90 protein-coding genes and 1 riboswitch (1 of these 91 running past the window's edge) are annotated in these 115,343 nt (G+C 61.8%); of the genes, 27 read left to right on the top strand and 63 right to left on the bottom strand.

The window, feature by feature from the left end; translation table 11 throughout:
* Window positions 1–261 precede the first annotated feature (261 nt).
* From J0L98_RS00005 to J0L98_RS00025, 5 genes are all read left to right on the top strand, one after another.
* Window positions 262–1,524 carry a hypothetical protein gene (locus J0L98_RS00005; protein WP_296409197.1) on the top strand — a complete coding sequence of 421 codons (1,263 nt, stop codon included), beginning with the start codon at window positions 262–264 and terminating at the stop codon, window positions 1,522–1,524.
* Between the two features lie 76 nt (window positions 1,525–1,600).
* Window positions 1,601–4,075 carry a leucine--tRNA ligase gene (gene leuS / locus J0L98_RS00010; RefSeq protein ID WP_296409198.1) on the top strand — a complete coding sequence of 825 codons (2,475 nt, stop codon included), beginning with the start codon at window positions 1,601–1,603 and terminating at the stop codon, window positions 4,073–4,075.
* A 1-nt stretch (window position 4,076) separates the two neighbouring features.
* A complete protein-coding gene (locus tag J0L98_RS00015; protein WP_296409199.1) occupies window positions 4,077–4,559 on the top strand; it encodes a M20/M25/M40 family metallo-hydrolase in 483 nt (160 codons plus the stop codon).
* Window positions 4,556–5,497, top strand: a complete 942-nt coding sequence (gene prmB, locus J0L98_RS00020; protein WP_296409200.1) for a 50S ribosomal protein L3 N(5)-glutamine methyltransferase — start codon at window positions 4,556–4,558, stop codon at window positions 5,495–5,497. The genes J0L98_RS00015 and prmB overlap by 4 nt, the downstream gene beginning before the upstream one ends.
* Window positions 5,498–5,635: 138 nt before the next feature.
* Window positions 5,636–6,085: a response regulator gene (locus J0L98_RS00025; RefSeq protein WP_296402320.1), complete on the top strand. Its 450-nt coding sequence runs from the start codon at window positions 5,636–5,638 to the stop codon at window positions 6,083–6,085.
* Here the strand turns inward: J0L98_RS00025 and J0L98_RS00030 are convergent, their stop codons facing one another.
* From J0L98_RS00030 to J0L98_RS00085, 12 genes are all read right to left on the bottom strand, one after another.
* A complete protein-coding gene (locus tag J0L98_RS00030; RefSeq protein WP_296409201.1) occupies window positions 6,086–6,580 on the bottom strand; it encodes a glutathione peroxidase in 495 nt (164 codons plus the stop codon).
* The gene (gene iscX, locus J0L98_RS00035) at window positions 6,580–6,774 is read right to left on the bottom strand and encodes a Fe-S cluster assembly protein IscX (RefSeq protein ID WP_296402315.1); all 195 of its coding nucleotides are present in this window, start codon (window positions 6,772–6,774) and stop codon (window positions 6,580–6,582) included. The genes J0L98_RS00030 and iscX overlap by 1 nt, the downstream gene beginning before the upstream one ends.
* The gene (fdx, locus tag J0L98_RS00040; RefSeq protein WP_296402312.1) at window positions 6,771–7,115 is read right to left on the bottom strand and encodes an ISC system 2Fe-2S type ferredoxin; all 345 of its coding nucleotides are present in this window, start codon (window positions 7,113–7,115) and stop codon (window positions 6,771–6,773) included. Before fdx ends, iscX begins: the two co-directional genes overlap by 4 nt.
* 15 nt (window positions 7,116–7,130) lie before the next feature.
* The gene (gene hscA, locus J0L98_RS00045) at window positions 7,131–8,999 is read right to left on the bottom strand and encodes a Fe-S protein assembly chaperone HscA (protein ID WP_296409202.1); all 1,869 of its coding nucleotides are present in this window, start codon (window positions 8,997–8,999) and stop codon (window positions 7,131–7,133) included.
* A complete protein-coding gene (gene hscB / locus J0L98_RS00050) occupies window positions 8,999–9,529 on the bottom strand; it encodes a Fe-S protein assembly co-chaperone HscB (RefSeq protein ID WP_296409203.1) in 531 nt (176 codons plus the stop codon). Before hscB ends, hscA begins: the two co-directional genes overlap by 1 nt.
* A gap of 54 nt (window positions 9,530–9,583) precedes the next feature.
* Complete coding sequence (iscA, locus tag J0L98_RS00055; protein ID WP_296409204.1) at window positions 9,584–9,907, bottom strand: iron-sulfur cluster assembly protein IscA; 324 nt, start codon at window positions 9,905–9,907, stop codon at window positions 9,584–9,586.
* 13 nt (window positions 9,908–9,920) lie between these two features.
* Complete coding sequence (iscU, locus tag J0L98_RS00060) at window positions 9,921–10,304, bottom strand: Fe-S cluster assembly scaffold IscU (RefSeq protein WP_296402303.1); 384 nt, start codon at window positions 10,302–10,304, stop codon at window positions 9,921–9,923.
* Window positions 10,305–10,317: 13 nt separating this feature from the next.
* Window positions 10,318–11,529, bottom strand: a complete 1,212-nt coding sequence (locus J0L98_RS00065) for an IscS subfamily cysteine desulfurase (RefSeq protein ID WP_296409205.1) — start codon at window positions 11,527–11,529, stop codon at window positions 10,318–10,320.
* 41 nt (window positions 11,530–11,570) lie between these two features.
* Window positions 11,571–12,719, bottom strand: coding sequence for a cysteine desulfurase family protein (locus J0L98_RS00070; protein WP_296409206.1), 1,149 nt, complete (start codon window positions 12,717–12,719; stop codon window positions 11,571–11,573).
* Between the two features lie 19 nt (window positions 12,720–12,738).
* Window positions 12,739–13,227 (bottom strand): Fe-S cluster assembly transcriptional regulator IscR, encoded by a 489-nt coding sequence (iscR, locus tag J0L98_RS00075; protein WP_296402296.1) that lies wholly within the window; start codon window positions 13,225–13,227, stop codon window positions 12,739–12,741.
* Window positions 13,228–13,328: 101 nt separating this feature from the next.
* Entirely contained in the window at window positions 13,329–14,093 is a 765-nt protein-coding gene (cysE, locus tag J0L98_RS00080; protein WP_296409207.1) for a serine O-acetyltransferase, read from the bottom strand.
* A gap of 89 nt (window positions 14,094–14,182) precedes the next feature.
* Window positions 14,183–14,905: an RNA methyltransferase gene (locus J0L98_RS00085; RefSeq protein WP_296409208.1), complete on the bottom strand. Its 723-nt coding sequence runs from the start codon at window positions 14,903–14,905 to the stop codon at window positions 14,183–14,185.
* Between the two features lie 77 nt (window positions 14,906–14,982).
* Here J0L98_RS00085 and J0L98_RS00090 point away from each other — a divergent pair, with 77 nt between their 5' ends.
* Window positions 14,983–15,789 carry an inositol monophosphatase family protein gene (locus tag J0L98_RS00090; RefSeq protein WP_296409209.1) on the top strand — a complete coding sequence of 269 codons (807 nt, stop codon included), beginning with the start codon at window positions 14,983–14,985 and terminating at the stop codon, window positions 15,787–15,789.
* Window positions 15,790–15,796: 7 nt separating this feature from the next.
* Window positions 15,797–16,417 (top strand): arylesterase, encoded by a 621-nt coding sequence (locus J0L98_RS00095; RefSeq protein ID WP_296409210.1) that lies wholly within the window; start codon window positions 15,797–15,799, stop codon window positions 16,415–16,417.
* Window positions 16,418–16,427: 10 nt separating this feature from the next.
* Here the strand turns inward: J0L98_RS00095 and J0L98_RS00100 are convergent, their stop codons facing one another.
* The 17 genes from J0L98_RS00100 to J0L98_RS00180 all read right to left on the bottom strand — a co-directional run bounded on the left by J0L98_RS00100 (window position 16,428) and on the right by J0L98_RS00180 (window position 34,466).
* Window positions 16,428–16,973 carry a class I SAM-dependent methyltransferase gene (locus J0L98_RS00100; protein ID WP_296409211.1) on the bottom strand — a complete coding sequence of 182 codons (546 nt, stop codon included), beginning with the start codon at window positions 16,971–16,973 and terminating at the stop codon, window positions 16,428–16,430.
* Window positions 16,973–18,436 carry an NAD-dependent succinate-semialdehyde dehydrogenase gene (locus tag J0L98_RS00105; RefSeq protein WP_365953960.1) on the bottom strand — a complete coding sequence of 488 codons (1,464 nt, stop codon included), beginning with the start codon at window positions 18,434–18,436 and terminating at the stop codon, window positions 16,973–16,975. Before J0L98_RS00105 ends, J0L98_RS00100 begins: the two co-directional genes overlap by 1 nt.
* 151 nt (window positions 18,437–18,587) lie before the next feature.
* Window positions 18,588–20,684, bottom strand: a complete 2,097-nt coding sequence (gene pnp / locus J0L98_RS00110) for a polyribonucleotide nucleotidyltransferase (RefSeq protein WP_296409214.1) — start codon at window positions 20,682–20,684, stop codon at window positions 18,588–18,590.
* Between the two features lie 194 nt (window positions 20,685–20,878).
* On the bottom strand, window positions 20,879–21,148 hold the full coding sequence (gene rpsO / locus J0L98_RS00115) for a 30S ribosomal protein S15 (protein WP_296402283.1): 270 nt from the start codon (window positions 21,146–21,148) through the stop codon (window positions 20,879–20,881).
* 75 nt (window positions 21,149–21,223) lie between these two features.
* Window positions 21,224–22,141, bottom strand: coding sequence for a tRNA pseudouridine(55) synthase TruB (gene truB / locus J0L98_RS00120; protein WP_296409215.1), 918 nt, complete (start codon window positions 22,139–22,141; stop codon window positions 21,224–21,226).
* 47 nt (window positions 22,142–22,188) lie between these two features.
* Complete coding sequence (gene rbfA / locus J0L98_RS00125; RefSeq protein ID WP_296409216.1) at window positions 22,189–22,623, bottom strand: 30S ribosome-binding factor RbfA; 435 nt, start codon at window positions 22,621–22,623, stop codon at window positions 22,189–22,191.
* A 3-nt stretch (window positions 22,624–22,626) separates the two neighbouring features.
* The gene (gene infB / locus J0L98_RS00130) at window positions 22,627–25,470 is read right to left on the bottom strand and encodes a translation initiation factor IF-2 (protein ID WP_296409217.1); all 2,844 of its coding nucleotides are present in this window, start codon (window positions 25,468–25,470) and stop codon (window positions 22,627–22,629) included.
* A gap of 17 nt (window positions 25,471–25,487) precedes the next feature.
* A complete protein-coding gene (gene nusA / locus J0L98_RS00135; protein ID WP_296402273.1) occupies window positions 25,488–26,960 on the bottom strand; it encodes a transcription termination factor NusA in 1,473 nt (490 codons plus the stop codon).
* A 21-nt stretch (window positions 26,961–26,981) separates the two neighbouring features.
* Window positions 26,982–27,410 (bottom strand): ribosome maturation factor RimP, encoded by a 429-nt coding sequence (gene rimP, locus J0L98_RS00140; protein WP_296402271.1) that lies wholly within the window; start codon window positions 27,408–27,410, stop codon window positions 26,982–26,984.
* A 153-nt stretch (window positions 27,411–27,563) separates the two neighbouring features.
* Window positions 27,564–28,640, bottom strand: a complete 1,077-nt coding sequence (rluB, locus tag J0L98_RS00145) for a 23S rRNA pseudouridine(2605) synthase RluB (RefSeq protein WP_296409413.1) — start codon at window positions 28,638–28,640, stop codon at window positions 27,564–27,566.
* 49 nt (window positions 28,641–28,689) lie between these two features.
* Window positions 28,690–29,262, bottom strand: a complete 573-nt coding sequence (gene scpB / locus J0L98_RS00150) for an SMC-Scp complex subunit ScpB (RefSeq protein ID WP_296409414.1) — start codon at window positions 29,260–29,262, stop codon at window positions 28,690–28,692.
* Window positions 29,243–30,073, bottom strand: a complete 831-nt coding sequence (locus J0L98_RS00155; RefSeq protein WP_296409218.1) for a ScpA family protein — start codon at window positions 30,071–30,073, stop codon at window positions 29,243–29,245. The genes scpB and J0L98_RS00155 overlap by 20 nt, the downstream gene beginning before the upstream one ends.
* Window positions 30,074–30,164: 91 nt before the next feature.
* Window positions 30,165–31,367, bottom strand: coding sequence for a tryptophan--tRNA ligase (locus tag J0L98_RS00160; protein WP_296409219.1), 1,203 nt, complete (start codon window positions 31,365–31,367; stop codon window positions 30,165–30,167).
* Window positions 31,368–31,373: 6 nt separating this feature from the next.
* A complete protein-coding gene (locus J0L98_RS00165) occupies window positions 31,374–32,033 on the bottom strand; it encodes a site-2 protease family protein (protein ID WP_296409220.1) in 660 nt (219 codons plus the stop codon).
* Between the two features lie 67 nt (window positions 32,034–32,100).
* On the bottom strand, window positions 32,101–32,724 hold the full coding sequence (locus J0L98_RS00170; RefSeq protein ID WP_296409221.1) for an L-threonylcarbamoyladenylate synthase: 624 nt from the start codon (window positions 32,722–32,724) through the stop codon (window positions 32,101–32,103).
* Between the two features lie 30 nt (window positions 32,725–32,754).
* Window positions 32,755–33,594 (bottom strand): 3',5'-nucleoside bisphosphate phosphatase, encoded by an 840-nt coding sequence (locus J0L98_RS00175; RefSeq protein WP_296409222.1) that lies wholly within the window; start codon window positions 33,592–33,594, stop codon window positions 32,755–32,757.
* Complete coding sequence (locus J0L98_RS00180; RefSeq protein ID WP_296409223.1) at window positions 33,591–34,466, bottom strand: alpha/beta hydrolase; 876 nt, start codon at window positions 34,464–34,466, stop codon at window positions 33,591–33,593. Before J0L98_RS00180 ends, J0L98_RS00175 begins: the two co-directional genes overlap by 4 nt.
* A gap of 144 nt (window positions 34,467–34,610) precedes the next feature.
* Window positions 34,611–34,733, top strand: a riboswitch (glycine riboswitch).
* A 66-nt stretch (window positions 34,734–34,799) separates the two neighbouring features.
* On the opposite strand from J0L98_RS00180, the gene gcvT reads away from it, so the two are divergent.
* The 3 genes from gcvT (at window position 34,800) to gcvP (ending at window position 39,283) form a co-directional block, all read left to right on the top strand.
* A complete protein-coding gene (gene gcvT / locus J0L98_RS00185; protein ID WP_296409224.1) occupies window positions 34,800–35,882 on the top strand; it encodes a glycine cleavage system aminomethyltransferase GcvT in 1,083 nt (360 codons plus the stop codon).
* 53 nt (window positions 35,883–35,935) lie between these two features.
* Complete coding sequence (gene gcvH, locus J0L98_RS00190; protein ID WP_296409225.1) at window positions 35,936–36,313, top strand: glycine cleavage system protein GcvH; 378 nt, start codon at window positions 35,936–35,938, stop codon at window positions 36,311–36,313.
* Between the two features lie 78 nt (window positions 36,314–36,391).
* Entirely contained in the window at window positions 36,392–39,283 is a 2,892-nt protein-coding gene (gene gcvP / locus J0L98_RS00195; RefSeq protein ID WP_296409226.1) for an aminomethyl-transferring glycine dehydrogenase, read from the top strand.
* Between the two features lie 52 nt (window positions 39,284–39,335).
* Here gcvP and J0L98_RS00200 read toward each other — a convergent pair whose 3' ends face one another.
* From J0L98_RS00200 to J0L98_RS00235, 8 genes are all read right to left on the bottom strand, one after another.
* Window positions 39,336–40,037 (bottom strand): serine protease, encoded by a 702-nt coding sequence (locus J0L98_RS00200; protein WP_296409227.1) that lies wholly within the window; start codon window positions 40,035–40,037, stop codon window positions 39,336–39,338.
* Between the two features lie 77 nt (window positions 40,038–40,114).
* On the bottom strand, window positions 40,115–41,062 hold the full coding sequence (locus tag J0L98_RS00205; RefSeq protein ID WP_296409229.1) for a transglycosylase SLT domain-containing protein: 948 nt from the start codon (window positions 41,060–41,062) through the stop codon (window positions 40,115–40,117).
* A complete protein-coding gene (locus tag J0L98_RS00210; protein ID WP_296409230.1) occupies window positions 41,050–42,330 on the bottom strand; it encodes a nucleotide sugar dehydrogenase in 1,281 nt (426 codons plus the stop codon). The genes J0L98_RS00205 and J0L98_RS00210 overlap by 13 nt, the downstream gene beginning before the upstream one ends.
* Window positions 42,331–42,372: 42 nt before the next feature.
* Window positions 42,373–45,156, bottom strand: coding sequence for an XrtA/PEP-CTERM system TPR-repeat protein PrsT (prsT, locus tag J0L98_RS00215; protein WP_296409231.1), 2,784 nt, complete (start codon window positions 45,154–45,156; stop codon window positions 42,373–42,375).
* A gap of 17 nt (window positions 45,157–45,173) precedes the next feature.
* Window positions 45,174–46,544 carry a PEP-CTERM-box response regulator transcription factor gene (gene prsR / locus J0L98_RS00220; protein WP_296409234.1) on the bottom strand — a complete coding sequence of 457 codons (1,371 nt, stop codon included), beginning with the start codon at window positions 46,542–46,544 and terminating at the stop codon, window positions 45,174–45,176.
* 4 nt (window positions 46,545–46,548) lie between these two features.
* Window positions 46,549–48,648: an XrtA/PEP-CTERM system histidine kinase PrsK gene (gene prsK, locus J0L98_RS00225; protein WP_296409235.1), complete on the bottom strand. Its 2,100-nt coding sequence runs from the start codon at window positions 48,646–48,648 to the stop codon at window positions 46,549–46,551.
* 74 nt (window positions 48,649–48,722) lie between these two features.
* Entirely contained in the window at window positions 48,723–50,108 is a 1,386-nt protein-coding gene (locus J0L98_RS00230) for a TIGR03013 family XrtA/PEP-CTERM system glycosyltransferase (protein WP_296409236.1), read from the bottom strand.
* A gap of 273 nt (window positions 50,109–50,381) precedes the next feature.
* Window positions 50,382–52,277, bottom strand: a complete 1,896-nt coding sequence (locus J0L98_RS00235; RefSeq protein ID WP_296409238.1) for a potassium transporter Kup — start codon at window positions 52,275–52,277, stop codon at window positions 50,382–50,384.
* A gap of 398 nt (window positions 52,278–52,675) precedes the next feature.
* Here J0L98_RS00235 and J0L98_RS00240 point away from each other — a divergent pair, with 398 nt between their 5' ends.
* Window positions 52,676–56,005, top strand: a complete 3,330-nt coding sequence (locus J0L98_RS00240) for an EAL domain-containing protein (protein ID WP_296409240.1) — start codon at window positions 52,676–52,678, stop codon at window positions 56,003–56,005.
* A 38-nt stretch (window positions 56,006–56,043) separates the two neighbouring features.
* On the opposite strand, the gene J0L98_RS00245 is transcribed toward J0L98_RS00240, so the two are convergent.
* The 6 genes from J0L98_RS00245 to J0L98_RS00270 are packed head-to-tail and all read right to left on the bottom strand — an operon-like array spanning window position 56,044 to window position 64,774.
* The gene (locus tag J0L98_RS00245; RefSeq protein WP_296409242.1) at window positions 56,044–56,985 is read right to left on the bottom strand and encodes a response regulator transcription factor; all 942 of its coding nucleotides are present in this window, start codon (window positions 56,983–56,985) and stop codon (window positions 56,044–56,046) included.
* Window positions 56,978–60,373, bottom strand: coding sequence for an ATP-binding protein (locus J0L98_RS00250; protein ID WP_296409245.1), 3,396 nt, complete (start codon window positions 60,371–60,373; stop codon window positions 56,978–56,980). The genes J0L98_RS00245 and J0L98_RS00250 overlap by 8 nt, the downstream gene beginning before the upstream one ends.
* Window positions 60,373–61,743, bottom strand: coding sequence for a sigma-54 dependent transcriptional regulator (locus J0L98_RS00255; protein WP_296409247.1), 1,371 nt, complete (start codon window positions 61,741–61,743; stop codon window positions 60,373–60,375). Before J0L98_RS00255 ends, J0L98_RS00250 begins: the two co-directional genes overlap by 1 nt.
* On the bottom strand, window positions 61,740–63,314 hold the full coding sequence (locus J0L98_RS00260) for a HAMP domain-containing sensor histidine kinase (protein ID WP_296409248.1): 1,575 nt from the start codon (window positions 63,312–63,314) through the stop codon (window positions 61,740–61,742). Before J0L98_RS00260 ends, J0L98_RS00255 begins: the two co-directional genes overlap by 4 nt.
* On the bottom strand, window positions 63,311–63,583 hold the full coding sequence (locus tag J0L98_RS00265) for a PP0621 family protein (protein WP_296409249.1): 273 nt from the start codon (window positions 63,581–63,583) through the stop codon (window positions 63,311–63,313). Before J0L98_RS00265 ends, J0L98_RS00260 begins: the two co-directional genes overlap by 4 nt.
* 30 nt (window positions 63,584–63,613) lie before the next feature.
* On the bottom strand, window positions 63,614–64,774 hold the full coding sequence (locus tag J0L98_RS00270) for a pyridoxal phosphate-dependent aminotransferase (protein WP_296409250.1): 1,161 nt from the start codon (window positions 64,772–64,774) through the stop codon (window positions 63,614–63,616).
* A 152-nt stretch (window positions 64,775–64,926) separates the two neighbouring features.
* On the opposite strand from J0L98_RS00270, the gene mtnA reads away from it, so the two are divergent.
* The 5 genes from mtnA (at window position 64,927) to J0L98_RS00295 (ending at window position 75,387) form a co-directional block, all read left to right on the top strand.
* The gene (gene mtnA, locus J0L98_RS00275) at window positions 64,927–65,988 is read left to right on the top strand and encodes an S-methyl-5-thioribose-1-phosphate isomerase (protein WP_296409416.1); all 1,062 of its coding nucleotides are present in this window, start codon (window positions 64,927–64,929) and stop codon (window positions 65,986–65,988) included.
* 21 nt (window positions 65,989–66,009) lie between these two features.
* Window positions 66,010–66,687, top strand: coding sequence for a class II aldolase/adducin family protein (locus J0L98_RS00280; RefSeq protein WP_296409252.1), 678 nt, complete (start codon window positions 66,010–66,012; stop codon window positions 66,685–66,687).
* Between the two features lie 9 nt (window positions 66,688–66,696).
* Window positions 66,697–71,283: a response regulator gene (locus J0L98_RS00285; protein WP_296409253.1), complete on the top strand. Its 4,587-nt coding sequence runs from the start codon at window positions 66,697–66,699 to the stop codon at window positions 71,281–71,283.
* A gap of 19 nt (window positions 71,284–71,302) precedes the next feature.
* Window positions 71,303–72,463: a two-component system response regulator gene (locus tag J0L98_RS00290; RefSeq protein ID WP_296409255.1), complete on the top strand. Its 1,161-nt coding sequence runs from the start codon at window positions 71,303–71,305 to the stop codon at window positions 72,461–72,463.
* A 131-nt stretch (window positions 72,464–72,594) separates the two neighbouring features.
* Window positions 72,595–75,387 (top strand): EAL domain-containing protein, encoded by a 2,793-nt coding sequence (locus J0L98_RS00295; protein WP_296409257.1) that lies wholly within the window; start codon window positions 72,595–72,597, stop codon window positions 75,385–75,387.
* 25 nt (window positions 75,388–75,412) lie between these two features.
* Here J0L98_RS00295 and J0L98_RS00300 read toward each other — a convergent pair whose 3' ends face one another.
* The 4 genes from J0L98_RS00300 to J0L98_RS00315 all read right to left on the bottom strand — a co-directional run bounded on the left by J0L98_RS00300 (window position 75,413) and on the right by J0L98_RS00315 (window position 78,933).
* Window positions 75,413–75,937, bottom strand: a complete 525-nt coding sequence (locus J0L98_RS00300) for an LEA type 2 family protein (protein WP_296409259.1) — start codon at window positions 75,935–75,937, stop codon at window positions 75,413–75,415.
* Window position 75,938: 1 nt separating this feature from the next.
* Complete coding sequence (locus tag J0L98_RS00305; RefSeq protein WP_296409260.1) at window positions 75,939–76,817, bottom strand: NAD(P)-dependent oxidoreductase; 879 nt, start codon at window positions 76,815–76,817, stop codon at window positions 75,939–75,941.
* A gap of 1 nt (window position 76,818) precedes the next feature.
* Window positions 76,819–77,691, bottom strand: a complete 873-nt coding sequence (locus J0L98_RS00310; RefSeq protein WP_296409261.1) for an NAD(P)-dependent oxidoreductase — start codon at window positions 77,689–77,691, stop codon at window positions 76,819–76,821.
* Between the two features lie 75 nt (window positions 77,692–77,766).
* On the bottom strand, window positions 77,767–78,933 hold the full coding sequence (locus tag J0L98_RS00315; RefSeq protein ID WP_296409263.1) for a PQQ-dependent sugar dehydrogenase: 1,167 nt from the start codon (window positions 78,931–78,933) through the stop codon (window positions 77,767–77,769).
* Window positions 78,934–79,082: 149 nt separating this feature from the next.
* On the opposite strand from J0L98_RS00315, the gene ybiB reads away from it, so the two are divergent.
* The 4 genes from ybiB (at window position 79,083) to J0L98_RS00335 (ending at window position 89,978) form a co-directional block, all read left to right on the top strand.
* Entirely contained in the window at window positions 79,083–80,009 is a 927-nt protein-coding gene (gene ybiB / locus J0L98_RS00320; protein WP_296409265.1) for a DNA-binding protein YbiB, read from the top strand.
* A gap of 152 nt (window positions 80,010–80,161) precedes the next feature.
* The gene (locus tag J0L98_RS00325; RefSeq protein ID WP_296409266.1) at window positions 80,162–80,962 is read left to right on the top strand and encodes a caspase family protein; all 801 of its coding nucleotides are present in this window, start codon (window positions 80,162–80,164) and stop codon (window positions 80,960–80,962) included.
* A gap of 86 nt (window positions 80,963–81,048) precedes the next feature.
* Entirely contained in the window at window positions 81,049–87,120 is a 6,072-nt protein-coding gene (locus tag J0L98_RS00330; RefSeq protein WP_296409267.1) for a CHAT domain-containing protein, read from the top strand.
* Between the two features lie 125 nt (window positions 87,121–87,245).
* Complete coding sequence (locus tag J0L98_RS00335; protein ID WP_296409269.1) at window positions 87,246–89,978, top strand: nitrate reductase; 2,733 nt, start codon at window positions 87,246–87,248, stop codon at window positions 89,976–89,978.
* Window positions 89,979–90,021: 43 nt separating this feature from the next.
* On the opposite strand, the gene J0L98_RS00340 is transcribed toward J0L98_RS00335, so the two are convergent.
* The 3 genes from J0L98_RS00340 to J0L98_RS00350 are packed head-to-tail and all read right to left on the bottom strand — an operon-like array spanning window position 90,022 to window position 92,015.
* A complete protein-coding gene (locus J0L98_RS00340; RefSeq protein ID WP_296409270.1) occupies window positions 90,022–90,909 on the bottom strand; it encodes a hydrolase 1, exosortase A system-associated in 888 nt (295 codons plus the stop codon).
* Window positions 90,906–91,739 (bottom strand): hydrolase 2, exosortase A system-associated, encoded by an 834-nt coding sequence (locus J0L98_RS00345; protein ID WP_296409272.1) that lies wholly within the window; start codon window positions 91,737–91,739, stop codon window positions 90,906–90,908. Before J0L98_RS00345 ends, J0L98_RS00340 begins: the two co-directional genes overlap by 4 nt.
* Window positions 91,740–92,015, bottom strand: coding sequence for a phosphopantetheine-binding protein (locus J0L98_RS00350; protein WP_296402171.1), 276 nt, complete (start codon window positions 92,013–92,015; stop codon window positions 91,740–91,742).
* Between the two features lie 462 nt (window positions 92,016–92,477).
* Here J0L98_RS00350 and J0L98_RS00355 point away from each other — a divergent pair, with 462 nt between their 5' ends.
* The 3 genes from J0L98_RS00355 to J0L98_RS00365 all read left to right on the top strand — a co-directional run bounded on the left by J0L98_RS00355 (window position 92,478) and on the right by J0L98_RS00365 (window position 97,303).
* Window positions 92,478–94,082 (top strand): acyl-CoA ligase (AMP-forming), exosortase A system-associated, encoded by a 1,605-nt coding sequence (locus J0L98_RS00355; protein ID WP_296409274.1) that lies wholly within the window; start codon window positions 92,478–92,480, stop codon window positions 94,080–94,082.
* A complete protein-coding gene (locus J0L98_RS00360) occupies window positions 94,079–95,323 on the top strand; it encodes a pyridoxal-dependent decarboxylase, exosortase A system-associated (protein WP_296409275.1) in 1,245 nt (414 codons plus the stop codon). Before J0L98_RS00355 ends, J0L98_RS00360 begins: the two co-directional genes overlap by 4 nt.
* Before the next feature lie 192 nt (window positions 95,324–95,515).
* Window positions 95,516–97,303, top strand: coding sequence for an asparagine synthase C-terminal domain-containing protein (locus tag J0L98_RS00365; protein ID WP_296409276.1), 1,788 nt, complete (start codon window positions 95,516–95,518; stop codon window positions 97,301–97,303).
* Window positions 97,304–97,386: 83 nt separating this feature from the next.
* On the opposite strand, the gene purM is transcribed toward J0L98_RS00365, so the two are convergent.
* Complete coding sequence (gene purM, locus J0L98_RS00370) at window positions 97,387–98,421, bottom strand: phosphoribosylformylglycinamidine cyclo-ligase (protein WP_296409278.1); 1,035 nt, start codon at window positions 98,419–98,421, stop codon at window positions 97,387–97,389.
* 204 nt (window positions 98,422–98,625) lie between these two features.
* Here purM and hda point away from each other — a divergent pair, with 204 nt between their 5' ends.
* Both hda and J0L98_RS00380 read left to right on the top strand, forming a co-directional pair.
* Window positions 98,626–99,306: a DnaA regulatory inactivator Hda gene (hda, locus tag J0L98_RS00375; RefSeq protein WP_296409279.1), complete on the top strand. Its 681-nt coding sequence runs from the start codon at window positions 98,626–98,628 to the stop codon at window positions 99,304–99,306.
* 10 nt (window positions 99,307–99,316) lie between these two features.
* The gene (locus tag J0L98_RS00380; protein ID WP_296409280.1) at window positions 99,317–99,982 is read left to right on the top strand and encodes an HAD family hydrolase; all 666 of its coding nucleotides are present in this window, start codon (window positions 99,317–99,319) and stop codon (window positions 99,980–99,982) included.
* 15 nt (window positions 99,983–99,997) lie between these two features.
* Here the strand turns inward: J0L98_RS00380 and J0L98_RS00385 are convergent, their stop codons facing one another.
* Window positions 99,998–100,870 (bottom strand): dienelactone hydrolase family protein, encoded by an 873-nt coding sequence (locus tag J0L98_RS00385; RefSeq protein WP_296409281.1) that lies wholly within the window; start codon window positions 100,868–100,870, stop codon window positions 99,998–100,000.
* 73 nt (window positions 100,871–100,943) lie between these two features.
* Window positions 100,944–101,816 (bottom strand): Crp/Fnr family transcriptional regulator, encoded by an 873-nt coding sequence (locus J0L98_RS00390; RefSeq protein WP_296409282.1) that lies wholly within the window; start codon window positions 101,814–101,816, stop codon window positions 100,944–100,946.
* 299 nt (window positions 101,817–102,115) lie between these two features.
* Here J0L98_RS00390 and J0L98_RS00395 point away from each other — a divergent pair, with 299 nt between their 5' ends.
* A complete protein-coding gene (locus J0L98_RS00395; RefSeq protein ID WP_296409283.1) occupies window positions 102,116–104,002 on the top strand; it encodes a histidine kinase in 1,887 nt (628 codons plus the stop codon).
* 16 nt (window positions 104,003–104,018) lie between these two features.
* On the top strand, window positions 104,019–104,699 hold the full coding sequence (gene narL / locus J0L98_RS00400) for a two-component system response regulator NarL (RefSeq protein ID WP_296409285.1): 681 nt from the start codon (window positions 104,019–104,021) through the stop codon (window positions 104,697–104,699).
* Window positions 104,700–104,794: 95 nt separating this feature from the next.
* Here narL and J0L98_RS00405 read toward each other — a convergent pair whose 3' ends face one another.
* From J0L98_RS00405 to nuoG, 10 genes are all read right to left on the bottom strand, one after another.
* A complete protein-coding gene (locus J0L98_RS00405; RefSeq protein WP_296409286.1) occupies window positions 104,795–105,088 on the bottom strand; it encodes a DUF3579 domain-containing protein in 294 nt (97 codons plus the stop codon).
* A 226-nt stretch (window positions 105,089–105,314) separates the two neighbouring features.
* A complete protein-coding gene (locus J0L98_RS00410) occupies window positions 105,315–105,611 on the bottom strand; it encodes a DUF2818 family protein (protein WP_296409287.1) in 297 nt (98 codons plus the stop codon).
* A 33-nt stretch (window positions 105,612–105,644) separates the two neighbouring features.
* The gene (gene nuoN / locus J0L98_RS00415; RefSeq protein ID WP_296409288.1) at window positions 105,645–107,111 is read right to left on the bottom strand and encodes an NADH-quinone oxidoreductase subunit NuoN; all 1,467 of its coding nucleotides are present in this window, start codon (window positions 107,109–107,111) and stop codon (window positions 105,645–105,647) included.
* A gap of 44 nt (window positions 107,112–107,155) precedes the next feature.
* A complete protein-coding gene (locus tag J0L98_RS00420) occupies window positions 107,156–108,637 on the bottom strand; it encodes an NADH-quinone oxidoreductase subunit M (RefSeq protein ID WP_296409290.1) in 1,482 nt (493 codons plus the stop codon).
* Between the two features lie 79 nt (window positions 108,638–108,716).
* Complete coding sequence (gene nuoL / locus J0L98_RS00425) at window positions 108,717–110,768, bottom strand: NADH-quinone oxidoreductase subunit L (RefSeq protein ID WP_296409291.1); 2,052 nt, start codon at window positions 110,766–110,768, stop codon at window positions 108,717–108,719.
* A gap of 12 nt (window positions 110,769–110,780) precedes the next feature.
* On the bottom strand, window positions 110,781–111,086 hold the full coding sequence (gene nuoK / locus J0L98_RS00430) for an NADH-quinone oxidoreductase subunit NuoK (RefSeq protein ID WP_296402133.1): 306 nt from the start codon (window positions 111,084–111,086) through the stop codon (window positions 110,781–110,783).
* Between the two features lie 32 nt (window positions 111,087–111,118).
* On the bottom strand, window positions 111,119–111,721 hold the full coding sequence (locus J0L98_RS00435; RefSeq protein WP_296402131.1) for an NADH-quinone oxidoreductase subunit J: 603 nt from the start codon (window positions 111,719–111,721) through the stop codon (window positions 111,119–111,121).
* Window positions 111,722–111,762: 41 nt separating this feature from the next.
* On the bottom strand, window positions 111,763–112,251 hold the full coding sequence (gene nuoI, locus J0L98_RS00440) for an NADH-quinone oxidoreductase subunit NuoI (protein ID WP_296409293.1): 489 nt from the start codon (window positions 112,249–112,251) through the stop codon (window positions 111,763–111,765).
* 10 nt (window positions 112,252–112,261) lie between these two features.
* On the bottom strand, window positions 112,262–113,311 hold the full coding sequence (gene nuoH, locus J0L98_RS00445) for an NADH-quinone oxidoreductase subunit NuoH (protein WP_296409294.1): 1,050 nt from the start codon (window positions 113,309–113,311) through the stop codon (window positions 112,262–112,264).
* Window positions 113,311–115,343, bottom strand: partial view of an NADH-quinone oxidoreductase subunit NuoG gene (gene nuoG, locus J0L98_RS00450; protein WP_296409295.1) — the 3' portion only. 325 nt of this gene lie beyond the right edge of the window; 2,033 of the gene's 2,358 nt are visible here — the last part of the coding sequence; the start codon falls outside the window, past its right edge; the stop codon is at window positions 113,311–113,313. The genes nuoH and nuoG overlap by 1 nt, the downstream gene beginning before the upstream one ends.

A 115,343-nucleotide genomic window follows, 5' to 3' on the forward strand; every position in this document is an offset into this window, starting at 1 on the left:
GCGCTTTTTGGACCACGGGCGTTGGTTCGGATCACGCAATCTACGCAACCCTTCTCTCTGGTGCGTCAGGGGCTGCAGCTAGTGGCTTGATTAAGATCTCTGATGCGGGAGTTTGGGACACGAGTTTTGGTGGCTCTGGCGTGGCGTGGGTGAGCACTCCAGGGACCGCAATCGCAGGTGGGACATTTCAGGGAGTTCTATTCAAACGGGAAACTTCGCTCGGAGATTGAGTCTGCGATCAATTCAAAAACCGGTAAATACATGGATAATCCTCTTTTTGAATCGGCATATTATGATGAACCATACATGCTTACGACCAAGATCAGGGGGGAATATCAGAAAATGTTGAGAAGGGGAACGAACAAGGAAAGACTTGACATTAATGGTGCAACAGGTGGTGCCTGGAACTGGAATCTTGCTTTCGACAGGGAAATGTCCAAAGGTGAACAGTTTTATAAAAATTATCTCCTTTATGATTTCTATCCCCTGATCAGGGAGATTCCAAAAGGATATGATGATCAGGCAAGACTTCAGAGGGCTTTTGATGAGATGATCTGCTACAAAGGTGAACCTGTACTTAAATATCCGGGTCACGACCGCGACAGGATGCAACACATGGGCTATCTTTCCGCAATCGAAGCATCCCAAAATTACACATCAGGAATCCCGGGTGATGACATCCCCCTTTTTCACACCATTCAAGTGGCTGCATCTCAGACCATAAGATACGAAGGTAACGGAAAATACTCCTACAGACCCAAATTCGGTGAACTCCGGGCACCGACACCCGAGGAAGTCAAGGCGATGTGTAATCTCGCAATAGCTTATGGAGCAAAAGGTTTCATGTATTATATGGTACCGACAATGGTCCCGATGTTCAGACAACCTCTCGTGGAAGGGAGTGAAGTGCTTGCAACTTACGGACTCTTTGACGATGCCGGGAGAAAATACGATGATGACAGCAAGGAAGTCTGTTTCTCAAGAGGCTATGCGGAACAAACAGGAAATGACAGATACTTGGCAGTGAAAGAAACCATAACCACAATCAAATCGATAGAAAAATACATTTTGCGTGGCAATTGGCTTAACGGGTTTACATCAGATCAGAATGGCGGGAAATATCGTCTCGATAGAGGAAGAAAATGGATCAGTTCGATCAGCAGCAGACTTCTTGACAAAGATATTCCTGACTCAATACCTTATATTGAAGCAGGACTGTTTGGTTATACCAACGGACTGAGCGGCAAGGAAAGGACTTTTTCACCTGACACTTTACTTCTCTATGTTGTGAACAAATTTTGTGATGATACTGACCGTGATCCAACTACTCATGCGGTCAGGGAAGTAAAGGTATTTATCGATGTGGAGAGTGTTCCATTCAAAAGATTTAAAATTCTGAACTTGTCTGATTCACAAAACACGACACCCGGCCGCTTTTTACAGGACAGACCGGGCAGTTCAGATTATGTAAAATTGCAACTTTCAGGAGGGGATGCCGCACTCCTCATGATTGTGAAGGAATGACAGTCTGAAACAGTAATTCCCCAAATATTCCTATTTTTAAAGTTTGAAATATTTAAAATATTAAGACTTTATAAGTATGAAATATCAAGCAAGCGAAATCGAGCCGAAATGGCAAAAATACTGGGACGAGCACGGGGTTTACAAGACTGATCTTAATGATCCTGCCAAAAAGCTTTACTCCCTGGTAATGTTTATTTACCCTTCAGGGGCAAAACTTCACTGTGGTCACTGGTACAATTATGGTCCCGCTGACACATGGGCACGATTCAGAAAATTGATGGGATATAATGTTTACGAACCGTTTGGTTACGATGCGTTTGGTCTTCCCGCCGAAAACTACGCAATAAAAACGGGTGTTCATCCATTGGACAGCACCCTGAAAAACATCGAAGATATCAGAGCCCAGCTCAAAAGAATCGGCTGCATGTATGATTCAAACAGTGAATTGATGACATGTGATCCCGAATATTACAAATGGAATCAGTGGCTTTTTCTTCAGCTCTACAAAAAAGGACTCGCATACCGCAAAAAATCACCCGTAAACTGGTGTACTTCGTGCCAGACAGTTTTGGCTAATGAACAGGTACTCGGGGATGGAAGCTGTGAGAGATGCGGAAGTCCCGTTATTCAAAAAAACCTTGTACAGTGGTTCTTTAAGACCACAGCCTATGCCGACAGACTGCTTGAAGATCTTGATCTGATTGACTGGCCCGAGGAGACAAAGACCAAACAGCGCAACTGGATTGGCAGAAGTGTAGGTGCCGAAGTCGAATTTAAGGTGGAAGGAAGTGAAGAGGTAATAAAAGTTTTTACTACCCGACCTGACACACTTTTTGGTGTTACCTATGTAACCCTGGCTCCCGAGCATCCGCTTGTAGCAAAACTCACGAAGCCCGAATACAAATCGTCTGTTGAAAAATATGTTGAACAAACCGCATATCTGACCGATATTGACAGACAATCGACAACAAAAGAGAAATCGGGTGTGTTCACGGGTTCGTATGCGGTTAATCCGATCAACGGTGAATCGGTGCCTGTTTGGATCGGTGATTATGTCCTCGTAACCTATGGAACAGGCTGTGTTATGGCTGTTCCCGGACATGATGAGAGAGATTTTGAATTTGCGAAGAAGTTTAACCTTTCAATCAGAAAAGTGATTCTTCAGGAAGGTACCAATCTCGAGGATGAACTTGCCGAAGCATTTACCGAGGCAGGAACGATGGTTAATTCGGGTAAATTCACGGGATTAAACTCAATTGCCGGTAAGGAAGCGGTTATAAAAGAACTTGAAAAAACAGGGAACGGATGTGCCAAGGTTAATTACAGACTGAGGGACTGGCTGATTTCCCGTCAGAGATATTGGGGAACGCCGATTCCCGTGGTTTACTGTAATACATGCGGTGAGGTCCCTGTTCCCGAAGAGCAGCTTCCCGTTACACTTCCCTACGATGTCGAGTTTAAACTTCAGGGTGATTCACCCTTGAGGAGACATGCTGGATTTATGAACACAACCTGTCCGAAGTGTGGCGGTCCTGCTGAAAGAGATCCCGACACGATGGATACATTTGTGGACTCCTCCTGGTACTACCTCCGTTATCTGAATCCGAAATTTAAAGACGGGATGATCGACACTTCGCTTACTGATAAATGGTCACCCGTTGACATGTATATCGGTGGCAGGGAACACTCGGTGATGCATCTGCTGTATGCCCGTTTTGTCCACAAATTTTTGATGGATATCGGTCTTGTAAAAACTCCCGAACCGTTCATGAGGCTTGTGCATCAGGGGACAATCACCAATCAGGGTGCCAAGATGTCGAAATCGAAAGGGAATGTCGTAAATCCCGAGCCATACATCGATAAATACGGTTCTGATGTTTTCCGTCTATACCTGATGTTTATGGGACCCTACGAACTTGGTGGTGACTGGAGTGATTCAGGAATTACCGGTACTGAACGGTTTGCACAGAGACTTTATGACATGGCTCAGACCTATGCAGGCTGGTTTACAAAGCATAAGTCTGAAGAAAAATATGATCTTGCAGATCTGAGCGGTGAAGAAAAATCGGTTTACAGATATGTGAACAAAACACTCGCGAAATATCAGCATGAGATGGAGCATCTGAAATTCAATACGGCTATTGCCTCGATGATGGAACTGAGCAATGAACTCGGAAAGAATCTCGCAGCCTGCAGACCCGGAATTCAGACATACACTCTCTTGAGGGTTGCTTCGATGCTGGCTCCACTGGCACCACATCTTGCCGAGGAAATTGCAAGCATTTTGGGACGGGAAAAGTCGCTTTTTGAGGAACCCGATCAGTTCACCCCCGACCCCGAAGCTTTGACGGTTGACTCTGTCACGATAGCTGTTCAGGTCTCGGGCAAGATGAGAGGAACCGTTGACATGCCCGTCGATTCAGATCAGGAATCTGTTTTTGATGCGGCAAAAAATGACCCCAAAACAGGCAAGTTCATTGAAGGAAAAGAGATCATTAAAGTGATCTTTGTTAAAAACAAAATTTTGAATGTAATAGTAAAACAGGCATAAAATGTTAGACTTAAAATTTATAAGAGAGAATCCCGATGTTGTAAGACAGGGAATCGAAAACAAAAACGAAAAAAACAGAATTGATGAAGTACTCGAACTCGACAAAAAGAGGAGAGAAATCCTCGTCATCGCCGATGATCTGAAGTCGAAGGTGCACGCCATCCTCGACAAGCACGGCCTGGACTATGACCTGGCCTGGACCCTCGGCGGCAAGCCGTTCCTGACCCCCCGCGGCTCCCTCGTCGCCGCCATGGAGGCCGCCGTATTCGACACCCTGGCGCTGAAGCCGGCACTGTCCACCACCGGCGGCACCTCCGACGGGCGCTTCATCGCAGAAATCTGCCCTCAGGTCGTGGAGTTCGGTCCCGTTAATGCAACCATTCATAAACTCAACGAGTGCATCGCCATCGACGCGGTCGCTCCCCTGTCGGCCATCTATCGCCGAACCCTTGAAAACCTGCTGAGCGCATCGGAACCGGCATGACCCACGACGACCACCTCGAACACGACGACGAGCATGAGCATGAACACGAGCACGGCCCCATGGCCGAGCTCGTCACCGTCCGCGACTGGATCCGCTACGCCGTCACCCGCTTCAATCGCGCTGGCTGCTTTTATGGTCACGGCTTGCAGGACGCCTACGACGAAGCCGTGTATCTCGTCCTCCATACCCTGGCGCTGCCCCTGGATCGTCTCGAGCCCTTCCTCGACGCCTGCATTCCCGGCGACGAGCGGGAGGAGATCTACGAAGTCATCGAGAAACGCGCCGTTGATCGCCTGCCGGCGGCCTACATCACCGGCGAAGCCTGGCTGGGGGATTTCCGCTTCAAGGTCGACCCGCGCGTGATCATCCCGCGCTCGTTCTTTGCCGAGCTGCTCCAGGACGGCTTCAGCCCCTGGATCCAGGACCCCGAGGCCGTCACCTCGGCCATGGACATGTGTACCGGATCCGGCTGCCTGGCCATCCTGATGGCCCATGCCTTCCCCAACGCACAGATCGTCGCCGTGGACATCTCCCCGGATGCCCTTGACGTGGCCCGAGAGAACGTTGCTGCCTATGGACTGGAGGACCGGATCACCGTGATCCAGTCCGACGGCTTTACGGCCGTGCCCGAGCAGCGCTTTGACTTCATCCTGAGCAACCCGCCCTACGTGACCCAAGCAGCCATGGATGCGCTGCCGAGCGAATACCTGCACGAGCCCGGCTTGGCTCTCGGCTCCGGCGACGACGGCCTGGACCTGATACGCCAGCTACTCGCCGATGCCCCCCGCTACCTCAAGCCCGAGGGGCTGCTTGCCGTTGAAGTCGGACACAACCGGCACATCGTCGAAGAAACCTTTCCTGACTTGACACCGACCTGGTTGTCCGGGCCTAGCGGCGAAAACAAGATCTTCATGCTGGAAGCGGGTCAATTGTTGTAAAAGCGCTCAAAAATGCGAATTTGGTCCACCTTATTTGGGTGCTCCCGTACTTATGATCTTGCTATGGAGAGATTTGGCACTTCTCCCCAAAAAACACCGTAATCAACAAAAACACAAAAGCAAGATCAAGGAGCTCTTATGGCGACCGATCGCCCCATCCTCCTCGTCGAGGACAACCCCGACGATGAAGCCCTGACGCTGCGGGCATTCAGCAAGAACAAGATCGCGAACCAGGTGGTGGTTGCTCGGGACGGTGTCGAGGCGCTGGATTACCTCTTCTGTACCGGGCAGTTCTCGAGTCGGGACAGCATGATCATGCCTGCCTTCGTATTGCTCGATCTGAAACTGCCACGCATTGACGGGTTGGAAGTGTTACGACGGATCCGTGCGGACGAACGTACCGCACTTCTCCCGGTGGTCGTTCTGACGACCTCCAAGGAGCACCAGGACATCTTCGAAGCCTATCGGCTTGGCGCAAACAGCTACATCCGCAAACCGGTGGATTTTGAGCGTTTTCTGCAGGCCGTTGGGCAGCTTGGCCTTTACTGGCTGTCGCTCAACGAGCCCTCCGACCCGACGGCTCGCTGATCAGCGGAGAAGCGCTTCGATGTCATCGCCCAGATCACCGGGCGGCGTCATCGGCGCGTAGCGCTTCACCGGCACACCCGCCTTGTTGATCAGGAATTTGGTGAAGTTCCACTTGATCGCCTGGCTGCCCAGAACACCGGGCAATGCCGAAGTAAGATACGTGAAAAGGGGGTGGGCGCCCTCGCCGTTGACCAGCACCTTCTCGGCCATCAAAAAGCCGACGCCGTAGTTACGCTGGCAAAATTCAGCGATCCGGCCGGCATCGCCAGGCTCCTGGCCACCAAACTGGTTGCACGGAAAGCCAACCACCACCAGACCACGCTCCGCATAGGCCTCGTGAAGGGCCTGAAGCCCCGCATACTGCGGGGTGAAGCCGCATTCACTGGCCGTGTTGACGATGAGCACGACCCGCCCCGCCATGTCAGCGAAGCGTATCGTTTCGCCGGTCAGGCTCTTGGCCTCAAAGCCCAGGATGCTGCCCGGCGTCGCGGACATCAGGCCACTTCCTCTATCCAGGCCTGCTGAATACCTTCGAGGATTCGCTCACCACAGTGCTTGGGGTCATCATCGAATTCCGGCAAAGCCATGGTCCATTTCATCAGGTCGACGAAATTGATCTTCAGGGGATCCACCTCGGGGTAGGCCTCCGACAACTGGATTGCGATTTCCTGCACGTCTGTCCATTTCATCCCCGCTTGCCCTCCTTGACCATGTTGATCGAATACTTGGGAATCTCGACGGTGAGCGGCGTATCACCCACCAAGGCCTGACAGGACAGCCGGGACGTGGGCTCCAACCCCCAGGCCTTGTCCAGGAGATCTTCCTCGAGATCCTCCGCCGGCTCGAGACTGTTGAAACCATCCCGTACAACCACATGACAAGTGGTGCACGCGCAGGACTTCTCACAGGCGTGGTCGATCGGAATGTCATTCTGCAGAAGCGCATCGCAGATCGACTGGCCCGGCTCGGCGTCAATGACTGCGCCGTCCGGACAAAGCTCCACATGGGGAAGCACGATAAGTGTGGTCATGGTGTCGTCTTGGGTTCAGATGCGTAGATCATCGATCCGCTGCCCCGCCAAAGCCTGGCGAATGCTCTTGTCCATGCGGCGCGATGCAAACTCGTTGGAGGCCCGATTGAAAGCCTCCAGCTGAATCTTGATGGCACGGGAATCCTGCCCTTCGGCAGTCGCCCGCAGAGAAGCAATCGCCGCATCCAGTGCTGCGCGCTCATTCGTATTCAGCAGATCACCGTCGGCATCGAGCGCCTTCATCGTCGCCTCGACCACCCGCTCCGCCTCGACCTGCTGTTCGCGCAGGCCGCGTAGCTCCATGTCCTCCCGAGCGTTCTCGAAGCCGGCCCTGAGCATGTCTGCAATTTCATGATCAGCCAGCCCGTAGGAAGGCTTGACCTCCACCCGTGCCTCGACACCGGTGGTCAGCTCCCGGGCCGATACGGACAACAGGCCATCCGCATCCACCTGGAAGGTGACACGGATACGTGCCGCGCCCGCCACCAGGGGCGGAATGCCCCGCAACTCAAACCGTGCCAGCGAACGACAGGCAGAAACCAACTCCCGCTCACCCTGCACGACATGGAACGCCATCGCCGTCTGGCCATCCTTGAAGGTCGTGAAATCCTGGGCCCGCGCCGTAGGGATGGTTGCGTTACGGGGAATGATCTTTTCGACCAGCCCGCCCATTGTCTCGATTCCGAGGGAAAGAGGAATGACGTCGAGGAGCAGCCATTCGTCTTCCACGGCCCGATTGCCCGCCAGTACGTTGGCCTGTATCGCCGCGCCGATGGCCACGACGGTATCCGGATCAAGGTTGGTCAAGGGTGTCTGGCCAAAGAACTCACCAACGGCCTGCTGCACGTGGGGCATGCGCGTCGCACCGCCCACCATCACCACACCCTTCACATCCCCGGGTTCGAGCCCGGCGTCACGCAGCGCCTTCTTGACCGGTTTCAGGGTCTTGGCGACAAGAGGACGGGTTATCTCAACGAAGACCGACCGGTCAATGGCCAGGTCCACCTCATCGCCGCGCTCCAGCGTCATCCGGATCGCCACCGACTCATCGAGGCTTAAACGCTCCTTGACCTCACGGGCCTTCATCAACAGACGTCGGGCATCCCGATCGGAAGGCAGGGAGATCCCGGCGTTGTCGAGTATCCAGCAGAACAGGCGATGATCGAAATCATCCCCTCCAAGGGACGCGTCCCCATTGGTCGCCACCACCTCGAACACGCCCCGCGACAGGCGCAGGATGGAGATGTCAAATGTCCCTCCACCCAGATCGTAGACAGCGTAAGTCCCCTCCGATGCGTTCTCCAGGCCATAGGCAATGGCAGCGGCCGTGGGCTCATTGAGCAGCCGCAATACGTTGAGGCCCGCAAGACGCGCCGCATCCTTGGTGGCCTGACGCTGGGCGTCATCGAAATAGGCCGGCACGGTGATGACCGCCCCGGTCAACTCGCCCCCCAGGCTGCGTTCGGCTCTCACCCGAAGATCCTTCAGGATCTCGGCAGATACCTGGACAGGGCTCCTGACACCTTGCACGGTGCGCAAGCGGACCATGCCTTCGGCGTCGACAAAGTCATAGGGCATGGTCTCGACGTGGGAAACGTCCCTCAGCCCGCGCCCCATGAAACGCTTCACCGAGACAATGGTGTTACGCGGGTCCACCGCCTGCGCAGACTGGGCCTTGCGTCCCACGACGATCTGGCCGTCTGCAAGGTAATGCACGACCGAAGGCAGCAGCACCTTCCCGTCGTCATCCTGAAGACACAAGGCCACGCCATTGCGCACCGTTGCAACTAGGGAATTCGTGGTACCCAGATCAATCCCAACCGCAAGCCGGTGCTGATGCGGCGCGGTGGACATCCCTGGTTCTGAGATCTGCAGCAAGGCCATCAGGATTCCAGCGCCGTCAAGGCGTCATTGATTTCGTGTTGCAGCTTTTCGAGAAATTTCAGCCGGCGTACCGTATCGGCGGCCGCACGCAGGTCGCGCTTCTGATCGAGCTCCTCCCCCAACTGTTCGATCAGCGTGCGATTGGCATGACGGATGCGGCGGGAAAGATCCTCCAACACCTCTTCGTCTGCCGCCTCGCGCGCTTCGCCGAGGGCTTCGCGCCACTCCATCTGCTCCATCAGGAAGTCGGAGGACATCGCCGTATTGGTTTCGAAAGCCGGATCAACGCCCTGCAGCTCAAGCAGATACTGCCCACGGGTGAGCGGGCTCTTGAGGGTGCGGAAGGCTTCGTTGGCGTGGGTGGCCCATTGCATCGACAGACGCTTGTCGGCATCGGACAGGTGGGCAAAGCGATCCGGGTGGACCCGCCCCTGGATGTCAAGATAGGCCTGTTCGAGCCGGTCCATGTCGATGGTAAAACCGGTCGGCAGACCGAAGAGTGCAAAGTAATCCTGCTTCAGATCAAGCATGTCGAACCCTCTGTCCGAACGGACGGGCGAACCGCGAATACGCTGGCATCGCGATCAGACGGTGAAACTCTCGCCGCAGCCGCATTCGCCCTTCACATTCGGGTTGTTGAACTTGAAACCTTCATTGAGCCCCTCACGGACGAAATCCAGCTCTGTTCCGTCCATATAGGGCAGGCTTTTGGGATCAATCAGGACTTTCAGTCCATGACTTTCGAAAACCACGTCTTCCGCCAGTACCTCATCGGCAAACTCGAGCTTGTAGGCCATGCCCGAGCAACCCGAAGTGCGCACGCCGAGGCGGATACCCACCCCCTTGCCGCGCTTGGCGATGAAATTGCCGATATGGGCTGCTGCCTTGTCAGACAGGGTGACTGCCATAGTCGCTTCTCCTTCAGCCGTTGTGCTTCTTCTTGTAGTCCTCGACCGCTGCCTTGATGGCGTCCTCGGCCAGGATGGAGCAGTGAATCTTGACAGGCGGCAGCGCCAATTCCTCTGCGATGGCAGTGTTTTTGATCTCCAGCGCCTGATCCAGGGTCTTGCCCTTTACCCACTCGGTGACAAGGGAGCTAGAAGCAATGGCGGAGCCACAGCCATAGGTCTTGAACTTGGCATCCTCAATGACGCCATCCTTGCCTACCTTGATCTGCAGTTTCATCACGTCGCCGCAGGCGGGCGCTCCCACCATACCGGTTCCCACGTCCCCGTCTTCCTTGCCGAAGGCGCCGACGTTACGGGGGTTTTCGTAGTGATCCAGAACCTTCTCGCTGTATGCCATTTTCTTTCTCCTGTCAGTGCGCAGCCCACTGCACGGTGTCGAGATCGATGCCTTCCTTGAACATGTCCCACAGGGGCGACAGTTCGCGGAGCTTGCCGATCTTGCGGCGCAGCAGGTCGATGGTGTAATCGACTTCCTCGACCGTCGTGAAGCGGCCGATGGTGAAACGGATGGAGCTATGGGCCAGTTCGTCATTACGCCCCAGGGCCCGCAGTACGTAGGATGGCTCGAGGCTGGCCGAGGTACAGGCAGAGCCGCTCGATACGGCGATATCCTTGATCGCCATGATCAGGGATTCGCCTTCCACATAGGCGAAGCTGATGTTGAGATTGTGGGGAACGCGGTCGGCCAGATCGCCATTGACGAAGGTCTCCTCAATGGTGGTCAGGCCGGCCAGCAGGCGGTCACGCAAAGCCAGCACGCGTGCGTTTTCCTCGGCCATTTCGAGGCGGGCCAGGCGGAAGGCCTCACCCATGCCGACGATCTGGTGGGTGGCCAAAGTGCCGGAACGCAGCCCGCGTTCATGGCCGCCCCCGTGCATCTGCGCTTCCAGCCGAACCCGCGGCTTGCGGCGCACGTAGAGGGCGCCGATCCCCTTGGGGCCGTAGGTCTTGTGGGCACTGAAGGACATCAGATCCACCTTGAGGGTGGCCAGATCGATCGCGACCTTGCCGGTGGCCTGGGCTGCATCCACGTGAAAGATGATGCCCTTCTCGCGACACAGCTCACCGATTTCGGCGATCGGCTGGATCACGCCCACTTCGTTGTTCACGAACATCACCGACACCACAACGGTATCCGGACGAATCGCGGCCTTGAGAACCTCAAGGTCGAGCAGGCCGTTCTCCTGCACATCCAGATAGGTGGCCTCGAAGCCCTGACGCTCAAGCTCTCGAACCGTATCCAGCACCGCCTTGTGTTCGGTCTTGAGGGTAATGATGTGCTTGCCCTTGCCCGAGTAGAAGTGTGCAGCACCCTTGATCGCCAGATTGTTGGATTCGGTGGCGCCGGAAGTCCAGATGATCTCCTTGGCATCTGCGTTCACCAGGGCAGCGACCTCCTCGCGCGCGTCCTCCACAGCCTTCTCTGCAGTCCAGCCGTAGGAATGGCTTCGTGAAGCCGGGTTGCCGAACAACTCGGTCAGGTAGGGAATCATCTTCTCGGCCACACGGGGGTCCACCGGCGTGGTTGCCGAATAATCAAGGTAGATCGGAAACTTGAGCATTTTCATCTTCTCCGCGCAGCAAATTGAGTCGTTCCAAGAACTTAGACCGCCACTGCGGTCATCGTTCGAAGGCTCGCCAGACTTTCGCCCAGCGCAGCCAAAAATCCATCCACATCCTGCCGCGTATTGCCGGCCCCGAGACTGACTCGAACCGCCGACCGCGCAAGCTCCGGGTCAACCCCCATGGAAAGCAAAGTATGGGACGGCTCCGGATCGGCACTTGAGCACGCAGAACCGCTCGCCACCGCAAAGCCCGCCCGGTCCAGCCTGCCCACCAAAGTATCGCCATCCACCCCCGGAATCGCAAAGAAGCTGGTATTGGGCAGCCGGGGGGCTTCCGCCGAAAACAGCCGCGCCCCCAGGGCAGTCAGCCCCCGTTCCAATGCATCCCTCAAGGCAGCAAGGTGGGCGCTACGCTCGTCGCGCATCGTCACCGCCACATCGCAGGCCGCCGCGAATCCGACGATGGCCATCACGTTCTCCGTTCCCGAACGCAGACTGCGCTCCTGCCCCCCGCCCGCCACCAGCGGCGCCAGCTCGACACGCTTGTCGACAATCAGGGCGCCGACGCCAAGCGGACCATGGATCTTGTGAGCCGACAGGGTCAGTCCATGCACACCGAGTGCCCGGAAATCCACAGGAATCTTGCCCAATGCCTGCACCGCATCGCAGTGCATCCAGCCGCCACGCTTGCGGATGGCACCCGCGAGCACTTCCACATCCTGGATCACGCCCGTCTCGTTGTTGGCCAGCATGACCGAAACGATCCGGGGCTTGTCCGCCAGCACGCGATCAAAGGCCTGGGGGTCGATGCGCCCTGATCCATCAACCGCAATCTCCTCGCAGCACCAGCCGCTCCGCATCAACTGCCGGGCGGGCTCACGCACGCAGGGATGCTCAATGGCACTCAGCGCCACCAACCCGGGTTTCATCATGGCCGCAGCCCCCTTGATGAAAAGGTTGTTGGCTTCCGACCCACCACTGGTGAAGATCACCTCGGTCGGGTGTGCATTCACGGCCGCTGCCACCCTGCTCCGCGCTTCGTCGATCGCCTTGCGGGCTGCCCGTCCGTACTCATGGCGGCTCGATGCATTGCCGAAACGAGCACCCAGCCAGGGGAGCATGGCCTCCCTCACCAGAGGGTCCAGCGGCGTCGTGGCGTTGTGATCGAGATAAACCGGTGCAAACACCGTGGCGCTCCCGAACCCTTCAGGCCGTCAGGGTCAGCTTGCTGCCAGACCGGCAAGCCGTCGAACTGCGCTCATCATGAAGCACTGACACCGAAGCGGCCTTCTGACGCTGCTGCTCGACCAGACTGGCCAGGGTCACCGAATGGAGGTACTCATACATTCGGCGGTTGAGATTGGTCCATAGATCATGGGTCATGCAACGATGCTCATCGTGGCAGTTTTCCTTCCCGCCGCAGGACGTGGCATCCAGGGGCTCATCCACGGCAGCAATAATGTCTGCAACGGTGATCGAATCCATCTCCCGCGCCAAGGCATAGCCGCCACCCGGGCCACGGACACTGCTGACCAGCTCGAAACGCCTCAGCTTTCCAAACAGCTGCTCCAGGTAAGACAGGGAGATCTTCTGACGGTCGGCGATTCCGGCCAGCGTCACCGGCCCGTCCGCACAACGAAGCGCCAGATCTATCATCGCCGTGACCGCAAAACGACCTTTGGTGGTGAGTCTCATGTCGGCTCCTGAAGCAGATGGATTAATAGTTGAACAATTCACTCAACAATACCAAACCCGACAAAATCAATCAACTATTTTGGTGCCGTGATCCCAAGCCCTCAATCAACCATCCTGCCCAGGCCTTTCGGATCAAACCCGTCTTCAGCCTTGGCCGCCGCATCGACGCAGATCCCGGACTCCGCAAGCTGCTCCACCAGCACGCGAATTCGCCGATCCGTCTCGACAGCATGGTCCAGCAGCCCATGGAGCGCCTTGGAGACGGGATCATCCATATCACGGGTCACACCGTAAGCCGTGAAACCCATCTGCTCGGCCTTGGCCTCCCGCTCCCGACTCACGCCGTCGGTAGCGGCTTCAATGATGCGAGCCGGATTGCCCACGGCGGTCGCCCCTGCGGGAACAGGCTTGACCACAACTGCGTTGGAGCCGACCTTGGCCCCATCGCCCACCTCGAACCCCCCCAGGACTTTGGCGCCCGCGCCAATGACCACCCCCCGCCGGAGGGTCGGATGGCGCTTGGCCCCCCGGTAAAGCGAGGTGCCGCCCAAGGTCACGCCCTGGTAGATAGTGCAATCGTCTCCCACTTCCGCGGTCTCACCGATCACCACACCCATGCCGTGATCAATGAACACTCGACGACCGATCGTTGCGCCGGGGTGAATCTCGATGCCCGTGAGCATCCGGCCAATATGGCTCGTGAACCGGCCGAGCCAGCAATACCCACGCCGCCATGCCCAGTGGGCAAAGCGATGCAGCCACAGGGCATGCATGCCCGGATAGCAGGTGAGTACTTCCCACCTGGAGCGCGCCGCCGGGTCCCGTTCGAGAACGTTGGCCACGTCTTCACGCATACGACTGAACATGGGGAGAGACTCCAAAAAATGAACGCGCTATCGGTATCGGGCTGAACACCCTTCCGGTATCCGGCCGATCTATTTCCGACTATTTTAGTCTACTTCTTCTCGAAGGCATTCAACATGCCGCGCAGGATGTTGATTTCGTCCCTCTCCAGTCGGATGCGTCCGAAGAGACGCCGCAGCCGCGGCCATAGACGCTTGGAGTTCTCCGGATTGAAGAAACCGCTGGCGGTGATTGCCCGATCAAGGTGCGCATAGAAACCCTCGATCTGCTCGTGGGTTGCCGGCTCGAATTCGATCGATGGCGCCAGCCCCGGGTCCAGGGCCGCCATGCGCAGTTCGTAGCACAGCACCTGCACTGCCGCCCCGAGGTTAAGGGACGAGTAGGTCTCACTGACCGGCACCTTGACCGGCATGTGACAGAGGGCCACATCATCATTGGAGAGCCCCTTCGTCTCATTACCAAAGACCAGGGCCACATCGCCATGGCCGGTCAGGCTCACCAGTTCGCCGGCCGCCTCCCGCGCCCACTTCATCGGCACGGCCATCTCCCGGCGGCGGGCCGTCATCGCTGCGGCAAAGACGGTTCCCTCCAGGGCCTCGGCCAGGGTGTCCACCACGCGAGCGCCGGCGAGGATGTCGTCGGCCCCGGCCGCGCGGGCCGTCGCCACCGGATCGGGAAAACTGTGCGGCGAAACGAGCACGAGCTGCGTCAGACCCATGGTCTTCATGGCTCTGGCTGCTGCACCGATATTGCCTGGATGACTGGTTCGGGAGAGAACGACACGCACGCGCCCAAGCGCGTTATCGAGGTTCATATTAAAATGTGCGGTTTTCCAAATTAGAGTCGACCGGTGGGCCTCCTGCCCGGGCCGGCAGACCTTGCCAGACACCCATGCATCCCACTCTGAACATCGCCATCAAGGCCGCACGCCGTGCTGCCACCGTCATCAACAGGGCTTCCCTCGACCTGGATCTGATCCGTGTCGAAACCAAGAGCCCCAATGATTTTGTTTCGGAGGTTGATCGGGCTGCCGAAGAAGCCATCATCCAGGTACTCCGCGAGGCCTATCCGAGCCACAGCATTTTAGCAGAAGAGTCCGGCGAGACCGGACCTGAGGCGGAGAGCGAGTACCAGTGGATCATCGACCCCCTCGACGGTACCACCAATTTCCTGCATGGCTTTCCCCAGTACGCGATCTCCATCGCCCTGGCCCGCAAGGGTGTGGTTGAGCAAGCAGTGGTGTTTGATCCCAACCGCAACGAGATGTTCACGGCTTCGAAAGGTGCCGGCGCCTTCCTCAACGACCGGCGCATCCGCGTCTCCAAGCGCGTCAAGCTGCAGGATGCCCTGGTGGGCACGGGTTTCCCGTACCGGCAGTTCCGCAACGTGGACACCTACCTGGCGATCTTCAAGGAGCTCACCCAGAAAACCGCCGGCCTGCGCCGCCCGGGTGCAGCAGCGCTTGACCTGGCCTATGTGGCGGCCGGGCGCCTCGACGCCTTCTGGGAATTTGGCCTGTCGCCTTGGGACATGGCGGCCGGCAGCCTGTTGATCAGCGAAGCCGGCGGCCTGGTCAGCGATCTGGCCGGTGAGTCCACCTACCTGACGTCGGGCAACGTGGTTGCGGGTACGCCCAAGGTCTTTCCCCAGCTGCTGCAACTGATCCAGGGCCACTGCGGCGACGCACTGCCGGCCTGACGTATTGATGTCAACGCTCAAGACATTGCTGGGTATCGCCCTGGCCGGCCTCATGCTCGTCGGGGCCCCGGCCTGGGCTGACACCGTGCTGATCTGGGGCGACAGCCTCTCGGCCGGTTATGGCCTGCAGATCCAGCAGGCCTGGCCGAGCCTGCTGGAAAAGCGCATCGCCGACGCCAAACTGCCCCACAAGGTGGTCAATGCCAGCATCAGCGGCGAAACCACCTCCGGCGGGCGCAGCCGGCTGCCGACTGCCCTGCAGGCCCACAAGCCGGCCGTGGTGGTCATCGAGCTTGGGGCCAACGACGGCCTGCGCGGCCTGCCGCCAAAGCTCATGGCGGCCAATCTGCAGGCCATGATCGACTCCAGCCGGCAAGCCGGGGCCAAGATACTGCTGGTGGGCATGCGCATGCCCCCGAATTACGGGCCCGATTACACCGCAAGCTTCGAGAACGCCTTCAAGGATCTGGCCCGCAGCAACAAGGTCCGACTGGTGCCCTTCATGATGGAAGGCTTTGCCGACAAGCGGCACTTCTTCCAGCAGGACGGGATCCACCCGGTTGCCGACGCCCAGCCCATCATCCTCGACACCATCTGGCGGGAACTCGCCCCGCTGCTGCGCCGCTAGAAGCCGCCGGTCAAGGCAGGCGCAGTGAAGGATGGTGCCCCTTTACCGCGCATATCCGCTGGACGACCGCCGGCTTCGGCTCCGTCACCTCACCCTGCTCGTAAGCCAGCACCGTGCACGCATCCCCCACACGCTCGAAAAGCTCATGGGATCGGAGCAGGAAGTCCGGATTACTCGGCTTGCCAAAGCGTTCGTTGCCGATCATGAAGGTTTCGTAGATCAGCACCCCTCCGTGATTGAGGGCTTGCAGGAGGAGGCCCAGACGCGGCCGGAACAGATAATTGGTCACCACGATGGCGTCGAAGTGGTGACCGGCAAAAGGCCACGGCCCCTCTTCCAGGTCAGCCTCCCGGGTCTTGACGTGGGGCACACCGGCCAGCAGCTCCAAAGCCACCGCATCCCTGTCCACCGCCTCGACCCGAAACCCCTTGCTGGCCAGCCAGCGTGTATGGCGCCCGCTACCGCAGGCGAAATCAAGCACCTCTCCCCCCTCCGGGATCAAGGGCGCAAAACGTGTCACCCAGGCGGAGGGCTGCAGGGCACTGGCATGCCGCATCACTGATCCACCCCCCCGAGGCACAGATATTTCGTTTCCAGATACTCCTCGATACCGTGACGGGAACCCTCCCGCCCAAGACCGGACTGCTTGACCCCGCCAAAGGGGGCCACCTCGGTGGAGATCAGCCCGGTGTTGATGCCCACCATGCCGTAGTCAAGCGCCTCACCCACGCGGAAGACACGCCCCACATCCCGGGCATAGAAATACGCTGCCAGCCCGTACTCCGTATCATTGGCCATGCGGATCGCCTCGTCCTCGGTCCGGAAACGGAACAGGGGCGCGACCGGTCCGAAAGTCTCCTCCCGGGCGATACGCATGGCCGGGGTCACGTCAGCCAGTACGGTCGGCACGTAGAAACGTGCGCCAGCCCCGTGACGCCGGCCACCGGTCAGCACCCTCGCCCCACTGGCAAGCGCATCCGCCACATGGGCTTCGACCTTCAGCACCGCCTCATCGTCGATCAAAGGCCCCACCGTAACACCAGGCTCCAACCCACCGCCCACCGTCAGTGCCTCGACGGCAACCGCCAGCTTGGCGGCAAAGGCGTCATACACCGAATCCTGAACCAGCAACCGATTGGCACACACGCAGGTCTGGCCGGCATTGCGATACTTGGACACCATCGCCCCGGCCACCGCCGCATCAAGATCCGCGTCGTCAAACACGATGAAGGGCGCATTGCCACCCAGCTCCAGGGAGAGCTTCTTGATGGTCGGCGCACACTGGGCCATGAGCAGGCGACCGACCTCGGTCGAGCCGGTAAAAGACAGCTTGCGCACCACCGGACTCGAGGTCAGCACCCCACCGATTGCCACGGGATCACCGGTAACAACGTTGAACACCCCCGGCGGGAAGCCTGCCTGCTCAGCCAGTCGGGCCAGCGCCAGCGCAGTAAAGGGCGTCTGCTCGGCCGGCTTGACCACAACCGTGCAGCCCGCCGCCAGAGCCGGTGCCACCTTGCGGGTGATCATGGCCGCCGGAAAGTTCCACGGGGTGATCGCGGCACACACCCCCACCGGCTGGCGAATCACCATGAAACGGCGGTCGATGCCCGTTGTCGGGATGGTCTCGCCGTACAAGCGTTTGCCCTCCTCGGCAAACCATTCAACAAAGGACGCCGCATACGCCACCTCACCCCGCGCCTCCGCAAGGGGCTTGCCCTGCTCCAGGGTCATCATCCGGGCAAGATCGTCGGTGTGAGCCAGGATGAGCTGGAACCAGCGCTGCAGAATCGTCGAACGATCCCGGGCGAGCAGACTGCGCCAGGCGGGCAGCGCCGAATCGGCAGCAGCCACCGCCCGAGTGGTCTCGGCTGCGCCCATAGCCGGCACATCCCCGAGAAGTGCGCCCGTCGCCGGGTTGAAGACGGACAGACGTGCATGATTCTCGGCATCGAGCCAGCGGCCATCCACAAATGCCTGGGTTCGATACAGGCCGGGTTCCTTGAGGGTCTGCATGATTCTCTCTTCCTGATCCGAATCGGCCACCGCGCGGCCTCGTCCCTCTGATGACACAATATGCGGCAGGTTCCCCCCCACCTCACACGCGCTACCTGCCATGAAAAACGGGCGCCGCAGCGCCCGCCTTCACCGTCACGACAACACGTCGGCCTTACTGGGCCTGCTCGTTCAAGAGTGCCTTCATGGACAGGCGCACACGGCCTTTCTCATCGGTCTCGAGCACCTTGACGCGTACAACCTGACCTTCCTTGAGGTAGTCGGACACGGCATTGACGCGCTCGTTGGCGATCTGGGAGACGTGCAGCAGCCCATCACGGCCCGGCATGATGTTGATGATCGCACCGAAGTCGAGGATGCGGATGACCGGGCCTTCATAGACCTTGCCCACTTCCACTTCCGCGGTGATGTCTTCGATGCGCTTCTTGGCCACTTGCGCGCCTTCGGAGCTCACGGAAGAGATCGTCACGTTGCCGTCGTCGGTGATCTCGATGATGGTACCGGTCTCTTCCTGCAGACCGCGGATCACCGCGCCGCCCTTGCCGATCACGTCGCGGATCTTCTCGGGGTTGATCTTCAGGGTGATCATGCGCGGCGCGAAATCGGACACTTCACCGCGGGCTTCGCCCAGGGCCGACTTCATCAGGCCGAGGATGTGCATGCGGCCTTCCTTGGCCTGGGCCAGGGCAACCTGCATGATCTCCTTGGTGATGCCGAGGATCTTGATGTCCATCTGCAGGGCGGTCACGCCGTTCTCGGTACCCGCCACCTTGAAGTCCATGTCGCCCAGGTGATCTTCGTCGCCCAGGATGTCGGTCAGCACGGCAAAACGGCCACCGTCCTTGATCAGGCCCATGGCGATGCCAGCCACGGGCGAAGTCAGGGGGACGCCGGCATCCATCATGGCCAGGGAGCCACCACAGACGGAAGCCATGGAACTGGAGCCATTAGACTCGGTGATCTCCGAGACCACACGAACGGTGTAGGAGAAATCTTCCTTGCCCGGCAGCACGCCAGCCAGCGCACGCTTGGCCAGACGGCCGTGGCCGATCTCGCGACGCTTGGGCGAGCCGAAGCGGCCGCATTCGCCGGTGGAGAACGGGGGGAAGTTGTAATGCAGCATGAAGCGCTCGCGGTATTCACCGGCGACCGCATCGATAATCTGCTCGTCACGGCCGGTGCCCAGGGTGGTCACCACCAGGGCCTGGGTCTCACCGCGGGTGAACAGCGCGGAACCGTGGGTACGGGGCAGCACGCCGACACGGATGTCGATCGGGCGCACGGTGCGGGTGTCACGGCCATCAATTCGCGGCTCGCCACTGAGGATGCGGCCACGAACAACCTTGGCTTCGAGATCGAAGATGATGTTGTTGACGGTGTTGGCGTCAAACTCAACACCTTCGGCCACGAGTGTCTCGTGCACTTCCTTGCCGATTGCCGACAGCTGCTGCGAACGGGCCTGCTTGGCGGTGATACGGAAGGCTTCGTCGATCTTCGCGCTGGCGATCTCGGTGACGCGGGCGATCAGGGCCTCGTTCTTGGCCGGAGCCTGCCAGTCCCATTCGGGCTTGCCAGCGACTTCGACCAGTTCGTTGATGGCATTGATCGCGGCCTGCATCTGGGTATGGCCGAAAACCACACCGCCCAGCATCACGTCCTCGGGCAGCTCGAGGGCTTCGGACTCAACCATCAGCACGGCGGTCTCCGTACCGGCGACCACCAGATTCATCTTGCTGGTCTGCAACTGGGTAGCCGTCGGATTCAGGATGTACTCGCCATTCTCGTAACCAACGCGACAGGCGCCGATCGGGCCCGCAAACGGGATGCCCGCAATGGCCAGCGCTGCAGAGGCAGCGATCATCGCGGGGATGTCAGCGTCCACTTCCGGGTTCAGGGACACCACTTGGGCAATCACCTGGACTTCGTTATAGAAGCCATCCGGGAAGAGCGGGCGGATGGGACGGTCGATCAGACGGGAAGTGAGCGTTTCCTTCTCGGTCGGACGACCTTCACGCTTGAAGAAGCCACCGGGAATACGGCCGGCCGCGTAGAACTTTTCAACATAATCGACAGTAAGGGGGAAGAAGTCCTGGCCCGGCTTGGCGCTCTTGGCAGCCACCACGGTGGCCAGCACCACGGTGTCGTCCATATTGACGATCACGGCACCGTGGGCTTGACGGGCAACTTCACCTGTCTCCAGGGTGACGGTGTGGGAGCCGTAGGTAAAACTCTTCTTGATAGCGGTAGGCAAAGGATGTCCTTTCAATCAATCGACTGGCGGCAAACAACAACCGCACGCTTAGCCGAGGTAACGCGCCGTTTTCTCTGGCGCACAGATGTGACAAAGCCGGCGAAGCCTCACAGACTTACGCCGGCTGTGCCCATGATCAAACCTGCACCAAGGGCAGGATTGTCACGTTCGGTACTGAAGCAGCTTTTATCAGCTTACTTGCGCAGGCCGAGGCGAGCGATCAGCTCACGGTAGCCATCGACGTTCTTGCGCTTCAGGTAATCGAGGAGCTTGCGACGCTGGCTCACCATCATCAGGAGGCCGCGACGGGAGTGGTGATCCTTGACGTTAACCTTGAAGTGGCCGGTCAGATCGTTGATGCGGGCGGTGAGCAGAGCGACTTGCACTTCCGGAGAACCGGTGTCGCCCTTGGCGCGCGCGAAGTCGCCAACGATTTGCGCTTTTTGTTCAGTGGAGATTGCCATTGTTTAACTCGGTTAGGATTTAGCCTTGCGAAGCGCGCGATTATATCGAATCGGCACGGGATTACTCAAGACATTTCATTGATTTCCGGTGGCAACGAGACGCGTCGGCGCCATCATCCCACCCTCCCCCAGGGTTCCGACGCCGAGGAAACGCTCCCCCGCGTAGACCCGGAACATCCTGCCCACTGCATCGCTGCACACCTGCACAGCCTGCCCATGGGTAAAACTCGTCGCCTGCATTGCATCAAGCGCCATGACCTCCAGATGGACCAGCAAGGCATCCACCGGCGCCAGTTCAGCGTCCCGGTCCGTCTCGGGCAGGGCCTCGAAATCCATCAGGGAGATCGAGGATTCCAGCTCGAAAGGCCCGATACGCGTTCGCCGAAGTGCCGTAAGGTGGGCACCACACCCCAACAGCGCCCCCAGATCGGAGGCCAGGGTGCGTACATAGGTGCCCTTGCTGCACGCCACCCGCAGCTTCAGGCTGTCGCCTTCACGGGCAAGAAACTCAAGACTGTGGATCGTCACCCTCCGGGCCTCCCGCGGGATGTCGATCCCCGCCCGGGCATACTCGTAGAGCGCCTTGCCATGATGCTTCAATGCGGAGTACATCGGCGGCACCTGATCGATGTCGCCCCTCAAGCGCTCGAGGGCAGCCTCGATGTCAGCATCCGTGGCATCCACCGCGGCGTTTGCCAGCACCTCCCCCTCCGCATCCGCTGTGGTCGTCGTAACCCCCAGCAGCACGGTAGCCTCGTAGACCTTGTCCGCATCCAGAAGGGTTTGGGAAAACTTGGTGGCTTCGCCGAAGGTCAGTGGCAGCAAGCCGGTCGCCATGGGATCAAGCGTACCGGTATGACCACCCTTGGCCGCTTTCAGCAGCCAGCGCGCCTTTTGCAAGGCATTGTTGGAGCTGAGGCCGAGGGGCTTGTCGAGAAACAGCACGCCGTCGACAACGCGACGCGGCGTACGGCGCTGGGGGGTGTGAGCCAAACGGAGAACTTCCTGGAAAGACGGTGCTCAGGCACCGCCTGGGGGAATCAGGGGGTCGTCGGGGGAGACTCGGGCGACGCGGCGTCACTGCCATCCTCAGCCCCTTCATCAGGCGCATCGGCAAGCTGCCGATCCGCCTCAATGGCCTTGTCGATCAGGGCAGAGATGCGGTTCCCCGTTTCCACAGAGGGATCGTAATGGAAGTGCAGCTCGGGCAGCGTATGGATGCGGATCCGGCGGCCCAACTCGCGCCGCAGGAAACTGCTGGCCCTGCGCAGCCCTTTCTGGATCTCCTCGAGCCCCTCCTGCCCGGTCATGGAGGTGAAATACACCTTCGCATGGGCGTAGTCGGGGGTGATCTCCACGTCGGTCAGGGTGATGAAACCGACGCGGGGGTCTTTCAACTCGAGGCGGATCAGCTCGGCCAGCTCGCGACGAATCTGCTCCGCCACGCGCTGACCTCGGGAAAACTCCTTGGGCATGGCTTACAGGGTCCGGGCAACTTCCTGGATTTCGAACACTTCGAGCTGGTCGCCTTCCTGGAGATCGTTGAAATTGCGCACCTGCAGACCGCACTCGTAGCCGAATTTGACTTCCTTGACGTCGTCCTTGAAGCGCTTGAGCGACTCGAGCTCACCACTGTGAATGACCACGTGATTGCGCAGCACGCGCACCTGAGCGTTGCGTTTGACGATCCCCTCCAGCACGTAGCAACCGGCGATCGTGCCGACCTTCGAGATGGTGAAGACCTGACGGACTTCCACCAGACCCAGGATCTGCTCACGCTTCTCAGGCGCCAGCATGCCGGACAGGGCACTCTTAACCTCATCGACAGCGTCGTAGATGATGTTGTAGTAGCGAAGATCCACACCAAAGGTCTCAGCGAGCTTGCGGGCATTCGCGTCGGCGCGGATGTTGAAGCCGATGATGACCGCACCGGAGGCCTGTGCCAGGTTCACATCGGATTCGCTGATTGCACCAACACCGCCGTGGATGACCTGCACCCGGACTTCGTCGTTGGACAGCTTGACCAGCGAATGGGCCAGCGCTTCCTGGGAACCCTGCACATCCGCCTTGATGATGAGCGGCAGGGTTTTGACTTCGCCTTCACCCATTTGCTCGAACATGCTTTCGAGCTTGGCGGCTTGCTGCTTGGCCAGTTTCACATCACGGAATTTGCCTTGACGGAACAGGGCAATTTCTCGGGCCTTGCGCTCATCAGCCAGGGCCACCACCTCATCGCCAGCACCCGGAACCTCGGACAAGCCCAGAATCTCGACCGGAATGGAGGGGCCCGCTTCCTCGATGGGCTTGCCGTTCTCATCCAGCATCGCACGAACACGACCGAATGTTGCACCGGCCAAAAGCACATCGCCGCGCCGGAGCGTACCGGACTGGACCAGCAGGGTAGCAACCGGACCACGACCCTTGTCCAGACGGGCCTCGATGATGAGGCCCTTGGCCATGCTCTCCTGCGGCGCCGTCAGCTCAAGCACTTCCGCCTGCAACAGGATGGCTTCGAGGAGGTCATCCACACCCGTACCCATTTTGGCCGAAACTTCGACAAACATGGTATCGCCGCCATAGGCCTCGGGAACCACGCCCTCGGCGATCAACTCCTGACGCACACGCTCGGGGTTGGCACCGGGCTTGTCGATCTTGTTGACCGCCACGATCAGGGGCACTTCAGCCGCCTTGGCATGGTGGATGGCCTCCTTGGTCTGAGGCATCACGCCGTCATCCGCTGCAACCACCAACACCACAAGGTCGGTAGCCTTGGCACCGCGGGCTCGCATTGCCGTAAAGGCCTCGTGACCCGGTGTATCCAGGAAGGTCACCATGCCGCGGTCGGTTTCCACATGGTAGGCACCAATGTGCTGGGTGATGCCACCTGCCTCACCGGCTGCAACCTTGGCGCGCCGGATGTAGTCAAGCAAGGAGGTCTTGCCATGGTCCACGTGACCCATCACGGTCACCACCGGCGCGCGCGGCTCCAGGGCGTAATCCTTGTGCTCGCCGCTGTCTTCGAGGAAGGCATCGGGATCATCGAGCTTGGCCGCGACAGCCTTGTGCCCCATTTCCTCGACGAGAATCATCGCCGTATCCTGATCGAGCACCTGGTTGATGGTGACCATCGAGCCCATTTTCATGAGCGCCTTGATCACCTCAATGGCCTTCACGGACATCTTGTGCGCCAAGTCGGCAACCGAGATCGTCTCCGGCACATGAACCTCGCGAACGATCGGCTCAGTGGGCGCGACAAAGGCTGTGGTCTCCTGATGACGACCGCCATTGCGACCACCACTGCGACCACCACCGCGCCAGCCTCCGGCACCCCCCGTGGTGTCGCCACGGGTCTTGAGTCCGCCACGACGCTTCGCATCCGCGGGGACTTCCTTGCTCACGACCTTCTTGACATCCTTGCGGGCACCCTTTTCCTCGGTCTTGGCAGGTTTGTGAAGGGTTCCCGTCTTGGGGGCGGCATCGCCTTCCACCTTGGCCTTCTCGGCGGCGGCGGCACGCAACTTCTCTTCCTCCGCACGCTGCAGCATGGCCGCACGCGCACGGGCTTCACGCTCCTGCTTTTCCCGAAGATCAGCCGCCTGACGGGCTTGAAGTTCAGCATGACGCTGCGCCTCACGCTCCCGACTGGCCTTTTCCTCGGCACTCAGGATGGAGCCGGCCACTACACGCCGCACTGGCGTCGCAGGCCGAGCCTCGGCCTTGGTCGCAACGGGCTCGGCTGGCACGGCTGCGACTTGCGGGGCGGGCTCAGGCTCAGGCTCGGGTTCGGGCTCCGGCGCCACCTCGAGCACGGGTTCGGGGATCGGCTCGGGCACGGGTTCGGGTGCAACTTCGACCACGGGCTCAGGCTCGGGCTCCGGAACAAGCTCCGGCACGGGCGCAACGACAGGCTCCGCGACCTGCTCAAGCACCTCCACCAGAGGTTCGACCTCAGCGGACAGACCAACAGCCACGTTTTCATCCGTCACCACCGAAGCGGAGGCGGCAGACTCAGGCACCAACGCTTCGTCACGCTTGACGAACACTCGCTTCTTGCGTACCTCCACCTGCACGGTCCGGGCGCGCCCTGTGGAGTCCGTCGCCTTGATCTCGCTGGTCTGCTTGCGCGTCAGCGTGATCTTGGACTTCGCTGCCGTATCGCCGTGGGAACGGCGAAGAAAATCCAGCAGACGGGTCTTGTCCTGCTCGGAGAGCAGATCGGTTTCCCGTGCCTTGTCAACGCCAGCCTTTTGCAACTGCTCGAGCAACACGGAGGCCGGCATTTTGAGTTCGCCGGCAAATTGTGTAACGGTTGTCTGTCCCATCTTGAACCTCCGGGGTATTACTCGAACCAGTGCGCGCGCGCCTTGGTAATCAGATTCTTGGCCCGCTCTTCGTCCAGCCCCGACATTTCCATCAACTCATCGACAGCCAGATCAGCAAGTTCGTCGCGGGTATGAACGCCACCCTGAGCCAGCTTGGCAGCCAGAGGCTTGTCCATGCCTTCAAGGCCGAGCAAGTCTTCGGCAACGGTTTCCAGCTGTTCCTCAGTGACGATGGCTTCGGTGAGGAGCACGTTACGGGCGCGGTTGCGCAGCTCATTCACCGTTTCTTCGTCGAAGGATTCGATCTCCAGCATTTCTGCCAGCGGCACGTAGGCAATCTCCTCAAGGGAGGAGAAACCCTCGTCGATCAGGATGTCGGCAACTTCCTCATCCACATCAAGCTTGGCGATGAATAGCTGACGGACCGTGCTGTGCTCGGCCTCAGACTTGCGCTCCGACTCCGCCTCGGTCATCAGATTGATGCTCCAGCCCGTCAGTTCGGAAGCAAGCTTGACGTTCTGCCCATTGCGACCAATGGCAATGGCCAGATTGTTTTCATCAACAACCACATCCATGGCGTGAGCCTCCTCATCAACAACGATAGAAGAGACTTCCGCAGGCTGGAGGGCACCGATGACGAACTGGGCCGGCTCGGGAGACCACAGCACGATGTCGATGTTTTCCCCACCGATCTCGTTACGTACCGCGGTGACCCGCGAACCACGCAAACCAACGCAGGTGCCGATCGGATCGATACGCGGATCATTGGACTTGACGCCGATCTTGGCGCGCAGACCGGGATCCCGGGCACAGGCCTTGATCTCGAGCAGACCATCATCGATCTCGGGCACTTCCAGTTCGAACAGCCGCATCACAAACTCGGGGGCGGTACGCGACAGGATCAGCTGCGGACCACGGGCCCCACGATCGATACGCAGCAGGTAGGCCTTGACCCGATCGCCCACGCGCAGATTTTCCTTTGGAATCATCTGATCGCGAGGCAGCACTGCCTCGAGGCGCCCCACTTCGATGATGGCATTGCCCCGCTCCATGCGCTTGATGCTGCCGGAGATGATGTACTCCTTGCGCTCCAGGAAGTCATTGAGGATCTGCTCGCGCTCGGCGTCACGCACCTTCTGCAGGATCACCTGCTTCGCCGCCTGGGCACCGATGCGACCGAAATCGATGGGCTCAAGCCCTTCTTCCACGTAGTCGCCAACCTGGATGTCCGGATACTCCTCACGAGCATCGATCAAGCCCATCTGGGCCTCGTCATTCTCCACCTCCGGATCAGGCAGCACCTGCCAACGCCGGAAGGACTCGTAGTCGCCGGTTTCCCGATTGATGGAGACGCGCACATCGGCTTCGTCATTGATGCGTTTCTTGGTCGCCTGAGCGAGAGCGGACTCCAGCGCGGAGAAAACGATTTCCTTGGAAACATTCTTCTCGCGCGCCAGCGCATCGACCAACAGCAAAATTTCGCGGCTCATACCTGCAAACCTCCAAATCCCTTAAAACCTGGGAACCAGGCGGGCCTTCTCGATATCTTCAAACGGGATCTCCATCGATCCCTTTTCCGTCTCCAAGGTCACCACACCGTCCTTGAGACCTTGCAGCACCCCGGCAAAATTGCGCTGATTCGCGACCGGCATGGAGAGACGAACCTGCACGTCCTGACCGGCAAAGCGCTCGAAATCAGCGGGTTTCTTGAGCGCACGATCAAGCCCCGGAGAAGACACCTCAAGGCGATCGTAATCAACATTCTCAACTTCGAAGACCCGCACCAACTGATTGCTCACCATGGCGCAATCATCAACGGTGATACCGTTGGGCGAATCGATGAAGATCCGCATGAGCCTGCCGCGGGGCGAGGTTTCGAAATCTACGAGTTCGTAGCCGAGACCTTCCGCAGTCTGTTCGATCAGTTTCTGCAGCTCCATTTCCTGGCCCACAAATGAAAAATGGGCGAAACGCCCATCCCTGTTTAAATTCGACCGGATGTCGGCCCTCTTCAGGGCCGATCGGCTCTTTCGAACCGATAAAACACAAAGATTATAGCAGCCCGCCAGGGCGGGCGCAATTTTGACCCTATATCAACGGGCTTGCGGCTGCGTGCGGCGAGGCTGGGGCGCAGTCCGCTTGCCCTTGCCGCCCGCCGTATCGGGCTTGGGAAGCCCAGCCAGCGCGCACACCTGCTCAACCGGCATGTCCTCCCACATTCCCCGCTTGAGCCGCGAGGGCAGAACCACAGGGCCGTAGCGAACCCGCATCAGACGGCTGACCGTCAACCCCAAGGCCTCGAACATCCGGCGTACCTCACGGTTCCGCCCCTCGGAAAGCGTCACCCGATACCAATGGTTGGCCCCCTCCCCACCGCCGTCCAGAAGGGTATTGAATCGGGCAATCCCATCCTCAAGCTCAATCCCCTTCAACAGCACATCTCTTTGCGCCTCATCAAGCTCCCCAAGGATCCGCACCGCATATTCGCGGTCCAGTTCGTAGCGAGGGTGCATCAGCTTGTTGGCCAAATCACCGTCATTGACGAACAACAGCAGGCCGGAGGTATTGAAGTCCAGGCGACCAACGGCAATCCAGCGCCCCTTGCGAAGGTTCGGCAGCCGGTCAAAAACCGTGGGCCGGCCCTCCGGGTCATCGCGGGAAACAATCTCGCCTTCGGGTTTGTGATAAAGCACAACACGAGGAATCCGCACGGCGAAGCGGATGGGCATCAGCTTGCCATTGACCCTGACGCGATCACCCGGACCCACCTTCTGTCCGACATCTGCCGGTTCGCCGTTGACGGAAATGCGCCCCGCAACGATCCATTCTTCAATCTCCCGCCGGGAGCCGATACCCGCCGCGGCAAGCACCTTGTGCAGACGCTGGGGCTCCGTGTAGGTCGAGTCTTCGGGCTTGCGTCGACGCTCGCCTTCAACCGCCGGCAAGAGCTCGCTGCTGGCGAGAGGATAAGGACTCGCACCACCGGCAATGGCCGCCGCCTGACGCTTGGCCCGCCAGTTGCCCCGCCCGGGGGCAAGATCGCTGAGCCCGATAGCCGACGCATTGCTCTTTGGCTGCCGCCCTTCATCCTCGCCACGAGGCGGACGCCCGCCACGGTTACCCTCCGCATCAGGACGGCCACGCCCGCGGCGCCCGCCCCCCTGGTCCACCGGCGGACCCTGGCGACCAGACTCCTGTCCGGGCTTGGCTGACTTGGCCTTAAACGGCCGGTTCTTCGGTTTTTGGGAGGTCGACAAGATCCATGATCCTTTCGATTTCAGTCAGCGGAGGCAACTCGGTCAGGCTGCGCAGACCAAGATCCTCCAGGAATTTTCGGGTTGTGGCATACAGGCCGGGTCTCCCGGGCGTATCCCGATGACCCACCACATCCACCCACCCTCTCGATTCGAGGGTCTTCAATACGTTGCTGGAAACCACCACACCGCGAATGTCTTCGATGTCGCCGCGGGTCACCGGCTGGCGATAAGCAATGATCGCGAGGGTCTCCAGAACAGCCCGGGAGTATCTGGGCGGACGCTCCTGCTTGAGTCGGTCCAGATAGACCTGATACTCCAGGCGGGTCTGAAAGCGCCATCCGCCGGCCGTCTGCACCAGCTCAACACCGCGCCCCTGCCAGTCCTCGGCAAGCTCGACGAGCAGGCGCCGCACCAGATCACCACCGGGATCCTCCTCGAACAAGCGGCGCAGATCACCCACCGGAACCGGCGCAGCAGCAGCCAGCAGGGCCGTTTCCAGCACCCGCTTTAATTCTTCAGGCGTCTCCGGTTGCACTGTCGGCACGCTTCACATAGATCGGCGCAAAGGCCTCATTCTGGGTTACCACAACCAGCCTTTCCTTGACCAGTTCGAGGGTCGCAAGAAAACTCACCACAAGGCTGGCAACACCGAGCTTCGGGTCAAAGAGCGACTCGAAAACGACAAAGCTGTCATCACGAAGCCGCCGGAGAATCAGGGTCATGTGCTCACGCACGGACATCTCTTCCCGTTGAATCGTATGATGCCGCTTCAGACGCGCCTGACGGGCAATCTTCAACCAGGCCACCTGCAGATCATGCAGGCTGACCTCGGGGAGGCGCTCCACCACCTTCTCTGCTACAAACACCCCAACCCATTCAAAATCCCGCTCCACACGCGGCAAGGCATCCAGGCGCATCGACGCCAGCTTCACCTGCTCATACTCAAGCAAGCGACGCACAAGTTCCGCCCGCGGATCTGGCTCTTCGTCTTCCTCCGGCCGGGGCGGTCGCGGCAGCAACAGGCGCGACTTGATTTCCAGCAAGGTCGCCGCCATCAGAAGATAATCCGCGGCCAGTTCCAGGTTGTGCTTGCGCATGGCCTCGACGTACTCCAAATACTGGGCCGTCAACGGCGCCATCGGAATATCGAGTACGTTGATATTTGCCTTGCGTATCAGATACAACAGCAGATCAAGCGGGCCCTCGAAGGCCTCGAGAATGACCTCCATCGCATCGGGCGGAATGTAAAGATCCTTGGGCAGATCAAAAATCGGCTGCCCATACATTCTGCCGATGATGGCATCCAGCGGATCGGCCAGGGGGGCCAGATCAAGGTCAGCAGTCATCACGGCCACCGCCCTTCCTATTCAGCGCAGGCTAACACGCGAGGGGCATGCTTCCAAGGCAAAAATCCACGAAACACCACCCCGCCCGTCATCAGCTATAGCTCAGACCCATGGCGTCCCGTACCTCGCGCATGGTCTCCTGGGCCAGCTTTCGAGCCCGGTCGCAACCATCGGCAACGATACTGCGCACCAGAGAGGGGTCGTCGAGATAGGGCTGGGCCCGCTCCCGCATGCCATCCTGCTCTTTCAACACGGCATCAATGACCGGCTGCTTGCACTCGATACAGCCGATGCCGGCGCTCTTGCAGCCCTCGGTGACCCACTGCCGCGTGCTGTCGTCGGAGTAGATCACGTGGAACTGCCACACCGGGCACTTCTCCGGATCTCCCGCGTCCGTGCGCCGCACCCGTGCGGGATCGGTCTGCATGGTGCGGATCTTCTTGGTCAGCGGCTCCGCCTCTTCACGCAGGAAGATCGTGTTGCCGTAGGACTTGGACATCTTCTGACCGTCCAGACCGGGCATGCGCGACGCCTCCGTCAGCAAGGCACCAGGCTCGACGAGAATCACCTTGCCACTGCCTTCGAGGTAGCCATAGAGACGCTCCCGGTCGCCAAGGGAGAGGCTCTGGGCCTCCTCGAGCAGGGCCTTGCCGAGGGCCAGCCCCTCCTCGTCACCGTTCTGCTGGAATCGGGTGCGGAATTCCTCGTAAAGCCTGGCGCGCTTGGAGCCAAGCTTCTTGATCGCCTCCCGGGCCTTCTCCTCGAAACCGGGCTCACGGCCATACATGTGGTTGAAACGGCGGGCCAGTTCGCGGGTGAACTCCACGTGGGGCAGTTGATCCTCCCCCACCGGCACCTTGTCGGCGCGGTAGATCAGGATGTCGGCACTCATCAGCAGCGGGTAGCCCAGGAAACCATAAGTGGTCAGATCCTTGTGGGTCAGCTTTTCCTGCTGATCCTTGTAGGTCGGCACCCGCTCCAGCCAGCCCTGGGGCGTCATCATGGACATGAGCAAGTGCAGCTCGGCATGCTCCGGCACGCGGGACTGGATGAAGATGGTCGCCTGGGAAGGATCGACGCCCGCGGCAAGCCAGTCGACGATCATCTCCCAGACGCTGGCCTCGATCCCTCGGGGGTTGTCGTAGTCGGTCGTCAGGGCGTGCCAGTCAGCCGCAAAGAACAGACAGGGATACTCCGCCTGCAGCTTGACCCAGTTCTTGAGTACACCGTGATAGTGGCCGAGGTGGAGGCGCCCCGTGGGACGCATGCCGGAGAGGACGCGTTCAGCGAACATGAATGATCAAAGTCCAATAACGGTTGCAAGTGCAAAACGGAAAATGGCCACCAGCGGCCCAAGAATGTCGCCAAGGATACCGGTGAACAGCAAGACCAGCAGAATCGGAAAGCCGTAGGGCTCAAGTCGCGAAAAGGTGTAGGCCGGCCCGGCCGGAAGAAGACTGACCGCGATCCGCCCGCCATCGAGGGGCGGAATGGGCAAGAGGTTCAGGAGCATCAACACTGCATTGATCTGCATCCCGGCATCCGCCATTTTCGCCATCGGCAAGGCGTAAACGTTCTCGGGCGACATGATTGCAAAGCGAAACAGCATCGCCCAGCAGAGGGCCATGACAAGATTGGCGAACGGCCCGGCAGCAGCCACCCAAAGCATGTCAGCCTTGGGGTGCCGCAGGCGGCCGAAATCCACCGGCACCGGCTTGGCCCAGCCGAACAGCATCGGCGAACCACCGGAGAGCGTGCTTACTGCAACAATCAGCGCCGGCACGACAACGGTCCCCATGGGATCGATATGACGAAGCGGATTCAGACTGATTCGCCCCGCCCGCTCAGCGGTCGAATCGCCGAAATGGCGTGCCGCATAGCCATGCGCCGCCTCGTGGAGCGTGATGGCGAACAGCACGGGCAGTGCCCAGATGGTCAGGGTCGAGATGAGTTCTTGCATGGATGACAAAGCCGAAGGGCCGCGATTCTAACAGACTGGGGCCCACACCCCCCTGGCGAAAAGCAGATCACAGACCAAACGGAGCAAGGCTACCCCGCCCTTCCCGCACCAGAACGGGAATTCCGCTGGTCAGATCGATGACCGTGGTCGCCTCACCGCGGCACGGGCCCGCCTCGATGACAAGATCCACTTCCTTTTCAAGCCGGTCACGAATTTCGTCAGGATCCGTAAGGGGAAACTCGTCACCGGGCAGCAGCAAGGTCGAACTGAGCAGGGGCTCGCCGAGTTCTTCGAGCAGGGCGGACACCACCGGATGATCGGGGATCCGCAAACCAATGGACTTGCGCTTCGGGTGCAGCACGCGCCGCGGCAGCTCCTTGGTGCCCTCCAGAATGAAGGTGTAGGGCCCCGGCGTGGTGGCCTTCAGCAGGCGGTACTGGCTGTTGTCTACCCGGGCGTAAGTAGCGATTTCGGACAGGTCACGACACAGTAGCGTGAAATGATGGCGCTCATCCACGGCACGGATGCGGCGGATGCGGGTCAGGAGGGGACTGTCACCCGTATGCCCTCCAAGGGCGTAGGCGGAGTCGGTGGGAAAGGCCACCAGACCTCCCTCGCGCATGATCTGCGCCGCCTGCTTGATGAGGCGGGCCTGGGGCTGCTCCGCATGGAGCGTAAAGAACTGGGCCATGATTCAGGAATCAACAACAGGAAGGATGTGTCACATCAAGCGTGTCCACACCGGAGTGAGATCCGGAGGCAGCGGGGGGGCGCGCCCCAGATCGATGGGACTATCCTCCGGGCCATGGAAATCGGAGGCACGCGAGGCCATCAGGCCGAATTTGCGAACCATCCTCGCGAAAGCCAGCACCTGGCCGCCATCATGCGCCCCGCACGAGACCTCGATGGCGTCGCCACCGAGATCCTTGAAACGTTCAAACAGGATCTCCATCTCGGCGTGACTGAGGCGGTAGCGACCGGGATGGGCGACCACAGCCAGCCCCCCTGCCCCCTTGATCCACCCCATTGCTTCCTCGAGGGTCGCCCAAACATGTTCCACATAGCCCGGTTTGCCACGGGCAAGATAGTGCAGGAATACGTCGTGGACGTTTTTTGCGATCCCGATCTCAACCAGATAGCGGGCGAAATGGGCCCGGCTGACCAGTGCAGGATTGCCCGCGTAACGTAGCGCACCGTCAAGGGCACCATGAATGCCGATACGCTCAAGCTCAGCGGCAATACGCCCCGCCCGCCCGTCCCGCCCGCTTCTGACCTGGGCAAGCCCCGCGATGAGTGCCTCATTGGTGGGGTCGATGCCGAGCCCCACCACATGCAGGGTCTGATCAAGCCAGGAGACGGAAATCTCCACCCCGGGCACGAAGCGCAGCCCCAAGCCCTCGGCGACCGTCATTGCTTCGGGCAGTCCCAGCAACTCGTCGTGATCGGTCAAGGCGAGCAGATCGACCCCATTGGCGTGGGCCCGGCGAACCACGTCACCGGGCGGCAGCGTTCCGTCGGAAGCCGTGGAGTGGCAATGCAGATCGGCGTTGAGAGCGTTCATGATTCCTTGGACCGCAGGAAAGTCTCGATGATCCGGGCCACCTCTCCCGGCTGGTCATGGTGCAGGTTGTGCCCGCTGTCCGGCACTCGGATCTCGCGAAAATCCCGGAAGGCGGCCCGGGCTTCCGCATGCGCATCATCGTCCACGCCGAGCCGGTGCCGCAACGCCGGCATGTCGGGTTCGACCCAGAGCGTTGGAGCACTCACCCTGCGCCAGCAGGCCAGTGCCTCGGCTCGCCGATAGAGTATCGGATTGACCCGCTTGTGTGCGGGATCACCCGCCATGCGGATCTCCCCCCCGGCATCAGCCTCACCGAGATGTGTGGCAAGAAAACGTGCCTTCTCAACAGACAGCCGCGGGTTATCAAGCTGCAGGCGGCCCGCCAGTGCTTCCAGATCCGGGTAGCGGCGAAAGGCGGCCGGCACGGCCAGATCACTCAACCATTTCTCCAGGCGACCCGGCGCCTGCTCAGGCACCGTATCAGCCAACCCGAAGGCATCCAGGGCAACCAGCCGCCGAACCCGGACCGGGCGAACCCCTGCATACACGCAGGCCACATTCCCACCCAGGCTGTGTCCGACCAGATTGACGGGCTGCCCGGGCGAACAAGCCGTCAGGATCGCGTCCAGATCCCCGAGATAATCCGGAAACCAGTAAGCATCCCCACGCCACTCCGTTCTTCCGAAGCCGCGCCAATCCGGCGCAATCACGTGCCAGCCGCTCCCAAGCTCATCCACGATGAACTGAAAGGACGCCGAGACATCCATCCAGCCATGCAACATGAAAACCATTGGCGCCCCGGGCTCACCCCACTCACGCAGGTGATAGCGCAAACCGCGGACTGACAGGAAACGGCTTCGGGAAGGCGTCATCCCGTCAAGTGTAACAGACCCTTGTCCCGCTCCGCCTGCGATGGTAAGGTGCGCCCCGTCGTGTGGGAGAGAGTTCGCGTGGGTCATCCGCGAGCCGCCGAAGGCGCAACCCCCGGAACCGCTCAGGCAAAAGGACCGCCGACGAAACAACAATCTGGAGAGCGATGCTGCCCGCCCACCGCGCGTTGGCCGCATCCACCGAAGGGGCACGCAGGCCGGTCCATGCACCGCTGCAATCTCTCAGGTACAAAGGACAGATGGGGCCGAAGCGACTTTCACGTCGCTTCGGCCCCATTGCTTTTCTACACTGTAACGATTGCACCGGAGAGCCCCATGACCCAACACACCCCCCTTCACGCCACCCACGTCGCTGCCGGCGCCCGCATGGTCGACTTCGCCGGCTGGGACATGCCGGTCAATTACGGCTCCCAGATCGAGGAACACCACGCCGTACGCCGCGACGCGGGCATGTTCGACGTCTCCCACATGCTGGCCCTGGACCTGGAGGGCGCCGACGCGAAGGCCTTCCTGCGCGGCCTGATCGCCAATGACGTGGCCAAGCTCGTCGAACCCGGCAAGGCCCTTTATGCCTGCATGCTCAATGAGCAGGGCGGCGTGATTGACGACCTGATCGTCTATTTCCTCTCCGACACCTCATACCGCATCGTCGTCAACGCCGGCACCGCCGACAAGGATGTCGCCTGGATGCAGCAGCGCCTGGCTGCCACCGGCGCGGCCGCCACGCTCAGCGTGCGCCGTGATCTGGCCATGATCGCCGTCCAGGGGCCCAACGCCCGCGCCAAGACCTGGGCCGCCATCCCCGGCGCCGAAGCCGCATCCACCGCACTCAAGGTCTTCCAGGCCGCCACTTTCGGCGACATCTTCATTGCCCGCACGGGCTACACCGGCGAAGACGGCTTCGAGCTCACGCTGCCAGCGGACAAGGCCGCCGGCACCTGGGCCGCGCTGACTGCTGCCGGCGTGAAGCCCTGCGGACTCGGTGCCCGCGACACCCTGCGCCTGGAAGCCGGCATGGCGCTTTACGGCAATGATATGGACGAAACCGTCTCCCCGCTCGATGCCGGGCTGGCCTGGACGGTGGACTTCAAGGACGAAAACCGCGATTTTGTCGGCAAGGCCGCCCTCGTCGCCAACGGCGCACGCCAACAGGCCCTCGGCCTGATCCTGGAAGATAGGGGCATCCTGCGCTCGCACCAGAAGGTATTCACCGCCCTGGGTGAAGGCGAGACCAGCAGCGGCAGCTTTTCCCCGACCCTTGAGAAGTCCATCGCCCTGGCCCGCCTGCCCCTCGGCGTCGCGGCCGGCGATGCGGTCGAAGTGGACATCCGCGGCAAGCGCCTGAAGGCCCGCGTCGTCAAGGCCCCCTTCGTCCGCAACGGCAAGGCTCTGGTCTGACTGGTCAGAAATCCAATCCAACCCCTTTCATCCGACTTGAACAAGGACACGACATGAGCACCCCCACCGAACTGCGTTACACCGCCTCCCACGAATGGGTTCGCGTCGAAGCTGACGGCACCCTCACCATCGGCATCACCGACCACGCCCAGGAAGCCCTCGGCGACGTGGTCTTCCTCGAGCTGCCGGAGGCCGGCCGCAGCGTGGCCAAGGAAGAAGCCATCGCCGTGATCGAATCCGTGAAGGCTGCCTCCGACATCTACGCACCGGTGGCCGGCGAGATCCTGGAAGCCAATCAGGCCGCCATCGACGCCCCCGAGTCGGTCAATACCGACGCTTACGCCGCCTGGCTGTTCAAGATCAAGCCGGCCAACCCCGCCGAGGTGGAAGGCCTGCTGGATGCAGCCGGCTACGAAGCCACCATCGGCTGAACCCCGATTGCCTGACCGCGGGCGCGCCAGGCCGGCGCGCCCTGCCCTGCTGTCACTGTCACCCAACCGAGTTCTCCCATGTCGAAGACCCTTCTCTCCGCCCCGCTCGCCACGCTAGAACAGGGCGATGACTTCATCCGCCGCCACATCGGCCCCTGTTCCAGCGAGCTGCCCGGCATGCTCGCCGCCGTTGGCGTCGACGCCCTGGACACGCTGATCCAGCAGACGGTACCGACCGGCATCCGTCTGCCCACCGAGCTGGCCCTGGGCGAGCCGACAGCCGAGCACGTGGCCCTGGCCCGGCTCAAGGCCATCGCCGGCAAGAACGTGCTCAAGAAGTCCCTCATCGGCATGGGCTACTACGACACCATCACACCCAAGGTCATCCTGCGCAACGTGATGGAGAACCCTGGCTGGTACACCGCCTACACGCCCTACCAGGCCGAGATCGCCCAAGGCCGTCTGGAGGCGCTGCTCAACTTCCAGCAGATGGTCATCGATCTGACCGGGCTGGAACTGGCCAACGCCTCCCTGCTCGACGAGGCCACCGCCGCAGCCGAGGCCATGGCCATGGCCAGGCGCATCTCCAAGGTCAAGGGCCAGGGCTTCTTCGTGGACGAAGGCGTCTTCCCCCAGACCCTCGACGTGGTGCGCACCCGTGCCGGCTACTTCGGCTTCGAGCTGATCGTCGGTCCGGCCGCCGAAGCGGCCCATCATGACGTTTTCGGCGCCCTGCTCCAGTACCCCAACGAGCGCGGCGAGGTGGCCGACATCTCCGACGCCATCAGCGGCCTCAAGGCCAAGGGCGCGGTGGTGGCCGTCGCTTCCGACCTGCTGGCGCTGGTCCTGCTCAAGTCGCCGGGCGCCCTCGGCGCCGACATCGCCCTGGGCTCAGCCCAGCGCTTCGGCGTTCCGCTGGGTTTCGGCGGCCCCCACGCCGCCTTCTTCGCCACCCGCGAAGCCCACGTGCGCTCCATGCCGGGCCGCATCATCGGCGTGTCGAAGGATGCCCGCGGCAAGACCGCCCTGCGCATGAGCCTGCAGACCCGCGAGCAGCACATCCGCCGCGAGAAGGCCAACTCCAACATCTGTACCTCCCAGGTGCTGCTGGCCAACATGGCCGGCATGTACGCCGTGTATCACGGCCCGGAAGGCCTGCGTACCATCGCCGCACGCATCCACCGCCTGGCCGCCACCCTGGCCGAAGGGCTCAAGCAGGCCGGCTTCGAGATGGCCTCCGAGGTGTTCTTCGACACCCTGCAGGTCAGCACCGGAGCGCGCACGTCTGATATCTACGCCGCCGCCCAGGCCGCCGGCTACAACCTGCGCCACGTGGATGGCAAGGGCCTCGGCATCTCCGTCGACGAGAAGACCACCGCCACCGACATCGCCGCCCTGCTGTCCTTTTTTGGGGCCACAGCGGATGTCGCAGCACTGGACGCCAGCGTTGCTGCCCGCGGCGGCAACCTGCCGGAAGCCCTGCTGCGTGACGACGCGATCCTGTCGCACCCGGTGTTCAACACCCACCACACCGAACACGAGATGCTGCGCTACCTCAAGCGCCTGCAGAACCGCGATCTGGCGCTGGATCACTCGATGATCTCCCTGGGCTCGTGCACCATGAAGCTCAACGCCACCAGCGAGATGATTCCGGTCACCTGGCCCGAGTTTGCCGACATCCACCCCTTTGCACCGGCCGACCAGACCACCGGCTACCTGGAGATGATCGAAGGCCTCGCCGCCCAGCTCCGCGAGATCACCGGTTTTGACGCCATCTGCATGCAACCCAACTCGGGCGCCCAGGGCGAGTACGCCGGCCTGGTGGCAATCCTGCGCTACCACGCCGCCCGCGGCGACCATCACCGCCAGGTCTGCCTGATTCCCAGGTCCGCCCACGGCACCAACCCGGCCACCGCCCAGATGTGCGGCATGGAGGTGGTGGTGGTCGATTGCGACGACAACGGCAACGTGGATCTGACCGACCTCAAGGCCAAGGCCGAACAGCACGCCGACAGGCTCGCCGCCCTGATGATCACCTACCCGTCCACCCACGGCGTGTTCGAGGAAGCCATCCGCGAGATCTGCGCCACGGTGCATCAGTATGGCGGCCAGGTGTACATGGATGGGGCCAACATGAACGCCCAGGTCGGTCTCACCTCCCCCGCCACCATCGGCGCCGACGTGAGCCACATGAACCTGCACAAGACCTTCTGCATTCCCCACGGCGGCGGTGGCCCGGGCATGGGCCCCATCGGTCTGAAGGCCCATCTAGCACCCTTCATGGCCGATCACGCGGTCGCTGCGACCGGTAGCGAGGATCGCCCCAACGCCGGCCAGGGCGCCGTCTCTGCAGCGCAGTTCGGGTCCGCCAGCATCCTACCGATCTCCTGGATGTACATCACCATGATGGGCGGCCGCGGCCTGAAGCGCGCCACCGAAGTCGCCATCCTCAATGCCAACTACGTGGCCAGCCAGCTCAAGGCGCACTACCCGGTGCTCTACACCGGCAGCCAGGGCCGTGTCGCCCACGAGTGCATCCTCGACATCCGCCCCATCAAGGCGGCCACCGGCATCTCCGAGGTAGATGTCGCCAAGCGCCTGATGGACTACGGCTTCCACGCCCCTACCATGTCCTTCCCGGTAGCCGGCACCATCATGGTCGAGCCGACCGAATCGGAAGACAAGGGCGAGCTGGATCGCTTCATCGCCGCCATGGTGAGCATCCGCAACGAAATCCGCGCCATCGAAGAAGGCCGCATTCCCGGCGACAACAACCCGCTGAAGAACGCGCCCCACACCCAGGCCGACCTCTTGGGCGACTGGGACCGCCCCTACTCCCGCCAGGAAGCCGCCTTCCCCCTGACATGGGTCGGCGACAACAAGTTCTGGCCCAGCGTAAACCGTATCGACGACGTCTACGGCGACCGCAACCTGTTCTGCTCCTGCGTGCCGATGGACGAACTGGGCTGACGCCGACACCGCCAGGCGGCCTTTCCCCTTGGGGAAGGGTCGCATCGGCGCCTCAACGGGCCAGCAGTGCTTTCAGGTGGGAAACGGGGATGGCGTAGGAAATGCCGGAGGGGCTGGAAATGGCGTTCTCCCTCATTCCCTTGATGAAGACCATGTTGAGGACACCGAGCACCTCGCCGCTGTTCACGTCATACAGTGGACTGCCGCTGTTGCCCGGATAGGACACGATGTCCAGCTGAAACACCGGGTAGCGCCCCACCGATAGGCGCCGCACTACACTGGAATCAAGCTGGCTGGCCGACGGCAGGGGTTGCCCCACCGGTGTGATGGCGGCAATGATGCCCCGATGAGTCACCGGCACGATGCCCATGCTCGCACCCAGCGGAAAGCCCGTCAGGGCCACATCCTGTCCGTCACGTGCCGCATTGGAATCCCCCAGCCGCAAGGGTGTCATCGGCGCGCCGCCAATCCACAGCACGGCCAGATCATGATCCGGGTCACGCTCATCGCGCTCCACCGGACGCACGCTCGCCCTGCCCGAACTTGACTGCTGGGCAACGACCAGACGCTCGTCCGAACTGCGGCTGTCCGGCGCAGCCGCGATCACATGGGCGTTGGTCGCCACCTGCTTGCCGTCACCCACGACAAATCCCGTGCCCAGAAAGCGGAACTGGGGGTTTCGGGAAGGCATGAAGGTGCCCACGGCAACGACGGACCGCTTGACCTGTGCGACCGTATCCGGGAGATCGGCCATTGCGGATACCGGAAGAAGCCATGCAAGACAGCCCCCAAGAACCCGAAGACGAACACCTTTGATCCCAACGGAGGTGGTCACTGCCCTGCTGCCTTGAGCGCCTGCAAGGCGGGCGAGGCAGCCACCACGCGGGCATCGAAGGGATGATCATTGCGCTGGAAGAAGGCAAGGATCCGCCGCACGTAGTTCTGCGTCTCCTTGTAAGGGGGAACCCCGCGATAGCGATCCACGGCACCTTCACCTGCGTTGTAACCCGCCACCGCAAGCGCAACGTTGCCCTGATAATAGGCAAGCAGCCAGCGCAGATAGGCCAGTCCACCCTTAATGTTCTGAACCGGATCGTAGCTGTCCTTGACATTGAAGCGACTGGCCGTCTCGGGAATCAGCTGCATGACACCCATGGCATTCTTGGGCGAGGTGGCGCCGGGATCAAAGTTGGATTCAGTGGTTGCAATCGCAAGTGCCAACCTGGGCTCAATCGAAAAACGGGGCGCCAGGGTAGTGATCATCTCCACGACCTTCTTCTTGTGCTCCGGAAGAGAGGCAAGATACTTCCGCGTGTCCCAGCTATCCCTTGCCGCAAAACCACGGTCTGCCGCACGGGGTAGCAGACAGTCCGGCACCACTCCGGTGTACTCGCCCACGGCACTGCGTGCCTTCTCTGCGCCGACATGCCCCTTGGCCAGGGCCATTTCGAAAAGCGTCGCTGCGTAAGCATCGTCACGCGCGACGCCGCGGCCGTTGGCATACATCCAGCCAAGGCTGTACATCGCCTCCGCACTGCCTGCACGTGCCGCCTCGCAATAGAGGTCAGCAGCCTGGGAAGGATCGCGGGGAACCCCCTCCCCGTGCTCGAAGGCGACGGCCTGCTGGACGAGCCCTTCTAGGTCGCCCGATAGGGAATTTGGCGCGACGGCGCCGGCCGATCCCGCTGTCAGGGCAAACCCTGCCAGAAGAACCGGCCCGACTCTCCGGGCAGGCAGGAACGCGAGCGCCCCCCGGAACCCGGAAATCAAAGTCGCCACACCTTTGCGCCGGCAGCTTCGAGTGCAGCCGGGTCATAGAAGCTCTTCACATCGGTGAACACGCCATTGGGCACCAGCTTCTCGCACAACTGCGCCACGCCCAGCTCGGCATATTCGTGGTGCGCCACCGCAGCCACAATGGCGGAAGCGCGGGGCAGATCGCTCCAGGCCGTAAGGCTCACACCGTACTCGTGCTCGGCTTCGGTAGACTCGGCGACCGGGTCGTGCACCAACACGTTGCAACCGAAACTCTGCAGTTCGCGGATCACGTCGATGACCTTGCTGTTGCGCAGGTCAGGGCAGTTCTCCTTGAAGGTGAGACCGAGGACGATCACATCCGCGCCCTTGATATTGTGACCGGCGCTGATCATCTCCTTCACGGTCTGCTCGGCCACGTACTTGCCCATGCTGTCGTTGATGCGACGGCCGGCCAGAATGACCTGCGGGTGGTAGCCCAGCATGTCGGCCTTGTGGGTGAGATAGTAGGGATCGACGCCGATGCAGTGACCGCCGACCAAACCCGGACGGAAGGGCAGGAAATTCCACTTGGTGCCGGCCGCCTTGAGCACTTCCAGGGTGTCGATACCGATCTTGTGGAAGATCACCGAGAGTTCGTTCATCAGGGCGATGTTGAGATCGCGCTGGGTGTTCTCGATCACCTTGGCGGCCTCGGCCACCTTGATGGAGCTGGCCGGGTAGACGCCCGCGGTGATCACTGCACCGTACACCTCCTCGACCGTCTTGAGGGTCTCGGGGGTGTCGCCGGAGACCACCTTCATGATCTTGGTGACGGTGCGCTCCTTGTCGCCCGGGTTGATCCGCTCGGGGGAGTAGCCCACGTTGAAGTCCTGCTTCCACTTCATGCCGGAGAACTTCTCGAGGATGGGGATGCACACCTCTTCGGTTGCACCGGGATAGACGGTGGATTCGTACACCACGATGGCGCCGCGCTTCATGTGCTTGCCGACGCTCTCGGAGGACTTCACCAGGGGGGTGAAGTCCGGCTGGTGGGCCTCGTCCACCGGGGTCGGCACGGCGACGATGATGAAATCGGCTTCGCCGATGATCGTCGGATCAGTGCTGCAGGTCAGGTGAGTGGCAGCCTTCAAGTCCTCCGTACTGACTTCGCCGGTGGGGTCGACGAAACGGCCGTAGGCCGCAACCTTTTCAGCCGACAGGTCGAAACCGACGGTCTTCATCTTCTTGCCGAACTCGACAGCGAGGGGCAGGCCAACGTAGCCAAGGCCGATAACTGCAACGGTACTCATGGGATCAATCCTGAAAAGAGTCCAAGTTGGAAATGCATAAAATCAAAGTGAGGCGCGGAGCTTGTCGATTTCGTTGCGGATCGGCGCCTTCTCCGGAGCATTCTTCAGAGCCTCGTCCAGTTCCTTGCGTGCCCCATCCTTGTCACCATTCGCCGCCAGGGCCTTCGCTAGGCTCAACCGTAGCTGCGGAAGTCTGGGGCCAAGGCTCACTGCCTTGCGAAGGTTCTCCAGGCCCTTGGCCTTCTCACCATTTTCAAGCTGTAGAACCCCGAGGGTATCGAGTATCACCGGGCTATTTGGCGCCAATGCCAATGCCTGCTGGGCAACACCTACAGCGCTCTTGTCATTGAGCTTGCCCAATGCCCAGGCAAGGTTGTTCAACACCATCGGGTTCTTCGGCGCGATCTCTTGCATCTGACGGTATTGATGAACGGCCTGATCGTACTTCTGCTCAGCAAGACTGCGCTCGGCAAGGTAGGTCCGGACCGTGAGATCCTTGGGATTCGCCTTGATCCAGTCAGCCGCCAGCTTCGCAGCCTCAGAAGACTGGTTGGCCATGAGATGGGCGTTATGCAGGCGAATGATCGAAGCAGCGCTCTTCTCACGCTTGTAGGCTTCCTCATAAAGCTTGACAGCCTCTGCGCGTTTGTCGATCGCAAGCAGACTCTCGGCTTCAAGAACGTAACCGATGGCCAAGTCCTTGCGCTGGCTTTGGACGTCTTTCGCAATCGCAATTGCCGCGTCACCCCGCTTGTCGTTCAGAAGGACGGCGACCAGACGCTGCTGCGCCTCCAGCGAGTCGGGCTTGATCGCCAGTGCCTTGCGAAGGTTCTGCTCCGCCCCTGCGGTGTCCTTCGAACTCATCATCAGGTCAGCAATGGCGATGAGCGGAATGGGCGATGAGGGGACACGCGCAACGAGCTTGTTATAGGTCGCAAGAGCTTGCTGCGTTTCACCTGCAGCGACCTGGGAGCGACCGAGAAGATCAAGCACCGCAGGCTCATCCGGAGCCGTTGCAGCAGCCTCCTGGGAAAGACTCAAAGCACGCTTCACATCGCCCGACTGGACAAGCAAGCGCACCAGAGCCAGACGTACGGGAAGCGAAGTGGGACTGGCCGCCAGGCCCTTCTCGAGGACCGTCTGCACGTCCTTGGCCTGCGCTCCCGTCATCGCCATGAACTCGGCGTACTGCAGGTAGGCCTGCGCATGGCTAGGATTCTTGGACAGGAAGCCTTCGTAGCGTTTGCGGGCCACATCGAGCTGCTTGTCCTGGATGTCAAGGCGGGCCAGATTGCTCAGCGCCGGCAGGAAGTCCGATTTCAGCTCCAGAGCCTTCTCGAAGGCCTTTCGCGCGCCGGCACTGTCCTTGAGTACCAGTAGAACGCCACCCTTCATGTTGTGGGTGACGGGGTCATTGGGCTTCTTCTTCTCGAGCGTCTGAACCGCAGCCATGGCCTTGGCAGTCTCATTGCGCCGCAGGTGCGCCATGATCAGGGTGACGTCGGCCTGGATGTTCTCAGCGTCCAGTGCGGAAGCAGCCTCAAGATCCTGGAAGGCGCGCTCTGTTTCGCCGCCGGCGAGTCGCGACACACCGAGCCGAGTCCGGAATTGGGCGTTGTTGGGGTCAGCCTTGGCCGCGCGCGCGAAGTACTCCTCCGAACGGGTGAAATCACCATTCATGGCGTACACCTGCCCCGCAAGATTCAGCACCGCGACGTCCTCGGAATTGTCCTTTGTCAGAGGCTGGAGCAACTCGAGAGCCTTGCCCGGCTCACGCATCCCCAGATAGGCGGACACCAGCAGACGCCGCGCATACAGATGGCCTGGCACCTTATCGAGCACCTTGGTCAGGTTTTCCTGCGCCTGGGAAAAATCATTTCGCTGCAACTGCAGCGACGCGGCCAGGAGCAACGCCGGAACATACTCGGGGGCAACTCGCAGCACCTGCTGAATACCCTCATAGGCCTCCTTGTTCTTGCCGTTCTTCAGGTCAAGAAAGGCCTGCATGTAGATCGCCAGCGGGTGATTTCCCACAGCCTTCCGCAAGGCGCCAACCTTGGCCTGGGCAGCTTCAAGCTTGTTGGCACGGATCAGTAGCGAGATCACGCTCTGGTAGGCAGCAATCTCGGTCGGCTTCCCCTCTATCACCGCTTCATAGGCAGTAATGGCTTCGTCGGTCCGGTTCTTGGCCAGCAGCAGATCTCCGCGCAGGCTATGGGCTTCCGGCAACTTGGGCGAGTCCTTCAACACCGCATCCACATCTACCATCGCGCCATCAAGATCCCGATCAAGGGCACGCATGCGGGCAAGCCCGACTCGTGCCAGCGGAAAGCCGGCCGACGCCTTGATGGCCCCGTTAAACTCCTCTTGGGCGGGAATGCGCTTGCCCTGTTGAAGCAAGGCAAAACCCTTGGACGTCATCAGCGAAGCCTTCGCTTCAGACTGGCTCAGCTCCTTGCTACCCAATTCGGTGATGATGCGCTGCCCTTGACCACCGGCAAGCATGGCCTGGGCAAGCAGCGGAACAACCTCATCCGGTGAAAAACCCATATCAAGGGCACGGGTAAGCTCTTTCTCGGCGCCGGCATAATCACCCTGATCGAAATTCACCTTGCCCAGTAGAAAACGCGCCTCGGCAAAAGTCGGATTCTTCTGCAACGCATTCTTCAACTGGATCGAAGCCGCGTTGCGATCATTCTTGGCCATGTACGCCTTGGCCGATGCAAGCATGGACTCCGGACTGTCTCCGCAGGCCGCGAGCAGAAGTACACAGAGGGCGCTGACGGCGGTGTTCCGCACCCGGTTTTGTTTGGTCTGGGAACGCATCTGCATGGATCCTTGAATCACGTTGAGATTTCTTTCTTGAGTCCGAAACGGTTCATCAAATCATAGAGAGTGGGGCGGCTGATACCCAGCACCTCGGCAGCCCGCGCCACGTTGCCATTCACCCTGGCCATGACGCGGACGACGGCACGCCGCTCGGCCTCTTCGCGCACCTCACGCAGATTGAGGGCCTGCAATCCCTCATCGCTGTCATCCTGATTCAGGCCGATGTCATTGGCGGTGATGCAGTTCCCGTCGGCCATGATCACTGCACGCTTGATGGCGTTCTCCAACTCGCGGATGTTACCGGGCCAGCGGTGCATCTCGATACTCTGCACCGCATCATCGGTGAGCGACATGGAGCCACGCCCATGGTCATTGGCAAAGCGCTGCACGAAAGCATGGGCAAGCAGCACGGCATCGCCGTCGCGATCACGCAACGCGGGAATATCCACCACGATCTCGGCAAGCCGATAGTAGAGATCCTCGCGGAATCGCCCGGCCTGGATAAGCCCCTTCACATCCTGATGAGTGGCGCAGACGATGCGGACATCGACGGGAATCTCGTCCCGCCCGCCGATACGTTCGATCACCCGCTCCTGGAGGAAGCGCAACAGTTTGGCCTGCAGGGGCATCGGAAGATCACCGATTTCATCAAGAAACAACGTGCCCTTGTTGGCCACCTCGATCTTGCCAAGCGTTTGCTTGACAGCCCCCGTGAACGCCCCCTTCTCATAGCCGAACAGCTCACTCTCCAGAAGATTCTCGGGAATGGCAGCACAGTTGATCGCTACAAAGCGCTCGTTACGGCGTGGCGACAGCTCATGCAACCCCCGGGCCAGCACCTCCTTGCCCGTCCCGCTCTCTCCGAGAAGCATCACTGTCACGTTCGCAGAAGCCACACGCTCAATCAACCGACACAACTTGAGCATTCCGCCATCCCGCGTGATCACGCCCGACAGGGCACTGCCCTGCTGGACCTTCAGGCGGCGGTTGTCTTGTTGCAGATCGTAGAGCCGCAGCGCCCGGTCAAGGGTCAAGGAAAGGAGCTCAGGCTCGAAGGGCTTGGCAAAAAAATCATACGCCCCCATCCCCACTGCGCGAACGGCGTTTTCCCTATCATGCTGCCCGGTCAGGACGACGACCTTGGTGTCTGGCGCCAATGCCAGAATCTCGCCGAGAAGGCGGAAGCCCTCCGTCACATCATCGGGAAACGGCGGAAGTCCGAGATCCATCGTGACGACCGCAGGCTCATGCCGCCGCAATTGGGCAATGGCCTCTTCCCGATTGTTAGCAACCACTGTTTCATACTGGTCGAAGGCCCAGCGCATCTGCTTCTGCAGTGCGGGATCGTCCTCGACGATCAGCAATGTCCTGCGTTTCTCGCTCATATTCCTAGTTTGCCATCGCTTCGTTACCGTCATTCCGGACGGACGCTGCAATGGGCAATCGGATATCGAACCGGGTTCCCGTGCCCACGTCACTGACAACGGTCAAACTCCCCCCCAGTTCCTGCACATATTGCTGTGCCTCGTAGGCGCCGATGCCCATTCCGCTCGCCTTAGTCGTCTGGAAAGGCTTGAAAAGTTGTTCCCGAATAAAGGCAGCAGACATACCCGACCCGGTATCCCGAACCGTGATGCATGCCTGATTACGCTCCTGGGATAGCTCCACTGACACACTACCATGCTCGGGAGTTGCGTCGAGGGCATTTTGCACGATATGCCCGAGGATGCGCTCAAGCCGCTCCGCATGGGCCAGGACGGAGATTTCGGGGGCGCCTTCGGCGAGAACGGGACAGGGGATGAACATTCGCTTCGACTGCACCACGTGCTTGACCAGCCCTTTGAGGGACACGGGCTTGGGCTGGTTGATCGGCGTCTTCTCCATCAATTGAGTCATCAGGCCGCGCATCCGTTCCTCCACGTGACGGACGGTATCCAGCATGTCAGCCTGGAACTCCGGATTGTCCTTGTGTCGCTCGGCGTTGCGCAACATCAGGGACATTTGGGCCACCAGATTTTTTAGATCATGCACCACAAAGGCCGACATCCGATTGAAGGCATCGAACTTGCGGGCCTCAAGGAGGGCTTCAGTGGCCTGCATGCGGGCAAAGTAGCTGGCCGCCTGCCGACCGGCCATTTTCAAAAGATCGAGTACTTCCCAGTTTACGTCAATGGGAGTACGTGGCGTCAGCAAGATGACGAACCCCACCAGAACCCCGGAGGAAATGAGGGGAACGATCAACCACATGTCGGTGATTTCAGATGCCCACTCCGGTATTGACACCTCGCCACCACCTACCGAGAAACCGCTTCGCAGCTCCGCCAGATTGACCACCCACTCCCGCTCGAGCAGAAAGCCCGTGAAGGCCGACCCCTCCTTCTCCACAACCCCGTAATGTGGCATGTTCAGACGTGCCTGCTGGCTGAAGCAGCCGCTTGCATCCCGAAGCCACACACCCCCACCGGGACTCTCAACCAGATCCGCCAGAGCCTTGACCACAGACTCACCAAGGCTGAGCCCATCCCCGGCGACGGACAGGGCCTGCGTCACCCCCAGCCACTCGGTGCGGTAGTCGTAGCGATAGGCGAAAAAGTGCTTGGCGAGCAAGACCCGCAGACGTGCGCGAAACGCGCCCGAGAAAATCAGAACACCAAGGAACAGCACACCACCAAAAAGCAGTACCAGTTGCAGCGCCTCGCCCCACTCGCCACCGAAATAGCGCATGTAGTATCCCGCCCCGGCGATCAGCAGCAGATAGACACCTGAAACCGCCAAGGCTGTGGAGTGGAAAACCACGTGCCGGGAGATCGAAATCCGGAAAGTCCATTCGGGATTTCGCGAGGCGGAAAGCGCCACCAGAGGAATGGTCAAGGTATGGGCGAACGCCCGCGCACTCCAGATGACCGGGTGAATCCGACTGAAGAGGAGAGCGTCGGCAAAAAGGTAGACGTCGAAGGCGAACAGCCCACCGAGTGCCAGCACCATGGGCTTGATACCCCAGCGCGAGCGTTCGGGAACCGAGCGATAGAACAGCTCAAGCAGCACAAGCCCGAAGACCGAGGTCATCAACGAGGTCGTCGCCCAGGTTCGCAGCGGCGTGCCGTAAACAGGCAACCCCATGCTGAAACACAGCACTCCCGCAGCGCCCAGTGAGACGACCGCGAGCGTCATGGGCTTCGGCCATCTAGGGGGCACCTCCCCTTCGTACTCGGCTGTGGGCTGAAACACCAGCGCCACCAGGAACCCGAACCAGGCACCCATGCGCAGCACGTCAAGCAGGTTGCCCAGCAGAAAAAGCCAATTCCACCCGGTCAGGGCAAAAGCCCAGTTGGCAGATGCCCAGAGGGCACTGACACCCATGGCAGCAATGAGAAATGAACCCCGCGAACCATTGCGCCACGCCAAGCCAAGATAGACCGCAAACAGTGCATGGATGACCGCTGCAATTGCGTGACTCCACGCAGCAACCTGGGAAAACGTGGGTTCCATCGGGCCTCAGCAGAAAAACAAACGCTCCCGAACAGCGGGAGCGTCTGACCTCCCCTTACAGGGAAGGGGCGAAATCAGTGGGCACCGTCACCCGTCAGCACCACCCGAACCGTCTCGAAAAGAACCACCGTATCAAGGAACAGGGTGTGGTTTTTCACGTAGTAGAGATCGTACTGCAGTTTGTTGATGGCATCATCAACCGACGAACCATACTGGTAGCGAACCTGGGCCCAACCCGTAACCCCCGGCTTCACGCAGTGCCGCACGGCGTAGAAAGGGATGTCGCGAGTAAGCTGATCGACGAAGAAGGGGCGCTCCGGACGCGGGCCAACCAGACTCATATCCCCTTTCAGGACATTGAACAGCTGGGGCAGCTCATCGATACGCACCTTGCGGATGAAACGCCCGACGCGGGTCACACGATCATCGTTGGCGCTGGCCCAACGGGGCTTGCCATCACGCTCCGCGTCCCGACGCATGCTGCGGAACTTGGTCACTTTGAAGAGACGTCCGCCCAGACCAACCCGCTCTTGACGGTAGAACACCGGCGCGCCGTCCTCGATAACGATCAGCAACGCTGCCAGCACCATCACCGGCGCAGCCAGGATCAGCAGGATCAGGGAAGCAACGATATCGAAGATACGCTTGACCAGCGTACGGCTCCAGCCCTGACGGAAGCCCTCACCATAGATGAGCCAGCTGGCACGCAGGGAGTCAATGCGAACCTGACCGCGAACACGTTCGAAGAAGCTGGAAAGGTCGAGCACCTTGATACCTGCCATCTTGCAATCAAGCAGCTCCCGCAGGGGGATCACCCCGCCGCGCCTCTCCTTGAGCGCAACAATGATCTCATTGACGCGGAGATGATTCGCCGTTGCCAGCAGACTCCCTTCGACATGGATGATCCGCTTAGGGTCAACACGTACTTCCTCGCCGGGACCGGACGGAAAGAAACCCACAACCTGCAGCCCCCTGCTGGGAGAGTGCGTAAGCGCATGCTCGACCGCCACCGCATCGGCTCCCGTCCCGATCACCATGATCCGTTTAACCAGCACACCCGCTCCCACACGCCGAACAGCAAAACCGCGCGCCACTACGACAAAACCGAGCAGCGCCACCACATTGAGTTCCATCGCCTCGTGGGCAAACTCACCCCACGGCAAGACCTGAAAGATACCGTAGGCCACAGGAATACTGAGAGCGATTGACATCGCGACACGCATCAGCGTCTCGCGGACCCCCCCGCCGAAACTCACCCGGTAAAGCCCGAGGGCGCCGTTGAGGATCATCATCGTAACGGCAAAAGCGAAAGCCGAAGGCACCACCGTTGCCAGAACGGCACCATCCACCTTGCTCTGCAGCACGAACACGGCGATCACCGCGAAGAACAGGAGCATTGCATCGAAGAGCACCTGCAGGACGGTACTGGACGGAACGTAATGATTGAAAAGTTTCAGCATCTCAAGCTTCGGCAACCCTTTGGAGGCTGCCGCCCATGCAGTTGGATGTTCTAAGGTCAGGCCGGCACACGCGCGCCCGATATGTTGCGGCGCATTATGTATGAAGAACGGGTCGGACCGTTCTGTCAGCGCCCATCAAAATTGCAAAATGCGTGAAAAAATGTATGTTCGAACAATAGCGCGAAGCCACCTCAGCCCCCGTGATCCCCGTCACGCGATAATTACATTTCACATAAATTCCCCTGATCGACACCCATCGCCCCTGCGGTCGTCCTACAACTCGATCTGGGTGCCAAACTCAACGACCCGATTGGCCGGGATACAGAAGAAGTCGGCTGCACTGTGGGCGTTCCTGAACATCAGGATGAAGATCTGCTCACGCCAGCGCCCGAGGAGTGAACCTGCCCGTGGAATGAGCGTCTCCCGCCCCAGGAAGAAAGACGATTCCATCAGGACGAAAGGCAAACCCTGACCCTCGGCAAGCGCCAGCGCGGCAGGGATGTCCGGATCGTCCTTGAACCCGTAGCGTACGAACACCCGGTAGAAACCGAAATCCAGTTCCTCGACCTGCACCCGCTCGCTCGCCGGCACGTAGGGAACATCTTCGGTGATCATTGTTACGAGCACTACGCGGGCATGCAGAACCTTGTTGTGCAGCAGGTTATGCAGCAAGGCGCGCGGAACACCGTCCGGCGCCGTCGTCATGAACACCCCTGTCCCGGGCACACGTATCGGCGGATCGTGGAACATGGACTGGATGAACAGATCGAGGGGCATGGTATCCACCTGCATTCTCTCCGTCAGGGCCGCCCTCCCCCTCTTCCAGATCATCAGCAGGGCGTGGATGAACAGGCCCAGGACCAGCGGAAACCAGCCCCCATCAAAGATCTTGACCGTATTCGCGGCAAAGAAGGCGAAATCCACGGTGAGGAACACTGCGACAAAGGCCAGGGCGGAACCCCACCCCCACTTCCACAGAGCCCGGACGACAAGAAACGCCAACAGGGTGTCGATCATCATCGTCAGCGTCACCGCAATGCCGTAGGCCGAAGCCAGGGCGCTGGATGACCGGAACCCCAGGACCAGGGCAATCACCGCGCCCAACAGCATCCAGTTCACATTCGGAACATAAATCTGACCAACCTCCTTTTCAGAGGTATGAATGATATGCACCCGGGGCGAATAGCCCAGCTGTACTGCCTGCTTGGTGAGGGAGAAGGCACCGGATATGACCGCCTGGGAGGCAATGATGGTGGCCAGTGTCGACAGGCCGACCATGGGATAAAGCAAAGGCTCCGGAACCAGGAGGTAGAAAGGGTTCTGCACCGCCGAAGGGTCGTCGAGAATCAAGGCGCCCTGCCCCAGATAGTTCAGGTATAGCGCAGGAAAGACAAAGCCGAACCAGGCGAGCTTGATCGGACGGCGACCAAAATGCCCCATGTCGGCATACAGGGCCTCCCCTCCGGTGATCGCCAGCACGATCGCCCCCAAAGCCAGAAAGCCGATGCCCTTGTTGGCCGCGAAGAAGTGCACCGCGTGCAGCGGATTGAAGGCCTGCAGCACATCCGGGTGACGGACCACATTCATGGTCCCGAGTACCCCAAGAGTGGCGAACCAGAACAACATCACCGGACCGAAAACGGCGCCCACCCGCGCGGTCCCCTTGCTCTGGATCACGAACAGCCCCGTCAGCACCACCAGGGATATCGGCAGCACAAAGGGACGGAAGGCCGGCGTCGCCACTTCCAGCCCCTCGACAGCAGAAAGCACCGAAATGGCCGGGGTGATCACACCATCACCGTAAAACAGGGCGGCTCCGAACAGGCCGACTGCCGACATCAAGCGGGCGAGGCGGGGCGAACGGGTGGTTCGCAGGGCCAGGGAGGTCAGCGCCATGATCCCCCCCTCCCCCCGGTTGTCGGCGCGGGTGATGTAAACCACGTACTTCAGGGACACCACGATGGTCAACGCCCAGAACACCAGTGACAGCACACCAAGCACATTGGCCGGGGTCACCGCGAGCCCATGATGCACGTTGAAGACCTCCTTCATCGTGTACAGGGGACTCGTACCGATATCGCCAAAGACCACTCCCATGGCGGCTAGCGCCACTGGAAGCACCTCGGCCGTGGATCGCTTGTCCTGACCTTCGGCAAGCACTGCTGACATTCCACCCTCCCGGCACACGCCGATTCGAAACAAACACCTCACCCGGAACCGCGATCTCGGATTCCGCAAAGCAACATCCGACAATTCAGACGTCTGGAGCCCTGCGGGACCGAGATACTACCGCATCGCAGCAAAAGAGGACGCGTATAGCCGGCGGTGAGTGCGTCACCTGATACGCCGAGGCTCAGATCCCCGGACGGTAGGGATGGCCGCTTCGGGGTGACGCCTTGGGCGACACCAAGAAATCGCCAGCCAGGACTGAAGCCCGCCACGTGGGGGCCGATAATCATGGGTAACTGGCGAATGGAGCACCTCCCTCTCGAGCCCCTATCGGGCGAAACCCACCCGGAGGCCGGCGTGACAAGCAGCCATTCCCAAAGCCTGGATCTCAACGCCGCATGCGCCTAACGCCCTACCTGAAACACCTTGCCATCATCTGCGGCGCCTATGCAGTATGCGGACTGCTGGCCCTGCACATTGCCATTCCCCCCGGCTACGTCTCACCACTCTATCCACCGGCAGGCATTGCCCTTGCCGCCGTCCTGATCTTCGGGCAACGCATCTGGCCAGCCATCTTCATCGGCGCCCTCCTGACCAACATCGAAGCCGTGATGCGGTCCGGACTTGAAGGCTGGGCCTGGCTCACCCCGCTGATGGTCGCCGTCGGATCCGTTCTTCAAGCCTTCGCCGGTCGTGCCCTGGCGAGACGCTGGGGGCGCTTTCCGGAGGGGCTCGACAGCGCCTCGACCACATTGCGATTCCTGTTCCTGGCCGGGCCCGCGAGCTGCCTGATCGGCGCCAGCTTCGGCACCGCATCCCTGATTCTGTCGGGTGCCATTCCCCTTGCTGAGGGGCCGTATACCTGGTGGAACTGGTGGGCAGGTGACGCCATCGGCATCCTCATCGCCACCCCGCTGACCTTCGTCTTCCTCGGCCAACCACGCCACCAATGGGCACCCCGACGGCTCACCCTGGCCTTGCCCATGACGGTCGCCCTGGTACTGCTCGCCGGGCTCCAGACCCAGCTCGCCCAGTGGGAGCAAGAGCGCCTGCAGAGCCGCTTCGAACGGGATGCCCACTATCAGGGCAGCCTGCTGCTCAAGCGCTTCGCCAACTACAACGACGTACTGCAGGCTACGGAAAGGGTCATGGTGGCCGCCCCGCATCTGGACGAAGACGGCTTTCATCAGTTTGCGATGCCCTGGCTATCACGCTTCGAGGGGATCCAGGCAATAGGATGGATCCCGCGTGTATCCCACGACAAGCGCGGCCGCTTCGAGGCGTCCGCACGCCGCTCCCCTGGCTCACCCGATTTCGCCATCCGTGACCGTGACGCAAACAGGGCACTCCATGCCTCCCCTCCATCCGCCGAGTACTACCCGATCCGCTTCATTTCCCCGCTGGCATCCAACCGCCGGGCCATCGGCCTCAATGTTCTCTCCGTGCCCATCTCCACCGAAGCCCTTGCCCGTACCCGGGGGACCGGGCGCGCGGCGGCAACCCAGGCCTTCGAGCTCACCCAGGAAACGGAAAGCAAGCTCGGTGTAGTGATTTACCAGCGCACCAGCCCCGCCCCTGACCAGCACCAAACACGTGCCGATGGCTTTGTCTTCGTCGCCCTGCGCATCGAGGACGCAGTCAACAGCGTCCTCCAGCGCAATCCCATCAGTGGCGTCGCCTATTGTCTGGCCGAAAAGGCACCGAAAGCGGGCACCGGGCGCCGCCTTGCCGGTGTGGAGAATTGTCCGGACGCAGGTGAGCAGCGCATCGCGGGGCTGACCCCATGGGTCGAGGACTTCGACTTCGGCGGCCGTACCTGGACCCTTCGTTTCATCGCGGAGCCGTCCTACGCATCCCACCACCGCGGCTGGGAAGCGTGGACCCTGCTTGCCATCGGGCTGCTCAGCACGGGCATGCTGGGTGCCTTCCTGCTGACGTCGACCGGGCGTGCCCAGCGCATCGAAGAGTTGGTCCGGCAGCGTACCGCCGAACTGGCCGATGCCAGCCGACGCCTCCGCGCCCAGCGGGCCATGCTCACCCACGCCGAGCGGATCGCCCAACTGGGAAGCTGGGAAGCCGACCTGCAAACCGGACAAGGTCACTGGTCGACGGAACTATTCTCCGTGCTGCGGGTACCCCACAGCCAGGAGAGCAATTGCGCCAACCTGCTTGCAGCGCTCCACCCCGATGATCAGCCCCGCCTCCAGCAGGCCTTCGACGATGTGGCGCAGGGCCTCGTCGGCACCAGCTTTGACGTCCGGCTGCGCAGCAGCGATCAGGACAAGTCCCCGCGCATCGTGCACTTCACCATCGAGGCCGGCAGCGGCCCGCACATGGGCAGAACCCTGCGCGGAACGGTCCAGGACGTCACCGACAACCGGGCCTCAGAAGCCCACATCCACTACCTCGCCCACTATGACGTGCTTACCGGCCTGCCCAACCGGAGTCTGTGGATCAACCGCACGGATCAAGCGCTCGCCATCGCCCGCCGCAACCACCTGCAAGCGGGCGTTCTCTTCCTCGACCTGGACAATTTCAAGAAGATCAACGACACCCTGGGCCATCCGGTCGGCGACCGCCTGTTGTCTGCTGCCGCCCGACGCCTGAGCACATGCCTGCGGGAGGAAGATATCCTGGCGCGACTGGGGGGCGACGAGTTCGTCGTCCTCCTGCCCCAGCTCAACCACGCAGAGGATGCCGCCGTGGTTGCCCGCAAGCTCATCGCCAGCCTGGTCCGCCCCTTTGATATTGACGGTCAGGAGCTCTCCATCTCCACCAGTATCGGCATCGCCCTCCACCCGGGCGATGGCAACGACGTGGATCAACTCCTCAAGCACGCGGATACGGCGATGTACGACGCCAAGAGCGCCGGTCGAAACGATTTCCGCTTCTTCACGCAGGACATGAACAGCCGCGCCTGCGCCCGCCTGACCCTCGAGAACGCCCTGCGCCGGGCCCTCGAACGCCATGAACTGGAACTGGACTATCAACCCCAGTGGGCCATGCCGGGTCAGCGCCTGGTCGGCGTGGAGGCCCTTGTTCGCTGGAACCATCCGGAAAGGGGGCGCATCCCCCCTGGTGAGTTCATCCCGCTCGCCGAAGAAACCGGGCTCATCGAGGCCATCGGTGACTGGGTGCTGCATGAAGCTGCACGTCAGCAAGCTGCCTGGCAGGCTGCCGGGCTGCCGCCCCTGACCGTAGCCATCAATATCTCGGCCCTGCAGTTCCGGCGACCTGGCTTCGTTGATCGCGTCCGTCAGGCATTCGCGGATGCGGGGGTGTCACCCGCAAGCTTCGAGCTTGAACTGACGGAGAGCGCCTTGATGCAACCCAGCGCCGACATCGAAGCGCAGTTCACTGCCCTCCGCAACCTGGGTCTGGGGTTGGCCCTGGACGACTTCGGCACCGGCTACTCCAGCCTGGTCTACCTCAAGCGCCTGCCCCTCACGCGACTCAAGATCGACCGATCCTTCGTGCAGGATCTGCCGGGAGATGCGGAGGATGCGGCAATCGCTACGGCAACCCTGTCCATCGCCCGGGATCTGGGTCTGGAGGTCGTCGCCGAGGGGGTCGAAACGGAAGCCCAACGGGACTTCCTGCTCCAGCGCCATTGCCCGATCATGCAAGGCTACCTCTTCGCGCGCCCCCTCCGCGCCGCCGACATCAGCACCCTGCTGGCCGCCGGCCCCGACGGATCCAGGTTGGAGGCAGTTGGGGCGGAACCGTAGCTAGCCGGCCGGATGTCCACTGCCCGCGCGGTCTCGGCCTAGCTGTCGGACATGCCACCCATGCGTATCCGCGCCATGGCCACCGAAGCGGCCGCCGTGCGGTTCTCCACGCCGAGCTTGGCAAAGACATGCTCCAGGTGCTTGTTCACCGTGCGCGGACTGGACCCGAGGATCTCACCGATATCCGGACTGGTCTTGCCCTTGATCACCCAGTACAGCACCTCCGCCTCCCGGGCAGTCAGGCGAAAGGCGGCCGTCAGCGCCTCCACCATGGCAGCATCCGACTCCTCGCGCAGCACCAGCAAGCACTCGTCATCGCCGGCACGTTCGTGGAGATTGAAGATCAGGCGGCGCGCCCCCTGGTTGATATGCAGGGGCGGGAAATCCCGGCCCTGGCGGCGCGCCCGGGTCGACTCATCGACCCAGGCCATGACCGCTTGCGGCGCCTCGTCTTCGTTGCCGGAAAAGTAATCCTGCATCAGCTTGCGGGCCAAAGGCGTCTGCCACACAACCCGTCCGCTCTCCGGTCGGATCGCCAGGGTGGCCTGGCCGAACGCGTCCAGGGCGGTGCGAGCCTGCTTCATCAGACGGGCACTCTGCATATGGGCAGCTATGCGGGCCAGCACCTCCCGGGGACGGATGGGCTTGGTCACGTAGTCAGCCCCCCCGGCTTCAAAGGCCGCCACCACATGCTCGGTCTCGGTCAGGCCGGTCATGAAGACAATGGGAATATGGCGGGTGGTGAAGTCGGCCTTCAGGCGCCGGGCGACTTCGAATCCATCGATGCCGGGCATCATGGCATCCAGCAGGATCACGTCCGGAAGGCTCTGGCGGGCGCGCTGCAGGGCCGTTTCACCGTTGGTGGCCACCAGCACGGTGTAGCCGGATTCGTCGAGGGCATCGTGGAGCACGGAGAGATTCTCCGGAATGTCGTCGACGATCAGCACCAGATCGGAGTTGAGCCGGTCGAAATCAGACATGGCGGGCCTTCTCCAGCAAAGGGGCAATGGCATCCAGGCGGAAATTGCGGGTCAGCTCGCGAACTTCGGCCACGAAGGGGGCGTAGGCCGGATCGGCCACCTCGATCTCGTCGAGCCGCGCCAGGATGCCTTTCACGTAGCCCAACTCCACCTGCCTGTTCAGTGGCTCCAGCAGCGCAGCCGGGGGATAGCTCAGGCCGGACGGCAGCCTTGGCGCGGGGCTAAGCTCGTGGGCTTCGACCCAGCTCAAGCCGAGACGCTCGCCCACCCAGTCGAGCAGCTCGCTGATCTGTACAGGTTTGAGGAAGAAATCGCGGGCACCGATACCCAGGGCATTGTCATCCGAATGGATGCCACGCTCGTAGGCATTGGCCGAGATGATGGCCACTGGCGTAGCGGCATGCGCCCCTTCGCGGATTCGCCGCACGGTTTCCCAGCCATCCATGCCCGGCATGGCCAGATCCATGAATATCAGATCGGGCCGGAAATCGTCCAACATCCCCAGACACGCGGGGCCGGACGCTGCCTCGGCGAGGATAAAACCGAGGGGCTCCAGCAGCGTGAACAGAAACTCCCTGTCCACCCGCTCGTTGTCCACAATCAGGATACGCCGGCGTTTCCCCTGATAACCCACGGGCCGGCCGCGCGAAATCCCAGCGCGGGCCGACACGCCCTGAACCTGGGGAAGAAAGAGACGTACCCGGAAACAGCACCCCCGACCGGGGCGGCTGTCCACGGTCAGCTCTCCCCCCATCACATCCGCAAACATGCGACTGATGGTCAGGCCCAGCCCAGCGCCACCGGCGCCCTGGGCTGAAGTCCCACGGGAAAAGGGGTCGAAAATCCGCTCGTGCTCTTCGGGTGAGATCCCGGGCCCGCTGTCCTCGACCTCGAAAGTGGCCATTTCCATGCGGTAGGCGAGACGCAGGCAGATGTGCCCCCGGGGGGTGAACTTGACCGCATTGCCGAGGAGGTTGATGAGGATCTGACGCACACGCTTTTCATCGGCCCGGACAAACGCCGGAATCTCGCCCTTCGGCTCATAGCGGAATTCGAGTCCCTTGTTGCTGGCCTGCAACTCGAACATGCCGACGATCTGCTGGATGAAGTCCCTGAAATCCAGTGCCCTCACGTCCAGGGCCAGCTTTCCGCCCTCAATGCGTGCGATGTCCAGGGTACCTTCGATCACCGACAGCAGGTGATCGCCGCTACGCCGGATCACATTGATGGCCTGGCGCCGAGGCGGGGGAATGGTCTCGTCCCCGTCGAGAATCTGGGCGTAGCCGAGAATGCTGTTGAGGGGCGTGCGCAATTCGTGGCTGATGGCCGTGATGTAGCGGCTCTTGGCCTGGTTGGCCAGCTCGGCAGCCTGCTTGGCCCGCTGGAGCTGCTCGTCGGTACGCCGGTGGGACTCGATCTCGCGCATCAGCAGATGGGTCTGGCGGTTGGACTCCTCCTGGGCCACCTGGCGACTCTTATGGGTCAACACCAGCCACCACACCACCAGGCCCGACAACAGCAACAGGGCCGCGTAGCCCTTCAGGAAGGCCATCTGCAAGGCCGGGGCAAATTCGACCGCACTGTCGCCCAGCAGCTTGAGCCCCAGATGATGGAGCAGCCACACCAGCAGGGCCAGGCCCGGCGCAATGCCCCCCATCAGCAGCAGATAGTGGCCGAGACCACTCTCCAGGTAGGGCCATGCCGCCCGTGGCAGCAGCCGGCGCATCGCCGCCGACCACTGGGCGGAGAGACGCGCCTGGGGCTTGCAGAGATCGTTGCAACGGGCATCGAGGGAGCAGCACAGGGAGCAGATGTTGCCCTGGTAGGCCGGGCAACGGGCCAGGTCGTCGGCCTCGTACTCCCTTTCGCAGATCACGCACTGGCGAACGCCGGCCAGCGCAGGCCCGGGCTTGCGGGCGATGTAGTAACGCCCGCCGGTCGCCCAGGCGATCAAAGGGGAGGTGACAAATGCAGCGACCAAGGCAATCAGCGCGGAGAAGGCCTGGGCGTCGGCGCCGAACACGCCCAGATAGGCCGACACCGACAACACCGAGGCGATGCCCATCGCCCCCACCCCCACCGGATTGACGTCGTAGAGGTGCGCCCGCTTGAACTCGATGCCAGGGGGAGACAGGCCGAGGGGTTTGTTGATCACCAGATCGGCCACCACCGCCATCATCCACGAGATGGCCACGTTGGCGTACAGGCCCAGCACCTTGCCGATGGCCTGGAAAACATCCAGTTCCATCAGCACCAGGGCGATCAGGGTGTTGAAGACCACCCACACCACCCGCCCCGGATGGCTGTGGGTGAGCCGGGCAAAGAAGTTGGACCATGCCAGGGAACCCGCATAGGCATTGGTCACATTGATCTTGAGCTGCGACACCACCACGAAGAGGGCCGTTGCCCCGACAGCCCAGTGCAGGTTGGGAAACACATACTCGTAGGCCGCGAGATACATCTGGTTGGGGTCCACCGCCCGATCCGCCGGCACCGAATTGCTGATGGCCAGATAGGCAAGCAAGGCCCCGCCAAGCATCTTGACCACCCCCAGCACCACCCAGCCGGGCCCGCCCACCATCACCGCCGCCCACCAGCGGCGGCGGTTGGCCGCCGTCTGCTCGGGCATGAAGCGCAGATAGTCAGCCTGCTCACCCATCTGGGTGATCAGAGCGATGCCCACGGTCAGCGCGGCGCCAAAGGCATGGACACTGAACCCGGGCCCCACCCCGTCCTCACCGCCATAGGCCGCCAGCTCACTGAGGATGTCCGGACGCTCCCGGAACACGAAGACATAGGGGACAACCAACATCACCAGCCACAAGGGCAAGGTCAGGCTCTGCAGACTGCTGATGGCGGTGACCCCGTGGGTGACAAGGGGAATCACCACCACGGCGCAAATCAGGTATCCCCAGGCCGGCGGAATGTCGAAGGCGAGATCCAGGGCATAGGCCATGATCGCCGCCTCGAGGGCGAAGAAGATGAAGGTGAACGACGCATAGATCAGCGAAGTCAGGGTGGAGCCGATGTAGCCAAACCCTGCGCCACGGGTCAGCAGATCCATGTCCACCCCGTAACGGGCAGCGTAGATGCTGATGGGCAGGCCCGCCAGAAAGATGATCAGACCGGTGGCAAGGATCGCCCACAGGGCATTGCCAAAGCCATAGCTCACCAGCAGGGTGGCCCCCACGGCCTCCAGCACCAGGAAGGACGCCACGCCGAAGGCCGTGTTGGCCACCCGCAGCTCCGACCAGCGCCGAAAGCTGCGCGGCGTGAAGCGCAGGGCGTAGTCTTCGATGGTCTCCCGGGCGACCCAGGTATTGTAATCGCGCCGAACCTTGACGACCCGTTGGACGGCCTCCGGCTCCGGCGGAACGGCGCTGTCCATCACTCCTTCATGCCCAGCCGCTCCAGGCGGTAGCGCAGGGAGCGAAAGGTGACACCCAGGGCGCGGGCCGCGGCAGTCCGGTTGCCACCGGATTTTTCGAGCGCCTCTTCGATGGCATGGCGCTCGACCTCATCAAGGAAATCCTGGAGGTGCGCACCACCCTGCGTCGTCGGTGTCGCGGGACTCGCCTCGCCCATGTCCGCGGGGTCGAGCAGCAGATCATCGGCGCGGATCTCGCTGCCGCTGGACAAGGCAAGGGCACGCTCCAGGATGTTCTCGAGCTCACGCACGTTACCCGGGAAGGAGTAGGACACAAGAGCCTTCACCGCATCGGCGCCAAGGCGCGCGATCGGCAGGCCGGAAGACTCCGCCAGCCGTGCGAGCAGGGTCTCCGCCAGGGCGGGAATGTCCTCGCTGCGCTCGCGCAGGGCAGGCATGCGCAATTCGATCACGTTGAGGCGGTAGAACAGATCCTGACGAAAGCGCGCCGCCTCGACCATGGCCTTGAGATTCTGATGGGTGGCGCTGAGGATGCGCACATCCACGGTAGTTTCCACCGTATCACCGAGCCGCCGGAACTTCTTCTCCTGGATGGCCCGCAGCAGCTTGACCTGCATGGGCAGGGGCAGATCCCCCACCTCATCGAGGAACAGGGTGCCCCCATGGGCCGCCTGGAAAAAGCCCTCCCGATCACTGTCCGCCCCGGTGAACGCCCCTTTGCGCGCGCCGAAGAACTCGCTTTCCATCAGATTCTCGGGAATCGCCCCGCAATTGACGGCCACAAAGGGGGCCGCCGCCCGCGGCCCGAGCTCGTGGATCATCCGCGCGGCGCGCTCCTTGCCACTCCCCGACTCACCCGAGATGAACACCGGAGCCTGACTGCGGGAGAGCTTCTCGATCAGCGACCGCACCTGCACCATGGCCTGCGACTCGCCGATCAGACTGGACGTGTCCTTGCGGCCGGCGTCCTCCTTGGCGGGCACCGAGAACACCGACTTGACCAAGGCCCGTAGCTGATCGATGGAAACCGGCTTGGATAGATAGTCGAAGGCGCCGGCCTTGAGCGCCGTAACCGCATTGTCCATGCTGCCGAAGGCCGTGATCACCGCCACCGGCAGATCGCCAATGTTCTCGGCGATATGCCGGACCAGTTCAAGGCCGTCACCGTCGGGCAGGCGCATGTCGGTCAGGCACAGGCGGTAGCGCTTTTCGGCCAGCAGGCCGCGCGCCTCGGCCAGGGTCGCGGCGCCGTCACTGGCGAGGCCCAGACGCAGCAGGGTGAGCTCGAGAAGCTCCCGAATGTCGTCCTCGTCATCGACAATGAGCACATCCGGACCACTGGAGCGGGCTCGTCTATCGTTCTGAATCATGGTCTTGCACGTCCGATAAGGCGGAAGCAGGCACCGCCGGCGCCGCTCGGAGCCAGTTCGAGTACAGCTCCATTGGCCTCGGCGAGCTCCCGGGCGATGTAGAGGCCCAGGCCGGTGCCCTTCGAATGGGTCGTAAAAAAGGGTTCGAAAATCTGGGACCGCAGGGCTTCCGGCACACCGGGCCCGTCATCCGACACATCCATCTCCACGCGCCCTTCATCATGGGCACGGGCGGATATGATGACCGCCTGCAGGCCACCACTGCAATGGCGGCGAGCGTTGCCCACCAGATTCCACAGGATCTGCCGGAGATGCGCCCGATCCATGCTCAGGGCCACCTCCGCGGGCACCCGGCTCACCACCACGCCCTCCGCCCCGGCCCCTTCGGCCACCTGGAATTCCTCGAGAAACTCGTCCACGAAACCCGCCAGGGGCAATACCTCGGGCAGGGCCTCGTCGCGCCGCCCCAAAGCCAGCACATCGCTGACCAGGCGATCGATACGCTGGGCATTGTTGCCGATGATGCGGATCAGACGCCCCTGCATCTCACTGCGCTTCTCCTCCCTCAGCAGCTCTGCGGCCTGGTACACCGACGCCAGGGGATTCCGGATCTCGTGGGCGATACTGGCTGTCAGGCGCCCCAGTGCGGCGAGCTTGACCTGCTGGATCTGGCGATGGATGTGGTCGAAATCCTCCAGGTAGACCAGGGTGTCGTTGGCTTCGCCCGCAGGGAGCACACGCACCAGAAGCATCTTGCCGCTGCCATCGGCACGCAGGCTGTGGGCCGACTCGCTCTGCTCCGCCTGACGCCGCAGCTCCCGCTCCAGGGACGGTGCGCAAGCCTGCAGGGTCATGCCCTCGCGCAGCGGCGTTCCCAACAGGGCCACGGCCTGGGGATTGAACTGACGCACCACGGCCCCCTCCCCCACCACCAGCACCCCATCCTGCATGTCCTGGATGATCTGCCGGTTGAGACGTAGCTGGTTGGCCAGATCAGCCCCGCGCTGACGCGCCAGATCCTCGTTGGCCAGGGCGCGCTGGGCCAGCAGGCGGGCCACCTGGGCGATGGCAAAAAAGCCGATGCAGGTGATGCCGACGGTGAAGAAGTCCACCGTCTCCCGTCCGGAGAGCAACCTGAACGCGTTTTCCAGGAGCACGGCCACCGTCGCATAGGCCGCGTAGAACAGCACCATCCGCCCCTGGCCCACCAGGCCCGCACCGGCCAGGGCCACCAGGATGAGAATGGGGATACCGCTACGGTAGCCACCGCTGGCCCACATGATCACCGTGAGCAGGGTGATATCCACCAGCACCTGCAGGGTCACCAGCCGCGGAGTGCCAAGCAGTCGCTCCGCATCGCGGAAGCCGAGGATCAGGACCGCCGCCACATAGGCGATGGCCGCTGCGATGAACAGGGTGGGAGAGTCCCCTCCCAACTGCAGCGGGCGCCCCGCCACCAGGAAGAAGCCGGCAAGGATCAGTCGAAAAAGGTTGAGGTAGCGCAGGGGTTCGGCCCGGGCCAACCCGTCCGCGATCTGCAGTTCAAGACTCGGCGCAAGATCCGCCTTCATCGACGAACACCCAGGCGACGATGCTCATCCGAACAATAGAATTCGCCATTGCCGCGCACCCCCTCGCTCTCCGGCACATGCAGCCCGCAGTGGGCGCAGGCCACCATCTGTTCCGCGTCCAGCATCTTCCGGGGTGCCTCGGGCGCAGCTCCGGCGGCGTCGTTCCCCTTCCCACCGATGCCGCCCCGGCCGCCGACACTCCGGCGCAGGGCGCGCCGCACATAGAACAGGCCGATCAGGAAGAGAACGAACAACAGAAGATTGCGCACGGAAGACACTCCAGGGGAATGCAATCGAGTTTAGCAGAAGCGCCGCAGCCGCTCGAAGGCCGCCTCAAGGGTCTCGTCCCGCTTGGCGAAACAGAATCGGATCACCTTCTCGTCCCGCGCGTCGCCAAAGAAGGCCGACAGGGGAATCGCCGCCACGCCGACCCGGCGAGTGAGCCAATCGACGAAGTCCACGTCGGCGACGTCCGAGATCGCCCCGTAACGGACCGTCTGGAAATACGTGCCGGCACAGGGCAGCAATTCAAATCCGGTTCCCGCCAGCCCTTCCCGAAAAATATCGCGCTTGGCCTGGTAAAACGCGGCAAGGCCCCCGTAGCGGGCGGGGTCCTCCATGTAATCGGCGAGGGCAAATTGCACGGGAGTGTTCACGGTGAACACGTTGAACTGATGCACCTTGCGGAACTCGGCCATCAGCGCCCGGGGCGCCAGCACGTACCCCACCTTCCAACCGGTCACATGGAAGGTCTTCCCAAAACTGGAGACGATCACGCTGCGGGCGGCCAGCTCCGGATAAAGGGCCGCACTCTCGTGGCGCACACCATCAAAGACGATGTGCTCGTAGACCTCGTCGGCCACCACCACGATGCCCGTATCCCGGGTCAATGCGGCCAGCGCCTGCAGGTCGGACGCGGTCCACACGCTACCGCTGGGGTTATGGGGCGTATTGATCATGATCATGCGGGTCCGTGGCGAGACCAGCTGCCTGACCGCGTCCCAGTCGGGACGATAGTCCGGTGCACTCAGGCGGGCACGCCGGACCACACCTCCCTGCAACTGGATGGCCGGCACATAGGAATCGTAGACGGGCTCGAAGACGATCACCTCATCGCCCGGATGCACCAGGGCGGCCACTGCGGTGAACAGCGCCTGGGTCGCGCCGGCCGTGACGGTAATCTCGTGCTCCGGGTCGTAGTCGGCGCCATACAGCGCGCTCACCTTGGCGGCGATTGCATCACGCAGGACCGCAACACCCGCCATCGGCGCATATTGGTTGTGGCCGCTGCGCATCCAGTGGGCCACCCGCTCGAAGAGCGCATCATCGGCACTGAAATCCGGAAACCCCTGGGACAGGTTGATTGCCCCGCACTCCTGGGCAAGACGTGACATGGTGGTGAAGATGGTGGTTCCCACGTCGGGCAGGCGGGATACCAGCGGAAAGGGCAGATGCAGCATTGGCAAGCCTCCAGGACAGGCCCGGGATTCTGGCAGATGCCCGTCACGGCGGCCAGAGAATGCCGGCCAAACCCGGCAGCGGCGCAAAAACCGTCGATTACCCGCACTGGGCGCACCCACCCCGATACAATCGACCGCTACGCAATTGAGGTATTCCCGTGTCCCCTATTCACCCCACCCTGCGCCGGGACGGCGATCAGGTCATCATCCTTGATCAGACCCGCCTGCCCCATGAAGAAAACTATCTGCGCCTCAATAGCCTCGACGACGCCGCCACCGCCATCCGCGACATGCAGGTGCGGGGCGCCCCCCTGATTGGGGCGGCAGCCGCCTTCGGCGTGGCACTGGCCTTGCGCCATGACCCTTCGGACACCATGCTCCGGCACGCCGACTGTACCCTGCGGCAGACGCGGCCAACCGCCGTCAATCTGCACTGGGCCCTCGACCGCATGCTCGCCGCCCTGGCGCCGCTGCCTACGGTGGTACGCAGCATGGCAGCGTGGACCGAGGCCGAGGCGATCCGCTGCGCCGACTTGGCAGCCAACGCCGCCATCGGTGAGCACGGCCTGGGCCTGTTGCGCCAACTGGCCCTGTCGACACAAGGCCCCCTGCAGATCATGACCCACTGCAATGCCGGCTGGCTCGCCACCTGCGGGTACGGCACAGCCCTTGCCCCCATCTACGCCGCCCACGCCGCCGGCCTGGACGTCCATGTATGGGTCAGCGAAACCCGGCCGCGCAACCAGGGGCTCCTCACCGCCTGGGAGCTGTCCCGCTCCGGCGTACCCCATACCCTTGTGGCCGACAACGCCGCCGGCTGGCTGATGGCCTCCGGGCGGGTGGACTGCCTCATCGTCGGCGCCGACCGGATTGCCGCCAATGGCGACACGGCCAACAAGGTGGGCACCTATCTCAAGGCCCTCGCCGCCCGTGCCCACGGCCTGCCCTTCTACGTCGCCGCGCCGCGCTCGACCATTGATCCGGCCTGCCCGGACGGTGCCGCAATTCCCATCGAGGAAAGGGACGCCGATGAGGTCCGGCTGCTCACCGGCCTTGGCGCCGATGGCCGCGTCACCCGGGTGCGTCTGGCCTCCGCGGCCAGCGCCATATGCAATCCGGCCTTCGATGTCACGCCGGCCGGGCTGCTGACTGGCATAATTTGTGAATCCGGCGTCCTTGTCCCCGACGCCCTCGCATCCCTCGCCGTATCCTGAGGCGCCCACCGGAGACTGCCGATGAACGAGAACGTGCTGCGCGCCGGCCTGCTGGCCACTGCCCGCTCCATGGCCACCAGCGGGCTCAACGCCGGCACCGGCGGCAATGCCAGCGTGCGTTGCGCCCGGGGCTTCCTCATCACCCCCAGCGGACGCAGCTACGACGACTGCACCGACAGGGACATGGCCCTGGTGGCCATGGACGGGAGCTGGCAGGGGCCCCATGCCCCGTCCAGTGAGTGGCGCATCCACCGGGACATCCTCGCCGCGCACCCGGAAGCAGGCGCCGTACTCCACGCCCACTCGCCCTTCGCCACGGCCCTGGCCTGCCTGCGAAGGGGCATCCCCGCCTTTCATTACATGATCGCCCGCTTCGGCGGAGATGACATCCGCTGCGCGCCCTACGCCACCTTCGGTACCCAGGCCCTATCGGATGCCGCCCTGACTGCCCTCGAGGGGCGCAACGCCTGCCTGCTGGCCAACCACGGCATGCTTGTGTTCGGTTCAGACCTGCGCAGCAGCCTCGCCCTGGCGATCGAGTTCGAAACCCTTTGCGAGCAGTACTGGCGGGCGTGTCAGCTCGGCCAGCCCACCCTTCTCTCAGACGCCGAGATGGCCGAGGTGATCGAACGTTTCCAGACCTACGGCACGCGCCAGGGCGCCAACGACAGCCTCTCCGGCCCCCTCGCGCCGGACTGAAGCCCGACCATGTCCGAGCCAGTCAGCATTCCGTCCCGGCCCCCTCTTGCACGCAGCCTGCTGATCAGTCTCTCGGTCACCTTTGCCGCCTGCCTGATCGCCTTCGGTCTTGCCGTGCACTTCCTGATTGTCGCTCCCGCCACCCAGTCCCTGGCCCGGGTTCAACTCGACCTGGCAACTGCCCACATCCAGTCCGAGGCTGAGCGCAGCTTCAGACGCATCGAGATCCAGCTCGGCACCGCCCGTGCATGGGGTCAGTCCGGACGCCTGCGCATTGACGACCGGGCCGGTTTCGATGACCTCATGCTCCCCCTGCTCCGGGACGAATCCCGCCTCGGCGCCATCCACCTGGCCAGTACGGATGGGCAGCGCTTTACCCTGTCCCGCGAGGGCGACGCCCCCTGCTCAAATCTCGACCGCACTATGCCGCCAACGGGCCTGGAGTCCAGCCTCGCCGAGGGCGCAGTGTGGAGCGCCCCCTTCCTGGCCCCGGACATCGGCGACGGCTGCATCACCGTCTCCACCCGCTGGCGGAACGCCGATGGCCGCATGCACACCCTGACCTTCGACGTCAGCCTCGCGCAGCTCTCCCGCCTGACCCTTGAAACCCCGGTCGGGGAGCGCGGAGGGGGCACGGTGCTGACCGCCCATGGCGACATCGTCGGAGTTCCCCGCTATCCACGCTTCGCCAACCTCTCCGACCAGCGTGGCGCCCTCCTCAGACCCGCCGCCGCCGCCAACGTGGACTTCCTCACCCACGGCCATTCCCGCTGGCTCAGCGCCGGGCAAGCCAGCGGCAGCATCTTCAGCTTCGAAAATGAGGGAGAAACCTGGCTGGCCCAGTTCATTCCCCTGCAACTGGGGGAGCAACGCTGGTGGGTGGCGGGCTTCGCCCGGGAAACCGACTTCATCCCCGCCCGCCTGCGGGAAGTCGTACCCGTACTGCTCTTTCTCACCCTCCTGGCCGGCGGTCTCGCCATCGCCATTGCCCGCCGCATCGCACGCCGCCTGGAGGTCAGCCTCGCGGCACTGGTGGAGCGCAGCGAACGCATCGGACGGCTTGACCTTTCGGCAACGGCCCCACTGGACGCCCCCTGGAGGGAGCTGGCCGAGCTGGGGGCCTCTCAGGAACACATGCGCAGGCGACTCCAACAGGCCAGCGACGATCTGCTGCAGAGCCGCGCCGAGCTTGAAGACAAGGTCTTGGAGCGCACCCGCCAGCTCGCCGAAAAGAGCGAAGCCCTGACCGACCAGCTCCTGTTCATCGAAGTCCTTCTCGATGCCTTGCCGAGCCCCGTTTTCTACAAAGGTCCGGACGGCCGCTTCCTCGGCTGCAACCGGGCTTACGAACAGGCCTTCGGCACCACGCGCGCCTTTCTGCACGGCAAGACGGTACTGGACTTGCCCTATCTGCCTCCGGCAGACCGCGTCGCCTATCACGAGGAGGATCTCCGCATCATTGCCGAGGCCTGCACCGCCCACAAGGAAACCTCGATTCCCTTTGCCGATGGCCGCAACCACGACACCCTTTACTGGGTTCGCGGCTTTCGCCTGGGCAATGGCGAGCCGGGCGGTCTCCTTGGCGTCATTGTCGACATATCGGCGCAGAAGGCCGCCGAACGTGCTGCCCGAGCGGCAGAAGAGCGTAGCCGCCAGATGCTCGAATCCAGCCCCATCGCGGTGGTCATCAACCGACCGGACGGCACCCCCCTGTTCGCCAACACCCGTGCGCTGGTTCTCGCCGACACCGACATGTCCACCTTCATGGCACGTCCGGTCACCACCTGGTTCCGCGACCCCTCCGCAGGAGAGAAGGCCATTACGCGCCTGAAGAACGGGCTGACGGTTCGCGACATGGAGATCGAATTCCAGAACAGCGCGGGGCATCCCTTCTGGACCCTCATGACCATGGAGCGCACGGAGGTCGGTGGCAGCCCGGCCCTGATCAGCTGGAGCTATGACATCACGGCCCGCAAGCTCGCCGAGCGCGAGCTGCGCAAGCTCTCCCTGGCAGTCGAACAGAGCCCGTCGATGCTGCTCATCACGACGCCCGGCGGCGCGATCCAGTACGCCAACCCGCGCTTCTGCCAAGTCACCGGATTCAGTGCCGAACGGCTCGCCGGCACCCATCCGGATCTGGTGGATGCCAGCAGCCTGCCCCTGGAGTTCCTTGCCGACCAATGGCAGTCGCTCAAGAGCCAGGGCGTGTGGCGCCGCGAGTGTCAGCTCCGCCTGCGCAGTGGCGAACTGCTGTGGGTCGGCATTTCCGTGAGCGGCCTCGTCGAGGGCGACGGGGAAATCACCCACTGCATCTGGGCCCTGGAAGACCTCGCCCTTCACCGCCAGGCGGTGGAAACCCTGCGGGAAGCCAAACAACTGGCCGAGGAGGCCGCCGACTCCAAGGCTCGCTTCCTCGCCAACATGAGTCACGAGATCCGCACCCCCCTCAACGCCATCATCGGCCTTGCCAGCCTGTGCCTCGATACCGACATGCACACCCGGCAGCGCGACTACGTCACCAAGATCCACGCCGCCGGCATCACCCTGCTCGGCGTCATCAACGACGTCCTGGACTTCTCCAAGATCGAGGCGGGCAAGCTGCGGCTCGAGCAGACCACCTTCGCCCTTGACCGCGTTCTCGACAGCGTCATCACTTACGTGGCCCAGAAGGCCCAGGAGAAAGGGCTCGAACTCATCCTCCAGGTTGCCCCCGATGTGCCCCAGGATCTCCTGGGTGATCCCCTGCGTCTGGGTCAGGTTCTCACCAACCTGCTGGGCAACGCCGTCAAGTTCACCCTCCAGGGCGAAGTCCAGTTGCACGTGCACTGCGACAGGCGTGAAGGGCAGCACGCCCTCCTGCGCTTCGATGTCACCGACACGGGAATCGGCATGAGCCAGGATCAGGTCAGCCGACTCTTCGAAGCCTTTTCCCAGGCCGACGAATCCATGACCCGCCGCTTCGGCGGAACCGGTCTGGGCTTGTCCATCTCCCGCCAGCTGGTCGAACTCATGGGTGGAAAGCTGGATGTCAGCAGCACCCCCGGCGCCGGCAGTCGGTTCAGCTTCAACGCCGCCTTCGATCTCGCCCCGGGGCGCGCCCCCAGGCCGCTGCCAGGCATGCTCGACGGCCTGCGCATCCTGGTGGTGGACGACCACCCCGTGGCCCGCGAAGTCCTGTTGCACCTGCTCCAGACCTTCCCCTTCCGCTCGGAGGCCGTGTCTTCCGCCGCCGAGGCAATCATCGCCGTCCGCCGGGCCGACGCCGGCGACCGCTTCGGACTGGTCCTGATGGACCTGCGCATGCCGGACCAGAACGGTATCGAGGCCACCCGGCGCATCAAGCAGGATCGCAGCCTGGCATCCCCGCCCGCGGTGATCCTGCTTACCGCCTACGGGGAAGAAGGCACCGCAGGCGAAGCGGTTGAAGCCGGCGCCGACGGCTTCCTGCACAAGCCGGCCACCGCCTCCACGCTGCTGGACACCATCATCGGCACCTTCGGCCTCGACGCCGCACCACCGCTGCCCCCATCTCCCACTGGCGACCACGTCCTGGCCGGTCTGCGCATCCTCGTTGCCGAAGACAATGAAATCAACCAGCAAATCGCCCGTGGCCTGCTCGAGCGCATCGGCGCCACCGTCAGCGTGGCCGACAACGGCCGGATTGCCCTCGAGACCCTCGTGGCAGCGGGTCCCGACGCCTTCGACGTGGTCCTGATGGACCTGCAGATGCCCGAGATGGACGGCCTTGAGGCCACCCACCGGATCCGTGCCGATACCCGCCTTGCCAACCTCCCCATCATCGCCATGACGGCCCATGCGATGGCGGAGGAACGCCAGCGCTGCGTCAATGCCGGCATGAACGACCATGTCGCCAAGCCCATCGTCGTCGAGCGCCTGGTCCAGGCCATCCTGAAACAGGTGCGGCGCACACCACCGTCGCAGGACTTACGGGAGCCCCCCGGTCCCGCCCCTGGCGAGATGGACGCAAACGGGATGCCCGACCTCCCTGGCATCAATGTGAAATCCGCCCTGCGCCGGGTCGGCAACGATCCCGCAACCTATCTGTCCCTGCTGCGGCGTTTCGCAACGACGAACGCCGACTGCGCCGAGCGCATCGGACGAGCCCTTGAAGCGGATCAGTCCATCGAGGCCGAACGTATCGCCCACAGTGTGCGTGGAGCCGCCGCAAACCTGGGGGCCGGCGCCATCCAGGAGGCGGCCAGCGACCTCGAAATGGCACTGCGCCGGGGCAGCCCCTGGGAAGCGGCACTGCAATCCCTCGCCGCCGAGATCACGGCCCTCACCCGCATGCTCGAAACCGCCCTGCCCGTGCAAATCGACCTACCTACGCCAATCCCGCACCTGGATGCCGCCGCCCTGGACGAATCCATCGCCACCCTGATCAGGCTCATCGAGCACTCCGATGGCGCGGCCCCCGCCCACTTCCGCGAGATTCGCAACAATTTGTCAGCCCGCATCGGCACGGAAAAAGTTGGCGAGATTGCCGAGGCGCTCCAGCACTATGATTATGATCATGCGCTGGCCTGCCTTCACGAGGCCTGCCCACAACAGCCCCCACCGCCGAGCCTTCCCTGAATCGCGCCAGGAGAACATCGTGACCCCGCCCGCCGATCCGCAGCACCCCCTGATCCTGGTCGTCGACGATGCACCGGACTCCATCGAACCCATCGTCAACTGCCTGCACCGGGCGGGCTTTCGCACACGCATCGCCACCAACGGGGAGCGTGCCCTGGCCCTGGCCGCCAGCAAGCCCCTGCCCGACCTGATCCTGCTCGACATCAGCATGCCCGACCGGGACGGCTACGACGTGTGCCGCCAACTCATGGACGACCCGCTCACTGCCAGCATCCCGGTGATCTTCCTGACCATCCGCAACGAAGAGGTGGACGAGCAGCTTGGCTTCGACGCGGGCGCGGTGGACTACATTGCCAAGCCCATCAGCCCGCCCCTTGTTCTCACCCGCATCCGCAACCACCTGACCCTCAAGGCGGCCAGCGACTTCCTGCGCGACCGCAACAGCTATCTCGAGAACGAAGTGGTGCGCCGCACCCGTGAGCTTGGCCTGATCCAGGACGCCACCATCGTCGCCATGGCCTCCCTGGCCGAAACCCGCGACAACGAAACCGGCAACCACATCCGGCGCACCCAGATGTACCTCCGCACCCTGGCCCGGCATCTGCAGAAGCACCCGCGCTTTGCGTCCGAACTCACCGACGAGAACATCGAACTGATGTACAAGTCGGCCCCCTTGCACGACATCGGCAAGGTCGGCATCCCTGATCGCATCCTCCTCAAACCCGGCAAGCTCACCCCCGCCGAGTTCGAGATCATGAAGACCCACACCACCCTGGGCCGGGACGCCATCGCCAAGGCCGAAGCCCTGTTTGGCATCGCCGCAAGCTTCCTGCGTTTCGCCAAGGAAATCGCCTTCTCCCACCAGGAAAAGTGGGACGGCAGCGGCTACCCGCAGGGCCTGGGTGGTGAGCGCATTCCCCTGTCGGCGCGCCTGATGGCCGTCGCCGACGTCTACGACGCCCTGATCAGCCAGCGGGTGTACAAACCCGCCCTGCCCCACGCTGAAGCCGTCGCCATCCTGCGGGATGGTCGCGGCGCACACTTCGACCCCGACATCCTCGACGCCTTCCTCGCCCTTCAGGACGAATTCAGGCTCATCGCCCAGCGCTTTGCCGACAGCACCGACTCCACCGCCGCCGGCCGCGAAGCCGAGCGGATCCGCCTCGTCTTCGGCGACTAGCCAGCCGGCTTCCTACCGCCCGGCGCCCGCCCGGGGCGGCATCGCGGAAACTCAAGAACCCTGCCCGGTATCCGTTAAATGTCTGCCTGAAGTCATCCGTATGACCGGAACCAGGCCCAACAGGAGACGTGATGCCCCCCCGCCCGACACCACACCCGGTCGTCGACCTTTTTCGCCGTTTCGGACTGGCCGTGTCCGTGTTCGTCTTCGTCGCAGCCCTGACCCTTGGAAACTATCACTCCACCGTGGAGGAGCAGCGGACCGCCACCCGAACCCGCTTCCAGCTAACCGCCCAACAACAGGTCGCCCACCTGCAGGACCGTATCACCCAGATCCTGGGCCATGGCGACGCCCTGCAAAGGCAGATCGCGCTGCAAAGCAGTGAGGACACATCGACCTTTGCCCACCTTGCGACACCGCTGCTCCAACTCCATCCCGAGGTACAGCGGGTAGGTGTGGTGCGCACATCAAACGGCATCGTAAGTGTGCTCACCAACTCCGGCCGCGCGGCAGACGAAGGTGCGAGCCACCTCTTTGGCGCCCGCCACGCCCCCGATACCGACAGCCAGGCCTTGATCGAGCGCAGCATTGCAGGCGCAGCGCTGAAGGGCCACCCCAGCTGCACTCCCCCGTTCTCGCTGTCCGACAGCAAGACCCAGGCCGTGCTCCTCCTCATCCCGGTGCAGCGCCAGCGGCAGCTATCGGGAGCACAAAGTCAGCTGATCTTCATCGAGATCGGCGTGGAATCCTTGATCGATCGGGCCCTGCAACCCACCGCGAGCCAGGATGCGAGCATGCATTTCGAGATTGAGCTGCTCGATGCCACCGACGAACCGCAGCGCCTCTTCGCCAGCCGTGACTTTGCCATCGGCGAGATGTCCTACGCCGACGTCATCAACGTCACCGATCGCCGCTGGCTGATGATCGCTACCCCGGCCAGCCAAAGCTATTCCCTCAAGCCAGGCCAGGACGCAGGCGGGCGCCTGTTCGCCGGTATGGCTGTGGGTGCACTGGCCGCTTTCGTGCTTTACGTATTGCAGACCCGGGCGGACGCCATCCGCCACCAGGTCCGCGAAAAGACCCTCGCCCTTGCCGATGCCAACGAAGCCCTCGGACAGTACGTCCAGGCCCTCGCGGAAACCAACCGCCTCCTCGAGACCGAGGTGGACAAGCACGCCAAGGCCGAAGTCCTGTTGCGGGAGACCACATCCCTGCAACGCGCCATCCTCGATTGCGCCGAATACGCCATCGTCTACACCGACTCCGCCGGCGTCATCCGCGTCCTGAACCCGGCCGCGGAGCGCCTGTTCGGGCATTCCGCCGGCGATCTCATCGGCAACGAGACCCCCCTGGTGTTCCACACCGCCGAAGACATCGCCCGCTGGACCCTGGCCCACAAAGCCAACGGCTTTGCCGCCCTCGCCGAGGAAGCCGGCAGCAGCTATTTGGAGCCCCGCGAGATCACCCTGCGCCGCCGTGACGGCAGCACCTTCCCGGCCAACATCGCCATCTCGGTGGTACGCGACAGCCAGCGCCAGATCCGCGGCTATCTGGGCATCATTGCCGACATCACCCAGCGTCAGGCCGCCGAGCGTCGCATCCGCCACCTCGCCCACTACGACAACCTCACCTCCCTGCCCAACCGCACCCTGCTCAATCAGCACCTCGTCGAGGCCATCAACATTGCCCGGGAACGTCATCGCAGTGTGGCCGTGCTGTTCACCGACCTGGACCGGTTCAAGTACGTCAACGACACCCTGGGTCACCAGGCCGGCGATCAGCTCCTGCTGTCGGTAGCCCAGCGCCTGCGGGCCTGCGTGCGCGACGGCGACATGGTGGCCCGCACCGGCGGCGACGAGTTCGTCGTCGTACTGGATGACCTGCAGGAAGGCTCCATGCCCGAGGACGTAGCCGAACGCATCCTCGCCAGCCTGGCCCGGCCCTTCGATCTGTGCAGCCAGCAGGTCACCGTCACCCCGAGCATCGGCATCGCGCTCTACCCCACCGATGGCAACGATGGGGAAGCGCTGATCAAGAACGCCGACGCCGCCATGTACCTGGCCAAGGAGCGCGGCCGCAACAACTTCCAGTTCTTCGATCACGGCCTGTCGGCACGTTACTCCGAGCGCCTCGAACTCGAAAACCGCCTGCGCCACGCCCTCGACGAGCAACAACTTGAGCTTTTCTACCAACCCCAGGTGGACACGCTTTCGGGCGAACTGATCGGCATGGAAGCCCTGATCCGTTGGCGCCAACCGGACGGCAGCATGATCCCGCCGGACAAATTCATCCCCATCGCCGAAGAGTGCGGCTTGATCGTTCCCATCGGCGCGTGGGTGCTTCAGGAGGCCTGTCGGCAGGTCCAGGCCTGGCTGCGGGAGGGCATCTGCCGGGTACCGGTGGGGGTCAACCTGTCTGCCCGCCAGTTCGACGACGCCGGACTGCTTGATACCATCAAATCAGCCCTGGCCGACGCCAGCCTCGCACCAGCCTATCTCGACCTGGAACTCACCGAGAGCCTGGTGATGCGCAACCCCGAACACACCCGCAGCGTCCTCGCCGAATGCAAGAAAATCGGCCTGCAGCTCTCGGTGGATGACTTCGGCACCGGCTATTCGAGCCTCGCCAACCTCAAGCGCTTCCCCATCGACCGCCTCAAGATCGACCGCTCCTTCATCAAGGACATCGTCACCGAACCCGACGACGCCGCCATCGCCCAAACCATCGTGGCCATGGCCCACACCCTGCGCCTCGAAGTCATCGCCGAAGGCGTCGAGACCGAAGCCCAACTCGCCCTCCTGCGCCGCTGGCGCTGCGACGCCTACCAGGGCTACCTGTGCAGCCGCCCCATCAGCGCCAAGGACATGACCGCCCTGCTGCGCGGCCTGCGGGCATCGCGGATGGTGTCCCTGACGCCCATGTAAGACGGGCCGGGCAGGAACCGCCGACTTAGAAACGGTCCACTGGCGGCGCCGGCTCGCGCCGCGGTGCCTCGCCAAAGCCCTTGGGCATCCCCACTTCGCCGGTTTCATCGAAATCGAAGCCACCAAAATTGCCGGTCACCAGGCGGCCGCGTACCCGGTAATCCACCCGGTCACGCCCCTTGGCGAGTTCGCGAAACTGGCGCATCAGGCTCGCCAGCCCGGTGGTGGCGGTCACCTCCACCAGCCCGTCACCGAGGCGCGGAATCACCACGGGCCGGTTGCTGACGCCGGTGGCAAACTGCTGGCCATTCAGATCCAGCCGAAAGTTCAGCCCCTCAATCGCGATCTCGCTGGTGTTGGGGTTGGTCACCCGCAGGGTCAGCACGAAGCGCTGCTCCAGCAGGGTGCCGTCCAGGGGGCGGATGTCCACCACCGCCACCTCCGGCTTCTTCATGCCCAGCTGGAGGCCGGCACAGCCCCCCAGCACGGTCAGGCCGAGGCCTGCTGCCAAGAGCCCGGCAAACCTGCGTCGCCCTGCTGCATTCGTCATTTCAAGCTCCCTTGCATTGGACCGGTTCGAGTACGCGCAGCAGACTGGCCGTGTCGTCCCGGCCGCCGCCCATCGCCATCAGGGCGTTGAGCTGCTGCCAGGTCTGGGCGGCCACCGGCAGGGGCGCGCCGAGCTGGCGGGCCTCCTCCATCAGGATCGCAAAATCCTTGTGGTGCAGGCGTGACTGGATGCCCGCGGCAAAATCCCGGCGCGCCATGCGCCCACCCATCACGTCCAGCACCCGGGACGCCGCCGAGCCGCCCATCAGGGCCTCGCGTACCTTGTGCAGGTCCACCCCGTGGGCACCGGCGAGGCGCATGGCCTCGGCGCAGGCCTGGATGGCGTTGACCATGATCATCTGGTTGCAGGCCTTGGCCACCTGGCCGGCGCCAGCCGGGCCGATGTGCACCACCGTCTTGCCCAGGCAGGCAAACAGCGGCCGTACACGCTCCAGCACCGCGGCGTCGCCGCCGGCCATGATGGCCAGCGTGGCATCGCGGGCCCCCACCTCGCCGCCGGACACGGGCGCATCCAGCCAGCCTATTCCCTTTTCGGCATAGCGCGCTGCCACCTTGCGGGCCGTCTCCGGCGCAATGGTGCTCATGTCCACGTGGATGGCACCGGCCGCCAGGCCGTCGATGAGCCCGTCCGGCCCGAGGGCCAGGTGTTCCACATCGGCGCTGGCCGTCACCACCGAGATGACCACCTCGCAGTGGCGCGCCAGCTCCGCCGGGGTGGCATGTACACGGGCACCGGCCTCGGCGAGGGGCGCGGCCGATTCCGGCCGGCGCGCCCACACGGCCACCTCATGGCCGGCTGCGATCAGATGCCCGGCCATCGGCCGGCCCATCACCCCCAGTCCGACGAATCCGACCTTCACCTCATTCCCCCGACAGGCTTTCCAGCAGCTTGAGGGCGGCGATGGAATCCTCCTCGCCCATGCCGCTGCCCACCATGGCATTGAAAAGCTGGGCGGTGGCGGCGCTGCTGGGCAGCATCAGGCCCAGGCGATGGGCCTCCTGCATGACGATGTTCATGTCCTTCTGGTGCATCCAGGCCTTGAAGCCGGGCTTGAAGTTGCGGTCGAGCATGCGCTGGCCGTGGTTCTCGAGGATGCGGCTGTAGGCAAAGCCGCCCAACAACGCCTCACGCACCTTGCCGGCATCCACGCCGCTCTTGCGGGCGAAGTTGAAGGCCTCGGCCACCGCCAGCACACCGACGCCGGTGAGGATCTGGTTGCACGCCTTGGCCACCTGCCCGGCTCCCGGCCCACCGATCAGGGTGGCCGCCTTGCCCATGCGGGCAAACAGGGGCTCGACCTTGGCGAAGGCCGCCGCGTCACCGCCCACCATGATGGTCAGGCCGCCGCTGATGGCCCCCACTTCGCCACCCGACACCGGGGCGTCGAGCATGGTCACGCCCTTGTCCAGCAGGCGGGCCGAGATCGACTGGGCCGCCGCCGGAGCGATGGTGCTCATGTCCACGTAGATCAGGCCGGCCCGCGCGCCTTCGGCCACGCCGCCGGCGCCCAGGGCCACCTGCTCCACGTCGGCGGCGTCGGCCACCATGGAGAACACCACATCACAACCCGCCGCCACCTCGGCCGCACCGGCCGCGCCCCGGGCGCCGGCTTCGAGCAGCGGCGCCATGGATTCGGCACGGCGTGCCCACACGGTGAGGTCGAACCCACCCTTGAGGAGGTTGAGGGCCATCGGGCGCCCCATGATGCCCAGACCGATGAAACCAACTTTCATGACGTGTCCCTGTTGCCGGAAAAAAAGGAACGAGCCTAGCCGCCGCCGCGGTCCAACGCAATCGGGGCGAGCCCTTCAGCGCGCGTAGCTCACCCGGTAGATCGCCCCTGCCAGGTCGTCACTGATCAGCACCGAGCCATCGGGCAGTTCCAGTACATCGGCAGGACGGCCCCACACCCGCTCGCGGCCGTCAGCACCCACCTCCAGCCAGCCCTCCACAAACACCTCCTGGCGCACGTTCTTGCCCGCCCCATCGGTGTCCACCCGGACCACCCGGTAGCCGGACTTGCGGCTGCGGTTCCAGGAGCCGTGCTCGGCAATCAGCAGTGTGTGGCGATAGGCGGCCGGGAACATCGTGCCCCGGTAGAAGCGCATGCCCAGGGCCGCCACATGGGCACCGAGCTTCAGCACCGGCGGCGTGAAATCGGTGCAGGGGCGGGCTTTGCCAAACTCCGGGTCGGGCAGGTCACCCTGGTGACAATAGGGAAAGCCGAAGTACTCACCGGGGCGGCTCAGGCGGTTGAGCTCGTCGGACGGTACATCATCCCCCAGCATGTCGCGGCCATTGTCGGTGAACCACAGGCGTCCATCCTGGGGGTGCCAGTCGAAACCCACCGTGTTGCGCACCCCGCGGGCCACCACCTCGGCCCCGCTGCCATCCGGGCGGATGCGCTGGATGTTGGCATAGGTGCCCTCGTCCTTCTCGCACACATTGCAGGGCGCCCCCACCGGCACATAGAGCCAACCGTCCGGGCCAAAGGCGATGAACTTCCAGCCGTGATGCTGCTCCCCCGGGAAGCGCCCGGTCACCACCCGCGGCACAGGGGGTCGTGCCAGCCTCGCCGCCACCCCATCGAGGGCCAGGATCCGCGACACCTCGGAGATGTACAGGCTGCCGTCGCGCCAGGCCACCCCAACGGGCTGGGTCAGCCCCCGGGCCAGCACATGGACCCGGCCGGCACGGCCGGCGTCGATCTCGACCCCATACACCTGGCCGGCCTCACGGCTGCCCACATACACCACGCCACGCCCATCCGAAAAGTCCCCCAGGGCCATGCCGCGGGCGTTGGGCACCTGGTCGGTGAGCACCTCGATCCGGAAGCCGGCCGGCACACGCAGGCGCTCCACCGGCAGACCGGCGCGGGCGCAGAGGCCGACAGACAATGCCAAGCACAGGCCCAGGCCCAGCGCCAGCCGTCTTCCGAACCCCGCCCCCCCATTGCCTTGCAGCCATCGCTTCATCGTGTCCTCCCAATGACAGATCAGCACAGCATGCACCCAGGCGCCAGAGGATGCCACCCGCCAGGCAGCATCATGCACAGCGCAGTGCGACTGCTGCGCCGCCCCATCCGCTACACTCGCCGGATCTCCAACCCGTCTCCCTGTCCATCATGTCCTACGCCCCCTTCATCAAGGAAATCGGCCGCGGGCCGAAAGGCTCCAAGCCCCTCACCGTCGACCAGGCGGAATCCCTTTTCGGCGACATGATGGATGGCCGCGTGCCGGACCTGGAACTGGGCGCCATTATCCTGTCCATGCGCATCAAGGCCGAATCGCCGAACGAGCTGCTCGGCTTCCAGCGCGCCCTCGACGCCCGCACCGCCCGCGTGGCCGTCCCGCCAGGCCCGCGCCTGGTGGTGCTGCCCACCTACAACGGCGCCCGCCGCCAGGCCAACCTGATGCCCCTGCTGGCGATGCTGCTGGCCCGCGAGGGCGTTCCGGTGCTGATCCAGGGCCGCCACGACTTCGACAGCCGGGTCAGCCCCTTTGCCCTCCTCGAAGCCCTCGGCATCACCCCGGCCGCCAGTCTGGCCGACGCCGAAGCCCGCCTCGCCGGCAGCCACCTCGCCTGCCTGCCCCTGGACGCCCTGGCGCCCGGCCTCGAGCCCTTGCTGGCCCTGCGCCCACGCCTGGGCGTACGCAACAGCGCCCACACCCTGGCCAAGCTCCTGGACCCGGCCCCCGGCCACAGCGTGCGCGTTGTCTCCATGACCCACCCGGAGTACCTGGAGCGCATGCACGGCCACCTCGTCACCCAGGGTGGCGTGGCCCTGCTGCTGCGTGGCACCGAGGGCGAAGCCTTCGCCAATCCACGCCGCCGGCCGCGTCTCGAAACCTTTGCCAATGGCCGGGCCCACGTCGCCTTTCCCGCGGAGGAAGGAGGGGCACCCCCCATCGACGGCCAGCCCGATGATCCGGAGATCAACGCCAACGCAGCCCTGATCCGGTCCATGCTGGACGGCAGCCTGCCCGTTCCCCAGCCCATTCTCGACCAGGTGGCGGCCCTGCAACAGCTCAGCCTGACCCCCCGGGACTGAGGCCGTCACCTTCACAAACAGCCGGAAGCCGTTGACCTTTCAAGCACGGATGCTTAAATCCATATTCCATAGCCCGGCCCCGCGCCGGGCACCACCGCACCCTGGCGACCGCACCCCGGCCCGACGGGGGCGTCAAGAAAGGGAGAAAAATCATGAGCAAGAAGGCGCTGTGCATCGGCATCAATGACTACCCCGGTACCCAGAACGACCTCTCGGGCTGCGTCAACGACGCCAACGACTGGGCCGCCACCCTCACCGCCCGCGGCTTCTCCGTCACCAAGCTGATCGACAGCCAGGCCACCAAGGCCGCCATGGTCGCCGCCATGAGCGCGCTCATTTCCGGGGCCGCCAAGGGTGACACCGTCGTCATCACCTACTCCGGCCACGGCACCTGGGTGCCCGACCGGAACGGCGATGAACCGGATGGCCGTGACGAAGGTTTGTGCCCCTGGGACATCGGATCGGGCAAGGTACTCCTCGACGACGAGATTGCCGTGATCTTCGGCAACCATGCTCCGGGCGTGCGGGTCCTGCTGATCTCCGATAGCTGCCACTCGGGCAGTGTCACCCGTGGCGACGACAGCGACCTCGACCCCGGCATGCCCCGCGCCCGCTTCCTGCCGCCCAGCGTATGGATGAAGCCTGAGGATCTGCCCCCGGCGAGCCGGGGTCTCACCCTTCCCAGCCTCAGCGGCCTGTCGCGCAGCGGCGGCGATCTGCTGCTGGCCGGCTGTACCGATACCCAGTTCAGTTGGGACACCAGCTTCAAAGGCCGCCCCAACGGCGCCTTCACCTACTACGCCCTGAAAGCACTGGCAGCCCTGCCGGCCAGCGCCAGCTATTCGCAGTGGTTCAAGGCCATCAGCCCCGTCTACCTGCCCACCAACCAGCTACCCCAGAACCCGCAGATCTTCGGCAGCAAGAGCGCCAAGGCCTGGAAGGTGTTTTCCTGATCAGCGGCTGACATACCGGCCCTCCTGCTCCCGGCCCGCCCTGCGCGGGCCGGGCTACCGCCCGCCTCTCGCTCTGGAGTCCCCCCGTGACTACCCCGGCCCTGCCCACTCTGCGCCTCGTTGCCGCTCCTGACACTGCCCCCGGGCGCAAGCCGAACCTCCCCGCGGCCATCCTCAGCCCGGGCAGCCGGGGGGACAGCAGCCAGACCTGCGACTCTCTCCTCAGTAACGTTGAAGTGGAGGAAAGTTGGGAGATCGGCCCCCGGGCGCGCGGTGACGACTCCCGGCAGGTGGAGGTGAAACCCGATGCCCGCCTGCTGGCGCTGGAATCCGAAGACGGCACAACCGCCTTCATCCGCGCCGATGCGCTGGCAGAACGCCTCGCCCGTCTCACCGCAACCCGCCCCGAACTGAGTCTGGCCGAGGACAACTCCCTCGATCTGACCGCCCTGCACCCCCGGGACGCCCAGAGCCGTGGCGTCGGCGAATGGGTGTGGCGCACGCTCTCCACCCTCGTCGTGAAAGAAGACGAGATCACCGGAAAGGCGCGGGACAAGCTCGCCGAACTCACCGGCTCCGTGGTGGAAGACCTGATCGTTGCTGGCGGTACCCATGCGGGTGCCAAGGCCATCGTGTGGGCCATCGAAAAGCAAGGCCGTAACGCCCCCGGCCTTTACCCCTGGGACGGTGGCGCCATCGATGCGCAAGCCCCCCTGTCCGACAAAGCCCCCGCCATCACCTCACTCGCCAGCAAGCCCGGCCTGATCTTCATCCACGGCACGGGCTCCCACACCCTGGGCAGCTTTGGGCAGCTACCCGGAAGCCAGATCTGGTCGAAACTGGATAGCCAGTTTGAGGGTCGCCTGTTCGGCCTCGAGCACCATACCTTCTCCGAGAGCCCCATCGACAACGCCCTGGCCCTGGCCAGGGCTCTGCCAAAGCAAGCGCAGTTCAGCATCGTCAGCCACTCCCGCGGCGGCCTTGTCGGCGATCTGCTGTGCATCGACACCAGCATCGACCATACCGAAACCCTCAATGCACTGATTCTCGACTACCGCCCGGCGCCCCGTAAGGACGACGCGCTCGAATCCGCCCCGGAATCCGGACAGGAGGGCTTCATCAGACAGGAGCAGGCCAAGCTCGGCGAACTGGTCAAACTGCTGCGCGCCAAGCGCTTCAAGATCGATCGCTACGTGCGGGTGGCCTGCCCGGCGCGGGGCACCGCGTTGCTCAGCGACAACCTGGAAGTCTTCCTGTCGGGCTTGCTGAGCCTCATCCGAAAGGCAAGCGGGTGGGCCGCAGGCGCTGTCGTCGGCGCTGCCTCCGGGCCGATTGCCGGCGCAAAGGCGAAAGCTGTTACGGACAAGGGCATTGCCGTGCTCACCCGCATCGTCATCGAGATCGCCAATCGCCGCCTCGATCCGAGACTGCTGCCCGGCATCGAGGCCATGCTGCCGGATGCCGCCATGGGCATGCTGCTGGCGTCGGCCCCCTACCGCCGCACCACCGCCATGGCGATCATCGCGGGCGACATCGAAGGTGGCGGCTTCGCCAAACGTCTAGGTACGATGTTCACCGACTGGATGTTTTTCGACCGGGCCGACAATGATCTGGTGGTGGACACCGCCTCCATGTACGGCGGCCTGGCCTGGAAGGCGAAAGCCCGGGCGATCTTCGTGCAGGGCGAGAACGTCAATCACTTCCGCTACTTCCGCGACGACACGGCCACCGCCGACGGCCGACCGCTCCCCGCCGCCATGCACCGCTGGCTGAGCGCAGCCGAGCCTTGCAAACTGCCCGAGTGGTCTGCCAGCGCCGCGCCGGAACTAGACCCCCAGGGTAGCGTGGTGGAGCCGGAAGCACCCGCCTCCCGCAACGGAGCAAAAGCGCCCATCCTCGTCTTCCTGCCCGGCATCATGGGCAGCCATCTGAATGCCGAAGGCAGTCGTGTCTGGCTTGACCCCCTGGGCCTCGCCAGGGGTGCCCTCAGTCGCATCACCATGGACAGCCCGAAGGTCAGCCCGGACGGGCTGGTGGGCATGGCCTACGGCAAGCTCGTGGAACGGCTCGGCCAGACCCATGAGGTCAAGCTCTTCCCCTACGACTGGCGCCAGCCCATTCAAACCCTCGGGAAACAGTTCGCCGAATGGCTGGCTGCACTCCTCGAGAGCCACACCGATGCCCCGATTCGCATCCTCGCCCACAGCATGGGTGGCCTGGTGGTGCGTGCCGCCATTGCCCATGACCCAACCCTGTGGGACGCCATCGTTGCCCGGCCTGAAGGCCGGCTGGTGATGCTTGGCACGCCCAACCAGGGCGCCCATCTTTTTGTGCACACGCTGCTGGGCCAGTCCGACACCATCCGCCTGCTGGCGCGGGTGGATCTGCGCCACCGCATGCAGCACATCCTCGACATCATCGCCGGCTTTCCCGGTGCCATTCATCTGTTGCCAGCGCCAGGCCAGGCAGACACCTGCGACTACTACAAGGAGAACACCTGGGCCGACCTGGCCGCCCACAACAACGACTTCTGGTTTGGCAGCGAACTCGGTGGCAAGCCGAAGCAAGCGGTTCTCGATGAAGCCAAAGCGTTCTGGGAAAAGGTGGCCGACACCGAGTGGGTCCGCAAGGCACCGGATCGCATCGCGTACATCTACGGCCAGAGCGACAACACCCCCTGCGGCATCATCAAGCAGAAGGGCGAAGGCAGCATCGTGCTGCGCGGGACGCCCGCTGGCGACGGCTCGGTCACCTGGGCCTCGGGCCACCTGCCCGGCCTGCCCGCCAACCGTAGCTGGCTGATGCCCGTGGATCACATGGGCCTTACCAGCACCGAAACCCACTTCGAAGAAATCGAATCCCTGCTTGCCCACGGCACCCCGCGCAAGCTCGGCCCGCTGCCGGTAAGCCGCGGGGGCGACCCCAACGTGGTGCGCGAATACCGGGCCGGGCCACCCGAAGGTTTCCCTTCCCCCCCCGAAGCCACCACCCGGCTGCTCGGCGGCCACCTGCGTCCGGAAGTGCCGCGCAGTCGGAACCGGCGTCTGAAAGTGTCCGTCAGCGCGATGGACCTGCGCTTCGTGCACACCCCGGTGCTCTGCGGCCACTACCGGGGCGACCCGATTGCCGCCGCCGAAGGGGTGATCGACCGATACCTCGTCCAGGGCGCCCTCAGCCAACGCCAGCGGCTGGGCATCCATACCGGCGAGATCGGCAACGCCTCCATCGTGCTGATGCCGCGCAATGCCGCCGAACGCCACCGCCAGACCGGGCGCGGCGCGGTGGTGGTGGGCCTGGGAGAGATGGGCCGGCTCACGGCGGGCGGCGTCACCGAGGCCGTGCGTGGGGGCGTGCTGCGTTACCTCCTCCATGCAGCCGACCGCTACGGGGAAGAGCAAGCGACAACGCAGCCCAACAACCCGCCCACCGGAGGCGACACGCTCCACCTCAAGCTGGCATCCCTGTTGATCGGCACCAACTCGGCGCTGCAGCTCGACGTGAGGGAATCGGTGAAGGCGGTGGTGCTCGGCGTGCTGCTGGCCAACCGGGATTTCGCCAATGGCGACGGCAGCCCGAATGGGGACTCCAAGACCCGGCGCGCCCTGGTCTCCGAACTGCAGTTCATCGAGGTGTTCCACGACAGCGCGATCTCAGCCGCCCACGCCGTCAGCCAACTGGGATCGACCCTGAAGAGCGAGCTGCGGCAGATGAACTTCCAGCTCGACGCCGCCGAAGAATTGTCCACCGGCGAAGGTGCCCGCCAACGCCTCAGCGTCTCACCCTTCTCCGACTACTGGCCGCGTCTGATGGTCTCCGACGCCGACCGGGAAGAGGCCGACTGCCCCCCGGACTGCAGCACACCGCGCTTCCAGCCGCCGATACCGCCCGAGAACCTGCGCCAACTATTGCGCATCTATGGCTGTGGCGACAAGACCCCCGACGGCAGCCTGCCCACGCCGTTCTGGCTCGACGGCGCCCCCACAACCCACTATGCCGGCCGCCTCAAGTTCATCTACATGGGAGACAAGGCCCGCGCCGAGAGCATTGTCCAGATCCGCCAGCCGGGCCTCGTGGAGAAGCTCTGCGACGACCGCCTCAAGAGCCGCAGCCCCACCCTGTATTCAAGGGGTCTGGATTTCGGCGCCACCCTGTTCCAGCTGCTCGTGCCGCTGGAGTTCAAGGCCGCCGCCCGCCAGGCCGGCAACCTGCTGCTGATGGTGGATGAAACCACCGCCAACCTCCCTTGGGAGATGCTGGAAGTCGATGGCAGTCCGATGGTGCTGCAGACCCGGGTGGTGCGCCAGTTCATCACCACCCGCTTCCGCCGTCAGGTGGCACGCACCGACAACCTCTCCGCCTGTGTGATCTCCGAGCCGTCCACCGAGGGTTTCCATGCCCAGTTTGGCGGTGCCGACTGGAAGCCGCGCATCGGTGGAGACGGCAAACCCGAGCCGGACTGCCTGCCTCCCCTGCCCGGCGCCGTCGCGGAAGGCATGACGGTCTCCCGGGTGCTGTCGGACGCGGGCTACCAAGTCACGGAGGCCCCGCCCGACTCCCTGGCAGCGGACATATTCACCCGCCTCTTCGCCCGGCCCTACCGCCTGCTGATGATCTCCGCCCACGGCATCCATGCACGGCGGGCCGCCGACGGCAGCCATCGCAGCGGCGTGGTGCTCTCCAACGGCCTGCTCCTCACGGCAGCCGAGATCGGCCAGATGGAGAGTGTTCCCGACCTCGTCTTCCTCAACTGCTGCGAGCTGGGCAAGATCGGCACGGGAGGCAGCAAGCTCGCCGCCAGTCTGGCGCGGGAGCTTATCGACATGGGCGTGCGCTGCGTGGTGGCCGCCGGTTGGGAGGTGAACGACGGTGCCGCCCGCACCTTCATCGAGACCTTCTTCGAGCAGATGGCAGAGCAAGGCGCCAGCTTCGGCGAGGCCATCTCCACGGCGCGTGCCGTCTGCTTCGAAGCCCATCCCGGCCACAACACCTGGGGCGCCTACCAGGCCTATGGCGATCCTGCCTTCCAGCTCAAGGTCCATCGCAACCCGGCCAAGGACGACGCACCCATGCGGTCCGGCCATGAACTCGTCGACTGGATTGAGCAGCGCCGCATCGAGTGCCGCCTGCCCGACGCCGGCCAGATGTTTCACAGCGGCGGAAAGGAGAATGGCTTCAAGCAGATTGCCCGGCGCATCCAGACCCGTCTGCGCCATGTGCCGGAGGGCTGGATCAAGCAGCCGCAGGTGCAGCACGCCCTCGCCCGCCTCTACGCCGAATACGGCCAAGAAGGCTATTCCGATGCCCGCGCGGCCTGGCTGCAGGCCATTGGTGATGATTCGTCAAAGGGTCTGGTCCCCCTGTTCGCCATCGAGCAGCTTGCCAATCTGGAAAGTCGCCAGGCCGAGCGCCTCAGCCTTCAGGATGGCCGCATAGAAGAGGCCAAGACCCTCGCCGAGGGCGCCCTGGCGCGCCTGCGCTTTCTCCTCGCCCTGTCGTCCGAGCCCCCTGAGGTCTCCGAGACTGCTGCCACGAGGAGCAATCCGGAACGTTGGGCACTCCTCGGCAGTGCCCACAAGCGCATGGCCATCATCCTCGCCCGCAGTGGCGAACCCTGGGTCAAGGTGGCCGAGGCACTGACCTGCGCCCGTGATGCCTATGCCCGCAGCCAAGGAAGCCCGGAGGGATCCCCCGACTGGAACCCTTACAACGCCATCAACCGCCTGCAACTGGATGCACTACTCGGCACGGAGGCCAACTATGCCGACGCCTCCGCGGCGTGCGGGCAAGCCGCTCGCAAACGTTTCGAGCACACCTACGATTTCTTCGACGCGGTGATGTCGGCGGACGCGGAGTTGGCGTGTTGGCTGCAGTCGGATGAGAAATCGGCCGACGGGTTGGCCGCCAAATATCGCGATGCCATCAAGGGAGTGACGGCCACAGGCCGCGAGCTGGACTCGGTCACGGCCCAGATCCGCATCCTCGGCGAACTGCTGCAATGCCGGGGCAAAGGCGACGATGCCAAGCGTGCCGAGATGCTGAAGTGCATCCTCAACGATCCGCAAAGGGAAACGAAAACACCCGGCCCATCGGCGGCAAAAGAGGCGGAAAGCAAGGCACCGCCGCCCAAGACTGGTGCAGGCAAAAAGAAGGGAAAGTGATCGACGCACCACATTGGCCTTGAAAATCCCCACCCTGGTGCTCGACTCAAGAAAAAACCAAGGAAAAATGAAGACTCCTGCGCATGGCACATGGCTTGCTTGTGCTCTGCATCAAAGGAGTGTTCATGGCCGAAACGAAATCCACCTGTTGTTACTGCGGCGTCGGCTGCGGTGTTGTCATTGAACACGAAGCCGGGCGCATCACCAGTGTCAGGGGCGATCCGGACCACCCGGCCAACTTCGGCCGCCTGTGCACCAAGGGCGCGACCCTGCACCTGTCGAGCGCCCCGGAAACCCTGATCGCCCGCGCCCTTTATCCCGAGTTGCGCGCCTCACGCGATCAGGCCCGGACACGGGTGAGCTGGGATACCGCCCTTGATGTGGCCGCCGACCGCTTTGCCGCCATCATTGCCGAACACGGCCCCGATGCCGTTGCCGTGTATGGTGCCGGCCAACTCCTGACCGAGGACTATTACGTCTTCAACAAGCTGGTGAAGGGCCTCATCGGCAGCAACAACCTCGATACCAATTCACGCCTGTGCATGTCCAGCGCCGTGGCCGGCTACAAGCTGAGCCTGGGTGCCGACGCGCCCCCGTGCAGCTACGAAGACATTGCCCTCACCCAGGCCCTGTTCATCTCCGGCAGCAATACCGCCTTCGCCCACCCGATTGCTTTCCGACGCGTGGAAGACGCCCGCAAGGCCAATCCGGACATGAAGCTGGTGGTCATCGACCCCCGCCGCACCGACACCGCCGAGGCGGCCGATCTGCACCTCCCCCTGCTGCCCGGCACTGATATTGCCCTCTACAACGCCATGCTCCACATCATGCTGTGGGAAGGCTGGGTGAATCGGGACTACGTGGACGCCCATACGGAGGGCTTCGACGCGCTCAAGAAGATCGTTCGCGAGTACACGCCGGCCATGGCGGCCACGATCTGCGGCCTCGACCGCAAGGCCATCGAACAGGCGGCGCAGATCTTTGCCACGTCACCGGCAACCATGTCCATGTACTGCCAGGGTCTGAACCAGTACAGCTTCGGCACCCACAACAATTCGGCGCTGATCAACCTGCATCTGGCCACCGGCCAGATCGGCCGTCCTGGCGCCGGCCCCTTCTCCCTCACCGGTCAGCCCAACGCCATGGGCGGTCGTGAAGTGGGTGGCCTCGCCAACCTGCTGTCCGCCCACCGGGACATGGCCAACCCCCAGCACCGGGCCGAAGTGGCCGCCCTGTGGGGCGTGGACAGCGTGCCCGACAAGCCCGGCAGGAGTGCGGTGGAACTGTTCGAGGGGCTCAAGTCGGGCGAGGTCAAGGCGGTGTGGATCGCCTGCACCAACCCGGCCCAATCGATGCCCGATCAGGCCATGATTCACGCGGCCCTCAAGAACGCAGAATTCGTGATTGTCCAGGAAGCCTTCGGTCATACGGAAACCTGCGCCTATGCCGACCTCCTGCTTCCCGCCACCACCTGGGGCGAGAAGGAAGGCACCGTCACCAACTCGGAGCGGGCCATCACCCGCGTCCGAGCCGCCGTGTCCGCGCCGGGCGAGGCCCGCCACGATTGGGCGATCGTGGTGGACTTCGCCCGGCGTCTGGGCATCCGACTGGGCAAGGGCGACCTGGCCGCACGGATGTTCCCCTACACCTCGCCGGAAGAAGTCTGGAATGAGCACCGGGAATCAACCCGCGGACGCGATCTGGACATTACGGGGCTCAGCTATTCCCTGCTCGAAACCGCCGGCCCCCAGCAGTGGCCCTTCCCGGAAGGCGCCCGGAAAGGCAAGGTCCGTCTCTACGAGGATGGCGTCTTCCCTACCCCTTCCGGTCGCGCCCGTTTTGTCGCCACCGAACACCGCATCACCGCCGAATCGCCCAGCGCGCGCTACCCGCTGCATCTCAACACCGGCCGCCTGCGCGACCAGTGGCATGGCATGAGCCGCACCGGCCTTGTCGCCCGGCTCTACAGCCATGAAGCCGAGCCGCTGCTGCACATGCACAAGGATGACATGGAGCGACGCAGCCTGAACAACGGTGATCTGGTGGAAGTGAAGAGCACGCGCGGCGCGGTGGTACTCAAGGTGATCGAATCGGCCACCCTGCGTCCCGGCCAGACCTTCGTACCCATGCACTGGGGCGGCAACACCATGGGCGGACAAGGGGTGAACGTGCTTCTTCCCCGCACCTATGACCCCACTTCAAAGCAGCCTGAACTCAAGCATGCGGCCATCCAGGTGGCCAAGTACACCGCCGGCAAGGCACTGGTGGCCATGCGCCGCTCGGAACCCGATGCGGATGGCCACCTGCAACCCAACCCACTGGTCGTGATGGACCGCCTGCGTCGCTGGTTGCCCCATTTTCCCTATGCCAGCCTGACCCTGTCCGGCCGCAATTCGCCGGTGGTCGTCCTGAAAGCCCGGGGTGAAGAGTTGGCCCCGGCCCTGCTCGAAGCCCTGGATCAAGATCTGGCACTGGATGATCCGACCCAGGTACTGTCCTACCAGGACAGCCGCAAGGAAGTGGAAAAACGCGCCAGGGTGACGGGGGACTCCCTTTCAGCCGTGCGTCTGGCCGGGGAAACCAAGGCCGCCGAATGGCTGGCCGACATGATGGTGCAGGGCCACTCTGCTGCCGCTGTCCGCCCCTGGCTGCTTGCCCCCCTTACCCAGCCACCTGCCGGTCAGGCCGCGCGGGGCAAGGTGATCTGCAACTGCTTCGACGTGGCCGAGGACGACATCCTGGCGGCCTTCCGCAACGGCGACTCTCTTGAATCCCTGCAGGCCCGTACCCGCTGCGGCACGAACTGTGGCTCCTGCGTCCCGGAACTGAAGCGGCTCGCCCAAAGCGTGAAGCACTGAACTCACACCGACGCGCCGGAATCAAGCCTTCCGGCGCACTCAGTCAGCGCGCCAGCCCCCTCGTCTGCAGCCAGGCACGGGTAGCTTCCGCAACTGCCTGCGCTTCACCCGGGCCGGAAAAGGTGTGGTCGGCATCAGGGAAACGGGTGATATCGAGATCGGCGCGGTCCAAGGCCCTGCGCCATTCGGCACTGGCCTTGCACGCATCGTCGAACTCCCGCGCCACGTAGTCACGCCCGCTCAGGAAGATCGCCAAGGGCCCCTTTCGCCCAGCCACCCCCCGGGCCATTCGCTCGGGGAAAGGGCCACCACCATCGCCCACGTCCGCAGTGGTTTCCGCTGAAGCCTTGCGCCCAGCCGCACGGACAAAGGAAAACAGACTGCCGAAGGATTTCAGGAAACTCACCTGGCCGCTGCCAAGTTTTCTCCAGAACGATGGATCGGTGATGCGCTGCAGGTAATAGTGCTTGAGGAAGACCTTGGCTTCACCCGCCTGGGTATGCACCCAGGGATTCAGCAATACGGCTGCAGCGACCCGCGGATCATTCTGCGCCGGATACAGGCAGGCGGCGCTGGCACCATCGCACAAGCCCCACAAGACAACCCGGTGCAAGCCCGGGCAAGCTTCCATGAAGGCGCCGATTGCCGCCTCGACATCCTCACTGACGGATTCGAAACTCCGCGCCGCACCGGTCGCGTCGCCCATCCCACGGTAGTCGAATCGCATGCATGGCACACCCTGTGCGGCCAGATGGCGCGCCAGCAGGACAAACTGTCGATGGGAGCCGGCCCGGTACTGGGGCCCGCCCACAATGACCAGCACCCCTGTTTCGGCTGGCACGTCCGGGACCGAGATGACCCCCACGAGGGACTCGCCGCCACATTCGAAAAGAATGGCCTTGTCCTGCCCGTGACCCGTTGCCGTGCTCATGCGAGATCTCCAAGTGCCGCAACGGAAGCGTCAATCAGCGCCGGACACAGTTCGATCTCCTGGGTCTGCCAGAAGGCCGGCCCGGCCACACAGGTAGCCCGGACACTCACATTGGCTCCCGACCACCGCTCGGTGAGTACCCGCAGGGCCGGAGACAGCTCCGTGCGCTCGGGGGGGCCAAGCTCAAAAAGGGCTACCGGCGCGCCAAAACCGGGCGGCAGAGACAAGCTTGAAGTTTCCATCCCGCCCGCCAGTGCCGCCGGCAGGCGATAGCCGGCAACATCAACGGCATGCCCCGCCTGGAGGCTGCTGCGGATCAGGTCCATGGACGCCTTTGCATCGGCGTCGGCCAGCATTTCACCGGCAGCCTTGAGCCGCAGGAACTGGTTCAAGTGCTGACGACCATTGGATACGGGCTGCCACAGGAGCAATGGGGCCACAACACCGCTGGCACGCAACCAGTCGGAAATGACAAGGGCGCCCCCACGGAGGCCCCACACAGCCAACGGCCCGGGGAGATTGGCGGATGCCCAGCACCAGGCATCGTGCAGATCGGCGGTCCAGGCAGCCCAGCTCGCGTCCTCGAAGTCGCCGCCGCTGTCACCGCAACCGGTAAAGTCGATCTGGAGGGTAGACCATCCGCATGCCGCAAAAGCCCCGGCAGCCAGCGCCACCATGCGCCGGGACTTGTTCATCTCCTCGGCAAAGGGATGGGCGAACACAAGGGTGCCCCTGCAAACCGGCGCACGGGTAAGCAGGCAGAAGCGTCCTTCCCTTGTCACTCCACCCGGCAGAAAGAAAGCCTCTCGCCGGGGTATGACACCGGCCACTCAGGCAAGCTTTCCGTTCACGAAATCGACGAGGGAACCCACCGTAGCAAAGGTGGATCCGTCAATTTCGTCATCTTCCACGACAAAGCCGAAGCGCTCTTCCATCATGTTGATCAAACCGACGACCGCCATGGAGTCAAGATCGGGCAAGGCTCCGAGCAAGGCGGTATCCAAGTCGAACCTGGCGGCAGCGCCTCCCAGGCTCAGAACCTCGTCGAGAATCGACAACACTTCGTTCTTCGTATCCAAAAGCGAACTCCAGTCGGGAAAATCCATGGTTTACGCGCCCGAACCACCCCCGAAAAAGAACCGGAAACAGCGAGCCTGACTTGGTTGCATTATATGCGACTCATTCTCCCTCGGGACCGTGATCTACGTTGCAGAGTGACAGTGGCCGCCACAATGGGATCGGACCATCCCGTGTTTTGCATTTTTTCACACCGCCACCCAAGCCTTGACACCTACCTTCGGCATCACCTGCAATGACCAGTGGAAGCACTATTTCGCAGAATATATGGGGGGGCTCGGTTAAACTCCGCGCCGCGATCCCGAACAGATTTTCGGGCAAGCCCTTGTTCTGCAGGTGCAACCGAGCCAGAGGCTTGCCCGGGAGCGCCGGGGAATGGCCCCGGCTGTGATCCATCACGCGTATTCGTTCATGAAGCTCCGATAGACTGACGCCCGTAGTCACGCGGTGGCTTTGCCACCAAACAGATTCGACGATTTCATTCCAGACTCATGCGCACCACGACTCTGCTCCACGAACTCATCACCGCTTCCGCCGAACGCGATCCGGCTTCCGCCGCGCTGACCGCCGGGGCTGCGACCCTCAGCTACCAGGATCTGGACGCCCAGGTCGCCGGCTTTGCCGCCGGGCTGATCGATCTCGGACTCGACCGGGGTGAACGGGTCGGCATCTTTCTGGACAAACGCATCGAGACGGTGGTGGCAAGCTTCGGCACCGCCCGTGCGGGAGGCGCCTTCGTGCCGGTGAATCCGATTCTCAAGGGTGAGCAGATCGGCCACATCCTGCGTGACTGCAACGCCCGGGTGCTGGTGACTTCCCCCGAGCGCCTGCCCATGCTGGCCGAGACCCTGGATCACTGCCACGATCTGCGCCAGGTGATCCTCACCGGCCCGCTCACCAAGCCCGTCGAGTTGCAATCGGTGAGCCTGCACCAGTGGTCCGACGTGCTGGCCAGTGCGCCGCGCAACGGCCATCGCATCATCGACAACGACCTGCTGTCCATTCTGTACACCTCGGGCAGCACCGGCCGCCCCAAGGGCGTGGTGCTGTCCCACCGCAACATGGTGGCCGGCGCCAAGAGCGTTGCCAGCTACCTGGGCAATAAGCCCGACGACACCCTGCTGGCGGCCCTGCCCCTGTCCTTCGACGCGGGCTTCTCGCAGCTCACCACCGCCTTCCACTCCGGCGCCCGGGTTGTGTTGCTCAATTACCTGCTGCCCCAGGACGTCCTCAAGGCCATGGTCAAGGAGAAGGTCACCGGTCTCACCGCCGTACCACCGCTGTACATCCAGCTGGCCCAGCTCAAGTGGCCCGAAACGGTCACCGACCACCTTCGCTACTTCGCCAACACGGGCGGCCGCATGCCTCTGGAAACCCTCAAGGCGCTGCGGGCCCACCTGCCGCGCACCCAGCCCTTCCTGATGTATGGGCTCACCGAGGCCTTCCGTGCCACCTATCTGCCGCCAGACCAGGTGGATGTCCGTCCCGACTCCATCGGCAAGGCCATCCCCAACGCCGAAGTACTGGTGCTGCGGGAGGACGGTACCGAATGTGCACCGAACGAACCGGGCGAACTGGTGCAGCGTGGGGCCCATGTGGCCATGGGTTACTGGAACGACCCCGAAAAGACAGCCGAGCGCTTCAAGCCCCTGCCCGCCACCGCGCCGGGACGCCAGACCGGCTTCGTGCTCCCCGAAATCGCAGTGTTCTCCGGCGACACCGTGCGTCGTGACGAGGAAGGCTACCTGTACTTCATCGGTCGCCGCGACGAGATGATGAAGACCTCCGGCTACCGCGTCAGTCCCACCGAGGTCGAGGAGATCCTCTATAGCACCCAGCTGGTCGGTGAATGCGTCGCCTTTGGCGTGCCCCACCCGGCCCTGGGCCAGGCCATCTGCGTGATCGCCACCGGCAAGGACGGTGCCGCCCTCGATGGCGCCGCCCTGCTGGCCGAGTGCAAGCAGCGCATGCCCGCCTACATGGTGCCGGCCGTGATCGCCCCGCGGGACGGCCCACTGCCCCGCAACCCCAATGGCAAGATCGACCGCAAGACCCTCTCCGCCGAATACCAGGATCAGCAAAAGGTGCAGCAATGAGTGAAACCTCCCGGGAAAAGCCGCTCCATGCCCCGACCGACCAGTTTCCGGTTCAGGGCAACGAACTGCTGGTTGGTGGCATTCCCCTGACCCGCCTCGCCGCCCGGGTTGGACAGACGCCCTTCTATGCCTACGACCGGGCCCTGTTGACCCGCCGTGTGGCAGAACTGCGTGCTGCCCTGCCCGCCGGTATCAAGCTGCACTACGCCATGAAGGCCAATCCGATGCCGGCAGTGGTCGGCCACATGGCAGGTCTGGTCGATGGCATCGACGTGGCCTCCGGCCTCGAACTCAATGTCGCCCTCGACAGCGGTGCAGATCCCCGCGAGATCAGCTTCGCCGGGCCCGGCAAGAGCAACGAGGAGCTGAAGAAGGCGGTTGCGGCCGGCATCCTCATCAATATCGAGTCCTTCCGCGAGGTCGGCGTGCTCGCCACCATCCAGCAGCAAACCGGCTGGACGGCCCGGGTGGCAGTGCGCGTCAACCCCGACTTCGAGCTGAAGAGCTCGGGTATGAAGATGGGCGGCGGCCCCAAGCAGTTCGGCGTGGATGCCGAACAGGTGCCCGAGCTGCTGGCCGAGATCGGCAAGGCCGGCCTGGGCTTCGAGGGTTTCCATCTCTTTGCGGGCTCCCAGAACCTGCGCCCCGAGTCCATCATCGAAGCGCAACGCAAGTGCTTTGATCTCGCCCTGCGCCTTGCCGAAGCGGCACCCGGCCCGGTGAAATTCCTCAACCTGGGCGGTGGCTTCGGCATCCCCTACTTTCCGGGGGAGCGGCGTCTCGAATTGGGCGGCATTTGCGCCAACCTGGCGACCATCCAGGAAGACGCCCGCCACAAGATGCCCGAGGCCGAGATCGTGATCGAACTGGGTCGCTACTTCGTGGGCGAAGCCGGCATCTACGTCTGCCAGGTGGTAGATCGCAAGGTCTCCCGCGGTCACACTTACTTGGTCACCAACGGCGGCCTTCACCATCACCTGTCTGCCTCCGGCAACTTTGGTCAGGTCATCCGGAAGAATTACCCGGTCGCCATTGGCAACCGCATGGACGCGCCGGCGGAAGAAGCGGTCTCGGTGGTCGGCCCCTTGTGCACGCCACTGGATATCCTGGGTGATCGCATGAACCTGCCCGAAGCCAAGCCCGGTGACCTGGTGGTCGTCTTCCAGTCTGGAGCCTATGGCGCCAGCGCCAGCCCGCGGGCCTTCCTGAGCCACCCCGACCTGGTCGAGGTTCTGGTATGAGTGGCGGCCATGTCTGCGTCACCGCCGGACGCTGACCGCCCTGGGCCGTGGCTATCTCAGCGGCAGGTCGCCGTGCTTCGCCCCCTATCCACGCCACGCACAAGCCAGCCCCACCCTTTGCCGGCCAAGCTGCTGCGTGACGATGTGCCGTGAATCTACGAATGAATGGAGTCGGTTTTGGAAAGCACAACCTTGATCCACGCGCGCCTGACGGCGCCAAAAAACGGAATCGCTCCGGACCTCGCCATCCAGTCATCCGCTGATGGCTGGTCGTGCACCTGGGCCGGTGGCCGGCTGAATGCCCGCAAGCCTGCAGACCTCGCCGAACACAACGGTGTGCTGTGCATCAGCCGGGGGGCTCCACGTTTTCCCGAGGCTACCGGACGCGGTGCGGCAGTCTGGCTGGAGCGCTTTGAGAAACTTGGCGCCAAGGCCATTGATGGGGTCAAGGGACGCTTTGCCGTCGCCTTCATCGACACGCGCAGCAACACTGTATTCCTGTTCAACGACCGCTTCGACACGGACCCCTGGTGCTATGGCCATGAGAACGGCGAATTCGCCTTCGCCGACCGTGCCGATGGCGTTCCGCTTGAAAAGCGCAGCATCAGCCCGCAGACGATCTTCGACTACCTGTACTTCCACGTCATTCCGTCGCCCCTCACCATTTTCCAGGAAGTCCGGCGACTGCCGCCGGCCAGCCTGCTGCAATGGAACGGCGACCAGGCGCGCATCGTCAGGTACTGGACACCCGAGTTCACTGAAGCGCCAGGGATCAGCCTGACCGAAGCCAAGGGCCGCTTCCTCGATATCGTCCGCGAATCGGTGAGAAACGAATACGCCGGCCCGAACACCGGATCCTTCCTGTCCGGTGGCACAGACAGTTCCACCGTGTCGGGCATGCTCTGCGAGGTGAGCGGCGCTCCGGCCCGCACCTATTCCATGGGCTTCGATGCCACCGGCTACGACGAAATGGAATACGCGCGGATTGCCGCCAAGCATTTCAAGACCGACCACCACGAGTACTATGTCACGCCCGACGATCTGCTCGAAGGCATCCCCCTGGTGGCCCGCAGCTACGATCAGCCCTTCGGCAACTCCTCTGCCGTACCCGCCTGGATCTGCGCCAGCCGCGCCCGTGCCGACGGCATCACCAAATTGCTTGCCGGCGACGGTGGCGACGAACTCTTCGGCGGCAACTCCCGCTACGCCAAGCAACGTATCTTCGGCTGGTACGAGACCATCCCGGCCCTGTTGCGCAGTACGGTGGTCGAACCGATCTCCGGCCTCCCCGGGCTGGGTAGCATCCCTCTGGTCAAGAAGGGCGTCAGCTATGTCGAGCAGGCCAGCGTACCCATGCCGGACCGCATGGAGATGTACAACCTCCTCCATCGTCTGGGAATCGACGCCGTATTCGAACCAGGCTTTCGCCGGCGCGTCGACACCGACTCACCGGGCAAACTGCAGCGCGACACCTGGGCGGAGGTGAAGAACGCCAGCCTGGTCAACCGCATGCTCGCCTTCGACTGGAAATACACCCTGGCCGACAACGACCTGCCGAAAGTCATCGGTACCACCCGCCTCGCGGGCGTGGACGTGGGCTTCCCTTTCCTGTCCGATGAGCTGCTGGACTTTTCCCTGACCCTGCCGACGGAGTGGAAGCTCAAGGGCCTCAAGCTGCGCTGGCTGTTCAAGGAGGCCCTGCGCGGCTTCCTTCCGGACGAGATCATCACCAAGAAAAAGCACGGCTTCGGCCTTCCCTTCGGTGTCTGGGCCGTCAAGCATCCCGGCCTGAGCAAACTCGCCAAGGAAAACCTGGAAGCCTTCGCCAGCCGGGGCGTGATCCGCCCAGCCTTCATCCGCGAATTGCAGGATAAGTGGCTACCGGAAAATCCGGGCTACTACGGCGAAATGGTGTGGATCATCCTGATGCTGGAGCAGTGGCTGCAAGCCTATGCACCGGACTGGAAGATGGAGGGCTAGACCCGCCGGAAACGGCAAAGCGGGCCACCGGGGCCCGCTTTGCTTGAGCGTATGAAACCGGGGCAGGAAGCCCCATTGATCGATCAGATCACCACGGTCTGAGCCTGGCCGTCGCCTCGCGCTTCGATGGTACCTAGGTTGTAGACCGTTTCACCGGTGGAGCGAAGCTGCGCCGTCGCTTCATCCGCATCTTCCCGGGCAACGATCACCACCATGCCGATACCGCAGTTGAACACCCGGTACATTTCCTGGGCATCCACATTGCCCGCGTGCTTGAGCCACTGGAACAAGTAGGGCATTTCCCAGGCGTCCTTCTTGAGAACAGCGGTGAGGTTGTCGGCCAGGACACGGGGTACGTTCTCGAGCAGGCCACCACCGGTGATGTGGGCCATGCCCTTCACAAGGCCATCCCGCTTGTCCATCAGCGCCAGCAGGGACTTCACATAAATACGGGTGGGCTCCATGATCACATCCTTGAGGCTGCGGCCATGGAAGTCGCCTTCCAGATTGGGCTTGGCAATCTCGATCACTTTGCGGATCAGGGAATAGCCGTTTGAGTGGGCACCACTGGATGCCAGCCCCAGGACCACATCACCCGGGCGGATGGTGGAGCCGTCAATAATCTTGGATTTCTCGACCGCCCCGACTGCAAAGCCGGCCAGATCATATTCACCGTCCGGATACATGCTGGGCATCTCGGCAGTCTCGCCACCGATCAGGGCACAGCCCGACAGCTCGCAGCCCTGGGCGATCCCCTGCACAACGGTGGCTGCAGTATCCACATGCAACTTGCCGCAGGCAAAGTAGTCAAGGAAGAACAGGGGCTCGGCGCCCTGCACCAGGATGTCGTTGACACTCATGGCCACCAGATCCTGACCAACGGTGTCGTGCTTGTTGAGTTGGAAGGCGAGCTTGAGCTTCGTACCCACACCATCGGTGCCGGATACCAGCACAGGTTCCTTGAACTTCTTGGAGATCTCGAACAAGGCGCCGAAACCGCCGATCCCCCCCAGCACCTCGGGGCGCATGGTGCGCTTCGCAAAGGGCTTGATACGATCGACCAGGGCATCGCCGGCGTCAATATCGACACCGGCATCGCGATAAGTAAGGGAGCTCATGGGTTCTTTGATCTCTTTTGAAGCGACCGGCTGGCAGAAGGATTGCACTCATCAGGTTGAGCGCCTTGCCGTGACCGGCTACATTAACGGGCCTTGCACGACGAAAAGCCGGACATTTCCGACACCCTCGCGCAAACAAACTCGAATTTTAGCCGAAATGTCGCCCGCCTGCCCCTGCCCGGTGTTGAACGGCAAGACTACCCCGTGAAGCAACTCACTCTCGATCTGCACGCCGACGCACCACCGCTGCTGGAGAACTTCGTCGCCGCGTCCAACGCCGACCTTCTCGCCGCTCTCTATGAGGCGATTCCCGTCGCCGATGTGCCCCAGCACCTTTTTTTGTGGGGTGATGCCGGCAGCGGGCGCAGCCATTTGCTGCGCAGCGTGGTCACGGCCGCGGCCCAGGCCGGCCGGCCGGCCTGTTACGTCCAAGCGGCCGAGGTGGCCGACACCCTTCCTGAAGCACCTACCCTCTTGCTTGCAGTGGATGATGTGGAAGGCCTGGGTCCGGAGGCTCAGATTGCACTGTTTCGAGCCTTCAATTCGGCCCGGGGGCAACGCATGACCCTCATCACCAGCGGATGCGCCGCGCCACTCCACCTGAATCTGCGCGAAGATCTGCGCACCCGCATCGGGCAGAGCCTGATCTTTGAGGTCAAGGCCCTGAATGACGACGACCGCTTGGCCATACTCAACGCCCAGGCTGCCACCCGCGGCCTGCGCCTAGACCCGGACATCGTCCAGTACCTGTTGCGCCACGGCCGCCGCGACCTCACCAGCCTGCTGCGCACACTCGACGCCCTGGACGCCGCATCACTGGAGCGCAAGCGCGCGATCACCCTACCCTTGCTGCGGGAGATCCTGCAGCGTGACCTGAACCTGTAAAGCGACCAAGATGGAACTCGTACTCTTCGACCTGGACAACACCCTCCTCGCCGGCGACTCTGACTTCGAGTGGGCTCAATACCTGATCTCCTGCGGGGTTCTCGACAGGGAGGTCTACGAAGCCCGCAACCAGACATTTTTCGACCAGTACAAAGCGGGAACGTTGGACATCTTCGAGTTTCTGGACTTCCAGTTGAAGCCCCTGGCGCGTCACAGCCGCGAGCAGCTTGACGCGTGGCACCGGGAATTCATGGAAAGCCGGATCCTTCCCATGATGACCGCCGACGCCCGCGGGCTGGTCAATCGGCACATCGAGGCGGGCGCCATCGTCGCAATCGTCACCGCAACCAACAGCTTTGTCACCTACCCCATCGCCCGTGCATTCGGCATCCCTCACCTCATTGCCACGATTCCTGCTCAGGAGGACGGAAACTTCACGGGCAAACCGCGCGGAACACCAGCTTTCAAGGCCGGCAAGATCGAACGTGTGGAAGCTTGGCTGGAGAGCCTCGGCCTATGCTGGGCAAGCTTTGAACGCAGCTGGTTCTATAGTGACTCTCACAACGACCTTCCGCTGCTCAACAAGGTCTCGGATCCAGTCGCGGTAGACCCGGACGAAACCCTGCTCAACCATGCCAACGCCCGAGGCTGGCCGGTAGTTTCCCTTCGCGGCTGAATTCCGGGCTTGTTCCTATACCCCGTTTTCGCGGAACCAGGCCAACATGCGCGCCCATCCATCAATGGCGTCCTCAGCCCGGTAGCTCGGCCGGTAATCGGCATGGAAGGCATGCCCGGCCTCGGGATAGATCACCAACTCCGCCCGCTTGCCGACCCGGGCCATGTCTTGCCGCATGTCCTCCACATCGGACACCGGAATGCCCTGGTCCTTCGCGCCGTACAGCCCCAGAACCGGCGCGTGCATTTGACTGACCAGATCGCTGGGGTGCTTGGGTGTCGCATCGGTGGGCACGCCGGTAAGCCGGCCATACCATGCCACAGCAGCCCGCAGCTTCGGGTTGTGGGCTGCGTAGAGCCAGGTAATACGTCCCCCCCAGCAGAAGCCCGTAATCGCCAGTCGCGCTGAATCGCCACCGTTGGCGACAGCCCAGGACGCACAGGCATCCAGGTCGGTCATGACCTGCCCATCCGGCACCCGACTGACAATGGTCGAGAGGATCTCGGCCACGCTTCCGACAGTCGCGGGATCCCCCTGACGCTGAAAAAGATTGGGGGCAATTGCCTGATAGCCCTGGCGGGCCAGCCTGCGGCAGGTATCGCGGATGTACTCGTGAAGGCCGAATATCTCCGATATCACCAGTACAGTCGGGAAAGGCCCCTTCCCCGACGGCTGCACCCAATAAGCGCGTACGGAGACACCGTCAGGCGCCTTGATGCTGATATCGCCCGCCGCCAAGCCCGTCGCCGAAGTCTGGATGACGCTTTGCCCCTGGACGGGGCGCACTGCGAGCGCAAACCCGGTCGCGAGGGATGCCCCGACGAATGTTCGACGGCTCAGTGGAAGCCCCGGAACCAGACTATCGAAATCGGAATCGTTGACAAGCATGGGCAAATTCCTTGGTTGGGCGAGGATCGAAGGATACCCCAAGGAAACAAGGGGCACAAAAACCCTTTGTGGACTAAAGACCGCGAACCCCAACCCCCATCAGCCGTCTCGCCCCCTCCTGTGCCTGCCAGCTCCCTGTCTGGGAGGCGCGAGCGCGCGAAGGTGCGCCCAAAACATCCCCATGCGAGACGACGCGGGGTGCATATCTGCGACAAAAGGCCTCAGTCAAGGTGAGCTGCTTGCCATTGACCTTGATCATCCCCGCATCCGAAAACTCCCGGAAAATGCGCGACAGGGTTTCCGGCGTGATCCCCATGCGTGCAGCCAGCACATGCTTTGGAATGACGAGCTGCAGCACCATTGATCGACCACATTCCAGGCTCGCCCCCCCCAAGCGCAACAGGTAGTCCACAAGCTTGCCACTCCCCGACTGAAAGCAGTCAGCCGCAATTTCCCGCTCAATGGACGACTGTCGCTGGGCCATGGTACTCAGCATGCGCCGTGATAGCGCGGCGTCCTTGTCAACCGCGCGCAGCACCCCCTCACGCCCGATTGCGAGCAACACAACTGGCGTCACCGTCTCTACAGTGGACGCGCAAGGCGCACCTCCAAAAATCTCCGCAACCCCGAAAAGCTGCTGGGGTTCGAGAATCTCGATCACCTTTTCACTGCCATCCATCGACGACACGGAGACTTTGAGGTGGCCGGACATCACGTGATAAAGCGCCTTCGGGCGATCCCCTGCAGCGTAGATCCTCTTGCCCTTCGCGAGATTGAGAACCTCGGACGAGCGAGCCACGTCATCATGCACGTGTTCAGGCAGAGCCCGAAAGAGAGCGATCTCACGGATAATCATTGAGAGGTCATCAAGGCTGGTACGCATAGTCTTTCCCCGCTTGGTACGCATGCAGGATGCGCCATAACCTGATTGGCCATCCTTTGGCATGCGGCGCAGTCTATGAGCCGATTCCACCCCTGGAGTTGACCTGGATCATGGTTGAAAGCCCGATGAAAACAGCCAACTACCCCTTTATCGGTATCCGCAAAAATATTCAGAAATCCGTCTACTAGTTTGATTTAAAGAGCTTTTTATTTACTTTCGAAAAACCGTCTGCTCACGCACCTGGCCGTTTTGCGGGCACTGCCACTACTCCCATTTTCTCACCCACACCTGCGCACGCGGACTCCTCTCCACGCGCACCTGGGCTCAAAATGGCGGCCGACGAGGCAACCGGAGATCACGCCTTGACTACCCGACCAAAGCCGCTTAACGCCTCTTCCGCCCATGGACGCCCATCCGTCGTCATCCGTCTCGGAGCGTGGATCGCTACCATTGCGGCTCTCGCTGCTGTTTCCATCCTTGCTTCCATCATCGTCGTGGAGCGCTCATCGGGCGAGGCGCGTGCTATCAATATGGCGGGATCCCTCCGCATGCATTCGTACGCAATCCAATCAGCCGTCGGACTCGACATCGAGCGTGATCGCCCGCCCCGGATGACTCAAGCATTGAACGAATTCGAGGCCCGCTACATACACCCAGACCTGCTGAGGGTCATTCCCACCGACGGGAACAGTGCGGTAAGGAAAGCTTATGATGCGGTAGGAAAGACGTGGAAAACCCGGTTCCGCCCGACGGCCCTTCAGAGCGGCCCCGAACCGGCCGCCCGCAATGCCCTGAGCGTGGAAACAACCCGGCTGGTTGCCCAGATTGATCATCTAGTCGCTCTGGTGGAAGAAGGCCTTGAGAGAAAACTACAAGTCTTGCGACTTGCTCAAGGGGTGTCGCTCGTCTTGCTTCTGATTTTGGGCGGCTGTGCTGTCTTCCAGCTCAAGACACACGTGGTGACACCTCTCGGAGAACTGCTGGCACTTGCCGGAGTGGTGCGCAAAGGTGACTTCACCATGCGTGCCGCCGGCAGGGAGCCCGACGAACTCGGCCAGCTCGGAGAAGCCTTCAATTTCATGATCGAGGACTTATCTCGAACCTACGCCGAACTGGAGATGAGGGTAACAGAGAAAACTGAGGAACTTGCCCGCAGCAATCAATCCCTCAATCTACTTTACAGAACCACTCACGCCCTTGCAGAAAGAGCCGTCAGCAAGACAACCCTTCAACAAGTCCTGCAGGAAGTGGAAAAAGTCATCGGCATTACGTCCAGCGCACTGTGTCTGAAAAAAGCAGACGGGACGACCGTCGTCGTCCACACTGGTCCGTCAGATGCAATACCAGATTCGGCGCTGTGCTCAGAATGTCAGACCTGCCAGGACTCCGACCCACCCCGGGTCAAAATCGGGATACGCGACGCAGCCCCCGGCAACTGGAACATATCCGTTCCGCTCTTTGACGGAACACGCAGTCACGGTGCAATGCTGCTCAAGCATTGTGCAGGAACGCGCTTGGAGAGCTGGCAGGTCGAACTCCTTGAGGCTGTCGGTCGGCATGTGGGCACAGCGCTGGCCACCATCCAGCGCAATGAAGAGCACCATCGCCTGGCCTTGCTCGATGAGCGCTCGGTCATCGCTCGGGAACTCCACGACTCCCTGGCTCAATCCCTATCCTATCTCAAGATCCAGGTAACCCGCCTGCAAACACAGCTGGGACATCAACCGCAGTCACCGGCAGTAAGCGAGGTCGTGCGCGAGCTGCGCGATGGACTGAACGAAGCCTACCGCCAGCTCCGGGAACTTCTGACAACCTTCCGCCTACGCATTGACGGACGTGGTCTGCCCGCCGCAATCGACGAAACAATACAGGACTTCCGGCGCCGCACCGACCTGAAGATCAACCTGGACAACCGCCTGACTGGTGTTGAACTGGCACCCAGCCGAGAAATCCACGTTCTCCAGATCATCCGCGAGGCCCTTTCCAACATTGAACGTCATGCCCGCGCCCAGAACGTCTCAGTCATTCTTCAGAAAGAGCCCATGAACCTGCTGACCGTCAGCATCGAAGACGACGGCATTGGCTTTGACCAACAAAGCGCTCCGCTGCATCGCTACGGTATCGTCATCATGAGAGACAGGGCTCAGAGCCTGGCCGGAGAACTGATGGTACTTCCCCGACGAGGTGGAGGAACGCGCGTCCAATTCAGCTTCCCCAATCAACCCGAACTGCAGGATTCACCTGCATGACCCAAAGGAAAAGCCCGTGAAAGCCCTGTCACCCAGCTCGGTACTGATCATTGACGACCATCCCCTCTTCCGAAAGGGCGTATCCCAACTACTTGCCCTGAACAACGAACTTCATTTGATCGGTGAAGCATCCAGCGGAGAAGAAGGACTGGAAATGGCGAAGGGTCTTGAGCCAGACATGATTCTGCTGGACTTGAACATGAAAGGGATGAACGGAATCGACACCCTTCGCGCCCTCCGCGAAGCCGATCTCGCCGCCCGAATTCTGATCCTCACCGTATCAGACGCCGCAGATGACCTTATCGCTGCGATCCGGGCCGGTGCAGACGGTTACCTATTGAAGGACATGGAGCCAGAGGAACTGCTCGAACGGATCGTCGAAGCGCAGCGCGGCAGAATTGTCATCAGCGAAAGTCTCAATGGCCTGCTCGCACGCTCACTTCGAGAGGAGACTCAGGCTGCCGAACGCAGCATAACGCCGCTCACAGATCGCGAACGAGACATTCTGGGGTGCTTGGCCAATGGGCTTTCAAACAAGTTGATCGCACGCGAGCTCAATATCGCCGAAGGCACTGTAAAAGTGCATATCAAGAACCTGCTCAAAAAACTGAAATTTCGTTCTCGTCTTGAAGCCGCTGTGTGGGCAATAGACCAGAATTTGCGCCAACAAGGCACCGGTCATGGAACACGTTGCTGAGAGCGCGAGAACAACACTAGGCAAAGACTTCGGGGCGAATCAGCGCACACCGACAAAAAGCCTACAGACGCCCGGAGGGATCGGACAACCGCGGATCAGATGAAATAGTCGTCAGGCAGAAGCTCCACCTGAAGGTCATTATCTTTAGCGAAATTCTTGAGGAAATTGTAGGCCAGCGGCTCAATATCATGAATCCGCGCATCAACCAGAACCGTCTTATCACCGCGGAGACTGCACGCCGGACGCACATAGGGCGAATAGGTCATTCGGTGATCAGCCCCAAAGGCAGACATGATACCGCACAGGCGGTCGGCCCAATCGCTGGGGCGGAAGGTGCGACCATCGCTGGTGCGACCCACTATCACGAAGTTATCGACTTTAGAATTCATGCGGATTGAACAGGTATATTCACCGACGACAAAGCTGAAAACTACAACATAAAGCCAAAACTTCGAAAGCCGCCATCAAGCCAACTTTCACCCAATCAACACATCCCGGAAGTCGACAGAAAAAACCAGTCGAATACGCTGAGTCAACACCAACGCAGTGTAAGGGCAGAAATTAACGTTCTCTGCACCGCCCCTCCCAACTCAAGAAATCCGATACCCACCAAATTTAAACAGACTCTGTCCAGAAAAACCGGTGAACAAAACCCGGAAAGCCCGAGACCACAAACAGACAAAGCAGGACAACCTGAAACTCCCAACCTTGCCAGTAACTCACGCCTTCGACCAGTCTTTCAACAAAAAACAAGCAAGCAGATGCAAGCCCAACGCACAACACCACCTCTAATGCCATCAAGCGCCCGGATTTGGGCGAGGCCAAAGCAACCACGCCCAAGAACCGCAACGACAAAAACGGCAGGTTCGCAAACACCAACAACACAGCAAGGACAGCGAATAATCCGACCAAGCTACCCCCTCCGCTCCCTAACACGCATCACAATCAGAGGGAGCCAAGCAAGGAGTAAGCGCACCAAGTCATCAGCGACTGCGGCAGCAAACCGAGGACGGCAATCGCCAACCCATTAAGTGACAGCAGTACCCGCATGTCAAGAGTAGCTCCAATAGGCGTGTTATCCGCAGGCTCGTCAAAATACATGATCTTGACAACACGCAAATAATAGAACGCACCGATCAGCGACATGATGACGGCCAGAATGGCCAGCCAAATGTATCCCGCCGCGACAACAGCCTGAAGAACAGAGAACTTTGCAAAGAAGCCGATAAAAAACGGAATCCCTGCCATAGAAAACATGACCATCGCCATGACCCCTGCGAACCAGGAACTACGCTTGTTCAGGCCCTTGAAATCATCCAGAGCTTCCGCTTCAAACCCGGCTCGGGACATCAGCAGAATCACACCAAAGGACGCCAGACTCATCAGAACATACGCAATCACATAAAACATTGATGAGCTGTATGCATTGAGTGCGAAATGCCGGTCGCCACCGACCACACCTGACATCAAGCCCAACAACATGAAACCCATGTGCGAGATCCCCGAGTAACCAAGCATGCGCTTGACGTTGGTCTGCGCGATGGCGGCAAGATTGCCGAGCACGATGGACAACACTGCGAGAAACATCAGCATCGACTGCCATTGTTCGGCAAGCTCGAAAAGTCCATTCACAAGCAGGCGCATAGCCATTGCGAACGCTGCGAGCTTCGGCGCAGACGCGATGAAAAGCGTGATTGCCGCAGGTGCCCCCTGATAGACATCGGGAATCCACATGTGGAAGGGAACAACACCGAGCTTGAACGCGAGACCGGCCACAACGAATACCAACCCAAACATCAGGACAGTACGGTTCCCCGCCTGATGGTAGATCGCCTGCGCAACGTTGGAAATTTCAAGCGTCCCTGTGGCGCCGTAAATCATTGAAATCCCGTAGAGCAAAAGGCCGGATGCGAGAGCGCCGAGAACGAAATACTTCATTGCGGCTTCGGTTGCGCGGGCCGAATCCCTCTCGAGCGCAACCATGGCGTAGAGAGCAAGGGAAAGCAGCTCAAGCCCAAGGTAGATCGTCAGAAAGTGATTCGCCGAGATCATCACCATCATGCCCAGCGTCGCGTAGATGGCCAGCAAGTAATACTCCGTAGTCTCCATCTTCCGGTCATGCATGTAGCCCCGGGAATAGACCAGGACTGCAGCAACCGAGAGATAAAGCATGAGCTTGAGTACATCGCCCATCAAGTCATCCACGTACATGTTACTGAACGTGAAATTGACCTGCCCATCCATGGTCTGCCACGTAATGGCCGCCGCACCGACCAAAGTGATCTGAGTCAAGGTGTAGACGAAGTGCCGCGCACTCTGCTTGAACGTACCGACCAAGAGAATGACGAAGGACATGGCAGCGACAAACAACTCAGCCGCAGCAGGGTAAAAATCAGGGATAACAAAGTTCATCTTCAGCCCACAATCCGGAGGGTTCTGTGTCGTTTACTTCGAGGTCAGAGCTTGCTCACGAAAACATGCTTGAGCAGGTCATTGACCGATGCATGCATTACCTCTGTGATCGGGTAGGGGTAAATACCCATGACCAGCACACAGACAGCGAGGATCGCAAGAAACACAAACTCCCTGTTGTTGATATCCGTAAGCTCGGATACGTGGTGATTGGTGATAGCACCAAACACTACCCTCTTGTACATCCACAGGGTATAGGCCGCGCCAACGATAAGCGTTGTGGCCGCAGCAAAGCCAATCCAGAAATTGTACTGAACCGCACCCAATGCGACCATGAACTCACCAACGAAACCGGAGGTTGCGGGCAAACCCGAGTTCGCCATGGAAAACAACATAAAGAGGGCAGCAAACTTCGGCATCACATTGACTACGCCACCATAATCGGCAATCTGACGAGAGTGCATGCGATCATAGAGAACCCCAATACAGGCAAACATTGCTCCGGAGACAAAGCCGTGCGAAATCATCTGCACGAGGGCTCCCTCGACGCCCAGAGGATTGAAGATGAAGAAGCCGAGCGTTACAAAACCCATGTGCGAGATGGATGAATACGCAACCAACTTCTTCATGTCGGTCTGAACAAGTGCAACGAACCCAATGTAAATCACTGCAATCAACGAAAGCGTGATCATCATGGGTGCAAACGCCTGACTGGCATCAGGAGCAATCGGCAGGGAAAACCGCAGGAAACCGTAAGCACCGAGCTTGAGTCCGATCGCAGCCAGAACGATGGAGCCCCCCGTCGGCGCCTCCACGTGGGCATCGGGCAGCCAAGTATGAACCGGAAACATGGGAACCTTGACGGCAAAAGAGGCAAGAAACGCCCAGAAAATCAAGGTCTGTGCATCCATCCCGAGCCTGAGCTGGTGCCAGTCGAGAATGCTGAAACTGCCGCCAGACTCCATGAACAGATAGAGCAGCGCGACAAGCATCAACAAAGAACCGGCAAGGGTATAAAGGAAGAACTTGATCGCCGCATACACACGATTCGGTCCTCCCCAGACACCAATGATGATGAACAGGGGAATCAGGGACGCCTCGAAGAACACATAGAAAAGAACACCGTCCAGAGCAGAGAAGATGCCGTTGATCAGACCAGACATGATCAGGAAACCGGCCATGTACTGAGAAACCTTCTCTTGAATAACCTCCCAACCCGCAACCACCACGATGACCGTAATGAAACTGTTCAGAAGCACGAACAGCACTGAAATGCCATCAACACCAAGGACATAGTTGATGTTGAAGCGCGGAATCCATTGGTAGGCCTCGACAAACTGCATCGCACTTGTACTTACGTCGAACCCGGTGTAGAGCGGAATGCTGACAGCCAATCCCGCAAGCGCGAAGAAAAGCGCAACAAATCTGGCGACTGACGCGTTACGGTCGGAGCCCGTAGCAAGCGCCAATAAGCCACCAACGATCGGAACCCAAATCGCAAGGCTGAGGAATGGAATACCCGTCATCTCTACTTTCCGTTCTATGCACCGCACGCGGCGCTCAAGTCCTAAATCTCTCTGTTATCCCTGACCTGCGAAACGACTATCACCCGCGATTGAACCAAAAGGTCAAAAGGATAACAACGCCGAAGATCATCGAAAACGCATACTGATAGATGTGCCCGCTTTGGAACAGACGAGAGAGCTGCGCAATAAACCCGACGAATTTTGCAGAACCATTGACCACCATGCCGTCGATAACAGCCTGATCTCCAAACTTCCAGAGACCACGCCCCAACAGGCGAGCGCCACCAGCGAACACGATTTCATTGAAGCGGTCGAAGTAATACTTGTTCTCCAGCAGCGTATGAATCGGCTTGAACGTTCGCATGATTGCAGCAGGAATCGAGGGCGCAATCATGTAGAAGAACCAAGCAAGTACTACACCACTCATTGCCAGCGCAAAGGGAAGAGTCATCAAACCATGAACGCCCATGGCGACGGCACCATGGAACTCCTCAGCCAGTTCCTTTAGAACTCCGTGGCTTTCACTGATGTGAATAACCTTGTCGAAGAACCCACCGAAGAGCATCGGCTCAATAGTCAGGAAACCTACAACGACAGACGGAACCGCAAGCAGAACCAAAGGTAAGGTCACCACCCAAGGAGACTCGTGAGGCTTCTGGCCCGGCGCGAGCCCGTGATGTGCATGATCATCGTGGTGTTCGTCATGATCATGATCAGCATGACCATCATGTGCATGACCTTCATCGTGATGAGCGTCGTGTTCAACGTGCTTCCCGAACCGCTCCTCGCCGTGGAACACCAGGAAATACATACGGAAAGAATAAAAGGCAGTGACAAATACGCCCACGATCACGCAAAAGTACGCGTAGCTCGCACCTGGGATGTGGGAGAGTTTCACAGCCTCAATAATCATATCCTTCGAATAAAAACCCGAAAGAAACGGAAACCCGATCAAAGCCAGAGAACCAAGCAATGACGTGAACCACGTGATCGGCATGTACTTCCAAAGACCACCCATGTTCCGCATGTCTTGATCATGGTGCATGCCAATGATCACCGAACCGGCGCCCAGGAACAGCAGCGCCTTAAAGAAGGCGTGCGTCATCAGATGGAACACAGCTGCCGAATAGGCCGAAACGCCCAGCGCTACGGTCATGTACCCAAGCTGAGACAGAGTCGAGTAGGCAACAACACGCTTGATGTCGTTCTGAACAATGCCCAAGAACCCCATGAACAACGCTGTCGTTGCACCGATCACAAGCACGAAGGAAAGCGCCGTCTCGGAGAGCTCAAACAACGGAGACATGCGCGCAACCATGAAGATGCCAGCCGTAACCATCGTTGCGGCGTGAATCAGTGCGGAAATTGGCGTGGGGCCCTCCATTGAATCGGGAAGCCAGACGTGCAGCGGAACCTGAGCGGACTTCCCCATCGCGCCAATGAAGAGGCCGATGCAGATCGCCGTAATCAAGGGCCACCCGGTGGACGGAACGGTCATCCCCGCCATCTCCCCCGCCTTGGCGAAGACTTCTGCGTAATTGAGCGTACCTGCGAAAGCAGCGACAAGTCCGATGCCAAGGAGAAATCCGAAATCGCCGACACGATTTACAAGGAACGCCTTCATGTTGGCAAAAATCGCAGTCGGCCTGGTGTACCAAAATCCGATCAACAAGTAGGAAACCAGCCCCACCGCTTCCCAACCGAAGAACAACTGAAGAAAGTTGTTCGACATGACCAGCATGAGCATCGAGAACGTAAAGAGCGAGATGTAGCTGAAGAAGCGTTGGTAGCCCGGATCCTCAGACATGTACCCAATGGTATAGATATGAACCATCAGAGACACGAACGTGACAACCAGCATCATCATGACCGTGAGCGAGTCGATCAGGAAACCGACCTCAAGAGTCAACGAACCACTGGTCGCCCAAGTGTAGAGCGTCCCGTTAAACACGTTCCCAGCCTGCACATCCTGGAAGATGACGATAGAGGCAAGAAAAGAAACCGCGACACCAAGAATGGTCACCGAATGTGCTCCCACTCGTCCGACAACCTTGCCGAACAGCCCGGCAACGATCGCACCGAACAAGGGCGCCAGGGGAACCAACAGATAGAGCTTTTGCATCTCAGTCATCGAAACGCTTCCTTATCCCTTGAGACTATCCAGGTCATCGACGTGAATCGTCCGCAGATTACGGAACAACGCAACGAGAATGGCCAGACCGATTGCAGCTTCTGCCGCTGCAACAGTCAAAATGAAGAAAACAAAAATCTGACCGGCCGCATCCCCAAGATAGTGGGAAAACGCGATGAAGTTCAGATTGACAGCCAAGAGCATCAACTCAATAGCCATCAACAGCACGATCAGATTCTTGCGATTCAGGAAAATCCCAACTACACCGAGCGAAAAGATGATCGCGGCAAGAATCAGGTAATGAGACAAAGAAAGCATATATATCCTCCCTGACGATCGTCAGCAGAAACTCATTCCTTTTCTGCGCGCATGGAAACAATGCGCACACGATCATCGCGATTCACAGCAACCTGGGCCGCGGGATCAATTTTCTTCACACCCGTGCGCTTCCGCAGAGTGAGCGCAACCGCGGCAATCATCGCCACAAGCAACACGATTGAAGCAAGCTCAAACGGGTATACGTACTCAGTATAAAGAAGACGCCCAAGCTCTTTAGTATTGCTATAACCCGGCTCAGGCTCGGCCGGAGTCGGCATCCCTTCGAGTCCGAAATACCTCCCGCCGACAACGATTGCCATCTCTGCAACCATCAGCAAGCCAACGACAGCCCCTATGGGAAGATAACTCCAGAAGCCCTGACGAATCCTCTCAAGATTGATATCGAGCATCATAACTACGAAGAGGAACAGCACCATGACCGCGCCTACGTAGACCATCACAAGTGCAATGGCCAGGAACTCCGCACGAAGCAACATCCAAATGCCGCCTGCCGAAAAAAAGGCGAGGACAAGGAAAAGTGCAGCATGCACCGGGTTTCGCGCGGTAATGACCCGTAAGGATGCAAGAACCATCACCGCCGAAAAGAAGTAGAAAACTACTGACTGGAAATCCATAAACGTGTTCCGTAAAGATGATTTAGTCGGTATCCACTTGCCTATCGATACTTGGAATCGACTTCCCGATCCTTGGCAATCTGAACTTCATGCCGATCACCTACAGCAAGGAGCATCTGCTTCGTATAGTAAAGGTCTCCACGTTTTTCGCCGTGATACTCGAAAACGCGGGTCTCCACGATCGCATCGACAGGACATGCCTCTTCACAAAACCCGCAAAAAATGCACTTGGTCAAATCGATGTCATAACGGCTGGTCCGTCGAGAACCATCAGAACGCTGCTCCGACTCAATCGTAATGGCCATCGCCGGACACACTGCCTCACACAGTTTGCATGCAATACAGCGCTCCTCACCGTTAGGGTAGCGGCGAAGAGCATGCAAACCACGAAACCGCGGACTCTGGGGTGTCTTCTCCTCAGGAAACTGGACTGTGATCTTGCGCGCAAAAAGATGACGTCCCGTCAGCGCCATGCCTTTTAGCAGCTCTTTGAGGAAAAGGCTGCCAACGTAATCCTTCATCGAACCCATAACCTTTACCTCACTTCCAGATCGACAAGGGGGACATAACCCAGACGGCAACAACAACAACCCAGAAAAGGGTCAGCGGAATAAACACCTTCCAGCCCAGGCGCATGATGTGGTCATACCTGAACCGCGGAAACGTTGCTCTGAACCAAAGAAACAGGAACAAAATGAAAGACGTCTTCAGCGCAAGCCAGACAAACCCATCAGGCAGGAAGCCCACTGGGGACAGCCACCCACCAAGAAACAGAATCGAGGTGAGCGCCGAAATGAGGATCATGTTCGCATACTCACCGAGGAAGAACAGCGCAAACGCCATTCCGGAGTATTCGACCATATGCCCGGCGACAATCTCCGACTCTCCCTCAACCACGTCAAAGGGAGCGCGGTTGGTCTCAGCGATTCCCGAAATCAGATAAACAATGAACATCGGAAACAAAGGCAACCAGTTCCAGCTAAGAAATCCAAAACCCCATTCTGCCCACTGCCCTTTCGCCTGCACTGCAACAATCTCGGTCAGATTTAGACTGGAGGAAATCATCAGCACGCATACAAGCGCAAACCCCATTGCGATTTCGTAGGAGACCATTTGCGCCGCGGCCCGCATACCCCCGAGGAACGCATATTTCGAGTTCGAGGCCCAAGCCGCGATGATTACTCCGTACACTTCAATCGAGGTAATTGCCAACAGGAACAGCAGACCAGCATCTACATCGCCAATGACCCATCCTTCCGAAAACGGCACGACCGCCCACGCGGCGAGCGCAGGCCCAAGGGCAAGTACCGGCCCGAGAATGAACAAGCCCTTACTCGCGCCGGAAGGAACGATGACTTCCTTGAGAAGAAGCTTGACGCCATCCGCTATTGGCTGAAGCAACCCCCGCGGTCCCACGCGGTTCGGACCTATGCGGACCTGCATATATCCGATCACCTTGCGCTCTGCCAAAGTTAGGTAGGCAACGCAGAGGAACAACGGCGCGATGATACCGACGATCTTAAGCAAGGCCCACACGAGAGGCCATGCTGTTCCAAACAGTGCCGCTACTGGCTCGATGTATGCTTCCATCACAACCGCTCCACGCTGACTTCGCCATTAAGAGTACCCAGGTGCGCGGTGAGGAGATGACCGCCCGCCAATCTGACGCATCCATCCGCAACACCTTCATCCTCTACGGCGAGCACGACGGCCTGCCCCTTTCCAGTAGAGACTCTTACCCTCGTACCTGCTTCGACCCCATATTGGGTAAGACTACGCCTGTTCATCCGGACGACCGGCTCCGAAGCATCCTTCGTTGCTTGCAGAGAGGCGGAACGACGCACCAAGGGATCGCAGAAATAGATTGGAATATCAGCCACGCGCTGCAAACCCCGCGCTGCAGCGGAAGAAACAAAGGCGCCCTCGCGGGAAACTGTGTTGTTGAGCTTGCTCTCATCAACCGACGATTGTCCGCCAAAACTCGCCCTGCGCACTTCTTCAATCGAGTCCAGCGCAAAACCGGCCAATCCAAGCATCTCACCCAGAACACGAATCACCTTCCAGCCGGGGCGGGAGTCACCAAGACTCTTTACAACAGGATAAAAGCTCTGAGCCCTTCCCTCACAATTCACGAAGGTACCGGCCGTTTCGGTAAAGGGAGAAATGGGCAGGAGGACATCCGCGTAATCGAGCGCAGCCTTCGACTTGAACGCGCTGAAAACAGCAACCATGTCTGCCTTCGCAATCGTTTCAACGGCGGCAAATCCGTTTGCGCAGTCGAGCTCGGGTTCAACGTTCAAGAGCAGATAGGCCTTCAATGCTGTAGACAGCATCTCGGAAGCATTTTTGCCGTTCAGCTTCCCGAAGGGTACAGCTCCCGCAAGGTAGCCACCAACACTATTTGCCGCTTCACCGAGAACACCAAACCTCGCGCCGGAAACACGAGAGATCTCTTGGGCCAAGAGGTGGATATCGGAGGCATTGCCATGCTGTATTGCAAAATTGCCCAACCAAACGGCAACCCGGCGACCTGATGCAAGGCTCCCCGCAACAGCGAGAACACCATCATCAATGACAGCATCGGCCATCGCTTCACCAAAGACCGGACTGACTTCCACGCCCTTCTGATCCGACAGAGCCTTCAGGATACCGAGCAGTCTCCTGGACATCTGGTCCGGAGACACAACCAACTTGTTTGCGATTGGCAATTGCCAATCATCAAAAGCGGGGTTGATTGCACTGACTTTCATCCCCTTCTTCACCGCCTGCCTTACTCGCTGGGCAATCAAGGGATGGTCTTTGCGGAAGAAACTTCCAACGATCAGCACGCGATCAAGGGTTCCAATGTCCGCAACCGACATTCCGAGCCAGGGCGCGCCTGTCAGACTCTGATCAAGTGAAAAATCCGTCTGTCGAAGGCGAAAATCGACGTTGCCGGACCCCAGCCCCCTGATCAACGACTGAGTGAGATAGAGCTCCTCAGAAGTGGCGTGTGGAGACGCTAGTGCGCCGATTGAATCAGCCCCATGCTCGGCGACAATCGATTTAAGTCCGTTCGCGACATACTCCAATGCAACAGACCACTCGGTCTCTATCCAGCTATTTCCCTGCTTGACCATGGGTCTGGTCAATCGCTCCTCGCCATTCAGCGCTTCATACGAGAAACGATCCTTGTCCGACAGCCAGCACTCGTTAATCTCCTCGTTCTCCAGCGGGAGAACGCGCTTAACGGTATCGTGCTTGACCTGAACGACAAGATTGCTACCCAGTGAATCATGGGGACTGACGGACTTTCTCCGTGACATCTCCCAAGCACGAGCAGCAAAACGGAAGGGCTTTGAAGTGAGGGCACCAACGGGGCATAGATCAATGATATTGCCAGAAAGCTCGGTATCGACCGTCTTCTCGACAAAAGGCATGATTTCAGCGTGCTCACCCCGAAACGCTTGCCCCAACTCCATCAGCCCAGCAATCTCAGTCGTGAAACGGACACAACGCGTGCAATTGATGCAGCGAGTCATGTCTGTCGAAACCAATGGGCCGAGATCCTTGTTTGAGACTACCCGCTTCTCTTCCTGATAACGGGACTGAGCGCCGCCATAGCCCACCGACAGATCCTGCA

The organism is Zoogloea sp. (assembly GCF_017302315.1).
In the GTDB taxonomy this organism is placed as follows: Bacteria; Pseudomonadota; Gammaproteobacteria; order Burkholderiales; family Rhodocyclaceae; genus Zoogloea.

Excerpts from the sequence above, each read along its gene's own strand:
- J0L98_RS00005 (WP_296409197.1), top strand. The coding sequence starts at position 262 with ATGGATAATCCTCTTTTTGAATCGGCATATTATGATGAACCATACATG.
- leuS (WP_296409198.1), top strand. The coding sequence starts at position 1,601 with ATGAAATATCAAGCAAGCGAAATCGAGCCGAAATGGCAAAAATACTGG.
- J0L98_RS00015 (WP_296409199.1), top strand. The coding sequence starts at position 4,077 with ATGTTAGACTTAAAATTTATAAGAGAGAATCCCGATGTTGTAAGACAG.
- prmB (WP_296409200.1), top strand. The coding sequence starts at position 4,556 with ATGACCCACGACGACCACCTCGAACACGACGACGAGCATGAGCATGAA.
- J0L98_RS00025 (WP_296402320.1), top strand. The coding sequence starts at position 5,636 with ATGGCGACCGATCGCCCCATCCTCCTCGTCGAGGACAACCCCGACGAT.
- J0L98_RS00030 (WP_296409201.1), bottom strand. The coding sequence starts at position 6,580 with ATGTCCGCGACGCCGGGCAGCATCCTGGGCTTTGAGGCCAAGAGCCTG.
- iscX (WP_296402315.1), bottom strand. The coding sequence starts at position 6,774 with ATGAAATGGACAGACGTGCAGGAAATCGCAATCCAGTTGTCGGAGGCC.
- fdx (WP_296402312.1), bottom strand. The coding sequence starts at position 7,115 with ATGACCACACTTATCGTGCTTCCCCATGTGGAGCTTTGTCCGGACGGC.
- hscA (WP_296409202.1), bottom strand. The coding sequence starts at position 8,999 with ATGGCCTTGCTGCAGATCTCAGAACCAGGGATGTCCACCGCGCCGCAT.
- hscB (WP_296409203.1), bottom strand. The coding sequence starts at position 9,529 with ATGCTTGATCTGAAGCAGGATTACTTTGCACTCTTCGGTCTGCCGACC.
- iscA (WP_296409204.1), bottom strand. The coding sequence starts at position 9,907 with ATGGCAGTCACCCTGTCTGACAAGGCAGCAGCCCATATCGGCAATTTC.
- iscU (WP_296402303.1), bottom strand. The coding sequence starts at position 10,304 with ATGGCATACAGCGAGAAGGTTCTGGATCACTACGAAAACCCCCGTAAC.
- J0L98_RS00065 (WP_296409205.1), bottom strand. The coding sequence starts at position 11,529 with ATGCTCAAGTTTCCGATCTACCTTGATTATTCGGCAACCACGCCGGTG.
- iscR (WP_296402296.1), bottom strand. The coding sequence starts at position 13,227 with ATGAGACTCACCACCAAAGGTCGTTTTGCGGTCACGGCGATGATAGAT.
- cysE (WP_296409207.1), bottom strand. The coding sequence starts at position 14,093 with ATGTTCAGTCGTATGCGTGAAGACGTGGCCAACGTTCTCGAACGGGAC.
- J0L98_RS00085 (WP_296409208.1), bottom strand. The coding sequence starts at position 14,905 with ATGAACCTCGATAACGCGCTTGGGCGCGTGCGTGTCGTTCTCTCCCGA.
- J0L98_RS00090 (WP_296409209.1), top strand. The coding sequence starts at position 14,983 with ATGCATCCCACTCTGAACATCGCCATCAAGGCCGCACGCCGTGCTGCC.
- J0L98_RS00095 (WP_296409210.1), top strand. The coding sequence starts at position 15,797 with ATGTCAACGCTCAAGACATTGCTGGGTATCGCCCTGGCCGGCCTCATG.
- J0L98_RS00100 (WP_296409211.1), bottom strand. The coding sequence starts at position 16,973 with ATGCGGCATGCCAGTGCCCTGCAGCCCTCCGCCTGGGTGACACGTTTT.
- rpsO (WP_296402283.1), bottom strand. The coding sequence starts at position 21,148 with ATGGCAATCTCCACTGAACAAAAAGCGCAAATCGTTGGCGACTTCGCG.
- rbfA (WP_296409216.1), bottom strand. The coding sequence starts at position 22,623 with ATGCCCAAGGAGTTTTCCCGAGGTCAGCGCGTGGCGGAGCAGATTCGT.
- infB (WP_296409217.1), bottom strand. The coding sequence starts at position 25,470 with ATGGGACAGACAACCGTTACACAATTTGCCGGCGAACTCAAAATGCCG.
- nusA (WP_296402273.1), bottom strand. The coding sequence starts at position 26,960 with ATGAGCCGCGAAATTTTGCTGTTGGTCGATGCGCTGGCGCGCGAGAAG.
- rimP (WP_296402271.1), bottom strand. The coding sequence starts at position 27,410 with ATGGAGCTGCAGAAACTGATCGAACAGACTGCGGAAGGTCTCGGCTAC.
- J0L98_RS00155 (WP_296409218.1), bottom strand. The coding sequence starts at position 30,073 with ATGACTGCTGACCTTGATCTGGCCCCCCTGGCCGATCCGCTGGATGCC.
- J0L98_RS00160 (WP_296409219.1), bottom strand. The coding sequence starts at position 31,367 with ATGTTCGCTGAACGCGTCCTCTCCGGCATGCGTCCCACGGGGCGCCTC.
- J0L98_RS00165 (WP_296409220.1), bottom strand. The coding sequence starts at position 32,033 with ATGCAAGAACTCATCTCGACCCTGACCATCTGGGCACTGCCCGTGCTG.
- J0L98_RS00170 (WP_296409221.1), bottom strand. The coding sequence starts at position 32,724 with ATGGCCCAGTTCTTTACGCTCCATGCGGAGCAGCCCCAGGCCCGCCTC.
- J0L98_RS00175 (WP_296409222.1), bottom strand. The coding sequence starts at position 33,594 with ATGAACGCTCTCAACGCCGATCTGCATTGCCACTCCACGGCTTCCGAC.
- J0L98_RS00180 (WP_296409223.1), bottom strand. The coding sequence starts at position 34,466 with ATGACGCCTTCCCGAAGCCGTTTCCTGTCAGTCCGCGGTTTGCGCTAT.
- gcvT (WP_296409224.1), top strand. The coding sequence starts at position 34,800 with ATGACCCAACACACCCCCCTTCACGCCACCCACGTCGCTGCCGGCGCC.
- gcvH (WP_296409225.1), top strand. The coding sequence starts at position 35,936 with ATGAGCACCCCCACCGAACTGCGTTACACCGCCTCCCACGAATGGGTT.
- gcvP (WP_296409226.1), top strand. The coding sequence starts at position 36,392 with ATGTCGAAGACCCTTCTCTCCGCCCCGCTCGCCACGCTAGAACAGGGC.
- J0L98_RS00200 (WP_296409227.1), bottom strand. The coding sequence starts at position 40,037 with ATGGCCGATCTCCCGGATACGGTCGCACAGGTCAAGCGGTCCGTCGTT.
- J0L98_RS00210 (WP_296409230.1), bottom strand. The coding sequence starts at position 42,330 with ATGAGTACCGTTGCAGTTATCGGCCTTGGCTACGTTGGCCTGCCCCTC.
- prsT (WP_296409231.1), bottom strand. The coding sequence starts at position 45,156 with ATGCGTTCCCAGACCAAACAAAACCGGGTGCGGAACACCGCCGTCAGC.
- prsR (WP_296409234.1), bottom strand. The coding sequence starts at position 46,544 with ATGAGCGAGAAACGCAGGACATTGCTGATCGTCGAGGACGATCCCGCA.
- prsK (WP_296409235.1), bottom strand. The coding sequence starts at position 48,648 with ATGGAACCCACGTTTTCCCAGGTTGCTGCGTGGAGTCACGCAATTGCA.
- J0L98_RS00230 (WP_296409236.1), bottom strand. The coding sequence starts at position 50,108 with ATGCTGAAACTTTTCAATCATTACGTTCCGTCCAGTACCGTCCTGCAG.
- J0L98_RS00235 (WP_296409238.1), bottom strand. The coding sequence starts at position 52,277 with ATGTCAGCAGTGCTTGCCGAAGGTCAGGACAAGCGATCCACGGCCGAG.
- J0L98_RS00240 (WP_296409240.1), top strand. The coding sequence starts at position 52,676 with ATGCGCCTAACGCCCTACCTGAAACACCTTGCCATCATCTGCGGCGCC.
- J0L98_RS00245 (WP_296409242.1), bottom strand. The coding sequence starts at position 56,985 with ATGTCTGATTTCGACCGGCTCAACTCCGATCTGGTGCTGATCGTCGAC.
- J0L98_RS00250 (WP_296409245.1), bottom strand. The coding sequence starts at position 60,373 with ATGGACAGCGCCGTTCCGCCGGAGCCGGAGGCCGTCCAACGGGTCGTC.
- J0L98_RS00255 (WP_296409247.1), bottom strand. The coding sequence starts at position 61,743 with ATGATTCAGAACGATAGACGAGCCCGCTCCAGTGGTCCGGATGTGCTC.
- J0L98_RS00260 (WP_296409248.1), bottom strand. The coding sequence starts at position 63,314 with ATGAAGGCGGATCTTGCGCCGAGTCTTGAACTGCAGATCGCGGACGGG.
- J0L98_RS00270 (WP_296409250.1), bottom strand. The coding sequence starts at position 64,774 with ATGCTGCATCTGCCCTTTCCGCTGGTATCCCGCCTGCCCGACGTGGGA.
- J0L98_RS00280 (WP_296409252.1), top strand. The coding sequence starts at position 66,010 with ATGAACGAGAACGTGCTGCGCGCCGGCCTGCTGGCCACTGCCCGCTCC.
- J0L98_RS00285 (WP_296409253.1), top strand. The coding sequence starts at position 66,697 with ATGTCCGAGCCAGTCAGCATTCCGTCCCGGCCCCCTCTTGCACGCAGC.
- J0L98_RS00295 (WP_296409257.1), top strand. The coding sequence starts at position 72,595 with ATGCCCCCCCGCCCGACACCACACCCGGTCGTCGACCTTTTTCGCCGT.
- J0L98_RS00300 (WP_296409259.1), bottom strand. The coding sequence starts at position 75,937 with ATGACGAATGCAGCAGGGCGACGCAGGTTTGCCGGGCTCTTGGCAGCA.
- J0L98_RS00310 (WP_296409261.1), bottom strand. The coding sequence starts at position 77,691 with ATGAAAGTTGGTTTCATCGGTCTGGGCATCATGGGGCGCCCGATGGCC.
- J0L98_RS00315 (WP_296409263.1), bottom strand. The coding sequence starts at position 78,933 with ATGAAGCGATGGCTGCAAGGCAATGGGGGGGCGGGGTTCGGAAGACGG.
- ybiB (WP_296409265.1), top strand. The coding sequence starts at position 79,083 with ATGTCCTACGCCCCCTTCATCAAGGAAATCGGCCGCGGGCCGAAAGGC.
- J0L98_RS00325 (WP_296409266.1), top strand. The coding sequence starts at position 80,162 with ATGAGCAAGAAGGCGCTGTGCATCGGCATCAATGACTACCCCGGTACC.
- J0L98_RS00335 (WP_296409269.1), top strand. The coding sequence starts at position 87,246 with ATGGCCGAAACGAAATCCACCTGTTGTTACTGCGGCGTCGGCTGCGGT.
- J0L98_RS00340 (WP_296409270.1), bottom strand. The coding sequence starts at position 90,909 with ATGAGCACGGCAACGGGTCACGGGCAGGACAAGGCCATTCTTTTCGAA.
- J0L98_RS00350 (WP_296402171.1), bottom strand. The coding sequence starts at position 92,015 with ATGGATTTTCCCGACTGGAGTTCGCTTTTGGATACGAAGAACGAAGTG.
- J0L98_RS00355 (WP_296409274.1), top strand. The coding sequence starts at position 92,478 with ATGCGCACCACGACTCTGCTCCACGAACTCATCACCGCTTCCGCCGAA.
- J0L98_RS00360 (WP_296409275.1), top strand. The coding sequence starts at position 94,079 with ATGAGTGAAACCTCCCGGGAAAAGCCGCTCCATGCCCCGACCGACCAG.
- purM (WP_296409278.1), bottom strand. The coding sequence starts at position 98,421 with ATGAGCTCCCTTACTTATCGCGATGCCGGTGTCGATATTGACGCCGGC.
- J0L98_RS00380 (WP_296409280.1), top strand. The coding sequence starts at position 99,317 with ATGGAACTCGTACTCTTCGACCTGGACAACACCCTCCTCGCCGGCGAC.
- J0L98_RS00385 (WP_296409281.1), bottom strand. The coding sequence starts at position 100,870 with ATGCTTGTCAACGATTCCGATTTCGATAGTCTGGTTCCGGGGCTTCCA.
- J0L98_RS00390 (WP_296409282.1), bottom strand. The coding sequence starts at position 101,816 with ATGCCAAAGGATGGCCAATCAGGTTATGGCGCATCCTGCATGCGTACC.
- J0L98_RS00405 (WP_296409286.1), bottom strand. The coding sequence starts at position 105,088 with ATGAATTCTAAAGTCGATAACTTCGTGATAGTGGGTCGCACCAGCGAT.
- nuoN (WP_296409288.1), bottom strand. The coding sequence starts at position 107,111 with ATGAACTTTGTTATCCCTGATTTTTACCCTGCTGCGGCTGAGTTGTTT.
- J0L98_RS00420 (WP_296409290.1), bottom strand. The coding sequence starts at position 108,637 with ATGACGGGTATTCCATTCCTCAGCCTTGCGATTTGGGTTCCGATCGTT.
- nuoL (WP_296409291.1), bottom strand. The coding sequence starts at position 110,768 with ATGACTGAGATGCAAAAGCTCTATCTGTTGGTTCCCCTGGCGCCCTTG.
- nuoK (WP_296402133.1), bottom strand. The coding sequence starts at position 111,086 with ATGCTTTCTTTGTCTCATTACCTGATTCTTGCCGCGATCATCTTTTCG.
- J0L98_RS00435 (WP_296402131.1), bottom strand. The coding sequence starts at position 111,721 with ATGGATTTCCAGTCAGTAGTTTTCTACTTCTTTTCGGCGGTGATGGTT.
- nuoI (WP_296409293.1), bottom strand. The coding sequence starts at position 112,251 with ATGGGTTCGATGAAGGATTACGTTGGCAGCCTTTTCCTCAAAGAGCTG.
- nuoH (WP_296409294.1), bottom strand. The coding sequence starts at position 113,311 with ATGGAAGCATACATCGAGCCAGTAGCGGCACTGTTTGGAACAGCATGG.